Raw genomic sequence first — 87,775 nt, 5'->3', positions numbered from 1 at the left:
ATCTAGGCAGCAGTGGCCTGAACAAGACGCAGGCCCCATCCAGTTTGCAACGTACCGTCTTCGCCTTGCAGGGGCGCGAACGCCGACAACAGTTCACTTTTGAACTGCGCGCGCGCCGCTTCCGACATCCGGTCGGCATCGTAGGTGTCCAGCATGTCCAACCACAGCTGCTCGGGTGTAGGTGTCCAGTCGATTTCGATGTCTTCAAAAGACACATCAACAAAATCGGGCTTGAGTAGTTCTTGCCACCCCGCTTCACTGCGCGTGCGCGCATCACCGAGTCGCAACTCTGTGAGCCGATCCTTCGCGATTGGCTTGAAGATGTCCAAAAAAACTTCGCCGACCTTGCCAGTCAAAAAGCTCCGTCCGACGATAGCGGAAAAGCTGCCGCCGTCACACAATACCCGGCGAATCTCTCGAACAACTTGTTCGATATCGTCCATCAACATGAGAGCCATGTGCGACAGCACGTAGTCTACTGAGCCGCTATCGAGTGACATTGCTTGTGCACGCTCGTTGAGCAATCGTATTTCGTGCGGCAATATTCCCCGAGCCACGCTTAACTCGCCATCGCTCATGTCTATGCCAATTAGCTTCGTTGCTGCATGCCCCCTGTCGTTCAGAATTTGCAGCAATGGCCCGTCACCGCATGCCAGATCGAGCACAGTCCGCGACATCGCATCGTTCGGTACACGATTCGCCAGTGCGTGATAGGAGGACGGGTATGCTGCCTGCGCAGATCGTGCAGGCCGATTACCGTAGGCTCGACGCGTTACTCCTGCCCGGCGGCGGTGAAAATCTTTCAAATATATTTCTGCGTACGAGGTCATTCTCGCGCCATTCGATTGTTCGCTAGTTGGGAGCACTTGTGACTCTCGAGCCTGAGCCCCGAGCGGATTGTCGACGAACCAGATCACGATGTCGAACATCTCAAAATGACCGGCAGCCACCACCGGCGCCGCTCGACCGACAACTTCGGACCGTGGCTATACGGCTCGGCGTCCAGCTGTGTGACGGGGCAGTCGATGTCGGCGGATGGCGTGCTCACCATGCGCTGAGCACGCTGCCCCCTCCCGACGTCGATCCAGCCCCACACGAACGGAGCCACACAACGCATCAACGCGACGTACCCTCGTCGCCCACGCCCCCCACCATCAGCACATCCGACAACTTCAACACCGGACAATGCGCTCCCGCGCCCGCAACGGCATCACGATACGTCTCCGTAACAGCCGCCGCGATCCCATGAGCCGCGTCGACACCTTCCGCCATCGCCGAGTAGTACGACAGGTCCTTGAGCGCGTTCGCCATATGGAACGGCAGCGCGGACGTGTCGCCGGTCTCCAGAAACGGACGCAGCCGGTTCAGCGCGGCGCCGCCGCCACCGCCGTTGGCGAGCACGTCGGCCAGCACCGCGACGTCCACGCCCGAGCGCTTCGCGCACGCGACGGCTTCCGACAGCAGCGCGATGGTCCCGAGCGAAACATAGTTGTGCAGCAGCTTCATGCTGTGGCCGGCCCCGACATCGCCGACACACGTGATGTTTTCCGCGAAGCACGCGAGCACCGGCCTGATCTCCGCGAACAACCCGGGCGGCGCACCGACCAGCAGGTTCAGCCGGCCCTCGTGCGCCTCCTTGGCGCCGCGCGTCATCGGCGCGTCGACGAAGCGCCCGCCTGCCGCTTCGACGAGCCGCGCCATTCTGACGGTCGATTCGGGAACGGCGGTCGAACAATCGACGACGATCGCGTTGTCCCTCAGGCCGGCCAACACGCCGTCGTCACCTGTGAGCACCGCTTCCACTTCGGGGGACCCCGTCACGCACAGGATGATGACGTCCGCTTGCGCAGCCAGTTCGCGCGCGGTCCGCACGGTCCGTACGCCGTCGCGCAGCAGCTCGTCGAGCGGCTGATTGCCCGGATGCTCGACGACCGTGAGCGGATAACCGTGCTTCAGCACGTTGCGCGCAATACCATGCCCCATCAAACCCACGCCGATCAGGCCAATCTGCTGTTTCATGTCGTTCCCGTCAAAAGATCGCAACGCGGTGCAGCACTGCGGCGAAATGGATAGTCGTTACCGGTCGACGAGCCGCGCCGGCAGCAGCATCGTGAGGACGATGCCCAGCAACAGGCACCCGACCATCACGAACAGCGGCGCGGCAAGACTGCCGGACGCCTGCTTCAGGTAGCCGACCGCATAGGGCCCGAAGAAGCCGCCGAGGTTCCCGAACGAGCTGATCACCGCGATGCCCATCGATACCGACGCGGTGCCGAGCGCCGCGGTCGGCATGCTCCAGAACAGCGGCGGAAACGAGATGAGCCCCGCGTTCGCGATGCAGAGGGCGAACATGCCGAGCCACAGCTGATCGTGCCAGACGACCGACAGCCCGAGCCCGGTCGCGCCCATCAGCAAAAGCGCGGCGACGTGCAGCCGCTGCCGGCCGCACCGGTCCGCGCTGCGTCCGAACAGGACCATCACGACCACGGCCACCGCATTCGGCAGCGCGGCGAGCAAGCCGATGACGAAATCGCTGCCGATGCCCATCTGCTTGATCATCGTCGGCGCCCAGAATGTATAGCCGTAAATCGCGAACACGTCGAGAAAGTAGATCACGCAGAACGCCCACACGAGCCAGTTCGAGAACAGGCCGCGGTGATTGACCGACTCGGTCGTCGCACGATCCTCCGCCAGCACGCGTGCCAGGACGGCGCGCTCCGCTTGCGAGAAACGCTCGCTGCGCGTGACGTCGTCGTCGAGGCCCTTCCATACATACAGCGCAGCCACGAATGCGGGCAGCGACTCGAGAATGAAGATCCATTTCCAGCCCGGGATCTGCATCGCCCCGTCGAAATACTGCAGGATGAAGCCGGTCAACGGCGAGCCGATCAACCCGGCCAGCGCGAGCGCCGCATAAAACATCGACAGGATTCGCGCGCGCCGCCGCCCCGGGAACGAACGGGCCATGTAGAGCACGATGGCCGGGATGAAGCCGGCCTCGGCGACGCCGAGCAGAAAGCGCATCACGTAGAACTGCATCGGCGTGGACACGAACGCCGTCAATCCCGACACGACGCCCCACGACACGACGATCCGCGTGATCCAGCGGCGCGGCCCGACGCGCACCAGCAGCATGTTGCTCGGCACCTCGAAGATCACGTAACCGAGAAAGAATATCCCTGCACCGAAGCCGAACACCGCGTCCGAAAAGCCCAGATGCTCGCTCATCTGCAATTTGGCGAAGCTGACGTTCACGCGATCGATGTACGACGTGACGTACGCGAACATCAGGATCGGGAGAATTTGCACGGCGAGCCGACGAAAGATCCGGTCCTCCTGGGCGAGATCGTGCGCCGATGCCGGGGCCGCGAGGTCGCCCGGGTTGCAGGCCGCGTCGATTTCCACGTTTGTCTCCGAAAGTTCATGGATGCCCCGCGTGCATGCTTGCGTCGTCACGCGTACAGTCGCTGTCGATATAGATGTGTGCGACAGGGGACGGTTCGAATCTACCGGCCGCCCCGCCCACCCGATATGCGAAATCCTTCAAGTGGCACTTCGAATATCTCGAACGCACGCGCGGGCCGCCATCGTACGGTGCAATGCACAAGCCAACGGAAAACGGATTCCGGCCGCCGATCGCGCGCACGGCACGGGCCTTCGCGGCGCGACGGCGGCGTTGCGGTGTGCGGCGCACCATTCGCGGCCGATCAGAGCGAGTCAGGGTTAGCACCACTTCGCCCAATACCGTCGCGCGCAGCGATGAATGACATACTTGCCGCAGTTTCAATCGGAGCCCGCGCTTGTTCGATCTCACGTCCCTCGCCCTGTTCGTCCGTGCAGCCGAGCTGGGCAGCCTGTCGCGCGCCGCGCAGCAGTCCCACATGTCGCTCTCCACCGCGAGCCGCCGGATCGCGCTGCTCGAGCATCATTTTCGCGTGGTGCTGCTGAACCGCACGGTGGCCGGCGTCGAACTCACACCCGCCGGCGAAGCGCTGTTGCGCCACGCGACCGACCTGCTGCTGCGCACCGATGCGATCTACAGCGAACTGTCCGACTATACGAAAGGCGCGGTCGGCCGCGTCCGCGTGTTCGCGAACATCTCGGCGATCAGCCAGGATCTGCCCGATCAGTTGCGCACCTTTTCGCAACGCTATCGCGACATCAAGCTGCAGATCAGCGAGCTGAGAAGTTCCGACATCCTGCAGGCACTGCGCGAAGGCCGCGCGGACGTCGGCATCGTCACGTCGCGCACCGCGCCCGAGGGCATCCACCTCGCGCCTTACTGCATGGATCGGGCCAGCGTGGTCGTCCCCGACGACTACCCACTCACCGGCGATTCGATCGATTTCAGCGCGTTGCTCGACCACGATCTGGTCGCGCTCGACGACCGCTCGGAACTCACGCGTGCGCTCGTCAGGGAAGCGGCGCTGCTCGGCAAGTCGGTCCGCTTCCGCGTGCAGGTGCAGAGCTTCGAAGCCATGTGCCGGCTGATCGCGGCAGGGCAAGGCATCGGTATCCTGCCCGAGCGCGCGGTCGCGCTGTTTCGCGAACCGATGCGCCTGCGCTTCATTCGCCTCAACGTTCCGTGGGCCAATCGCGTCATGTCGGTCGGCATTCGCGCCGGCGCCGTGCCGCTGCCGACGCGCAAGCTGTTCGAGTTTCTCGCCTCGTTCGCACCGCCTTCGCTCGTCTCCGGTGAAGCCGGGCAATCGAACGACTGACTGCGCCGCCACGCGTGTGTGCGCGCCGGCGTGTTGCAGATTTTCGAAGGTCCCGTTCACGAATCCGCACTTCCTGCCGATGCCGGCGACGCAGTAGATTCGACGGACAGATTCAATAGTCCGCCGGTTACCGCAACGGAAGAGACACGGGAGACATGCCGACGCGATCCGAGGGGAATCGGATGCAGCGTTGCGTATCAAAGGCCGCCGCGCAGCAGTTCGACGCGGCCCGGCTCGCGCAGCTCCCCGTGTCTGCCCCTCCCGTGCGGGACGCCAGCTTCATCATGGAGGCTTCCCGCAACATGAAGAACCCGCACCGCATCGCGGTCATCGCCGGCGACGGCATCGGCAAGGAAGTGATGCCCGAAGGCCTGCGCGTGCTGCGCGCCGCCGCGGCCCGCTTCGACATTCCGCTGGCGTTCGACGAGTTCGGCGACTGGTGTACCGATCACTACGTTCGCCACGGCACGATGATGCCGGCCGACTGGGCACGGCAGATCGGCGCGCACGACGCCATTTTCTTCGGGGCCGTCGGCGCGCCCGATATCGTACCGGACCACGTCGCCGTGTGGGAATCGCTGATCAAGATCCGGCGCGAGTTCGATCAATACGTGAACCTGCGCCCGGTGCGCCTGATGCCGGGCGTGCCCGCGCCGCTCGCCGGGCGCCAACCGGGCGACATCGACTTCATCGTCGTGCGCGAGAACACGGAAGGCGAGTATTCGTCGGTGGGCGGCCGGATGTTCACCGGAACCGACCGCGAGATCGCCGTGCAGCAGTCGGTTTTCTCGCGCGTCGGCGTCGACCGCGTGCTCAGGTTCGCATTCGAACTCGCCCGCTCGCGCCCGCGCAAGCAGCTGACGGCGGCGACGAAATCCAACGGCATCTCGATCACCATGCCGTTCTGGGACGAACGCCTCGCGGAAATGGCCCGGTCGTTCCCGGACATCGAAACGCGCAAATATCACATCGACATACTGTGCGCGCACTTCGTCCAGAATCCGGATCGCTTCGACGTCGTCGTCGCCTCGAACCTGTTCGGCGACATCCTGTCCGACCTCGGCCCCGCGTGTACCGGCACGATCGGCATCGCGCCGTCGGCGAACCTGAACCCGGAGCGGCGCTTCCCTTCGCTGTTCGAGCCGGTGCACGGCTCGGCGCCCGACATCGCGGGCCGCGGCATCGCGAACCCGATCGGCCAGATCTGGTCGGCCGCGTTGCTGCTTCAACACCTCGGTCGCGGCGAATCGCGCTACGAAGCCGCGGCCGCCGAAATCGTCGCGGCGATCGAATCCGTGCTCATCGCCGGCCCGCGCACCCGCGACATGGGCGGCACGGCCAGCACCGAAGAACTGGGCGCCGCGATTGCACACACCATCGCGAATCCCGCATCGATCGAGGAATGACCCATGCAATTTGATCACTACATCGGCAACGCCCGCGTCGTACCGAATACCGGCGAGCGGATCGACGTCGTCGACCCGAGCACCGGCGAACCGTTCGCGACGATCGCGCGCGGCGATGCGACCGACGTGCAGCGCGCCGTTTCCGCCGCACAGCGCGCGATGGGCGACACGCTCGACGGCCCGTGGGCGAAGCTGTCGCCGGTCGAACGCAGCAACCTGCTGTTCGCGTACGCCGCGGCCGTCTCGCAGCATGCGGACGAACTCGCGCAGCTCGAAGCGCGCGACACGGGCAAGGCGCTGAACACCGCCCGTACCGATGCCGCGGTGCTCGCGCGCTACCTCCAGTACTACGCCGGATGCGTCGACAAGCTGCACGGCGACACACTGCCCTACACCGCCGGGTTCACGGTATTGACGGTGCGCGAACCGATCGGCGTGACCGGCCACATCATTCCGTGGAATTACCCGATGCAGATCTACGGTCGCTCGGTCGGCGCGTCGCTCGCCGCCGGCAATGCGTGCGTGGTCAAGCCGGCGGAGGACGCGAGCCTGTCCATTCTGCGGCTGGCGGAAATCGCGGCCGAGGTCGGCTTTCCGGCCGGCACCGTCAACGTCGTCACGGGGCTGGGCGGCGAAGCCGGCGCGGCCCTATCGGCCCATCCCGGCATTCGTCACATCTCGTTTACCGGATCGACGGGAACGGGCGCGCTGGTCGGCCGCGCGGCCGCCGAGCGTCACTGCCCGGCAGTGCTCGAGCTGGGCGGCAAGTCGCCGCAATTGCTGTTCGACGATGCCGATCTCGATCAGGCGCTGCCCGTCATCGTCAACGCGATCGTGCAGAACGCGGGGCAGACCTGCTCGGCCGGCAGCCGCCTGCTCGTCCAGCGCACCGTCTACGAACGCGTGCTCGATCGTCTCGCGCAGCAATTCGAGCGGCTGCGTTCGGGGCCGCCGTCGATGAATCTGGAGATGGGGCCGCTCGTCAATGCAAAGCAGCATGCACGGGTGCGGGCCATCGTCGAGCGCGCGCAGGCCGACGGCATTCGCGTGGCGGCGCGCGGCACCATCGCGGCCGGCGCATCGGGCGCAGGCTACTACCAGGAAGCGGTGCTGTTCCGCGACGTGCCGCCCGACAGCGAGCTCGCGCAGGAAGAGGTATTCGGCCCGGTGCTCGCGGCCATGCCGTTCGACGACGAAGACGCGGCGGTCGCCCTCGCGAACGGCACGCAGTATGGCCTCGTCGCGGGTGTCTGGACCCGCGACGGCGCCCGCGCGCTGCGGCTCGCGCGCAAGCTGCAGGCCGGACAGGTCTTCATCAACAACTACGGCGCGGGCGGCGGCGTGGAACTGCCGTTCGGCGGCGTGAAGGCAAGCGGGTATGGCCGCGAGAAAGGCTTCGAGGCATTGCTCGGCTTTACCGCGCTGAAGACCATCGCGATCCGGCACGATTGATCGCGGCCACGCTGCGACGGCCGTTCGGGCCGTCGCCGGAGAATCGCCATGTCCCGACTGACCATCGTGGGCGCCGGCCGCGTCGGCCAGACGCTCGGCAACCTGATCGTCGCGAACCGTGTCGTCGACGTGGGGCAAATCTACGCTCGTGACATCGCGCGCGCCGCCGTGGCATTCGTCGGCGCCGGCCGACCGGTCGATGATCTTGATCGGGCCGAGCCCGCCGACATCTGGCTGCTGTCCGTACCGGACACCCGGATACGATCCCCCCAAAAGCCATCAGCCCATCGTCTGCGCGAACGACTTCAGATACTTCATGCCCGTGTCGCACATGATCGTCACGATCGTGGCGTCCGGGCCGAGCCGTTCGGCGAGTCGCAATGCGCCGGTTACGTTGGCGCCGGTCGACGTACCGCAGAACAGCCCCTCCTCCGCGGCCAGTCGGAACGCCATGGCTCTTGCGTCCTCCGTCGAGACGCGCTCGAGTTCGTCGGCGATGCCGTCGCGCCAAAGCGGCACGACATAGCCCGCGCCGATCCCGTCGATCTTGTGCGCGCCGGTCGATCCACCCGACAGCACCGCCGATTCGGCCGGCTCGACACCGGCGATCCGGATGCGTGCGTCATGCTCGCGCAAGCGCCGCGAAATCCCGCGCAGCGACGCAGCCGTGCCGACGCTCTGGACGAAACCGTCGAGACGGCCGCCGGTCTGCTCCCAGATTTCGTCGGCCATCTTCGTATAGGCGTCGAGCTGATCGGTGTTTTCCATCTGCGCGGTGATGTATGCGCCCGTCTCGCCGGCAATCCGATGCGCCTCGCGAATCATGTCCTTCGTCAGCTTCCCGGTTTGCTTGCCGTTGTCGCTCGGGACGAGCGTCAGCTCCGCGCCAAGCAGGCGCATGTGATCGAGCTTCTCCTTCGAGAACGCATCCGACGAGACCAGATGCAGCGGATGCCGCTTGACGGCGCACACCAGCGCGAGCGACACGCCCGTGCTGCCACCGGTGTACTCGACCACCGCGCCGCCGGGCTTCAGACGCCCATCGCGCTCGGGCGCTTCGATCATCGCGAGCGCGATCCGGTCTTTCATGCTGCCGGTCGGATTCTGACTTTCGAGCTTGACGAACAGACGCGCGCCGTTCTTCGGGACAACGTGTCGTAACGGGACGAGCGACGTGTTGCCGATCGTGTCGAGGATGCTGCCGGGAGTCGATTTCATGTGGACCTCTGAAGTGAGCGAACGGGCAAGACCCGGCGGGTAGCCGTCAGGTCGCATGACCGAGCAGCGCGACAGCGAACGTGAGCGTTGCCGCGAAGCCGGTCAGGAAAGCGATCGTGCGAACAACCGGAATGCCAGCGGCGTAGACGACGTAGTGAACCAGCCGCGCCCCGAGATAGAGCCTGGCCGAGAACACCGTCGCCGGGCTGCTCGCACCCGTCATTGCGCACATCAATACGAGCGGGGCGAACACGGCAAGATTCTCGATCGCGTTCGCATGCGCACGCCGTGCGCGCTCCGCCCACGGTGGATCGGGCGGATGGGACGGATCGGGATTGCTCAAGGCCGCCATCAGGCCGCGTGTCATGATTCTGGCCAGCATGTAAGGAATCCACATCAGCAGCGTCGCGATCGCGGTCAGCGTCAGCAGGTGAAGTTCTGGCGAAAATGTCATCGGATTGGCCTCTGTCGGACTGAGCCGCAGGCGGGATCTGCGGATGCCGGAAATGCTTCGCAGTCTAGACTCGGGACGAGGCCGCTCGCCATAGTCATAAATGACATTAATAGCGACATTCACGACAGCCATTCGACATGAAAGCCACTATCCGTCCGACCGGAAAATCCGATGCATGGGCGGGGTAGCGCAAGCGCGCCACGCGCCGCCCGCTGCATTCAATCAGACCGTACGCGACACGAGCTCGCCCAGAACCGTGTCCAGTGCGACATGGCCGTGCAGGATTTCTTCAGGATCACTTTCGAAATCGATCCAGCCTTCGTTGAAGCCGTCCAGCATGCGCATGCGGGGGAGCGGATGCTTCATGCCCTGCGCGCGAAACAGCGCTTCCCACGTTCGTCTGTCGACGGCTTCCGCGCGCACGTCCCGGCCCAACACGCGAGCGAAGGCCAGCGCGAGATCGTTGGGGCTCACCCGGCACGGGCCTTCGAGCTCGACGACACGCACACCGTGCCACGTCTGCTGGAGCAGTTGCGCCGCCACGCGGCCGACGTCCGCGGTGGCGACCATCGGCACAGGCTTGTCGAGCGGCTGCAGGTAACTGGCGACGACGCCCTCGTCGCGCGCGGACGCGACATCCCACGCGGCGTTCTCCATGAACCAGCCGGGCCGCAGGAACGTCACCGGCATCGGCATCTCGCGCAGCGCCTGCTCCATCAGCGCGAGTTGCGTGAGCAGATTGGGCTCGTCGGCCTGCGCGCCGATCGTCGACAGGCACACGACCCTGTCGGGGCGCGCCTTCAGCAGCGCGGCGGACACGGCCTCGATCACTTTCCGCGCTTCGGGAAACCCCGGCGCCGGATCGAACACCGGCGGCAGCAGGATGAAAACGCCCGTCGCGCCGGCGAATGCGTCGGCGAGCAACGCCGGGGCTTCCATGAAAGCCGTTGCGATCTCGCACCCGCGCGCCGCCCATGCCGCTGCCCGCGTCGCGTCGCGCACGACCGCGCGCACGGGCCGACCCGAGGCCAGCAGTTCACGGGCCAGTGCGCCGCCGACCTTGCCGGTAATTCCTGTGATTGCATACATTGCTCGTTCTCCATGTGTGAATACGTGGGTCGCATTCTGGACAAACGCCGACCAAAACAAAACGACATGGATGGCATCAGATAAGTGACAACGCGTCATCAATTCGGCATGATCGACACGGACGCCCGGCGTGGCTACGCTGTGCGGCGTCGGCGTGTCGGCCTTCAGTGGGTCGTGCGCGATCCGCCACCCGTATTCAGTCGAACCACCATGAGATCCAGTAGCGAGAAGCTGTCAGGCAGCATCAGCGTGTTCGCCGCCGTCGTCGATGCCGGGACGTTTTCGGCTGCCGCCGACGTCATCGGCATGACGCCGCCGGGCGTCAGTCGAGCGATCGCGCGGCTGGAAAAAAGGCTGAACATCCGGCTGTTCAACCGAACGACGCGGTCGGTGTCGCTGACCGAAGAGGGCCGCCGCTTTTACGAGCAGGTCATGCCCCATCTCGCCGGGCTGGAGGAAGCCGCCGCGGCGGCCGCGGGCGGCGCCTCCGCGGTGCGCGGCAAGCTGCGAATCAATCTGGATCCGGTCGTCTACCGCGCCATTCTCGGGCCACGGCTCGATGCGTTCATGGACGCGCATCCCGAACTCGAAATCGAGCTCATCGCGCGAGACAGCCTGGGCGACCTCGTGATGGACGGCTTCGACCTCGCCGTGCGCTTCGGCGAACCGCGGGCATCCAGCCTGATCGCGAGAAAGCTGCTCGATACCGGCGTCGTGACGGTCGCGGCGCCCTCGTACATCGCGCGCCGGGGACGGCCGGCCAAACCCGAGGACCTCGAAGACCGGCACCACCGCTGCCTGGAATTTCGCAATCCGGAGACCGGCAAGCCGTTCGCGTGGGAATTCCATCGCAAGCGCAAACGCATCGTGGTCGACACTCGCGGACGCCTCACGGTCAACGATCCGGGCGCGCTGCTCAACGCGTGCCTCGCCGGCTCCGGCATTGCGCAGATGCTGCTGCTCGGTGCCGAGCCGCTGATCGCCGACGGCCGGTTGATCAACCTCTTTCCCGAATGGGCCGACGAGCGGTATCCGCTATACGCGTATTACCCGTCCCGGCATCACGTGCCGGCCAAGACCCGCGCATTCCTGGATTTCATCAGAATTTGCTCCGAGAAACCCCGCCATTGATGCCGGGAAGGAAAGGAGTGCTGTTGACAGACAGCTTCTTCCACGGGTTAGGATCACCTGCATGATCCTCGTCTACCGCTACCGCGTGAAGTCGCTCAACGGACTGCTTAACAAGCAGAGCCGCGCGGTGAACTACGTCTGGAACTTCTGCAACGACACGCAGAAGCACGCGCTCAAGTGGAGCAAGAAATGGCCGACCGGATTCAACCTGAACGTGCTGGCGACCGGCAGCAGCAAGGAACTCGGTATTCACTCCGGCACGGTCAACGCGACGTGCGAGCAATATGCGAAGTCGCGCAGTCAGCGCCGTCGGCCCTACCTGCGCTATCGCGGCAGGAAATCGTTGGGCTGGGTGCCGCTGAAGGGGCGTGACCTGAAGCGCGAGGGTGACGCGTTCCGTTTCGCCGGCAACACGTTTCGGGTGTTCAACAGTCGACCGCTTCCCGAAGGCAAGATCAAGGACGGCACCAACTTTGCGCAGGATGCACGCGGCAACTGGTTTCTCAACATCGTGATCGAGATGCCCGATGTGCAGGCCCGCCCGATCCGTTCCGGCGTCGGTATTGATCTCGGCCTGAAAGACTTCGCCACACTTTCGACCGGCGAGAAGCTGCCCAATGACCAGTTCGGTCGACGAGCGGCGGAAAAGCTGGCGAAAGCGCAACGGGCGCGAAAGCACAAGCGGCATATCGCGAAGCTGCACGCCAAGGTCGCGAATGCGCGTGCCGATTTCCAACACAAGCTCGCGCTCGATCTGGTGCGGCGCTTCGATTACATCGCGGTCGGCAACGTGTCGGCTGTCAAACTCGCCAGAACCAGGATGGCGAAGAGCGTCTACGACGCGTCCTGGTCGTCCTTCCGAAACAAACTCCGCTACAAAGCGGTCGCGCACGGGGCCACGTTCGAGGAAGTGGACGAAAGCGGTTCCACCCAGTCCTGTTCGTCGTGCGGGTCGAAAGACAGCGCGACGCGGCCGAAAGGTATCGCGGGACTGCGAGTAAGAGAATGGGCCTGCAGTGACTGTGGTGCCGAGCATGATCGTGATATCAACGCTGCGCTGAACATTCTCCGATGCGGACGTGCATCGCCAGGTGTGGGAATCCGCCGCCTTTAGGCGGTGGAGGACGTCAAGGTCGAACTGACGGGTATTCACGGGGGCGTCGGCGCACGCTAGTGGTGTTCGCTACCGATTGTCGGCACGCAACTCCCGCACCCCACGGCCGAGCCTGCGGCGCAACAAGGCCCGCAACGTCGCCGAATCCGCGTAACCCACTTCGCTTGCGATCGTCTCCAGGTCGTAACCCATCGACACGAGGTTCTGCGCCCGTTCGATTCGGAGATCCTGGAAGAACGCCAAGGGCGACTTCCCGAGTACCGCCTCGGTACGGCGCTGCAACGTGCGTGGTCCCACGGCCAATGCAGCCGCCGCTGTCTGAAGCGAGAAACCGAGGGAAAGATGCTCGCGGGCCCAGCGCTCGAATCGCGCGATCAATGGATCGGCGTGTGCAAGGTAATCCGGAATGATGTATTCGGCCTGCGACGAACGCTTGTCGATCAGCATGAAGCGGGCCACGAGCGTGGCCAGTTCGGGACTGGCCTGACGTAGCAACCACAGCGCCAGGTCGAGATGGCCCATGGCCGATCCTGCCGTGACCACGCGATCCGCGGCGACGACCATGCGCGAATCGTTCAGATCGACTGCCGGATAACGTTGACGGAAGAAAGGCGACAGCGACCAGGTGGTCGTCGCCTCGCGATGATCCAGCAGCCCGGCTTCGGCCAGCAAGAACGTACCGATACAAGCGGCGGCGACGCCGACGCCGTCGGCATGCCACGCACGAAGGTGCGCCATCGCATCGCACACGTCCCGACGCTGCAGCGTCTCGATCAGGCGCTCCGGCTCCCTGATACCGGGCGCGGGCACGGCCACCCAGTCCGGGCGACGCACGCTGCTGGCCGGTTCCACCAGCATCGACAGTCCATGCGCAGTGCGAACGCGTTTGCGCACGCCCGCCACCGTCACGTCGAAGGGCGGCGCGGCGAAGCCTTGGGCAGCAGCTAGTTCGTTGGCCATCGCGAAGGTATCCAGCAGTACCGTCAGCCCGGTGTCGAACAGACCCTCGAGGGCCAGGATCGTCAATCTCATGTCGTAAACATCTCTATTAATGTCATTTACGACTATAGCCCGGTTTCGGGGCAAAGCCTAGACTGCGTGGCAACGTGGTGAAGACATCAGCTGCCTCGGTTTTCAATGACATCACACGTTTCATCTCGACCGCATCGGAGCCGCACGTACGGATGCGGTTGCGGTCCTCTAACCTCATTGGCTGGGAAACACTCAACATGTCCAGAACCATTCTGATCACCGGCGCCAGCAGCGGCTTCGGCCGCGACACCGCGGAAACACTCTCACGTGCCGGGCACCGGGTATTCGCGTCGATGCGTGACGTCGCCGGCCGCAACCGGCCGCATGCCGATGCGCTGCGGGCGAGCGGCGTGCAGGTCGTCGAACTCGATGTGACGGACGATGCGTCCGTCGAGCGCGGCGTCGCCTCCGTGCTGGAACATGCCGGGCGTCTCGATGTCCTGATCAATAACGCTGGTATCGGGTCGGCCGGCGTTTCCGAGGCGTTCACGACGAAGCAGGTACAGGCACTCTTCGACGTGAATGTATTCGGCATCCAGCGCATGTCGAGAGCGGTATTGCCGACCTTCAGAAAGCAGGGCGAAGGCCTGATCGTGAACGTCGGCTCGATACTCGGCCGCGTGACGTTTCCGTTCTTCGGTCTCTATGGCGCATCGAAGTTCGCGATCGAAGCGTTGACCGACAGCTACCGCTACGAATTGTCGACGTTGGGCATCGACGTCGTTCTCGTTCAACCGAGCAACTATCCGACGAATATCTTCGGCAGCGCGCAGCGGCCCGCCGACGCCGCGCGCGTGCCCGGCTACGGTGAAGCCGGTGCGATTCCGGACAAGATGGTCGAGACGTTGATGACGTTGTTCGCGAGCGACCACGCGCCGGACCCGCACGACGTCGCCGAAGCCATCGCTCAACTCGTCGAGCAAGCACCGGGCACGCGCCCCGCGCGTTGGGTCGTGGGTCAGTCATTCGGCGCCGACGCCCTCAACGCTCAAGCAGCAGCGATTCAGGCGCAGACACTGGAGAGTCTCGGGCTCGCGCACCTCGCCGGGCCGCAAGGACAATCCGCGGCGGCGTGAAGATACGTTCGCGGCAGAAAACGTCCGTCGACGCGATGGTCCACCGACTACGCGTCGGACAACGATGACGGTGAACCGCACATCCGCGAACGCTCGCTGAGCAGCGTATCGCGGTCTCTCCCATACGACGCCCTATGCGCCGACCATGCCGACCGTCACACCCGTGGTCAATCGCGTTTCAGTGTCGACCTCAGAAACTGTCCCGCCACGAAGATGTCGCGCTCCACTGCGCGTCGCGCCGCGGCGGCATCCCGCCTGTCCAGCGCATCCATCAGGTCTTCGTGGGCGTCGTTCAACACGGCGGAGGCTTCGGACGTGTCGAAGAGGCGGTTCGAGATCGGGCCGGCCTTCAGCCACAGCGTATCGATCAGCTCGAACAGCAACGGCGAGCCGGCCGCCTTGTAGAGCAGGACATGGAAGTCTTCGTTGGCGGCGAGGTAATCGGTGGCTTGGTCGGCCTTCAACGAAACCGCGGGCTGCTTCAGCGTTGGTTTGTCTCCCGCGGACTTCCTGGCGCGAGCCGGCTGATCCGCAGGGTGTTTCAACGCCTTCGCCATGCGCTGGCAAAGCTTGCGCAGCGTGGCGAGTTCGGCCGGCTCCAGCCTCAGGCAGCCGCGCTCGGCGGCCTCGCCTTCGAGCAGCATGCGCATTTGCAGCAGGTCGTCGAACTCGGGCACCGTCAGCCTGGGGACGATCGTTCCGGCGTTGGGCACGTTCACCAGCGCACCTTCGGCAGCCAGACGCTGCAGCGCGGCGCGCACCGGCATCTGCCCCACCCCCATCTCGGCTGCCACGTTGCGGATCTTCAAGCGCTCGCCGGGAAGGAAGCGGCCTACGGTGACCCATTGCCGCAACGTGGCGTAGATCGTGTCTTGCTGAGTGGTGGTGGGTTCGATGTCGTGACTCATGAATCGGCAGCGGCGGTGAGCGAAGCCAGCACGGTGTCGAATGCGGCGAGCAGGCGCTGCACGTGCATCCGGGTCGTGTCAGGGCAGACGAGCATCATATTGTGAAAAGGCGTGATGAGTACGCCGCGGTTCAGCAACGCCAGATGCAGCGCGTGCTCCAGCTCGGCATCCATCACCGCCTCGGCCTGGCTGCCGTTGCGCGGCGGCTGCGGGCAGAACTGGAACTCCACCCGGGCGCCCACCTGGGTGACGCACCAGGGCAGGCCGTGGCGGGCGATGATCGTGCGCAGCCCGGCGGCCAGTTGCTCGGCCAGCGCGTGCATCGGGGCGAAGACCTCGGGCGTCATCAGATGCGTGAGCGTGGCGCGCATCGCCGCCATGGCCAGCAGGTTGGCGGTCAGCGTGGTGCCGATGCCCGAGTGGCCCGGCGGTGCCGTGCGCTTGGCGGCCTCGGCGCGCTCGGCCAGTGCGGCGCTGAAACCATAGGCTGCGCACGGCATGCCGCCGCCCAGTGCCTTGCCCACCACCACGGCATCGGGCTGCAGGCCGTGAGCGCACGCATAGCCGCCGGGGCCGCTGCTGAGCGTGTGGGTCTCGTCCAGTACCAGCAGGCTGCCGTGGCGGCGGATGAGGTCTTGCGCCTGCGCCCAGTAGCCCGGTTCGGGCAGCACCATGCCGATGTTGGTCATCACTGGCTCGGCCAGGACGCAGGCCACGTCGCCCGGGGCCAACGCGGCTTCCAGCGCGGCCAGGTCGTTGAATTCCACCACGCGCGTGGTGATGGTGAGATCGTGCACCTGGCCCAGCAGGCTGGCGCGTTGCGTGGGTTGGCCGTCCACCAGGTCGACGAAGACGTCATCGACCGTGCCGTGGTAGCAGCCGTTGAACACCAGCAAGGTACGCCGCCCGGTGGCGGCACGTACCCAGCGCAGCAAGAAACGGTTGGCGTCGCTGGCCGTCATCGCGAACTGCCATTTCGGCAGACCGAAATGCCGAGCCAGCAATTCACCCACGACGGATGCGTCCTCGTTGGGCAGCATGGTGGTGAGGCCCTGCCGTGCCTGGGTCGCCAGTGCCTCGGTCACGACGGCGGGCGAATGGCCGAACATGGCGCCCGTGTCACCCAGGCAGAAGTCGGCCAGCGTGTGACCGTCCACATCGGTGAGTTGTGCCCCCTGGGCCTGGGCCACGTGCAGCGCGAAAGGCGTCGACCAGTCGTTCATCCAGTGCAGCGGCACGCCGAACATCAGCTGCGGCGCGGCGCGTGCGGACATCACCTGCGACTTCGGGTTGCGTTGCGCGTACTCGGCGCGCTCATGGGCGAGCAAGGCCTGTACGCGTTCGTGCTCGATGCCGGTATGTGGAAGCGTGTGGTTCATGACGGACTCCTCAAACCAGCAGTAACAGGTGCTCTCGTTCCCACGAACTGATCACCCGGTTGTAGGTGGAAAATTCCAGTTCCTTCACCGCGCAGAACGCGTCGACGAAGGTTTCGCCCAGTACCTCCTTCATCGCATCGCAGGCACGCATGGCCTCGATGGCGTTTTCGAGATGGCGCGGCAGTTCGTGGGCGACGTTCCACGCGCTGCCTTCGGTGGGCTCGCTGGGGTGCAGCCGGTCGCGCATGCCGATGTAGCCGCAGGCCAGCGTGGCGGCCATGGCCAGATAGGGATTGGCGTCGACGCCGGGCACGCGGTTTTCAACCCGGCGGGCGCCGGGGCCGGACTTGGGGACGCGGATACCGCAAGTGCGGTTGTCCTGGCCCCAGCGCACGTTGATGGGTGCCGACATGTAGGGCGCCAGCCGCCGGTATGAATTGACGTAGGGCGCCAGCATCGGCATCACCTGCGGGATGTAGGTTTGCAGTCCGCCGATGAAGTGGTGGAAGTGTTCGCTGGCGGTGCCGTCGGTATTGCTGAAGATGTTGCGGCCTTCGCCGTCGTTGATGCTCTGATGAATGTGCATCGCGCTGCCGGGTTCGCCCTCCATGGGTTTGGCCATGAAAGTGGCAAATACGCCGTGACGCAGCGCCGTCTCGCGCACCGTGCGCTTGAACAGGAAAACGCGGTCGGCCAGGTCGAGCGGTTCGCCGTGGCTGAAGTTGATCTCCATCTGCCCCGGGCCGGCCTCGTGGATAAGCGTTTCCACGCCTAGCTGGTGCTGGTCGCAGAAGGCGGACAGTTCCATGAAGAAGGGATCGAAATCGTTCACCGCGTCGATGGAGTAGCTCTGCCGCCCCACCTCGGGCTTTCCGGTGCGCCCCAGCGGCGGCTGCAGCGGCTCGTGCGGGTTCTGATTGCGCGCCACCAGGTAGAACTCCATCTCGGGTGCCACGACGGGCTGCCAGCCGCGTGCTTCGTACAGCGCCAGCACGCGGCGTAGTACGGCGCGGGGCGACAGTTGCACCGGCTGGCCGTCCCATTCCAGGCAGTCGTGGATGACCACGGCCACCGGTTCGGCTGCCCAGGGCACGATGCGCACGGTGGCGGCGTCGGGCTTGCAGACCATGTCGGGGTCGGTGTCGCCGACGAAGGGGCTGTTGTCGGGCTGTTGCCCGTTCACGGTGTTGAGCAGCACGCTCTTGGGGATGCGCATCTCGCCCGACGCCGTGAACAGATCGCGCGGCAGGATCTTGCCGCGCGCGATGCCCGTCATGTCGGGGATGACACACTCCACCTCGCGGATGCGGTGCCGGGTCAGGAAGTCGCTCAAAGCGTCGTTCATCGCATGTCACTCATGATGTGATCACAACATTGTGTGTTTATCGATGATATCTCGAAAATAATCATGTTTGTGATCACAAATTCATCCCAATGAACTACAGGACAACTCGCGACAGCGCGAACACCTCCGGTCGCAGGTCCATGAGCATCCCTTGGGTACGGTTGTGCTGACCGACCCTCTCCAGCCGTTTTCAGCGTCGAATAGCAAATGGCCGGTCTGAATGCAGAGCCGGCCATTGCTTTTTATCGGCCATTGATTGCCAAGGCCGAGGTCCGGAAAGGGACCTACCGTCGGATTTCCGAGTGGAGCAGTCGTTTGGCCGTCAGTTTCGGAGATGGAACTGCCGGCTGCTTCCGGCCGGCAACCGCCAGTCGATCCCCCGCCGCTTCGCCGCCGAGCACGGTCGGCGGCACCGCGACGACACACACCGACGCGCTCGTGCCGGCACTGAAGGCGATCGACGCGACCGCATGTCCCCCGTCGCGCCGATCACCCCCGCTCAGATCTGCTGCTGGCCGCCATCGACGAACAATTCGATGCCGTTCACGAAGCTCGCGTCGTCCGACGCCAGGAACAGCGCCGCGCCCGCAATCTCGCCCGGCTCGCCGAGGCGCCCCATCGGAATCTGCGCCGCCAGATAATCGGCAAGCCCCTGCCGCTGACCCGCATCGTCGCCGGCGAGATCGAGCAGGCCGGGCGTGCGGGTCGCGCCCGGGCTGATCGTGTTCACGCGGATGCGTCGGTCCTTGAGGTCGAGAATCCAGCTACGCGCAAACGCACGCACCGCCGCCTTCGAAGCCGAATACACGCTGAACGCAGCGGTGCCCGCGCTACCCGCCGTCGAGCCGGTCAGGATCACCGATGCGCCATCGGCCAGCAGCGGCAGCGCCTTCTGCACGGTGAACAGCACGCCCTTCACGTTGCGGTCGAAGGTGTCGTCGTAGTGCGCTTCGGTGATGCTGCCCAGCGGCAGCATCGAACCGCCGCCGGCGTTCACGAACAGCACGTCCAGGCGCCCCTGTTCTTCCTTGATTTGCGCATACAGCGCGTCGAGCTCATCGAGCTTCGTGGAATCGGAACGCACGCCGGTGGCCGTGCCGCCGGCTTCACGGATACCCGCCACGGCGGCATCGAGTTCGGCCTGACGGCGGCCCGTGAGATAGACGTGCGCCCCTTCAGCGGCGAAGCGTTGGGCGGTGGCCAGGCCGATGCCGCTGGTGGCGCCGGTGACGAGTGCGATCTTGTTGTCGAGCTTGCGTGCCATGGTATTGCTCCTTTCGTTTGATCAGTGGGTGTTTCGGTTGGGTGTTACGTGCTGCGATGTGAGGAGAATATCGACGGCTCGATCTTTTCGAAATAGAATCAATCGAAATCCAACGTTGCATAAATGAAAAGATGAGGGGAAATGGCGCACCTGCCTGATTTCGAAGGGTTGGCGATGTTCGCGAAGGTGGCCGAGCACGGGTCGTTTGCCGCTGCGGCGCGCTCGACCGGCGTGTCGGTCGCCACCGTCTCCCGCGGGGTGGCACGTCTGGAGGACCGGCTCGGCGCGCGGCTGTTCAATCGCACGTCGCGGCAGCTCTCGCTGACCGAGTTCGGCCGGACGATCAGCGAGAAGGCCGGCGAGATCTACCGTCAGGCCGAGGAAGCGGAAAGCTCGGCGCGCGAGATGTCGGTGCAGCCGCGCGGGCTGGTGCGTCTGGCCGTGCCGATGTCGTTCGGGCTGCGCTGGGTCGCGCCGCTACTGCCGGGCTTTTTTCGCGCGTATCCGGAGGTGTCGATCGACCTGCATTTATCGGATGCGTCGGTCGATCTGATTGCCGATGGGTTCGACGCGGCGCTGCGTATCGCCGCGCTGCCGGATTCGTCGCTGGTCGCGCGTCGGCTGTGTGCGGTCACGCAATTCGTGGTGGCGGCGCCGGAATATCTGAGGCGCGAAGGGCGCCCCACGCATCCGCTCGAATTGGCGGATCGCCCTTGCCTCCCGTACGCGTATCGCGCGCGGAGTGCCGTATGGCGCTTCACGAACGACGCAGGCGATGAGGAGTCGGTGATGCCGACGGGCCCGCTACGCGTCACCAACGCCGATGCGCTGTTGCCGACGCTGCTCGATGGGCTTGCGATCGCCGAACTGCCGGAGTTCATCGCGGGCGAATATCTGGCTGATGGCCGTCTCGAAGCCATTCTCCCCGACTGGTCGCTGACGACGGGCGGGCTTTATTTCGTTACGCCGTCGGCGCGGGCGCGACCCGCGAAGGTGACGGCGTTGTCCGACTACTTCGCCGAACATCTGGGCAATCCCGTCTGGCGATGGCCAAAATGATGTTTCGGTGAGCGGTCGAATCAAGCACTCTCGTGCCCTATGACGACGCTGCCCCCCCGGATGCCCTTGCCTCTCTCCATCAGACCGCGACCGCCCGATAAACGATCGCCGCCACTCCCGAACGCGGCCGCACGTTACGTCGACTTCCCTCTTCGCACCCTGTGCGAAGGACACTGGCCAAGGAGTTCGACCAGCCGCGTCTCGCATCCGGAAAACGCGTATCCGCGCCGCTGCGAGACCATGAACGTGAGGGGCCGCATGTGCCACGCGCGCCGCTGGAGCTCGACGAGCGTGCCCTTCGCGAGGTCCGCGTCGACCATATGGCGCGGCATGCGCCCCCAGCACAGGCTCCCCCTGAGCAGGTCGTGCTTCGCGCCGAGATCGTCCACCCACCACTGGCGCTCACTGGCGACCCCTTGCTGGGTCTTTTCCGCATCGGGCTGATTGTCGGTGACGACGAGCTGGATGTGCCGGCCCACATACGGTCACCATTTGCGAGTCGAATGGACGGTTGCCGTTCCCAGCCGGGCGGCGACCTATCCTGTCGGCGAGACGGCTGGATCGATCTCGCGATCGGTCAGCCCGAATCTCGCCATGCGCGCGCGATGGTCCGGCGAACCGACATACGCGCGCAGTTGCCGATTGAACGCCGTCAGGAGATCCCGGTTTTCCCGGTTGAATGAAAACGCGCCCAGCGGAGGCGTCCGCTGGCTGCCGTCGCCATCCGGCTCGTGCGCGACGGCCTCGATCATCGCGCTGCCTATGCGGCCCGCCACGATGCGATTCCCCAAAGCGGTGCTCGCATAGGCGTCGATCACGCCGGAGAGCACGGCCGCGATCGCGTCGGCTTGCTGTTCGAAGACGACGATTTGCCGCCGGCTCACGCCTGCCGCCATCGCGGAATCATGCTGTACCTGTCCGGCGATGATGCCGAGGCGCGCATCGGGACGTTCGGCGATCGACGCATAACGCCTGAGCGCCTTCGGGTTGCCGGGCCGCACCAGGAAACCGTCCTCGATTCCCCACACCGGCACGCTGAACGCAACGGTATGGGCCCGCTGCGGTGTCACGAAGAGCGGCACGTTCATGTCCCAGTGCCCCGATGCGACGCCGGGCAGCAATTCGCTGAACGTCGTCGGGCAATACTCGACGCGGGTGACGCCTATCTGCCGGAGGATCGTCGCCGCGAGCTCGAGATCGGCACCTCTCGCGGTGCCATCCGCTTCGGTCCATCCAAACGGAGGTTCCTCGATGTACGCAATGGTTACCTTCATCGCTTTCTCTCGCAAGCCGAAGAATCGATCAGGAATGCATCAGCTTACCGTGGGAAGTCGAGGTCCACTACGAATGGACAAAATTAATCCGGGTGTAATCAAGTTGACGACATTATTTTGGTGCGGCTGTCAGTGAAGTCGTCAACTCGAGCAGCAGGGTCCGGTACGACATGGATCGCGGCGTGACGGAATGAATCGGCTCCACGCTATTCGACGCTATTCGACGTTATCAGCCACGTCCGTCATCCGGATCATGTGCGGCTTGATGCCGTCGTCCTCGGCAGTCGCGGCCTCCTTCGGGTGAATCAGCGCTTCGAGACGCGCCTTCGTCGCGACGAACTCCGGCGTATTGACCTGCGAATAATCGCGCGGCCGCGGCACCGGCACCTCGATCAGCTCCTGCACCCCGCCCGGGTTCGCCTTCAGCACCAGAATCCGGTCGGCCAGAAAGATCGCCTCGTCGAGGTCGTGCGTGATGAACAGGATCGTCACGTCGATGTTGCGCCAGATGTCGAGCAGATGCGTCTGCATCCTGGCCCGCGTCTGGGCGTCCAGCGCGCCGAACGGTTCGTCCATCAGCAGGATGCGCGGACGGTTCGCGAGCGCGCGGGCAATCGCCACGCGCTGCTTCATGCCGCCCGACAGCTGGTGCGGATACACGTCGGCGAAACGCGTCAGCCCGACGAGATCGAGCCACTGCAGCGCCTCACGCTCGGCCACGCCGCTGCTGCTGCCGTTCATGCGCAGGCCGAACATCACGTTCTTCTTCACCGTGAGCCACGGAAACAGCGTATAGCCCTGGAACACCATTCCGCGATCGGCGCCCGGCCCGTCGACCGGCTTGCCGTCCAGCAGCACGTCGCCGCTCGTCTGCGCGTCGAGCCCGGCGAGAATCCGGATCAACGTCGACTTGCCGCAGCCGGACGGGCCGATCACGCACACGAACTCGCGCCGGTGCGTGCGGAAACTGATGTCGTCGAGCGCGACGCACTCGCCCTGCGGCGTCGTGAAACGCTTGCCGACGTGTCGCACGTCGAGTATCACGTCGCGGGCCTTCAGCCGCGCGAAGCGCTCGCGCACCGCGTCGGATTGAATCAGGTAATCGGGAACGGCTTGCGGGTTCTGCATGATGCCCTCTGCGGAAATCGGTCGATGGGGACGTGCGGGCGGCGCTCACGCTTTCAGCGTGCGGTCCCACGGAAAGAGCCGGCGGCCGAGCAGCCCGAGCACGATGTCGGTGCCGAGGCCGATGATCCCGATCATCAGGATCGCCGCATATACGTTGTCGAAATGCTGATAGCGCGCCTGCTGGCTGATGTACCACGTGATGCCCGAGCTCGTGCCGACCAGCTCGGCGACGATCAGGTAAGTCCACGCCCAGCCGAGCAGGATGCGCTGATCGCGATACAGGTCCGGCAGCACGCCCGGAATCACGACGTGCGTGAGCAGCTTCAGCTTCTTCGTGCCGAGCGTCATCGCGGCCTCGAACAGCCCGTATTCGAGCTTGCGCGTGGTGTTCGCGATGATCAGCACCTGCTGGAACAGCGTACCGATCACGATGATCGCGATCTTCGGCGCGTCATAGATGCCGAGAATCGCGACCATCAGCGCGCCGAACGCCGGCGCCGGCAGGTAGCGGAAGAACTCCAGGAACGGCTCCTGCAGCCGCGCGAGCGCACTGAAGGTGCCGCAGACGATGCCGAGCGGCACGCCGATCGCGGACGAAATCACGAAGCCCCAGAAGATGATGCGGATGCTGTGCCACAGGCTTTCGTGCAGCCACACGCCATCGCGCGACGCGGGCGGTGTCGTGAACGCCGTGTAGAACGCGCGCAAGACCTGGTGCGGCGCCGGCAGGTAGACCGGATTCGCGCGCTCGCCCTCGGGCACCGCCGCGTGCGTCGCACGCGCATGCGCGAGCTCGTCGTCGAACACGTCGCGGTCGATCTGCATCCCGGTCTGGAAATAGTCGACGCTGCCCGGGTTCGTGATGCGCATCTGCGGATGCCAGACGAACGGCACATAACTGATCAGGCACCAGACGGCGAACGGCAGCAGGAAGGACGCCAGCGCGAGCGTCCATTTGCCGCGCGTCGTCAGCTCGCGGCGCACGGCGAGCCAGCCGGTCGTGTTGCGGGTCGTTGTCATCGGAATCTCCGTATCGTTTCAGGTGCCGGTCGCGCGATGCCGCGGCATCGCGCGACCGTGCGTTCATTGCAATGCGCCGCTGGCGGCCTGCGCGCGGTAAGCGCGCCAGCCGCCGAAGCGCGTGATGTCCTGCGCATCGTCGAGCGCCACGCTTTCGCACAGGAAGCCCTGCACGCGCGCACCGTCGGCGAGGGTCAGCGTGCCGATGCCGAGCGGCGCCGCGATACCGGCGACGAAGCTGCCGTACGCGTCGACCGGCATCTCCCAGACCTCGACCGCGATCGGCGCGCCATCGTTCGGCACACGCACGAGCCCCGGTTTGGCGACACCGCCGCTTGCTTCCGCGGACAGCGCGTAGAGGCGATAGGCCGGCGCGGTGGTGGTCGCGGTGACGAATCGCGCGCCGCGCTGCGTGAGCTGCCCGTTCAACGGTTCGCCGCGCAGATGCGCGCCGACGACGGCCACGCGCACGACCCCCGCGGCGGCGGCACGCGCCGACATCGCGGCCGCGGGCGGCCGAACGTCGTCGACGGCGGCGGCGCCATCGCCCCACGCCTGTGCGAGATCCAGCAGCCGCGCATCGTCGTGCGCACGCCCGACGAACGTGATCCCGAACGGCAAGCCCGCATGCGGCCCGGTCGAGCACGTGCCCGCCGGCACCGCGATCGCTGACAGGTCGAGCAGGTTCACGAAGTTCGTGTAGTAGCCGAAGCGCGAATTGATCGCGATCGGATCGGCTTCGAGCGCATCGACGGTCGCGGTCGTCGCCGAGGTCGGCATCACGATCGCGTCGAGGCCGTCCCACGCGCGGGCCGCGTCGACGCGCAGCGCCGCCAGCCGGTCGAAGGCGGCGAACGCGTCGGCGGCGCTGAAGCGCGACGCCCCCCCGACGATTTCGCGGATCACCGGATGCAGCGCATCGGGCTCGCGCGCGGCGAATGCGCCGATCGCGGCCAGCCGCTCGGCGACCCACGGGCCGTCGTACAGCAGCCGCGCGGCGGCCAGGAACGGTTCGAAGTCGATCTCGACGACCTGCGCGCCGGTCGCGCGCAGCCGTTCGAGCGCCGCGCCCCAGGCCGCGCGATACGATGCGTCGCCGAAGAATTCGAGCTGATCGGCACGCGGCGTGCCGAAGCGCAATTGCGCGAGCGGGCGTGCCGGCTGCACACGCAATCCGTCCGCACCCAACAGCGGCTGCCAGGCCCGCCCGTACGGATCGCCGTCCATCACGCCGTGCGCGGCGGCGAACACGGTGCGCGCGTCGTCCGCCGAACGCGCGAACACCGACACGCAATCGAGCGACCGGCAGGCCGGCACCACGCCGAGCGTGCTGAGCACGCCGCGTGTCGGCTTGAGCCCGACGAGCCCGTGGAATGCGGCCGGCACGCGCCCGGAGCCGGCCGTATCGGTGCCGAGCGAGAACGTCGCGACGCCGAGCGCGACGGCCACCGCCGACCCGGAACTCGAGCCACCCGACGCATAGCGCGAGTCGAGCGCATTGCGGCACGCACCGTAAGGCGAGCGCTGCCCCGAGAGCCCGGTCGCGAACTGGTCGAGATTGGTCTTGCCGACGGGAATCGCGCCGGCCGCGATCAACCGCTCGATCACCGGCGCGCTGCGTGCCGGCGTGTATGCGTAGGCGGGGCAGCCTGCCGTCGTCGGGATGCCGGCGAGGTCGATGTTGTCCTTGATCGCGAACGGCACGCCGTACAGCGGCAACGACGCGATGTCGCGTCCGGCCAGCGCGTCGGCATACGACATCATCTCGTCGCGCGTCAGCGGCCTGATCCACGCATGGTGCGGGTCGCCCGCGTCGAAATGCGCGGCGATCGCGTCGACGAGCGCATGCGGCGTCAGGTCGCCCGCCGCATAGCGGGCACGCAGCGCGGCAATCGAGCGCAGCCCGGGCAGAACCGGGCGGTCCGTCGTGCTCATGCGACCTCCTCGGCGGCGCCCGCCTTCATCACCATCAGCCGCTGGCCGGCCACCACCGCCGCGCCTGGCGCGCAATCGATCGTCTCGATCGTGCCGTCTTCCGTTGCCGTCACCGCCACCTCCATCTTCATCGATTCGACGATCGCGACGACCTGCCCTTCGGTCACGCGCTCGCCGGCGTCCACCAGCACCTTCCATACGCTGCCCGACACGTCGGCGGCAATCGCCCGCTGCGTGTCGTCGAGCGCGCCCGCTACCCGGTCCGCTTGCGCGTCGCCCGGCTCCGCGTCGCCGACGTATTCCGCGTGGCCCGCCGCGCGCCAGCGCTCGCGCTCCGCGTCGAACGCGGCCTGCTGCGTCGCCTTGAACGCGGCGATCGACTCCGCCTCGTCGTGCAGGAAGCGGTTGTAGGCGCGCAGATCGAACACCGATTCCTCGATCTTCAGCGTCGCGCGACCCGCGATGAAATCCGCACGCAACGCAGTCAGTTCGGCCTCGCTGACTTCATAGAAGCGGATCTCGTCGAAGAAGCGCAGCAGCCACGGCTTGCCGGCCTCGAATTCACGCGTGGTGCGGTGGCGGTTCCACATCTGCACGGTACGGCCGACGAACTGATAGCCGCCCGGCCCTTCCATCCCGTACACGCACAGGTACGCGCCGCCGATGCCGACCGCGTTCTCCGGCGTCCAGGTGCGCGCGGGGTTGTATTTCGTCGTCACGAGCCGGTGCCGCGGATCGAGCGGCGTCGCGACGGGCGCGCCGAGGTAGACGTCGCCGAGGCCCATCACCAGATAGCGCGCGTCGAACACGATGCGCTTCACGTCGTCGATGCTCGCCAGGCCGTTGATGCGCCGGATGAACTCGATATTGCTCGGGCACCACGGCGCATCGGGCCGCACCGACTGCATGTAGCGCTCGATCGCGACGCGCGTCGACGGGTCGTCCCACGACAGCGGCAGATGCACGATGCGGTTCGGCACACGCAGGTCCGCCACGTCGGCCAGTTCGCGCTCGGCGGCCTGCAGATGCGCGAGCAGCGCGTCGAGCGGCAGCGTCCGCGCGTCGAACTGCACCTGGAGCGAGCGGATGCCAGGCGTCAGGTCGAGCATGCCGGGCAACCGGTGCGCGTCGAGCCAGCCCATCAGGGCGTGCACGCGAAAGCGCAGGTTCAGGTCAAGCACGAGCGGCCCGTATTCGACCAGCACGTTGCGGTCGCCCGAGCGCCGGTAGACGACGCCGATGCCGCCGCCGGCCGACGGGTCGCGATGCAGCACGCAATCGTCGAAGGAGGCGGATGCGCCGGATGCGGCAGCGGCAACGTCACGCGTCGCATCCACGACCGCAGCAGTCGATACCCCGGCCGACACGCCCGCGCGCACGAACTGCACGGTATCGCCCGGCCGCAACTGCCCGAGCTTCCACAACTCGTCGCGCACGACCGTCACCGGGCACACGAAGCCGCCGAGGCTCGGCCCGTCCGGGCCGAGAATCACCGGCATGTCGCCGGTGAAATCGACGGCGCCGATCGCATACGCGTTGTCGTGGATGTTCGATGGATGCAGGCCCGCCTCGCCACCGTCCGCACGCGCCCATTGCGGCTTCGGGCCGATCAGCCGCACGCCGGTGCGGCTGGAGTTGTAATGGACGGTCCACTGTGTGCCGTAGAGCATCGCGATGTCGTCCGGCGTGAAGAAATCCGGTGCGCCATGCGGACCGTCGAGCACGCCGAGCGTCCATGCATGCGTCAGCGCGGGAATCTCGGCCGCGGCCAGCATCGCACCGGCGTCGCCGCGCCCGGCGTCCGCGTGCAGATGCAGCACGTCGCCCTTGCGCAGCGCGCGGCCGGCATGGCCGCCGAACTGGCCGAGCGTGAAGGTCGCCTTGCTGCCGAGATAGTCGGGCACCTGCAGCCCACCCTTGACGGCGAGACACGCGCGCACGCCCGCGCCGGTCACGCCGCCCAGTTTCAATACTGCGCCCGGTCGGGCTCGCACGACCTGCCAGAACGGCACCGCTTCACCGTCGAGCGTGGCCGCGAGCGGCGCGCCGCCGAGCACGAACAGCGTCGCGGTATTGAAGCGCAGCGTCGCGCCGACCATCGTGAATTCCAGCCCGGCCGCGTCGCGCGCGTTGCCGAGCAGCGCGTTCGCGAGATCGAATGCGCGATCGTCCATCGGCCCCGACGGCGGCACGCCGACGCTCCAGTAGCCGACGCGCCCGGGCGCCTGCTGCACGGTGGTCTGCACGCCGCCGTCGAGCACGTCGATCGTGTGCGGCGCGAACGCGAAGCGCGACAGGAAGGCAGTGGTCGGCGCGCCGCGCGCGAACGTGTCGGAGCCGACGACGGCACGCAGGTAGTCGAGGTTGGTCTCGATCCCGTACAGCTCGGTCTGGTCGAGCGCGGCCCGCAGCGCGGCCAGCGCGTCGCGCCGCGTGTCGCCGCGCACGATCAGCTTCGCGAGCAGCGGATCGTAATGCGCGCTGATCTCCGTGCCTGCCTCGATCCAGCCGTCGACCCGCACGTCGTCGGGAAACGCAACGTGCGTGAGCAGCCCGGCGCTCGGCTGGAACTGCTTGTTCGGGTCCTCCGCATAGAGCCGCACCTGGATGCTCGCGCCGCGCGGTACGACGGCGAGCGTGTCGAGCGGCGGCAGGTCGCCTTCGGCCTGCAGGATCATCCATTCCACGAGATCGACGCCCGTCACGGCCTCGGTCACGCAATGCTCGACCTGCAGCCGCGTGTTCACCTCGAGGAAATAGAATTGCCGCGTGCTCGCGTCGAACACGAATTCGACCGTGCCGGCCGACGCGTAGCCCACCGCGCGCGCGAGCCGCACCGCGCTCGCGTGCAGCGCGTCGCGCTCGGCGGCGCTCAGGTCGGGCGCGGGCGTTTCCTCGATCACCTTCTGGTTACGCCGCTGCACCGAGCAATCGCGTTCGCCGAGCGCGATCGCGCCGCCGCGGCCGTCGCCGAAGATCTGCACTTCGATGTGCCGCGCGTGTTCGACGAACTTCTCGAGATAGACACCCGCATGCGCGAAGTTCGCGGCGCCGAGCCGCACGACGGATTCGAACGCTGCGCCGAGCTGCGCCGCATCGCGGCACAGCGACATGCCGATGCCGCCGCCGCCCGCGGTGCTTTTCAGCATCACCGGATAGCCGATCGCGTCGGCTTCGGCGAGCGCCGTCGCGACGTCGTCGAGCAGCCCGGTGCCGGGCAGCAGCGCGACGCCGTGCGCGGCCGCGAGTTCGCGCGCGGTGTGCTTGAGGCCGAACGCGCGCATGTGATCGCCGCGCGGCCCGATGAAGCGCAGGCCCGCCGCTTCGCACGCGTCGGCGAAGCCAGCGTGCTCGGACAGGAAACCGTAGCCGGGATGCACGGCCTGCGCGCCGGTTTCGCGCGCGGCGGCGAGGATCGCCGCGACGTTCAGATAGCTGTCGGCCGCCGGGGCGGGCCCGACCCGCACGGCTTCATCGGCGAGCGCTACGTGGCGCGCGTCGCGGTCGGCATCCGAATAGATCGCGACCGACGCGATGCCGAGGCGCTTCAGCGTGCGGATCACGCGGCACGCAATTTCGCCGCGGTTCGCGACGAGGACTTTGGCGAATCTCATGTTGCCTCCCGCAGCGAACGTGTCGGCCCGGAGTAGCGCTTCAGCGCGTACTCCGGCCCCATGCAAAGCAAGCGAGCGTGGAGGCCGTTCATTCCGCCTCCCAGATCATGAGGCGCACGGGCGTCGGGTTGTAGCCGTTGCACGGATTGTTGAGTTGCGGGCAGTTCGAGATCAGCACCGTGACGTCCATCTCCGCACGCATCTCGACGTACTTGCCGGGCGCCGAGATGCCGTCCTCGAACGTGAGCCCGCCGAGCGGCGTGACGGGCACGTTCATGAAGAAGTTGACGTTGCCGACCAGGTCGCGCTTGGTAAGCCGCGCGCCGGCGCCGCACGTGCAGTGCGAGATCGCGTTGAGGAAGCTGTCGCGGCAGTTGTGCATGTAGCGCTTGTCGAGCGCATAGCGCACCGTGTTGCTCTCGGCCGCGCACGCGCCGCCGAGCGTGTCGTGACGGCCGCACGTATCGGCGACGATCGTCGCCATCGGGTTGCCGCGGCTCGACATGAGCACGCTGCCGGCGCTCAGGTACAGGTTGCGCTGCGAGCGGATCGTGTCCTGCGCGCTGTAGCGCTCTTCGGGATCGTCGGTGCGGTAGAACAGCGTGTCGACGGCCTGGTTGCCTTCGAGGTCGAGAATGCGGAAGGTCTGCCCGCGCTTCAGGTCGTGCAGCCACGGGTCGCCCGCGCTCAGCGTGACGTCGTGGATCGCGTCGCGCGGGTCGAGACGGCTTTCGATGATCGGCATGGTCTCGCTCCTCATGCGAACAGACGGTCGGTGTTGGCGAAGCCGCGCATGTTCTCCGCGCATGCGCGCCGGCACGGGTCGTCGTCGGGCGCCGCGCCGTCGGCCGGATACGCGCGGTACGCGATCAGCTTCACGGCTTTCGGCGCATAGTCCGGGCGCGGATCGAGCGGATGCGGCGCGGTCGAGAACGCCGCGAGCGTGTTCATCTCGAAGCGCAGGTCGAACGCGCTGCCGGCCGGCGAATGTCCGGCGACGAACTCGAGCGCGCCGTCGTCGCGTGCATCCAGCTTGCTGAAGAAGTTGACGTTCGCGGCGAGGTCGCGCGCCGACAGTCCGTATTTGGCGAGTTCGAGCACGAGGCTGTCGCGGCCGTTGCGGATCATTGCGTTGCGATCGGCCTGGTACGACGACGTGCCGTACTTGTGCGCGAACAGCCGCGCATCGCCGACGCCGCCGAGCGGGTCGTGCCAGCCGAGCGTGTCGGCCGTGATCGACGCGATCACGCGGCCCATGTCCGTATACAGCGCATGGCCGCGCGTCAGATGCGCGGTGTGCTGCGCCTTCAGCGTGTCGGCCATGTTGTAGCGTTCGAGCAGGTCTTCCTGGCGATGAAAGACAGCGGACAGGTTCGCGCCGCCGTCGACGTCGACGATGCGCAGCGCGAGGCCGCGGCGCAGGATGCCGGACCAGTGGGTTCCGGCGGGAATCAGCGTTTCCCACGCGACGTGCGGCGGCGGGGCAAGAATGGCTTGGGGGCTCGGCGACATGGCGGCTCCGGGATCGGTTGGACAAAAGGCGTGAGAGGGCGACCGAACGACATCGCGACCTCCCGGGCTTTTATCCCTCCGTGGAGCCTCGCCGTTTCCTCTCGTCGAGGCGAAGGCAAGACCGGATTGCTCTCGGACCAGGCATCGCGCGGCACACGCCGCACGACCGGAACCCTAGCGATCCTGAAGATGATGCAAATTGCTTCGCACCTCTCGGGCATCGAATAAGCGAGTTGCGTGCCAGCCGCCGCTCGATGACCGCACGACGCGGCCCGGCGGCGCGATGCCGCGCGACATCCGAATGACCGACGCATTCGCTTGCCCTCGCGGCGGGCGCGCGGCGCACCATGCGCACGCAAGCGCGCACCGGTGCAGTGCGCGTCGCGTGCTCGCCCACCGGCCGATGCGTGATGGCATGGGCATTGCTGAACCCATGCACCGTCACCTCATATCCGATCCTTCATGAACAAGCTCGACCTGCTCCGGCGCGTACTGCACGCGCTGTTCGCCGCCCGCTTCATCGAACTTCAGCGCGCCACCCGCCGCCGTTGAATCGCCTTGCCGCGCGCCGTTGGCACGCTTCTCGCTCGGCATGACGCCGAGAGGTGCGGCGGCGTCGCATCTTAGGGGTGCTAGGGTTCCGGTTCATCATCGAACGTCTGGTCCAAGAGCAGCCCGGCGCGAGTTCGTCCGGTCGCAAGACCGGATGCACGCGTGCTACACGGCGGGACAAAAGCCCGGGAGATTGGCGATGGCAACGGCCGTCGCGCCTCTCCGTGGCCGCTCGTCCGTTCCGCATCCGCAGGAACCGGTCACGCAGCCGGACCATGTGCTCGCGCACGGTCCGTATCGACGATCCCGATCCCGGTCTCCTGGAGAACAACGATGACCCGTCCCGCCCCGGCGCTTCGCCACCTGCCGTCCTTCCGTTTCATCCGTCATGCATTGGGCGCCGCCGTCGCGGCCGCCACGCTATGGGCGGCGCCTGCCGTGCACGCTGCCGCACCGCTGAAGATCGGCTACAGCGACTGGCCCGGCTGGGTCGCGTTTCAGGTCGCGCTCGACAAGGGCTGGTTCAAGGAGGCCGGCGTCGACGTCGATTTCGAATGGTTCGATTATTCGGCGTCGCTCGACGCGTTTTCCGCGGGCAAGCTCGATGCGGTCGCGGCGACCAACGGCGATGCGCTGGTAACGGGCGCGTCCGGCGCGAAGAACGTGATGATCCTGCTGACCGACTACTCGGCCGGCAACGACATGATCGTCGCGAAGCCGCCGCTGCGCACCGTCGAGGCGCTGAAGGGCAAGAAAATCGGCGTCGAGCTCGGCCTGGTCGACCATCTGCTGCTCGAAACCGCGCTGCAGAAGCACGGACTCAAGGACGGCGACGTCACGCTCGTGAATGCGAAAACCAACGAGCTGCCGCAGGTACTCGGTTCGTCGGCCGACATCGCCGCGGTGGCCGCATGGCAGCCGAACGCCGGCGAGGCGTTGAAGCGCGCGCCGGGCGCACGGGCGATCTTCACGTCGGCGGATGCGCCGGGGCTGATCTACGATGCGATCACTGTCGCGCCGGCGAGTCTCGCCGCGCGTCGCGCCGACTGGGCGAAGGTGATCAAGGTCTGGTATCGCTGCGTCGCGTACATCAACGATCCGAAGACGCAGGCCGATGCGGTCAAGATCATGTCGGCGCGTGTCGGGCTCGCGCCGGCGCAATATCTTCCGCTGCTGAAGGGCACGCATCTGCTCGACGAGGCGGCCGCGAAGCGTGCGTTCCGCAAGGGCGACGGGCTCGATTCGATCTACGGCTCGACGCGCAACGCGAATGCGTTCAACGTGCGTAACGCCGTGTACAAGCAGTCGCAGGACGTCGACGCGTATATCGATCCGCGGCTCGTCGATGCGCATTGAGGGCGGAAAGCCTGCCGGCGCGGCAATGCGCTGCGCCGGTGGGCGACTCTGATGAGCTCACGTGCTCCGAGGTCGCAAGCGGTCATTGCCCGTCCATGCCGTGCCGATGCCTCGTACGTCATCGACCGCCATGTGTTGACGGGGCGCTTACGCGAAAGGGAACGGGCCCTCGAAGTGCCCCACGTAACACAAGTGGGAAACCGCTGGCTGACCTCGACCTGCCCAGCGATGCAGCATGTATGCAGGGGGTTCGAGAAAGGAAGCGGGCTGCGCGTCCGCTTCAACGCGCAGCGCAATCTGAGTGGTCGTGCTCGGGCAGGTGAGTACCGGAACGCGTCCAAGACGTGTCTGCATCGACCGGTGGACGTGCCCGGCAAGAATGCGATCTACGTTGTCGTGGCGCGCCAGAACCGCGGCAAAGGCCTCGGCATTTCGCAATCCGTAGATGTCCAGATAAGGAATGCCGGTCATGAACGGTGGATGGTGCATGACGATAACCACGGTCCGATTGCGATGCTCGGCAAGTTCAGTGTCGAGCCACGCCAGGGTTTCGGCGTCCAGGTCACCGTGATGTAGCCCTGGAACGGAGGTGTCCAACGCCACGAGGCGTAGTTCGCCCACGTCCAGCGCGAACGAGAGTGCGCCCTCGTCCGGAAGCCACGCGTGATCCGGGAACGCGGCTCGCAGATTGCCACGGTCGTCGTGATTGCCCGGCAGAACCACGAACGGTCGCCTCAACTCCACGAGCAGTTCACGAAGTTTTCGATACTCGTCTTCGGTGCCCTCGTCCGTCAGGTCGCCGGAGATGACGACCAGGTCTGGCTCAGGTCGAATGCGGTTCAGCGAATCGACGGCCGCCGAAAACATGACGTTGGAATCCACGGCGTCTTGATACAGGACGCCGTGAGGCCGGACATGAATATCGGAAAGTTGTGCGATGACCGTCACTCGGCGCTCCATCGGTTTTGACCCGCCCGTACATCGATCGAGAGGATTTTAGGCCGGACAAAATTCGCCCATCGACAGAAGCTTTCGGTGACAACGGTCGGGCGCCATGCGCGCTCAATCGTGCGTCAGCGTGGCTGATTCGGGATGACAAGTAGACGCACACGCCGGGTGGCGAAGCACGAAAGGCGGCTTCTGGCCGAACGCGGCCGGCCGCCGCCCCGTGACGCGCGACCGGCGCAGATCGACCCGGTACGGTCAGCTCATGCGGCGAAGCTGAGGGCTTTGACCAGCTCGTTAGCCACGACGTAGGCAATCAGAACGTAACAACGAAAACTGCAGGAGATCATGATAGGCACCACGCCAGTACCCGGCTTGACGCTGATACCCTTCACGGACAAAGCCCAGCGTCTCCAGCACTTGTATAGAGGATGCGTTCTGAGGGTGGACCTGGGCTTCGATACGGTTTATCTGCATCGTGTCGAAACCGTAATCGATCGCGGCAGAAAGCGCTTCGTTCATGTATCCCTTGCCACGCGCAAACGTAGCTAGCTCATAGCCAACGGCGCAGCTTCGCCAATTTCGATTCCATCGGAAGAGGCCGCACGTACCAAGTAAATGGCCGTCCGAAAGTCTCTCGACAGCCCAACGGACGCCAGAGCCACTGCGCCGCCAGTCGGCAAATACCTGAATCAACTTGTCAGCCTCGCCTATATCGGTCATCGGATCGGTACCGAACCAGCGCATACCCTCAGCGTCACCGTGCATCGCGAACAGCGATGGTGCGTCGCTGGGCAAAAGCTCCCGCAATGACAGCCGGGAAGTTGTCAGCGTTGGGAAGGTGCTTTCCGTTTCGCCCCGATTGATGGACACCAGCGCCCCCTGTGTCGATGTTTCACTTGGTTTCAATAGATTGTCGCCGATTCAGTCCCGCCGATCCAATGTCCGGTGTTGGGTGCGGATTCAACTCGACGCGATGGGCTACCGCCGACCCACACGAGACAGTCACATGGTCCGAAAGCGGCCCCTCATGAAGGTGGCAACGTCCGCATCCTGATGCCCGAAGCTTCGCGGAAGTTGTTCGGGTACTCGGGGCACTCGCTTGTGGTTGCGCCTGTGAATACGCGTGGCCCTGAGCGCTAGTCCGAACGGGATGTCGCCCTGGCGGTAGCACGCCGCACCGCCGGTTTCGTGGCGAGTTCATCCAGTGTGGTGGAGAATTCGAAGCCCTTTTCGTTTTCACGAGTCACCACAAACCCAAGCTTGCGATGGAACGCGATAGACAACCGGTTGGTCTTGTAGACATGGCTTCGTAGCTCACCGATCCGTCGTTCGCTCGCCAGCGTCGCAATCTTCGCGAACAGTTCATTTACTACGGTATACGTCCGATGCAAGGGATGAGTACCAAACGCACCAACGAACCAGCACGCTCCTGCTTCCGGCCGAAGCATTGCATAAGCCACGAGTTTGCCGTCCCGTCGCACGTAGCACAGCTCATTGATCTCCAAGGATTTGCACAATTTCGCCCGATGCTCGTCTACGTCGAAGGCGTCGCCGGCTCGCTCAGTGTGCTCACGTAACGTCAGTACATCAAGTGCGAGAAGTTCGTCAACAGAAGGTGACATAGGTGGAGGTAAGGACGATGGAGAAGCGCACTGCAACAATACTTCGGATCAAAACTTTCGCGAATTCATACTGCCTCGCTGACTGACCGCTTCTGGCCGAATCTGGCAGCACGTGAAACCGCAACGGCATCCGCTGTGATCTTAGAAAGGGAGAAACAAGTCGTCCTTCGGATACGGGAGCGCCAGTTCCGGCATGTCATGCCTTCCAAAATATCGAGTTGACGTGGTTTCAGGATCGCTTGGTATCCCTGAGCCATCAATGATTTTGCATTGGAACAAAGTCACTACGTATTCGACGCGGTCGCCACTTGGATACGTGTATCGAAACAGTCGTCCGCCAAACACGCCGAGAATGCCGTGAATGCGGATTACATATCCGGTTTCCTCCATGACCTCGCGGAAGATGGCCTCTTGCGGGCTTTCGCCCAGTTCAACTCCACCAGCGGGAAGACTCCACGCCTCTCCAGACGACTTCTCCTGAAGCAGCAATTTGCCTTCATGGTCGTGAATCACAGCTGCAACGGACGGACTCAAAATCAGATCGCTTCCAACCTTCTTTCTCAGCCGACTCATGTAGCTTTCGTTATCGATCTGCAGTGACACCTTCCCCCCACAATGAGATTGGGCCGGTCCGATTGTCTGGGATCCCAGCAACTTTGTCGAATGTCTCAAAATGGCCGCCTCGCGCCCGACGCATGAGCGCGACGAACATCGCTGGGCGGCCGCGCGATGCAACAGGCGTAACACGACCCGGAGCGGACGGTCGGTTTTCTAGAAAGCGGCCATTCGTTTCAGGTGGGCCAGACGCCTAGTGCCATGGAACTGTCCATACCGGACTGCGGTCGATCGTCACTATACGCAGACATTTGGAAGATCAATCAGGTGCATCTTCCTCCAGCGACCCGACGAGTTTTCCAGCAGAGCGACCGAGCTACAGCACGTCCGAATCGCGTCCCGCGCAGACAGACGATGCTCGAGCTCGACGGCAGCCAAATGCGCTGTCGCAGCATCGCCATGCGCGACAGTCAGATGCGGAACGATGCCATCGTGTGCGCCACCATAGGGACGAAACATGGGGAAGCGCTCGACCAACGCAGCCGTCAAGGCGACGAACGGTTCTGGCGGATCGGGAGCAAGATAAGTGGTGACCGCAAACCGCTCGACCTTCCTCAACATAAATTCGAACGGTTGCACAACACTCAACGCGCTTTGCGCCTGACGAAGGACATCGGGCGTAATTTCGTCAGGCGGCATGAAGGGAAACAGAACCGTGATATGCGCCGGCACGCCGAGATCAGAGGTAGCATCAAACCGGCTCCGAAGGTCGGCTACTGTTGATTCGGCTGCGGGAACATCAACGACGAACGCTGTTGTGGGCATTCGGGAATCCTCTCGCGTCGATTGACCATCTATGGTCGATTTCCGTCGGTAACACGCCCCTTGACTGCCTGCGGCATTTCTAAACGATGATGGTCACACGGGGCCAGCGGTCCTTGTATCTTTTCTGCTGGATTCGCCGAAGATAGGTATCAATGCTGACACGCGCAGGATTGCGTCGTACCACCATGGAAAAAAGGTCGTCGAGTCCGTATGGTGCGCAGACATCAATTGTCCCGTCACCGAGCAAAGTCAATCCTACCGTCGTCGCGTACTCCGGCCACGACGCAACGGCTTGGGTCAGTGAACTGAAGGGGGGCACCGGATGCCCAAAGGCGCTCTCGAACCAGAGATGAACAGCGGCCTGATTCGTGACCTCCCACGGAATTTCGGGACATTGCGCCGTGAGGCTGTGCTGGATTTCGGCATCGCGAATCGACGACAAATCGGACGGGTCGAAATAGGCCAAATCGACGTCGGCTGGGCGTGTCGGAGTCACATATCCGTGAAGCGAGCCCCAGACCAAATTACGAATGGCCCCTGCGCCAATGCACCAGGATTTCAGGCCCATTGCACGTGCGGCCGACAGCGCAGACATACACCAAGACGACTGGCGGGCTATTTCGACTAATCTTTCGTTGAGATTCATCGCGGGTCTACGTGCCTAAACGAGCAGAACGGCTGATTGTCACCAAATCCGGCCGCACCGTCGAGTGACCGAAACTGGCCGAACATGGCCGGCCAATGCTCTGCAATGTGCGACCATCGCAGTTCGATCCGCTGCAGCCATTGGATGCCTCGGCAACTCAACGGCAAGGTTCAGTGCCAAGCTGATCTTCGGCTGTCCAACTGCATGCACCGGCGAAGATCCTCGGACATTAGCACTGATGGGCTGTTACGCCGCGCTTTAGTAACGGACTGCGCAAGTGGCCGTCCCGGGCTGCCCTTTACTCTCTTGACGCGGCGTCAAGAGCCGTTCAAGCAGATCGGTGCTGTCTAGTTGCGCAATCCACCAGTTTAAAGCGTTCCCTACCTTGTCCTCGCGCCAAGCGAGGTAGCCATTCGTGAACTCGCGCACACCCACAATGCGACGCGCGACCAGCCTGCCTTCGTGTATCGGTTCTTTCGCTACGAAATCAGGCAGCATCCCGACAGCGATACCTTCACACAGTGCTTGCAGTTTAGCTGCGAGCGTCGGCACGATGACCAGTGGCTGTCCGTCACGGGTGGCCACAGATTGCCGTTGCAGTTCGCGAGAAGTGTCACTGATGACAACACCTCGATATCCTGCGATCGTTTCGCTCTCCAACGGCTCGGGGATGCGGGCGAGTGGATGGTCCGGAGCCACGACAAAAACGTGCCGGAGGGTTCCGATTGGCCGGGCCGCAATATTGGCGGCATGCGGCGGCTCGCCGAACGCCCCTATCGCGAGATCGGCACGCCGCGTAACCAGGGCATCCCACACGCCCCCAAGCACCTCGGTGGAAAGACTTAGCTGGGTATTCATCTCCAGGTCGTAGAAGGCATGGACATACGGCCACAAGGACTGGATTGGCAAGATTGCATCGACGCATAGTCGAAGCTCCGATTCCCAACTGTCTCGAATGCCTTTTGCTTTGGCCTCCAGGTGTCGAGCCGCGTCTAAAAGTCGACGCCCATCTTCCACAACAGCACGACCCGCTTCCGTGAGTCTCGTCCGTCTGCCGCTGCGATCGAACAGTTCGACATCCATGTCGCTTTCCAGCTTTTGCACAAGGTAAGTGAGCGTGGACGGAACTCTATGCAACAACTCGGCCGCCTCGGCGAATGTACCGGTCCGGTCAATTGCATCCAAAACTTCGAGAACTTCAAATGACAGCTTGGTCGCCATACAGCATCCTTGGATACTTCTATCGTTCACAGGCTTCACCGCGACGGCCGAGCGGCTTTGCCGCAGCAACGCTTCCATGCGGTTGCCCAACCTTTCGGGACTCGCTCGGATGCTGATCAAATGGACAAAGGCGATGTCGTCCCTGACTCGGATGCTCTCGTTGACCGCCTCCGGCCACTCGATGGTCATTGCGGCAAGAGTCTAGGGTACACGCTGCCGTTTGTCTGCTCGTGGCGTGACGCACAGTCAGCCAGGCGCATGATTCTGCTCGCGTCAATTTAGTTGTCGCCCGCCAGCGCAGCCACGGGCCGTTTATCGGTAGCGGCGAGCGGCGACCGAGTCGCATTCCGGGTCAAGCGCCACGGCATCGACCGGTGTCCGGTGTGCGTGTCCCAAGACGATCGGACACGCCCATATTCGCGCCTTCGCGTTCAGGGCGTGGCGTGCCGCGACGGATACGATTGGCACGCGTGTGTCCTTTGGCAAGGTACAGTCGACGTTCGAATGGCTGCTTGAGAGCGATTGCCTACGACTGTCGAGGCCGACTGCTGCCCGACATGGGCGGCAACAGCCGACCCAGGACGGCCCTTCAGACTTATCCAAAGCGGCCAATCGTTGTGACCTGCGGCGGGATTTTATAGCCTCGCTCGATGAGTATCTTGGCCTCGGCGCGACTGCGGAATCATTCCCGATTAAATCGCTTCTCCCGCAGCGTGCCGTTGGAACCTTCAACGGAGTCGTTCTGCCAAGGGCGGCAAGAACGGACACAGCGTGTACGATCTGGTCTTCAAGAAAACCATCCAAGGAGAGAGGAATGAATCCGGAACAGGCCCGAGCCGAAGAAACCCAGGCGATGGAGCGCATGGTGGCCGCCACGCTGCGCGTGCAGAGTACGTTCGCCTCGATGCAGAAGCAATTTCCGCCGCAAGGCAGCGGCGAGCCTTCGCCGTTCGCGCTGCAAACCTTTGATGCCGCCCTGCAGGAACTTGAAGACGCACAGGCCGCGTTCGATGCGCTGCTGAACGATCTGATCGACGGTAACCGCTAAAGGCTACGCCCTTATCCGCACCGATTGCCGACGATCTAAAAAGCTGTGTCGGACGGCCGTTCGTGGCCGGTAGCGGCCTCTCGCCACCGCCGACCGCAAGCCCGACGGCGAATCATCCCCCGGCCCGCGCTCCCCGCTTCATACACCTCTCGGCAGCCGCACCGCGAACACGGTTTCCGTCTGATCGGACCGCGCGTCGATCCGGCCGCGATGCGCCTTGGCGATTTCCCGCGCGATGAACAAGCCGAGCCCCAAGCCGGCATCGTCACCCTTCCTTCCCTGACGCGCTTCCCCGCGCTCGAGCGGATCGAAAATGCGGTCGAGCGTGCGCGGATCGATCGCTGGCCCGCTGTTGCCGACCTCGACGAACACTTCATCGCCGGTCGTCGTGGCCACCACCCGCACCGGTGTATCGCGCGCGCCATACTTGATGGCATTGCTCACCAGGTTGCTCAGCAACTGCTGCATTCGCTGGTCGTCCCACTCACCCCGGAGATCGCCGCGCATATCGACGGTAATTTCGCGATCCGGATGACCGGCCCGCAACTCGTCCACCACATTGTCGAGCACATGTGCGAGATCGATATTGCGGGGAACGACGTTGATGCCCAGCCCGAGCTGGGTGCGATTGAAATCGCAGAGGTCATCGAGAAGGCCCTGCATGCGGCCGCCGCTTCTGATCAGCCGAGCGGCGGCCTCCGATACTTCCTCACCCGCATTGAGGGCGGCAAGATACGACGCCGTGAGCTGGATGGTCTGCAGCGGCGTGCGCATGTCGTGACTCAGCATGCCGAGAAGCAGGTTGCGCGCCTGTTCGACCTGTTCGGTAAAAAAAGAGACTGATTCGGCCAGCGCTTGATCGATCGCTTCGTTGAACCGGATCATGTCGTCCATGTCAGGCGCCCCCGGCTGACACGCGTCGATCCACAGCCGCAGCACACTGGCACGCAGCGCCCGATACTCGGCTGCCAGCTGGTTGATGTTGAAGCCCCGCCGGGCGCGCAGAACGGCATGCGTCTGGGCGGCCGTCTCGCTGGCGTTCGCCGGCTCGGGGGCGCGCCCCAGCGATTTTTCGTGTTGCGCTTCCCGCGTTTGCGGGGTCGCGATGTCCTTGGCGACGGCGGTCAGGATCTCGCGCGCGTGGTCGCGTAGCCCCTGCGAGTTCATGTGCCTCGCGGCCGGTAACAACGGCTTCCCACTGCACCAGGATCGTTTCCATGTTCCGTACGATGAAATCAGCAAGACGCATATCGCCCCTCACAACGGAATGAACGTTGGACGCTTCTGTCGAACCGCACGATATCACTGAATAACGGCGTTATCCGACGATTCGATCGCCGCCGTCGTCATTTCCGACTGCGCGGGCGGTGAACGCCCGGCGGCCAGGGCCCGGCGGACCGGACGATTCCGGATGCACCATGGTCCTTTTCAGGGCCGAAGTAGGCTTCGATTCGCACGCCCGTCACGTCGGGCGGCTAGCATCGCCGATAATCGATGCGCGTCACCCCCGTTCCGCCGGGCGCCGCCTTTCGGTTGCCGCGGCACCGGCAGCACGAACCTTGCTTCGCGCCCGTTCGACTTCCATCCGACGGTGGAGTCGGCCGCCTCTTCCCGTCACGGCCGGCCGCCGGCACGAAACTGCACATGCCCAGGAAGAAATCCAGCCTCTGGCTGCGGCATCTCGAACTGTTTTCCATCGCGACCGGTGCGCGGCCGAAGAAGCGCGCCGGCAAGCCGCGACCGGCCGCCCCAAAAGCCGCCAAGAAGGTCGTTCAACGCACCATCAAGCCGGCCGTCGCCGCCCCTGCCGCCAAACGAACGGGCGCCGCGCCCGCCGCACGCGCGCCATCGGTCGAGCCGCCCGGCACCTGGCTGCGCTCGTTTCATTCCGCCGGCCCGAGCGCCGGCCGGCTCGTGAACCATCTTGCGTACGCGCTGTATCTTCCCGCCGCACCTGCCAAAACAGCGGGCATGCCGGCGGTCGTCATGCTGCACGGCTGCAAGCAGACCGCCGAATCGTTCGCCGCGGGCACGCGCATCTGCCGTCTGGCCGAGCGCGCGGGGTTCGCCGTGCTGTTTCCCGAACAGGCCAAGACGACCCATGCGCACCGCTGCTGGCACTGGCATGGCGACGCGACCGAGTCCGAAGCCGCGGCCGTCGCGTCGCTGGTCGACGCCATCGTGCGGCGCCACGGCTTCGATCGCGACCGGATCTACGTGGCCGGCCTGTCCGCCGGCGCCGGGCTCGCCGCGGCGCTGGCGCTCCGGTATCCCGACCGTTTCGCGGCCGTCGGCCTGCACTCCGGCCCGGCCATCGCGCCGCCGTCGTCGACGATGGCCGCGATGAGCCTGATGCGTCGCGGGCTCCGCGACGATCCGGTCGCCGCGCTCGACGCGTGCGCCGACGTCGCGTCCTATCCCGGCATGCCGGCCCTCGTCATCCATGGCGCGCTCGATACGGTCGTGACCGACCGGAACGCGACGCAGCTCGGCATCGCGTTCGCGCGGCTCAACCGGCTCGTCGACGAACACGGGGCGATCCGCATCGGCGAGCAACGCAGCTACGCGCAGGACGATGCGGACTACATCGATTATCTGAAGGGCGGCCGGCTGGTCGTCAGGGTGTGCATCGTCCGCCGGCTGCCGCATGCGTGGAGCGGCGGAGACCCGAGCGAGCCGTTCCATTCCGCCAAGGGGCCGGACGCGACCGCGATGTTCTGGCATTTCTTTCGTCGTCAGCGCCGCAAGCGATTGGCGTGACGCACGACGCTCGCAGCGGCCGCTCGCGAGCGTCCGCCGTCATGACGTCATGCCCGCTGCTCCAGCGCTGCCGCGCTCGCGCGGTCGCCGGCACGCCGAACCGGCAACCGTATCCGGAAGGTCGTGCCGCGCCCCGGCTCGCTGGTCACGTCGATGGTGCCGCGATGACGCTCGACGATGCCGTGCGATACCGACAGCCCGAGCCCCGTGCCCTGCCCGACCGGTTTCGTCGTGAAGAACGGATCGAAGATCCGCCGGACGACGTCGGGCGTCATGCCGGCGCCGGTATCGCTGATCGCGATCGACACCTGATCGCCGTCGCTCGACGTACGGATCGTGATCACGCCGCGCTCCGGAATCGCCTGCGCCGCGTTGACCAGCAGGTTCATGAAGACCTGGTTCAATTGCGACGGCAGGCATTCGACGTGCGGGACGTCGCCGTAATCGCGCACGATGTCGGCCTTGTACTTGAGCTCGTTGTGGACGACGTTGAGCGTGCTCTCGAGGCCCGCATGCAGATCGACCACGCTCCATTCGTCGCTGGCCGGGCGGGAAAAATCGCGCAGGTCCTGCACGATGCGCCGCACGCGCAGCGCGCCGTCGATCGACTCGTCGATCAGCATCGCGATCTCGTCGCGGACGTAGTCGAGATCCACCGCGCGGTGCACGGCCGTCAACGCGTCGCGGGTGGCCGGATCGAGCTGCGGCAGCGCGGCTTCATGCGCGGCGACCACGTCGAGCAGGCTGCGCACCCACGTCTTCAACGTATTGAGGTTCGCGCTGACGAAGCCGATCGGATTGTTGATCTCGTGCGCGACGCCGGCGGCGAGCTGGCCGATCGACGCGAGTTTTTCCGACTGCAGCAACTGCTCGTGGGTTTCCTCGAGCGCATGCAGCAGGCGCCGCTGTTCGTCCTTCTCCTGTTCGAGCAGCGCGTGCGCGGCCTTGCGCTCGTCGATCTCGGCCGCCATGTTCTCGCGCGTGCGTTGCAGCATCCGTGTCGTTTGCTCGTAGCTGTACAGCGCGCGTTCGAGTTCGCCGGTTCGCACCCGCACGAGCCGTTCGAGCGTGTCGGTCATCCCGCGCAGGAAAGTTGTGCGCGCATCGAAACGGCACACCAGCAGCGTGACGACCAGCGTCGCCATCGTAAACAACGCGACGGTGGTCGCGAGCCACGGCGCGTCGACGCCGTTCGCGGCGCCGCACCGCGCATCCGGCGCGAAATGCGCGGCCGCCATCGCCGTGTAGTGCATGCCGGTAATCGCGAGGCCCATGATGACGGCCGCGCCGATACGTTGCGCGGTCGCGTGGCGCGCCTGCTGCATGCGCAACGCCTGTGCAATCCACAACGCGGCCGTCGATGCGATCACCGCGATGCCGATCGACGCGGCGAACAGCGCGGCATCGTAGCGAATGCCGGGCTGCATGTGCATCGCGGCCATCCCCGTGTAGTGCATGCCGGCGATCCCGCCGCCCATCAGCACACCGCCCATGCACAGCCGCCGCCAGCCCAGCCGTGCGCGCGTGACGACGTTCAGCGCGAAATACGATACGAGCACCGCGATCGCCAGCGACGCGCCCGTTTCCTGCCACGCATAGCCGAGCGGCACCGGCAACGAAAACGCGAGCATGCCGACGAAATGCATCGACCAGATTCCGGTGCCCATCGCCGCCGCGCCGCCGCCGAGCCACGCGCGCTTGAGCTTCGGATCGTCGAGCAGCGAGATGAACGCGGCGAGGTCGAGCGTCGTATACGACGCCAGCGTCGCGATCGCGAGCGACAGCACGACGAGCGGAAGGTTGTAGATGCCATGCATGATCGGGCGCCCGCAACGGGTTGAGTGCATCGCCGCGGCGGGGGCAAGCGCCCGTCCCGCGGCCATCAGGCCGACGTTCGATGTCAGGCCGGCGGCACGCCTGCGTTGGGTGCATGCGCCTGTGCAGCCGGCCCGGCCAGCACGAGAATGTCGAACGGCGTGCCCTCCCGCGTTTCGAAGCGACGCACGAGCTCGATCTGATGCGCGGACATCACGCTGCCTTTCGTCATCAGCAACACGCCGCGATGCGTGCGCAGATCGTCGGCAAGCTCCATCCCTTCGCGCAGTTGCGCCGACCGGATTTCCGCGACGGACGCCGCGATGCCGAGGCTCGCCGGGTCCCGCATCAACTCGATGAAGCCTGCAACCAGTTGCGGGTCGTAACGCACGCTCGCCTGCGAGCGCAACACGTCGATCGCCTGCTCGATCGAATGCGGCGCACCGATTTCGCCGTGGCGCAACCCTTCGAAGTCGCGCGCGATCGCGACGATCCGCGACCCGATCGGGATCGCATCGCCGACCAGCCCGTCCGGCGTGCCGCGGCCGTTGAAGCGCTCGTACTGGTGCAGCACGATCGATGCAACCTTGTGCAACTGGGCGACCGGCGTCAGCACCATCTGCGCACGCAACGGATGCTCCTGAAACACGCGATGCTCGTCCGTCGTCATCCGCGCGAGCGGCTTGTGCAGCAATTCGTCCGGCAGCGACAGCTTGCCGATGCCGTGCAACAGCCCCGCGAAGTAGACGTCCTGCGCATGCAGTTCGCTCATCCCCGACGCCAGCGCGAGCCGGCGCGCGATCTCGCCCACCCGCATCGCGTGCCCGCTCGCGGCCCCGCAGCGCAGCTCGATCATGCTTGCGCACACCTGAACCATCGCCGTGAAACTACTTTTCAGGTCGCTTTGCGCCGCTTCGAGAAACATCACCGTCTGGCCGAGTTCCTCGGTGCGTGCGCGAACCTGCGTTTCGAGGTCCGTATTGAAACGGCGCAGTGCTTCGTTCTGCGCCTCCGTCAGCGCCGCCAGCCGGGCCGCTTCGCGACGCAGACGGCGCTGTTCCAGCGCCTGCTCGATGGTCAGCAGCAGGTCGTGATCGTCCCACGGCTTGTTCAGGTAGCGATACACGCCGCCTTCGTTGACGGCCTGCACGACCGACGCGAGCTCCGCATAGCCGGTCAGCAAGATGCGCATCGTGTCCGGGTACAGCGCCCGTGCACGCGCCAGGAATTCCGCGCCGCTCATGTGCGGCATCCGCATGTCGGACACGATCAGGTCGATGTCGGTCGACGCCAGGATCTCGAGCGCCGTCTCGCCACTGTCGGCAGTCACGATGTCGTAGCCGGCGGGCCGGAATACGCGCCGGAGCGCCGACACCACGTTCGGTTCGTCGTCGACCAGCAGGATCGACGGGACGCGGGGCACTTCAACGGATGCGGATGCGGCTGCGGTGTCGGACGTTTCGGGCGCCACGGCATTCACGCCGTTTGTTGCAGATGTCGTCATAATCGGCCTCGGATCAATTATTTACGCCCTCTCTGCAACATCGGCCGACGCCGCGTTTTCCACATGGGTGAAAACGCTAATACGTGCGTGCCGATTTCAACCGGAATGCATCACGCGAACGCTACGTCGCTGCCGTGCCCGGTTCGCGCCGATAGTAGATGTCCCATTCCGCTTCATCGGTTCGCACGAAGCCGTGCCGTTCGTAGAAGCGGTTCGAGTCGCTGCCGCGCAATGCGCCGACGCGAACGGGCATCCGTCGTTCGTCGGCGGCAGCAAATATCTCGCGCAGCACGGCGGCGCCAATACCCTTGCCCTGATGCGCGGGCACGATATACAGGTGGTCGAGCAACCAGTGATCCGCCATCGGGCGGAGCGTATAGAAACCCGCACGCGAATGGCCGGCTTCGATGAAGCGGCAGAGCGCCGGGTCGAACGACGCGAGAAACCGGTCGCGCGCACGCTGCGGATCGAAACGGCCGATGCGCTCGAGGCTGTCGCGCATCGCGGCGATGCGGATCGCGACGAGGGCGTCGGCGTCGGCTTGCGTGACGGGGAGGAAGGTCAGGGTCGTTGTCATCGAGCGGCGGGATTCGTGCGGGAGCGCGTACCCGGCGTGGCGCGGCGGCGCCAGCCGGGTTTCGACGGGGACTTCGGTGCAGCACGTCACGCCCCCGATCCGTGAGCATGACGCAAGCGAGCCGATGCAATCGGCTCAAGGAATAAAAAGCGCTGGCCGATGCCCTGGCCAGCAAAACGGTTCTGGCGATCCGAGGTTGGTGTGTGCCAGAACCACATGCATTGAACGGCGTACGCCCGACAATCTGTGATCGCAGTTTAGGCCAGGCTAAGCGATGCGATCAGGTCTGCGCCCGCGCCCGTCGACCTGAACGCATCGTCGGGCTTCGGTACTTCCCATGTTGCGATCATCTCGTCAGTCGGAAGATAGTCGGGATCGGCCGACGCGACGCCAACCCACACGCCTTGGGATACCTGCCTGCCATGGAGATAAAAGTGCAGCTCCCGGCCAGCGCGTTCGCACGTACACCTGATTCGCTCCACCGACTGACCCAGTCTTCTGATCCGCGCGACCTGGTTGCGATCCAGTTCGAACATGGCACTCATCACGCCGTCGCAATCGCCGATGCCGAGCATGTTGCTGTCGTCAGTGAATGCCCACGAAGGATGCGGCGTGCCTAGGCGCAGCATGAAAAAAGCTGCGGACTCTGAACCAATCATCATGTTTCTCCGGCAAAAAATACGTCGCTCCACCCACTGAAACTTGATAAGAACGTACGTTCATCCCATCCTGCTTTTCCCGCCTGCCTCAAGGTTCGAATAGACGTACGCCAGCGCCTGATAATGGGCAGGCGCGACATTGAAACGCGCACCGCCCGTCGCTTCCGAAGCCCCTACACGCTTGCCTGCCGGGGTACGGTTTCCGCGGCGATACTGTCTGAACCGGACAGCCTCACCGCAACTGCGGCGGCGGCCGTGCTCCCGTAGACGTTCAGGGCGGTCCGCCCCATGTCGAAAAAGGCATCGACGCCCAGCAGCAGCAGCACCGCATCGGCCGGCAACCCGATCGACGTGAGAACGATGGTGATGGCGACGATCGCCCCGGAGGGCACATTGGCCGCGCCGTCGATGGTGATGATCGTCAAGATCAGGATCGTGATCACCAGCGGCCAGGACCAGACGAGATGATAGGCATCGGCCAGGTAGCCGACCGCAAGGGCCGTGTAAAGTACCGCGCCGTCGCGATTGAAAATGTAGGCCAGCGGCAAGATCGTGGACGCCACGCCGTAGGGCACGCCCAATTCAACCAGCTTCTTCAGGTGCAACGGGTAGGTAATTTCGGACGAACGCGTCGTGAAACCCAGGATCAGCGGCTCCTTCACCTTCCTGAGAACGGCGAGCGGCGACTGACCGGCGACGCGAATGACGATGGTGAGGACGACCGCCAGAATCGCCATGCCGAGATAGGCGACGCCCAGAAGCTCGACAAGCGAGTGCGCGCCGGTGAACCCCTTGGCCGACAACAGCTGCGCGATCGCGGCAAAGATCGCGAGCGGCGACCATGCGATCACCCACTGGACCATCTTGAACAATCCCGACAGCAGCGCCTCGAAAACGGCAATCGCGGGCTCGGCACGCTCCGGCGCGGCCGCCAGGGCCGCCCCGAAAATCACCCCGAAAACCAGCACGGGGAGCGAATTCCCCGCGGCGAGCGCAGCGACGATGTTGGCGGGGATCAGATCGACGAGGAATTTCGTCCAGTCGATACTGGACGCAAGCGCGGCGGGCATCGATCCGGACTGAACCATGCTCGCCCCGAGACCCGGTCGAAATGCAAAGTTGAGCAGCAGGCCAAGCGAGGCGGCCAGACCCGTCATCAACACGAAGAAGCCGATACTCGACAGTGCGACCTTGCCGAGCCGCTCGCGAAGCCGGCCCGCACGAAAGACCCCGACCGTGACCGACAGGAAAATCAGCGGCATGACGACCATCTTGATCGCGTGGCCGAACATCGCGCTCAGAAAGCCCAGCTTCGCGGCAAAGCCTGGAGCAAATACGCCGCAAGCGGCGCCCAGGACAAGCCCGCCAAGCATTTGCATCGGGAGGGAAAGCCCTTTATTTTTCGTGTTCATGCCGTGCCTTTAGCAGTTTGATCCGTGCCGGCGTACCGTCAACGATGTGATTCCACATATGCTGACGCGCCAGCTCGCCGTCGTTCGCTTCGATTGCGTGAAAGATGTGCAGGTGTTCGATCGTGCCGCGCCGAACGGTTTCAGCGTCGCCACGCGGGAGTTCGTTCAGGGCCAGGGTCTGGGCTCGCAATAGACCATACGCCGATGAGATACGCACGTTCCGTGCGGCGGCGAACAACTCCTGATGAAACACCCAGCCGATACGTTGCTCGAGCATGATGTCCGCGACGTCCCGGTCAAGCAGTTCCTGCATTTTTGCTGCCGCGTCGCGAAGGCCTGCCGTCACGCCCGACCTCGCTGCAAGAAACGCCGCGGTACTCTCCAGGGCCAGCCGCATTTCGAAAATTTCGCGGAGATCGCTGGTAGTCGGCGACGCAACATAGGTGCCACTCTTTTCGATGACGACGACCAACCCTTCGGATTCGAGCAAATGCAATGCGCTGCGCACGGGCATTTGGCCGAAGCCGAGTTCGTCGGACAGGCCCCGGTGGGATACTTTCTGCCCGGGCGCAAAGCGGCCGTCAAAGATCCTCGCTCGGATCTCCTCGTAGGCAAGCTCTGCATCTGTCGAGACTTTCGACGTCATCTGTGATCGCAGTTAGCGTATGATTGTAAAAGAAGTGACGGATAGGAAATTACCCTTACTGGTAACGCACGGCAACTGCTAATTTTGCGAGTGGGTATACCGAAAGAAAACTGGAAGAAAATCTGCGTCACGAAGAGAGCCGATAATTATATGACTTCACAAGGTGTGCGCTTTACCATCTGTGCCGTCCGTGCGGAAGAAACCTATCCCCTCAGGGCCGCGATCCTGATGGCGGGAGATGAAGAGGGAAGCGCTTTACACGGAGATCACGCGCCAACCACCCTGCATTTTGCCGTTCGTGACAACGACACTATTGTCGCCGTGGCATCCGTATGTAAAGAAGGACAATCCGGCGTGCCGAACGCGGAAGCCTGGCGCCTGCGCGGCATGGCCGTCCATCCGTCGGTCCGCGGTCTGGGGTTCGGCCGTCTGCTGGTCAATCTGTCCATTCGCCACGTGCGCGAACAGCGCGGCACGCTGCTGTGGTGCACGGCACGCGAGTCGGCCTACCAGTTCTATGAAATGCTCGGCTTTAATCGCGATCCGATTCCGATTTCGCTGCATGGCCGCGACGACATGAAATTCTATCTAATGCAGCGCCCGATCGAATGCTGAGTTTCGTCCACGACTGACGTTCGTTCGAACGCAATTCGGGGGCCGATGTCACGCAGTTGGCTACCGGCCCGAAAAACCCGTTCAACCGGCGCCCGCCTGAGCCGGTTCGCCCGCGCGAAGATCGAGATCGCTTGCGGCGCCTTTTCCCCACAGAAGAATCACCCGAAGCTATCCGCCGCTGTATCACATGCGGAAAGCGCTTACGACTTATACGGTCACGCATTAATCAATCGCGCCTTTCATTTCGATTATCGCAATCCGAAAGCAAATGGAACGGTAACCACCGGTACTGCCGGATTGTTGCTCGCGATGGCTGTTCCGTGCAGTCGATTGTCGTCCCCGCACGACCCCACCTGAATTCGCTTGGCGACGTCGGGCGCATCAGCGTGATGACGCGGACTTCGATAACACATCGCCTACGTGCGGGTTCTTATAGGGGAAACCCCGTAAAGCGCGCGGCTATCAAACGAGATTAACTTATACCAAACAAATTTTGACGGGAATTTATGTTCCTGATATGGTTTTTGCACCTGCAAAGTGCGGCCACGCAGGGGGTGCAGAACAGATCGAGCAGTACGAGCAGTACGACGTTCCCCATACAAAATTGTAAGGATCACGAAATGAGCGAAGCCGGCATGCCGATGTGGCAAATATGACGCCGGCCGCTGCGACCGTGACGATGCGCAGGCCGCGCGCCGTCACCTGCATTCGAATACGACACAAGCCGTTTCAACCCATCCCGAAACCACTCCTGACAGTGAAATGCAGATGAAAAACAAGAAGATCAACATCAGCGTTATCGCTGTTGCCGCCTTCGCAGCATCCTCGGCAGCAATGGCACAGTCGTCGGTCACCCTGTATGGCATGCTCGATGCGGGCATCGGCTATACGTCGAACATCAATGGCCACAGCCGGTTCGGCCTCGATGGCGGCGCCGCGGGCTCGAACAAGTGGGGCCTTCGAGGGCAAGAGGACCTCGGTGGCGGCCTCCAGGCGGTATTCAAGATCGAGAATGGTTTCAACATCGCGACAGGCGGCATCGGCGGCCAAGGGCCGATCGGTACCACGCGTTCGCTGTTCAACCGTCAGGCCTACGTGGGTCTCGCATCCAGTCAGTACGGCGCGTTGCGCATGGGGCGCCAGCTCGACGCCGTGACGGAAATGGTTCAGGTCCTGACGGGTGACGCCATTTCCGCGTCGACCTTCTCGACGCCGGGTGACGTCGACAACAACGACAACACGACGAACCAGAACAACGCGGTGAAGTACATCTCGCCGATCATCCACGGCTTCCAGGCTGAAGCCGCGTACTCGTTCGGCGGCGTGGCCGGTTCAACGGGGTCGGGTCAATCGTGGTCGGCGGCCGCGACCTACGCTCAAGGCGGCCTGACGGTCGCCGGCGGCTACTTCCGTGCGGCCAACCAGGGCGAGAACGGATGGACGAACGCAACGGCGCAACCGAGCTTCGGCGGCGCACTGGGCTATCCGAGTTCGGGCTACAACGGCGGCAATGCGTTCAAGAGCGCGGGCATCGCGCAAGTCGCCGCGCAATACGAGGTGGGGCCGTACACGGCCGGCTTGCGCTACTCGAACGCCCAGTACAAGGGTAACGACGGCCAGCCGTCGATCCACTTCAACGTGCTGGGTGCGCTCCTGCAGTACCGGGTCACGCCGGCACTGTCGCTGGCGACGGGTTACACGTACGTCTACGGCTCCGCGGCCACGCCCACGCAAGCAGCCGAAGGACGCACGATGGCCTCGATCAACCAGGTGTCGCTGGGTGCGACGTACTCGCTGTCGAAGAGTACCGCGCTGTACGCGATGGGTGCCTACGTGCATGCCAAGGGCGCGCAGGCTTCGGCTGCCGACTTCGGCAACACCTCGTCGGGCGGCAACCAGGTTCAGGTCAACATCGGCATGTTCCACGGCTTCTGATCGCCGACTCGCAAGCCGGGGTAGTGTCCGCACTACTCCGGCGTCGTGCCGCCCTGCCGGCTCGCCATGCCTTCCATCCATTCCTCGAACGCGGACACCGCGGCATCGTCGGCACGATCGGCGTTCGTCACCAGCATGTAGTCGTCAGCGCGCCATACGGGCGATGCGATGGGACACACGAGGCGCCCCTCGGCGAGATCGCGCCCGATCAGCGGCAGCGACGCCAGCGCGACGCCAAGCCCCTCGATGGCCGCGCCAAGCTGAAGATTCACGTGATCGAATTCGACATGGCGCGCGGCCCGCAGATCGGACGCGCCCGCCTCCTTCAACCAGTGCGACCAGGCAGAGCGCGTCGTGGCCGAATGCAGCAGCGTGTGATGGCGCAGGTCGGCCACGCTCTGGATCGGATGCTGGCGCAGCAACGCGGGATTGCAGGCCGGCACGCGCAGGTCGGGCATCAACGGGCGCGAGACGACGCCCGCGCCTTGCTCGGGACCGGAGCGGACACCGATATCGAAAGCGTCGGCGACATAGCGCAGCTTGCGCGATGTCGTCGACACCCTGACGTCGATGTCGGGGTACCGCGAATGGAAATCGGCGAGCCGCGGCAGCAGCCAGCAAAACGCAAAGCTCATCGGCACGTTCACCCGCACGACGCCTGAGATCCGGTGCGTGAACGTGTTGTGGCGCAGCCGCACCACCGCAGTACCGAGGCGCTCGAACGCGTGGCTGACGTCGTTCAGCAACGCCGCCCCTTCGTCGGTCAACGCGACACCGCGCGGACGACGGTCGAACAACGGCAGGCCGAACCAGTCCTCCAGCAACCTGATCTGCTTTCCGACGGCCCAGTGGGTCACATGCAGCTCGGCCGCGGCACCCGCGAAGCTGCCGTGTCGCGCGACCGCATCGAACGCGCGCAGCGCATTGAGCGGGGGTAACTCGCCCCGGTGCTTCGCAACATCCCGGCTTTCGCTCATGACGTGACTTTTTCTCTCCATTGATGCGATTTTAGCTCAATTGAAATGACGATCCTCTCAGCCATAAAATCGACACATCGAGGCTGAAAGCGATACCACGAGCGGCTTCCCTTCACCGCTCGCACGGAGCGAATAACGATGCGCCTGCCGGTTTTTTCCCCTCCCGTCACGCGGGAAACCGCGCCACCCCGACGGCGCGCGCTGTGGCTATCGTGCGTTGCACACGCCATGCACGATGGCTACACGGACATGATCTACGCGTTGCTACCCGTGTGGCAGTCGGAATTCGGGCTCGACTTCGCAGCCCTGGCCATCCTGCGCGGCGTCTATGCCGGCACGATGGCGACGCTGCAGTTGTCCGCCGGGCGTCTCGCGCAACGCCTGGGCAGCCGCGCGACGCTCGCACTCGGTACGCTGCTCGCCGCGCTCGGCTATGCGCTCGCGGGCATGTCGGGTGGCCTGCTCGGGTTGGGCGTCGCGCTGGCGATTTCGGGCGGCGGCTCCAGCACGCAGCATCCGATCGCATCGGGCGCCGTCTCCCGCTTCTATGGGCGCGACGCAAGAGGCCCGCTGAGCATCTACAACTTTTCCGGCGACCTCGGGAAATCGGCGCTGCCGGCCGCCATTTCGCTGCTCGTGACCCTGATGCCATGGCGTCATGCGCTATGGATCGTCGCCGGGCTGGGCTGCGTCGTGGCCGCCGTCATCGCGCTCTGGTTTCCCGCCGTGCCGCGCGGCGGCGCGAACACGACGGCGAAAGAGCATGCGTCCGCGCAACGCGGCGGCACGGGAAAAAGCGGATTCTCCGCGCTGTTCTCCATCGGCGTGCTCGATACGGCCGTACGCATGGGACTGCTTACCTTTCTGCCTTTCCTGCTGAAGGCAAAGGGCGTCTCGCCTCAACTGCTGGGAACGGCCCTCGCACTCGTTTTCATTGGCGGTGCGGCCGGCAAGTTCATGTGCGGCTGGCTCGGCGCGCGCCTGGGTATGGTGAGGACGGTGCTGCTCACGGAGGGCGGGACAGCAGCGTGCATCATCGCGGTGATGTATCTCCCGTTGGCGCCGAGCATGGTGCTGCTGCCGATTCTGGGTATGATGCTCAACGGCACTTCGTCGGTGCTGTACGGAACCGTCCCCGAGCTGTCCGCACCCGAGCGCACCGAGCGCGCATTCGCGATTTTCTATACGGGGACGATCGCATCGGGCGCGCTATCGCCCGTTCTCTACGGTTTCCTGGGCGACCGGATCGGTGTGCACGGCGCCACCTATGCGACCGCGTTGACCGCCCTCGCGATTTTTCCGCTCGCCCTCGCACTGCGCCCGCATCTGGCGGATGACCCGACAGGAGGAACACCATGACGAAATCCGGCTACCCGTCCGTCGCGCTCGTCGGTCCGGGCGCAATCGGCACGACCGTCGCCGCGGCCCTTCACGAAGCCGGCCGCACGCCGGTGATCTGCGGCCGCTCGGCGCACGCGGAATTGAAATTGCGCTTCGATGGCGGCGAGATCGTCGTGCCCGGGCCGGTCCTGACCGACCCGCAAGCGGTCAAGGAAACGGTCGATCTCGTGTTCGTTGCGGTCAAGTCGACGCAGACGGCGAGCGCGGCACCGTGGGTCGCCGCGCTATGCGATGCGAATACCGTCATCTGCGTGCTGCAAAACGGCGTCGAGCAAAAAGCCGCCTTCGCACCGTATGCGGCCGGCGCCGCGATCGTACCGTCGGTCGTCTGGTTTCCGGCGCAACGCGAATCGGGCGCGTCGGTGTGGCTGCGGGCCAAGCCTCGCCTCACCCTGCCCGATACGCCGGCGAGCAACGTGGTGGTCTCGGCCTTGCGCGGCACGCGCTGCGCGCCCGAGGTGGCGGAGGATTTCATCTCGCTCGCATGGCGCAAGCTGTTGCAGAACGCCGTGGCCGGGCTCATGGTGCTGACCGGTCGTCGCGCCGGCATGTTCTCGCGAAGCGACATCACCGAGCTGTCGCTCGCCTACCTGAAGGAATGTCTCGAGGTCGCGCGTGCGGAAGGCGCGAAGCTCGGCGATGAAGTGCCGCAGGAGATCGTCGATGGATTCCACGGCTTTCCGCCGGATTTGGGTACGTCGATTCTTGCCGACCGGCAGGGCAACCATCCGCTCGAATGGGACTGCCGGAATGGCGTCGTGCAGCGATACGGACGAAAGCATGGCATTCCGACGCCGATCAGCGATCTGGTCGTGCCGCTGCTCGCGGCAGCGAGCGACGGGCCGGGCTAATGCGGGACATGGTCTATCCAGCCCGACCAGCATGAATCCGCGCGGGAGACGACCCGGGTGAAAAACGCCACGGCGGCTTAGCGACTCGCGCCCCCCGGCTCATTGCGATGGAGGCTCGCCGCATCCTGTCGCGCTACTGCAAGTAGGGCTTGATGTTCGTCAGCGCGCGGGAAACATACTCGTCCTTCTCCCCGACCGGCGCGACATAGTGCAGCGCGCCGCGCGCGGCGTCCTCCCCTTCGAGACACGCGATGAGCCACGCGGCCAGATACGGCGAAGCAAGGCAGCCACCCGCCGTGGCGACGTTACCTCGGGCGAAGAAGGGCTGATTCAGGACCTCGACGCCAGCCTCGATCACCCAGGGTTTGGTCGTGAGATCGGTGCAGGCCGGGATCGTGCCGAGCAACCCGAGCTTCGCCAGAATCAACGTGCCCGAACATTGCGCGCCGATCAGCTGCCGGGCAGGGTCGAACCTGAGCTGCGCCATCAGTGCCGCGTCGTTGACGACGTCCCGCGTTTGAATACCGCTGCCGATGATGACGGCATCGTCCGTGCAAGCGTCCGCCAACGTCGATTGCGCGTGCACGGTTACCCCGTTCATCGACGTGACGGAAGGCTCCGGGCACGCAAGGGTGACGCGCCAGCCGGGCTTCCTGATTCGATTGAGCACGCCGAGCGCAATGAGGGAGTCGAGCTCGTTGAAGCCCTGGAAGGTTACGATCGCGATGTGCATGGGGCACCCTGTCTCCAGTCAGTCGACGCATCTTGCCAGATTGCCGCCACCCGCGGCCCTGCTTTGCCGACAACTCAGTGTTACAGCCGGCAAGCCTCCCGCCCTCACCGTCAATTTCGTATTCGTCCATTCGAGCCGCAGGCGAACTCGCGCCGCCAAAGCAATTTCTTGGCGTCACATGAGCGCCCCGTGTCAAAAGCGACGCTAACGTATGACAAAAGAGCTTCCTCCCACTCGGTACGAAGCAATCCCCCTCACCACCCGCAGCGCGCTCCAAACCAACACGAATCCGGTAAAGATTTACCGATCGAACAAATTGTTACGGCCCGTTTCAAAGATGTTCAAATAGTAGGCTGCAGCCCCGCTATTCTTCCGTCACCCACAATAACGATCCCAATGGGGGGTGACATATGAACAACATCATCAAGAGCGCCCTGTGCGCCGCCTTCGTACCATTCGTCCTCGCTGGTTGCGGCGGCGGCGACGACGGTGGCGGCACGCAAACCGGTACGCTGCACGTCGCGATGACCGATGCGCCATCGTGCGGTTTCGACCATGTGTACGTCACCGTCTCGCAAGTCCGCGTCAACGCCAACGCGAACGCCGCCGACAACGACGCCGGCTGGTCGACCGTTTCCCTCGCGACGCCGCAGAAGATCGACCTGCTGTCGCTGACCAACGGTGTGCTCGCCGATCTCGGCCAGACCGCGCTGCCTGCCGGCCAGTATCAGCAAGTTCGGCTGGTCCTCGCGCAGAATCAAGGTAACAACCTCGCAAACTCGGTCGTCCCGACCGGCGGCGTGGAACAGGCGCTCGCCACCCCGAGTGCGACGCAAAGCGGCTACAAGATCATCCAGCCGTTCACGGTCCAGCCCAACACGCTCGTCGATCTCGTGCTCGACTTCAACGCGTGCAAGTCGATCGTGCAGCGCGGCAACGGCTCGTATGCGCTGAAACCCGTCGTCACCGCGATCCCGACCGTCGTGAGCGGCGCGATCTCCGGCTACGTCGCCTCGGCCGAAGCCGGCGCGACCGTTTATGCCGAACAAGGCGGCAAGGTCGTCCGCGGCACGGTGGCCGACAGTTCCGGGAAGTTCGTGCTGTCGCCGCTGATCCAGAGCTCGACGCAGGGCAACTACGATGTCGTGATCGTGCAGAACAACTTCGCGTCGGGCATCGTCCGCTCGGTGCCCGTGGTCGTGAACACGACCACGGCGGTGTCGGCCTCGACCGCACCGATCACGCTGCCTGCGTCGACGATGAGCACCGTCAGCGGTACGGTGACGGCCAGCGCGAACGCATTCGTGCGGGCGCTGCAGACGGTCGACGCGAACGCGTACGAGATCACGTCGATCAACGCGAACATGGACACCGGCGCCTATTCGCTGTCGGTGCCCGCGGCAGCGCCGATCGTCGGCACTTACTCGGGTTCGCTGCCGGTCGCACTGGCCGCGGCGCCGGCCGCCGCCGGTCAATATACGATCGAGGCCGACGCGGCATCGGGCGCGACCCAATCGGCAAACGTCAACGCAACGACCAGTCAGTCCAACGTCAACTTCGGTTTCTGACGCGCCGACGGCATCATCGAAAGGGCCGAACGGCCCTTTCCTCTCAACGGGAGAACGAAGTGAAAAAAGGGGTTATCGCATTGCTCGCAGCGGCGAGCATGGTGGGTGCGCTCAGCGGGTGCGTCGCCTACGTTCCGGGCCCGCCGGTCGTGGTCGCGCCGCAAGGCGGGCCGGGGAATGGATTCTGTCCGCCGGGACAGGCCAAGAAAGGCAACTGTTGACGACATGCCCGCGCACCGCGGGCATTTTTTCATCCGTCGAGGGCGCCGGACGGTTCGACGAATTCCCCGTTCTCCGCGTCGTCACTCCGCCATCTTCGGCGGCCACGCATGGCCTTCGGCCTGGCAATGCCGGCACCACGCATACAGCGCGTCGTACATCACCAGACCATGCTCGAGCATGTCGTGATCGTCGGAAAACATGTCCGACAGCCCGAGCGAAATCGCATAAAGCCCGCTGGATTGCGGCGTCAGATCGAGCCGCGACGTATCCGCGCCGCGAATGATACGGGCCATGTGCTGCAGCGCCCGATCGTCGGCCAGACCATACTTGTCGAGAAACGCATCGAAACTGCATTGCTCGCCGACATGCGTCAATTCCACGCCCGGAATGTCGTACGGAATCGCACCGGTCTCGTTGGCGATCCGCAGCACGTCGCCCGGCGGGACGTACAGAAATTCGGGCGTCTCGTCGATAAAACGGGCAATGAGCCAGGGGCAGGCAACCCGGTCGATTTTCGGGCGTTGTCGCGTAATCCATTGCATGGCGGCCTCCACGGTCAGTGATGCAGCAGCGGGTACACGATCAGGCCGATCACGGCGGCCCCGCCCACGACCACCGGCTCCGACAGCTTCTTGAACCTGACCAGCAGCACGATCGCCGCGAGCGCCATCAAGGCGGTGGGCACATCGACGATCGAACGTCGGGCCAGCACGATCACCGACCCCGTGATCGCGCCGACGGCCGCGGCCGTCACGCCGTCGACGAATGCCAGGATCGCCGGCAGCCTGCCGTACTTCTTGAAGTACGGGGCCGGCAACACGGTGAACAGGTAGCACGGCAGGAACGTGCCGGCCGCCGCCACGCATGCGCCCGGCAGCCCCGCCACCAGATAGCCGATGAAGCCCACCGTGATGACGACCGGGCCCGGCGTGATCATCGCGACGGCCACCGCATCGACGAACTGCTTCTCGTTGAGCCAATGGTGCTCGGTAACCACGCCCCCATAGAGGAACGGCACGATCGCGAGCCCCGAGCCGAACACGAAGGCGCCGGCCTTCGCAAAGAACGCGGCGAGTTGCGCGAGCTGCGGCCAGTCGACGATACCGAGCCATGCCCCGGTGGCGGAGACGGGCAACGCCACGGCCGCATCGACGCGCCGCTGGCGCAACCACCTGGGCGGCGCGCGCGTGAACCAGACGACCAGGCCCGCCGCGAGAAACAGCCACGCCACTTCCGATTCGGTGATCACCGTCACCGCGACCAGCGCGAGATAGATCGCCCATAGCAGCTTGTCGTGACCGATGCTTTTCGCGGTCAGCTTGCGCGCGCTGATCGCGATGATGCCGATCACCGCCGCGCCGACGCCGTAGAACACCGACTGCATCCACGTCAGGCCGCCGAATCGCGTGTATGCATAGCCGAGCAGCACCACCATCACAAACGAAGGCAGCACGAACGCGATCCCGACCAGCGTGGCGCCGACGATGCGGTAGTGCACGTAGCCGAGATAGATCGCCAGTTGCGCGGCAAGCGGGCCCGGGGCGAGCTGCGCGAGCGCCAGGCCCTCCTTGTAGTCCGCGTCCGCGATCCATCCGCGCGTGTCCACGAGATCCCGATGCATGTAGCCGGCGAGCGCGACCGGCCCGCCGAAACCGGTCGCGCCGAGCCACGCGAAGTACCGGGTCAGTTGCCACAGCGTATAGGCCGGGCGGTCGCGATGTGTATTCATGTCGAGGCGCGCAGAAAGGTCAGGGGTTTCGATTGCCACGGAAATGCACGTACAACGAATCGAGTACGGCGCCGATCTCCATCAGGAGCGCATCGTCGTCGGCAAGACGCTTGCGGGCACCCGCGAGAATGGCCTCGAATCCGCCGGCTTCCGGCACGGTGGCACCGCCCACGTCCAGCGCATGCACCATGGCGCCCAACCGGACGAGACCCGCGTTGTCGTCGAGTCCAAAGCTCGCGATCAGGACCTCGAACGACACGCGATCGCCCACATGCGTGAACGGGGCGCCGTCGAAATCGAAGCCCAGCGCGTCAGCCGGACAATCGGCGAGGTTGTCCAGCCACACGAAGCGCGCATGCGGATCGATGAAACGCCGAATCAGCCACGCGCTGGCGACGCGATCCACCCACAGGTGACGGCGCGTCGCCCACAGCCTGCCCTGATATTGCGCAGGGTCGCGACGCGGGATGCCGCGTTGAGCGGCATGCGGCTCGCCCGGAGAGCGCAACGCTTCGATCGCGGCGGTGAAATCCCGCCATTGCGCCTGCGCGCGCAGCGAGGTTTCGCCGGGAAAGAAATCGATGCTTCGAATGGCCTCGTACGTGCGAGCGTGGCGGCGTTGCAGGCGATTGAGATCGGCTGCCGCCAGATCCGGCAGCGTCTGGCGGGCCTCCGAAAGCTCGGCAAGCCACGCTGCGTAGTCGCCCGCGCGATCGAACAGCCGTTTGTACGCGTCTTCGTCGGCAGGGTCGTCCGCACGGACATCCAGCAACCACGCCTGCCCATCGCCGTTACGGGCCTCGTCGGCGAGCTCACGCAACTGCGCCGCCTGCTCGGCATGCGCCGGCAACAGGTAGGCACCGTCCCGCAGCGCACCACAGCCCAGCGCCTTGACGGTACGCCAGATGCGCATGCGGGCAGTCGCACCGGAGGTCGGCAGACTGACGATCAACAGCAGCCAGGAAGTCGGGACGGGATTCATGACGGCAGCATAGTGGGTCGTCACGAACACTGCAATTCGGTAGAGATCGCTACAATCTTTTGGTGGTAGACGGCTCCACTCGATGCGTGGAGCAGGAACACAGCAATGACGACAGTCAAGACTCCATCGCCATCCGGATCGATATATCGGGAAAATGGACAGAACGTCCGGTATCACATGAGCGCCGAAGTCGCGCGCGACGACATCGGGGCCAGCGCATCATGCCGTCATCGAGCGCGTGACCGACGTCGCAGCAGATGGTTACGATATTCTGCGAATCGAGCGGTTCAACGCATACACTGAAAGCACGCCACGGTGAACTCCCGTCGATCCGTCGCACGCTTTCCCGACACCGTTCCGAATGCAACTGGACGGCAAACGCAGGCCCGCCCACGAAACCGCTCCAATGACAATCGATCCCGGCTCCATTCCTTACTATCTCGTCCTTCGTGCGGGGTGGCCACCGTACGTGCTGAATTCGGATCGTCAGGTGCTCCGCCGTCAGGCGAGCCCGCTCTTGCTGGCATTCGCGCGCACGCGCGGAGCGATCGCACATGTCGACGACAGCGCGTGGAACGGCTTCTCCGACAGCGAAGGGCTCACGGTAGTCGAGCGTCGCGAAACCGGGTTCTTCTCGCTGGTCGCGGGGAACGAGACTGAACGTCAGTTGCAATTGCTGACGACCCTCTGACGTCGCCGCCCGCACCGCGCCTGCGATCTGACCACTCGTCCATCGCATCGTGTACCGTGTGCCGGTGCGTGCTTGCACCAACCCGGAATAAATCGACCGCTCGGCAAACGATGCGCGTATGATGGGTTCATCCGAGCGATCAGCCGTTCTTTGAGCGTTCGCCCCTCCACCCGCCCGCTTGCTGCATCGCCCCTCCCTCGCGCTGCAACGTTGTCCCCTTCACCCATCGGCCCGCCCCTCGACGGGAATACTGGCCGGATGTGTTCGCCCATGCGACTCGTCGTGGCCGAACGCCAGGAGTTCGTCATGAGCATGCACGTCTATCGTGGATTCGAGATTTATCCATTGATCTACCCTCACGTGGCGGCGCCGCAGGGCTGCCCGCACAACTACGACGCCGGGTTCGACGCGGCGGTCAAGATTTGCCTGCGCGGCACCACCGATACGCTGACGCAGAGCCAGACTTTCCGGTTGCGCGACACCGCCCCGTTCGACAACGCCGGTGACGCCCGTCGTGCGTCAGTGCGCTATGCCGAGAACATCATCGACGACAATCGCGGCAAACAGGGGTTCTTTTCGAGCGCGGGCTGACGCGTGCTCGCCGGTGCAACGCAATTTTTCGGCATTTTGGAGGACGAAATGATCATCGACGAACTGCTCGGCTTGATCAGACGAAATGAAGTCACCCGGATCGACACCGTCGTACCCGCCAGAATCGCCGATTCAGCGATGTGTCATCAACCCGAGCTGCACATGTTCATGGCGGTACGCGCGCTATCGATGGGAGCGGGATACTCGGAATTCGAATCCGACGAGATAGCAAGCGCCGTCATGACGCGGCTCGGCTAGCTTTCCGTTGCAACCTTTCCTGACAGGATCTACATGACGACAATTACGCTGAAGCTCAACGAACCGATCGATGTCGCCCTTCGGCGATTCCGGCGTGACATCGAGAAAACCGGGTTGATTCGCGAGTTGCGCGCTCGCACCGGCTACGAGAAGCCCACGACGGAGCGCAAGCGGAAAAAAGCCAGCGCCGTGGCCAGACAGCGCCTGCAAGCGAAGCGCCTGCTGCCGCCCCGAAAAATGTATTAGGTTCTGTTTTTGCGAAGCAACGATGTCAATTCGCAGGCCGTCGTTTAGCCGGCCGCAGGTGGCCGATGAGAGCGTCGACGAAGTGAGCTTGGCGGCAGCGGCATCGGTCTCGGAATACTTTCGGGCACGTTACGTTGGCAAGCGTGGCTATTTGTGTCGCGTTGCCGACCTTCGCGGCGCAAACGGGTCTCGACACCGCGTACGGGCTTCATTGCGCGGCGCTGAGCTTCGGAAACCTCATCACTATGACAAGCCCGCCGTCTGCCGCATTGGACATGTGCAGTGTGCCGCCGTGACGGCGAACGAGGCGGTGAACGATGGCCAGGCCCAAGCCGCTGTGCGAGGTGCCGCCGCGAGCGGGATCGAGCCGGACAAACGGACGCAGCACGCGATCCAGATCAGGCTCGGATACGCCGGGCCCGTGGTCTCGCACCACGAGTTCGTAATGCTCGCCATGCGCTCGCGTGGCGATCTCCACGGGCGGCTCGCCGTAGGTGAGCGCATTTTCGACGAGGTTCGAGAGCATGCGGTCGATATCGACCGCAGGTAGCATGAAGTCGGGCCCCGCGTGAAGATCGAGCGTGACGAGCGCATCTCGGTGCGCGTCGCCGCTCGGACTCAGCGCGTCGGTGTAATCGCGACGGCAATGCGTGTCCACGCTGATCAGCGGCGAACCTTCGGGGATCTCGCGCGCAAAGTCGAGAAACTGCGTGATGACACGCGACATGGACTCGGTATCGCGCAGAAAACCCTCGCGATCGCCACGATCGGTCAGCAGGTCGGCCCGCACCTGCATGCGTGTGATCGGTGTGCGCAGGTCGTGCGCGATACTCGCCAGCATCACGGCGCGCTCGCGCTCGGCCACGGCCAGCTCGCCGGTCATGTCGTTAAAGTCGCCGATCAACTCGCGCAATTCGCGCGGCCCGCGCTTGCGCACGATGTTCAGGTGGTGGCCGGTGCGATGTTCGCGCGCGGCTGCGGCAAGATCGCGAATGGGGCGATTCAATTGCCAGGCAAGCACGACGGCAACCCCGATAGCGAACACCAGCGTCAACGCCAGCACCCCGGTGAAGCGGCTCACCGGCACCTCGGCTCGCGGCAGCACGATGCCACGTGTGCTGCCCGCGCGGAGCACGCGCAGCGTGCCGTCGTCGTCCATTGCCACGTGGGTGCCCGGCGGCAGCACGTGCCGCAATTGCCGTTCGATGGGCCCGTTCGTGTCGCCGCGAAAGCGCTGCGCGTCGGCGGCCGGCAGTTGCTTCAGGTCCACGAACGAAATACCGAGAATGTCCGCCACGGACCGCTCGCCGCCGCTGTCCTGCCCGCCCATGCTGGCGGCAGTTTCCACAACGCGCGAAATATGGAAGGCGGCGAGGCTCGCGCGCGTTCGCTCGATCAGCAGCAGCGACGTAAGATGAACCACCACCAGCAGGCCCACCGTGGTGATGACGAGCCGGCCGAACATCGTGTCAAGTGGATTCTTCATCGGCCGGGTTGTCGGGAATGAACATGTAGCCGATCCCGCGCACGGTTTGCAGCCGTCGGGGATTGGACGGGTCGTCCTCGATCAGGCGGCGCAGACGCCATACCGGCACGTCGATGCCGCGCTCGGTCACTTCGGCGTCCGGGCCGTGGAGCAATTCGATGAGCCGCGTACGCGAAAGCGTTTCCATGGGGTGCGAGGCCAGCACCTCGAGCAGCGCGTACTCGCCGCCAGTGAGCTTCACGGGCGTGCCTTCGCGCAGCAGCGTGCGCGTCGAGAAATCCAGTTCGAAGCGGCCGAACCGGCACGGGGTGGGCTTCTCCCGCACCGCCGTGGTTCTCGGTGGCCCTTGGCGGCGCAGCACTGCCTGGATGCGCGCGAGCAGTTCCTGTGGCATGAACGGCTTGCCCAGATAGTCGTCCGCCCCGAGTTCGAGCCCGAGCACGCGGTCAATGCCTTCGGCGCGCGCGGTCAGCATGATGACGGGAATCGTGTCGCCGCTCGCGCGCAGTTGCTTGAGCGCGGTGAGGCCATCCACGCCCGGCATCATCAAGTCCAGCACGATGATGGCCGGCCGTTCGCGCTCCAGCCGCCGCGCGAGATTCGTTGCGTCGTGCAGAACGGAGAACTCGATGCCGCGCTGCTGGAAGAACCTGCGCAGCAGGTCGCGCAGTTCCGCATCGTCGTCGACGAGCAGGACTTGCGGCGCGGCGTCGGGGATGGAAGGTGGGTGCATTTCAGGTATTCAGGGCGGCGTGAGGACGCAATGATGGTAGCCCGGATACGACCTGACTGGCTTTCGGAATATTACTGTGATTTGCGATCGCTGACGGAACCGGCACAAAAGTCGGGCCGCGCGGGTATTACGTACACCGAAAGCCCGATTCTCCTTTCCCTGTCGGGGCGCTTCACTGGACAGTAAGTTTCAGTAAGCACAAAAAAATGCGCCATCGGTAGCGTTACGCCTTGTCCAGCACCGGTACCGCCGAGGTACCTCTGAAGTGTCCGGTGCCGTCCCGTTCTCGCATCGCGCGACATCGCGATGCCCAAACAGGTCAAAGATGAAGACGCCCATTCTCCCGAACCACGCGCACCACCCCATGACGTGCAGGCCGCGCCAGCTGTTTGCCGCACTCTCGATACTTGCGATAGTCGGAACCGCCGGCTGCAACAGGCAGACCGGCGCCCCGGCCGGCGGCTCCGCCGCGCAGACCGCACAGGTAGGCGTGCTCTCCCTCGCACCGCAGCGCATCGTCGAAACCACCGAACTCGCCGGCCGCCTTTCCTCGCAGAAGGTCTCCGACGTGCGACCGCAGGTGAGCGGCATCATCCTCAAGCGCCTGTTCATGGAAGGCGGCGACGTGAAGGCGGGCCAGGTGCTCTACCAGATCGATCCGGCCACCTACCAGGCTGCCTACGATCAGGCGCGCGGCACGCTGGAAAACGCCCGCGCCACGCTGGCTTCGGCGAGGACGAAAGCGGACCGCTTCACCGAACTCGTGAAGATCAACGCCGTGAGCAAGCAGGACTACGACGATGCCGTCGCTGCGGTTCGCGAAGACGCCGCGAACGTCACGGCCGACGAGGCAGCGCTCGAATCCGCGCGCGTGAACCTCGAATACACGCGCGTGCGTGCGCCCATTTCCGGACGCATCGGCGCATCGACCGTGACGGAAGGCGCGCTCGTCACCTCGAACCAGACCACCGCGCTCGCCACCATCCAGGCGTTCGACCAGATGTACCTCGACGTCACGCGCCCCAGCACGGAATGGCTGAGGCTTCGCAAGGCCTTCGCTTCCGGGCGCCTGAAGAAGACAGGCAGCGACAGCGCCGCCGTCACGCTCGTGATGGAAGACGGTACCGAATATGCCCACCCCGGCGCGCTGCAGTTCTCCGGCGTCACGGTGGACGCCACCACGGGTTCGGTCACGCTGCGCAGTACGTTCCCGAACCCCGAACGCGAATTGCTGCCCGGCATGTTCGTGCGCGCCCGCCTGGAAGAAGGCGAGAACGACAACGCGATACTCGTACCGCAGATGGCCGTGACGCGCGCGTCAGACGGCAAGGCGAGCGTCTACGTCGTGGATGCGGCCGGCAACGCGCGGCAGGTGCAAGTCACGGCCGACAACGCATTCCGGGACCAATGGATCGTGACCTCAGGCCTGCACACCGGCGACCGCGTGATCGTGAACGGCCTGCAGAGCGTGCATGCGGGCGCGCCGGTCAAGGTGGCGGCCGATACGCCGCAGACGCAGGCGAACGCGGCATCCGCGGCACCCGCGACGGACACGGCCCCGACCGTGTCGGCACAACGCTAGGCGGAGAACGGCATGGCAGAGTTCTTCATCAAGCGTCCCATTCTCGCGTGGGTCATGGCCATCGTCATCATGCTGGTGGGCGCGGCGGCGGTCACGAGTCTTCCCGTCGCGCAGTACCCCACCATCGCGCCGCCCTCGGTGCAGGTGACGGCCACTTACCCCGGCGCCTCCGCCGACACCGTCGCGGCAACCGTGACCCAGGTGATCGAGCAGAAGCTGAGCGGCATCGACAACGTGCTGTACATGTCGTCCACGAGCAGTTCCGCCGGGCAGGCCACCATCACGCTGACGTTCAATCCCGGCACGAATCCCGACATCGCGCAGGTACAGGTGCAGAACAAGGTGACGCAGGCCACGCCTACCCTGCCCCAAACGGTGCAGGAGCAAGGTGTGCAGGTCGCGAAGGCGTCGACGAGCTTCCTCATGATCGTCGCGCTCTCGTCGCCGGGCGGCACCTGGAATTCGGTGGATCTCGGCAACATCATCGCGACCCGGATCGAAGATCCGCTCGCGCAGTTGAACGGCGTGGGCGACGTGACGCTGTTCGGCTCGCAGCACGCGATGCGCATCTGGCTCAACCCGGTGAAGCTGCACAGCTTCGGACTCACGCCCGCCGACGTGACCACGGCCATCACGAACCAGAACGTCGAGCTTTCCACGGGGCAGGTCGGCGGCTCGCCGGCAACGGATTCGCAGGCCATCAACGCGACCATCCGTTCGTCGAGTCTGCTGACGACCGCCGACCAGTTCGCCGGCATCCTGCTGCGCGTGAACAGCGACGGCTCGCGCGTGCTGCTGAGGGACGTGGCGCGCGTGGAGGTAGGCGGCGACAGCTACGACACCTCGTCGCGCCTGAACGGCAAGCCGGCATCCGCGCTCGCCATCAAGCTCGCCACCGGCGCCAACGCGCTGGACGCAGCCAACGCCGTGCGCGCGAAGCTCGCCGAGATCCAGCTGCAATTACCGAAGGACGTCGCGATCAGTTATCCGTACGACACCACGCCGTTCGTTCGCATCTCGATCGAAGAGGTCGTGAAGACGCTGTTCGAAGCGGTCGTACTGGTCTTCCTCGTGATGTACCTGTTCCTGCAGAACGTGCGCGCCACGCTGATTCCGACCATCGTGGTGCCCGTTGCGCTGCTCGGCACGTTCGGTGTGACGTCGATGATCGGTTTTTCGATCAACGTCCTCTCGATGTTCGCGATGGTGCTCGCCATCGGCCTGCTCGTGGACGACGCCATCGTGGTGGTGGAAAACGTCGAGCGCATCATGAGCGAGGAGAAGCTCGGCCCGAAGGAAGCCACGCACAAGGCGATGGGGCAGATTACCGGCGCCCTGGTCGGCGTGACCACCGTGCTCACCGCCGTCTTCATTCCGATGGCGTTCTTCGCGGGCTCCACGGGCGCGATCTACCGGCAGTTCTCCATCACCATCGTCTCGGCGATGCTGCTGTCGGTCATGCTCGCGCTTACGCTCACGCCGGCGCTGTGCGCCACGCTGCTCAAGCGCGCCGACGTGGAGCACCACGAAAAGCGCGGCTTCTTCGGCTGGTTCAACCGGTGGTTCGCCAAGAGCAATGCGGGTTACAGTTCCTCGCTCGCACGCGTGGTCGCGCGGCCCGCGCGTTACATGCTTCTCTACGGCGCGATCGCCGGCGTCGTGGCGCTGCTCTACGTCACGTTGCCCTCCTCGTTCCTGCCTGACGAAGACCAGGGCTACTTCATCGTGTCGATCAGCGCGCCCGCGGGCACGCCGGCCTCGCGCACGCTGAAGACGGTGGAGGCCGTGGAGCAGTACGTGCTGAAAGACGAGCCGGGCGTCAAGCAGGTCATCGCCATCAACGGCTTCAGCTTCAACGGCCAGGGGCAGAACAACGCCATCGCGTTCGTGACGCTCAAGGACTGGAGCCTGCGCGGTTCGCGCGACAGCGCGTCGGCCATCATCGCGCGCGCCAGCCAGCATTTCGCCGGCAATCGCGACGCGCGCATCTTCGTGCTGAATCCGCCCGCCATTCAGGAACTGGGTACGCAAAGCGGCCTCGACTTCGAGATAGAAGACCGCGGCGGCGCAGGCCACGACAAGCTGCTCGCGGTGCGCAACCAGTTTCTCGGCATGGCGTCGAAGGAACCGACGCTCGCGATGGTGCGCCCGTCCGGCCTTGAAGACACGCCGCAGCTGCAGGTGGACATCGACCGCGAAAAAGCCAACGCGCTGGGGCTTTCCATCTCCGACGTCAACGACACGCTGCAGACCGCGTTCGGTTCGTCCTACGTGAACAACTACATCGACACGGGGCGCGTGCAGAAAGTCTATGTGCAGTCGGACGCGCCGTATCGCATGATGCCTGCCGACCTCGGCGACTGGTATGTGAAGGCAGGCAGCAGTTCGTCGGGTTCGTCGTCCTCGTCGTCCTCGAGCACCACCACGAGCACGACAGGCTACGACGCCACGATGGTGCCCTTCTCGTCGTTCGCAAAGAGCCACTGGACGTTCGGGCCGCCACAGATCGAGCGCTACAACCGGCAGCTCGCCGCGGGCATGTCGGCCGCCACGCGGCCCGGCGTGAGCACCGGCGAGGCGATGACGGCAGTCGAACAGCTTGCGCACAAACTACCGCCCGGCTTCGCCGTGGAATGGACGGGCCAGTCGTATCAGGAGAAGCAGGCCGGCTCGCAAGCCACGGTGCTCTATGCGATCTCGCTCGTCGTCGTGTTCCTGTGCCTTGCGGGCCTCTACGAAAGCTGGTCGATTCCGCTTGCGGTGCTGCTCGTCGTGCCGCTCGGTGTGCTGGGCGCGTTACTGGCCGCTCACGGGCGCGGGCTTTCGAACGACATCTACTTCAAGGTGGGGCTGCTGGCCACTATCGGTCTGTCCACGAAGAACGCCATCCTGATCGTCGAGTTCGCGAAGGATCTGCAGGCGCAGGGGCACAGCCTCGTGGACGCCGTACTCGAAGCCGCCCACATGCGGCTGCGCCCCATTCTCATGACTTCGCTCGCGTTCGTGTTCGGCGTGCTGCCGCTCGTCATCAGTACGGGGGCCGGCGCCGGCGCACGCCACGCCATCGGCACCGGCGTGACGGGCGGCATGATCGCGGCCACGGTGCTCGCCATCTTCTTCGTACCGGTCTTCTTCGTCGTGGTGCGCAGACTGTTCAACGAACACGGTCACACCACGGACACCGCCGACATCAACGAGGGCAACGCATGAAACGCACACTGATCGCCCTTGTTTGCACGGGCGTGCTGGCAGGCTGCACGCTGGACCCGACGTACCAAAGGCCGGCCGCACCGGTCGACGACACCTGGTCCACCGTGCCCGCGCTGGCGCAGCCGAAGGCCGCGCAGAGCACGGCTGCGGCACCGCCGGGAGCCGACCTCGGCTGGCGCGATTTCTTCAAGGACCCGCGACTGCAAAAGCTGATCGAACTCGCGCTCGCGAACAACCGCGACATGCGCGTGGCCGCGCTCAACGTGGCGCAGTACGAAGCGCAGTACCGCATTGCGCGCGCCAACGTCGGACCGGCCATCAACGCATCCGGCTCGGTCACGCGCGAACGCGTGGCCGGCTCCACGAGCGCATACAGTTCGAGCAGCGCGAGCGTGGGCCTCACATCGTGGGAAATCGACTTCTTCGGCCGCCTGCGCAGCCTCAAGCGTCAGGCGCTGGAGCAGTACCTCGCCACGGACGCCGCGCGCACCAGCACGCAGATCAGCCTGATCGCGACCGTCGCCACCGACTATCTGCAACTGCTCTCCGACGAGACGTCGTTGCAGATCGCGCAGAACACCGTGGATGCGGACCAGCACACCTACGACCTCACGGTGAGCATGATGAAAATGGGCAGCGCGTCGCTGCAGGACGTGCGCCAGGCTGAAAATTCGCTGGCGAGCGCGCGGTCGAGTCTCGCCTCGTACACGCGTGCGGTCGCGCAGGACCGCAACGACCTGGTGGCCGAAATCGGTGCGCCGCTGCCCGACGATCTGCCGCAAGGCCCTTCGTTGATGGAAAGCGAGAACACGTTCGCGGACATCGGCGAAGGCGTGCCGTCGGACCTGCTCGCGCGCCGGCCCGACATCGTCGAAGCCGAGCACACGCTCAAGGCCGCCAACGCCAACATCGGCGCGGCGCGCGCCGCGTTCTTTCCGAAGATCGAGCTGACGGCTTCCGCGGGCACCACGAGCGGCAGCCTCTCGAACCTGTTCAAGGCGGGCACGGGGGCGTGGACGTTTGCGCCGTCCATTTCGGTGCCCATCTTCGACTTCGGCTACAACCGCGCCACGCTGGACGTGGCGAAGGTCGAGAAGGACATCGACATCGCCAACTACGAAAAGGCCATCCAGACGGCGTTCAAGGAAGTGTCGAATGCACTCGCGGGACGCACCACGTACGTCACCCAGGTAGCCGCGGACCGCGACTACGTCAACTCCGCGCAGCAGTACTACGACCTCGCGCAGGCACGCTACCGCAGCGGCACCGACAGCTTCCTGACCCTGCTCGACGCGCAGCGCACGCTCTACGCCGCGCAACAGCAACTGGTCACGGACATGCTCGCCAAGCAGTCCAATCTCATCACGCTGTACAAGGTGCTGGGCGGCGGCTGGCGGGAAACGAGCGCGGTGGCGCAGCGGTAGCCTCCGTACGCCCGTGAACGACGCGCTTTCCCACATCACGGGCGTCTTGCTATTGATGCTCCGTTCCCCCACGACGGGCTGCTGGAAACAGCCGTGCGCACGACGGATCGCACGCGGTTCTCACGAAAGAGCAGCGTACGGAGGCGTCGCCGGCCCTGTCGCTGATCACCGATGCACTGCGCCATCGACGCTGGCGCAGCGTCTCCCCCGCTCTATCGCGCGCCGCCCCGTCGCCACGGTGCGCCCGGCCCGATCGCACCGGCACGCCGGGCGACACGCTCCACCCGACGTCCCGGTGATAAGCTCGGCATCGACGCGCCGTCGCGCATCCCGTCACCCGACCAACCCTACGCCTCCCGCGAGTCCGCCCATGCCCATCGCTCCTGCTGTCGTCTCCGCCTTCACGCCCACCGGCAAGCTTCGCGCATCGATCAACCTCGGCAACCCGATCCTCGCGAACCGCGACCCGGTAACGGGCGAACCGTTCGGCGTATCGATCGACCTCGCCCGTGCCTTCGCCGAGCGCCTGTCGGCCGACCTGGAACTCGTCGTGTTCGACGCCGCCGGCAAATCGGTGCAGGCGCTGACCGACGAGCGCGCCGATTTCGGCTTCTTCGCGGTCGATCCGCTGCGCGGCGAAACGGTCGCGTTCACCGCGCCGTACGTGCTGATCGAAGGCTTCTATCTCGTGCCGGATGCATCGCCGATCCGCACCAACGCGGACGTCGACCAGCCGCACAACCGCGTGGCCGTCGGCAAGGGCAGCGCGTACGACCTGTTCCTCACCCGCGAACTGAAAGCCGCGCAGATCGTGCGTGCGCCGACGTCGCAAGCCGTCGTGCCGACGTTCGTCGAGCAGCAGCTGGAAGTGGCGGCCGGCGTGAAGCAGCAGCTCGAAACCGACGCCGCGAAAACGCCCGGCCTGCGCCTGCTCGACGAGCGCTTCATGGTGATCCGGCAGGCGATGGGCGTGCCGAAGAGCCGCGGCGACGCGGCCGCCGCGGCACTGGCCGCGTTCGTCGAAGACATGAAGGCGTCGGGCTTCGTCGCCGATTCGCTGCGCCGGCACGGCATCACGGGCGCATCGGTCGCGCCGGCGGGCTGATCGACAACCGCGCCGAAACCGGTACGGCCCGGACAATCGGGCCGTGTCGCCGATCAGCGCTGTGCCGCGAGCGCTTCGGTGATCGCGAGGAATCGCGCGATATCGTCCGGCGCATGACAATGGAGCGGCGAGATCCGCACCGCGCCGGCGAGCCCGAACGATTTCAGCATCCGGCCCGAGTACAGGCTCGACGCAACGCGCTCGTAGACGATCACACCGTGCTTCTCGTATTCCCGCACCGCCTGCGTCGGTTCGAGATGCGCGAAGCCGATCCCGACGATCAGGTCGCGCTGCGTCAGGTCGTCATGATCCCAGTAGACGTCGACGCCGTCGATCGCGCGCAAGCCGTCGAGCAACGCGGCGAGCAGCGCGCGTTCATGCAGCTCGATCCGGTGCATGCCCTCGACAAACAGCGTGCGCCGGTCGTCGGAATCGGTGAAATACCGGCCGATCCACGCCACGTAATCGACAATCGACGATACGACCGCAAATTGCGCGGGCGCCGGGCTCCCGAGTTCCCATACGCCGTTCTCCTTCGCGGCGAGCCGGTGATGCGGCAGCGCGGCCGCACGCGGCGACAGCCACGACATGCCCGAGCCGCGGCATCCGAAATACTTGTACGGCGCGAAGTTGATCCCGTCGACCGGCGTGCGCTGCAGGTCGATGACCCCGTGCGGCGCATGCTGGACCGCGTCGACGACGATGAACAGATCGGGCTTCTTCTCTCTCGCCCGCGCGACGATCGTCTCGATGTCGAATTTCGCACCGGAGATGTTCGACGCCGCCATCACGCTGAGCAGCGCGGTATCGGCGTCGACCAGCGCCACGATCGCGTCGACGTCCACGCCACCGGTCTCAGGATTGCTCGGCGCGATGCGCAGCGTCTTGCCGGTCCGTTCCGCGTAAACCGTCATTGCATCGTAGGACGACGGGTGCTCGAGCACGGTCGTCACCGCGTTGGTGCCCGGCACGTTCTCCATGATCGCGCGCACCATGTCGAACATCGCGCCCGATGCGGTCAGCGACGCATACACGGTGCCGCCCTGCGCGTTCAGGATCGTGCGAACGTCGTCCTCGCCGCGCGACTGGATCGCCTGCAGATCGAGCGCCCGCGCATGGATACGCTCCGGGCAATCGGGCAGCGCATCGACCCGCGCGTACGCGTCGACTGCCGCCTTCAACCGGAACGACCCGCCCGCGTTGTCGAAGAACAACCGCTCGCGGCCGTCGACGTCGCGATCGACGTGATGAAAGTGCGACTTGATCTGCTGCATCAACGCGTCGGGAAAAAGTGCGCCATGGGGACTGCTCATCTTCGATGCTCCTGTTTGCTTCGGAATGTTGTGCGGTGCATGCATGGCGGCGTTCAGCCGCGCAGCGATTCGACGTACGCGCGGCCCTTTTCCGCGTCGTACCGGCCTTCCCATTTCGCGATGACGAGCGGCGCCAGCGCATTGCCGACGACGTTCAGCGCGGTGCGGCCCATGTCCATGATCCGGTCGACGCCGGCAATGAACGCGAGCCCTTCGAGCGGCAATCCCGCGCTCGCGAGCGTCGCGAGCATGATCACGAACATGAAGCCCGGCACACCGGCGGCGCCCTTCGACGTGACGACCATGGTCAGCGTCAGCAGCACCTGCTGCTGCCAGCCGAGGTGCACGCCATACAGCTGCGCGACGAACAGCGTGCCGATGCCGAGATAGATCGACGCGCCGTCGAGGTTGAACGTGTAGCCGGTCGGCACCACGAACGTCGTGATGCTCTTCGGCACGCCGTAGTCCTCCATCTTCTTCATCAGTTGCGGCAGCACGGTCGCCGAACTGCAGGTCGAGAACGCGATGATCAGTTCGTCCTTGATCACGCGCAGCAGTGTCAGGATGCGGAACCCGAACAGCCGCGCGGTCACGCCGAGCACGGCGATCGCGAACAGCAGGATCGCGAAGTAAGTGACGGCGACGAGTTTCAGCAGCGGCAGCAGCGATCCGAAGCCGAAACTTGAAACGGTCACCGCGATCAGCGCGCACACGCCGACCGGCGCATAGCGCATCACCATGTTCGTCACTTTGAACATCGCGTCGGCGACGCCCTTGAGCATCGCGAGCACCGGCTTGCGATGCTCTTCCGGCACGGACTGCAGCCCGAGCCCGAACAGCAGCGAGAAAAAGATCACCGGCAGCAGGTCGCCCTTGGCCATCGACGCGACGATGTTGTCCGGGATGATGCCGAGCACCAGCGCCATCAGCCCGTGGTGCGCCTGCTGCACCTGTTGCGTGGTCTGCTGGTAACGGGAAATGTCGGTGTGCCCGAGTTGCGACATGTCGGTGCCGACGCCCGGCTGCAACACGTTGCCGATCACGAGCCCGAGCACGATCGCGATCGTCGTGATCACCTCGAAATAGAGCAGCGTCTTGATGCCGAGGCGTCCGAGCGACTTGCCGTCGCCCACGCCGGCGATGCCGATCACCATGCTCGTGAATACGATCGGCACGACGATCATCCGCACCAGCTTGATGAAGATGTCGCCGGCCGGCTGCAGCACCCCGGACACGGCCGTGTCGCGCAGTTGCGGAAACCGGTTCAGCACGAGCCCGGTCGCGATGCCGATGACGAGGCCGATGAGGATCTGCCACGCGAGCCCGACGCGCGGCTTGCGGGCCGCGCCGACGACGGGCGGGGAGTCGATGACGGTGTCCATGCAATCTCCAGAGAATGGGGGGTCGATTGAACGCTGGGTGCGATGCGGCGCGTTTTCTGATGAACGCACTCGCCAGGCGACGCAACGGGAGCACCTTAAACAGCCTAAATATGTAAAAAAAGCGATTTTTTGACATGAGAACATATCGCTTTTCTTCATCTATCGAGTGAGACGCGATGCTGACGTTCAAGCAGATGGAAGCGCTGTACTGGATCGTGCAGCTCGGCTCGTTCGACGCGGCCGCGACGCGCCTGAACACGACGCAGTCGGCCGTATCGAAGCGCATCCAGGAGCTCGAACGCGCGTTCGACCTCACCGTGTTCGATCGCGCGCATCGCAGCGCGCGGCTCACCGACAAGGGCGCGGAGCTGTTCGACCATGCGAAGGCATTGCTCGAACAGCGCGACCGCGTGGTCGAGCGGATGAGTTCGAAGGAAGCGCTGGTGCGGCATGTCCGGATCGGCGTGACCGAACTGACCGCGCTGACGTGGCTGCCGCGCCTGATCGCGGCGATCCAGGCCGCCTATCCGCGCGTGCACGTGGAGGCCGAGGTGGACCTGACCGCGACGCTGCGCGACCGGCTCGCGGCCGACACGATCGATCTGATCGTGGTCCCGCAGATTCATGCGACGGACGCGTTCACGGCGACGGTGGTCGGCGAGGTCGACAACGCGTGGATGTGCGCGGCCGGATTTATGCCGACGTCCCGCGCCGCCCTTGCGTTGACGGAGATCGCGCGGTTTCCGCTGATCCTGCAGGGGAACCTGTCGGGCACCGGGCATCTGTACACGCGCTTTCTGCAGGAACACGGCGTCGCGACTCAGCGCGTGCTGTCGAGCAACAGCCTGCTCGCGCAGATCGGCCTGACGCTGTCGGGCCTGGGCATCAGCTATCTGCCGAAGGCGTGCGTAGCGCACCTCGTCGCTTGCGACGCGCTGGAGATCGTGCGCACGCAGCCGGCGCTGCCGCCGGTTCGCTACGTCGCGCTGCACCGGGCCGAACGCGCTCATTCGCTGACCGCCGAGATCGTCCGGCTCGCGGAGCAAGCGTGCGATTTCAGCACGAGCCTGCTGGACCCGCGGGCGCACGACTAGCGCCTGTTCACGGTGGCGCGGCATCCCGGCACCACAACATCGTCGGTGGTGCAGAACAGTGGCGAAATGGCGCGGCGCAGGTTACCGCCATCCGGCGCCCGTCGAACAGGCAATGTGCTGCGTCGCACCAATCCTCACCCGGTTGCGCCGGCGCACGGGCAGGCAGCGCCACCCCCGCCATCACCGTCGCCCCATCGGCCATGATCCGGCGCTAGCGCAAACCCGAACCCGGTTGCACTGTTCAGCGCGATTCTGGTCCTGTATCGTCCTTCCATCCCCGATTGCGAAACCGCTGCATGGGAGGCTTACGATGCGAAAAAAGAATGCTGCAGCCGTCTGGATCCTGGTCGCGATGGCGGCAGGCATCGCGATCGGCTACATGGTCTTCACGAGCTTTCCGGACAAGAAGGCCGCCGCCGAAGTCGCCGGATACATCTCGCTCGTCTCGGACGTATTTCTGCGCCTGATCAAGATGGTGATCGGGCCGCTCGTCTTCTCCACGCTGGTCGTCGGCATCGCGCACATGGGCGACGCGGCCTCGGTCGGGCGCGTATTCGCGAAATCGATCACCTGGTTCATCACCGCGTCGCTGGTCTCGCTGCTGCTCGGGCTGCTGATGGCGAACCTGCTGCGGCCCGGTGACAATCTCGGCCTGCCGCTGCCGGACATCGGCGCATCGGCGAACCTCGCGACATCCAAGTTCACGCTGAAGGATTTCGTCGGCCACATGGTGCCGAGGTCGTTCGCCGAGGCGATGGCGAACAACGAGATCCTGCAGATCGTCGTGTTCTCGATGTTCTTCGGCGTCGCGCTCGCCGCGCTCGGCGAGCGTGGCAAGATCCTCATCGCCGCGATCGACCAGCTGTCGCACGTGATGCTGAAGATCACCGGCTACGTGATGAAGCTCGCGCCGCTCGCGGTGATGGCCGCGATGGCCGCGACCGTCGCGGTCAACGGGCTATCGGTACTGCTGAAGTTCGCGGTGTTCATGGGCGACTTCTACGTCAGCCTGTTCCTGCTCTGGGCGTTACTCGTGTGTGCGGGGCTGGTGTTCCTCGGGCCGCGGGTGTTCAAGCTGCTGGTGCTGATCAAGGAAGCGTTCATGCTGTCGTTCGCGACGGCCAGCTCCGAAGCCGCGTACCCGAAGATCCTCGACGCGCTCGACCGCTTCGGCGTGAAGCGCAAGATCTCGAGCTTCGTGATGCCGATGGGCTATTCGTTCAACCTCGACGGCTCGATGATGTACTGCACGTTCGCGTCGCTGTTCATCGCGCAGGCGTACAACATGCACCTGTCGCTCGGCACGCAGATCACGATGCTGCTGGTACTGATGCTCACGTCGAAGGGAATGGCCGGCGTGCCGCGTGCGTCGCTCGTCGTGATCGCGGCCACCCTGCACCAGTTCGGGCTGCCGGAGGCAGGGCTGCTGCTGATTCTCGGCGTCGACACGTTCCTCGACATGGGCCGCTCGGCCACCAATGCGGTGGGCAATTCGATCGCGAGCGCGGTGGTCGCGAAATGGGAAGGCCAGCTCCTGCCGGAAGCGGAAGCCGAAGCCAACGCTGCGCGCATCGAAGCGGAACAGGAAGCGACGATCGCACATCCGACGGAAGTCTGACGGAGGCCCGGCGATGAAGATGCAGCGATTCTGGCGTGCGCTCGCGCTCGCGGGCCTGCTTGCGACGGGCGCGGCCGCGCGTGCGGACGATGCGCCGTCGACGCCGCCGCGCGTCGAGCCGTTCGCGCCGGCCCAACTGACCGGCACGCTCGCGAAGGTGCGCAGCAGCGGCACGATCGCGCTCGGCTATCGCGACGCGTCGATCCCGTTTTCGTACCTGAATGCGCGCAACCAGCCGATCGGCTATTCGATCGAGCTGTGCAAGGCGCTCGTGGCGTCGATCGAGGATGCGATCAACCAGAGCCTGACGATCCGCTGGGTGCCGGTCACGTCCGACAACCGCATCGACGCGGTGGTCAGCGGCAAGGTCGACCTGGAATGCGGCTCAACGACCAGCAACCTTGAGCGCCAGAAACGCGTGGCGTTCTCGCCGATCTTCTTCGTGGCCGGCACGAAGGTGATGGTGAAACGCGGCGCGCCGATCCGCTCGTTCCGCGATCTCGCGGGCAAGAAAGTCGCGGTGACGGCCGGCACGACCAACGAGAAGGCGCTGCGCGACCTGAATGACAAGTTCCGGCTCGGGGTCCAGCTACAGGTGGTGCCGGACCATGCGCAAGGCTTCGCGCTCGTCGCGAACGGCAGTGCCGACGCGTTCGCGACGGACGACGTGTTGCTGTACGGCCTGATCGCCGAGAATGCGAGCAAGGGCGGCCAGTACGACGTGGTGGGCGATTTTCTATCGTACGACCCGTACGGCATCATGTTCCGCAAGGACGATCCGCAACTCGCGCAGATCGTGAAAAGCACGTTCCAGGAATTGGCCGCCGACGGCGAGATCGCACGTCAGTACAAGCGCTGGTTCCTGCGCCCGCTTCCGTCCGGCTTGAGTCTGAACCTGCCGATGAGCCCTCAGCTGGAAACCATCATCGAGGCGATCGGCGTCAACGCGAATTGAGCGCGGCGCCATCGTCGACATGAAGGACGAGACGAGAACGGCCCCGATGCCTCACCAGGCATCGGGGCCGCTCGCCGGATGCGACGCGTTCAGCCGACCCGCGCCGCGCCCTGCTGCTCCGCTTCGGCGTCTTCGCTGGCCGCTCGGGCCAGCACCGGCTTCAGCGCTTGCCCGGTATGGCTGGCCTTCACCTGCACGAGCCCTTCCGGCGCCGCCGCCGCGACGATCGTGCCGCCGCCCACGCCGCCTTCGGGCCCGAGATCGATGATCCAGTCGGCTTCGGCGATCACGTCGAGATCGTGCTCGATCACGACGACGCTATGCCCGGCATCCACCAGCCGGTGCAGCACGCGGATCAGCTTCGCGACGTCGGCCATATGCAGGCCGACCGTCGGCTCGTCGAGCACGTACAGCGTGTGCGGCACCTTCTGGCCGCGCCGCGTGATGTCGTCGCGCACCTTCGTCAGCTCGGTGACGAGCTTGATGCGCTGCGCCTCGCCGCCGGACAGCGTCGGCGACGGCTGGCCGAGCGTCAGATAGCCGAGCCCGACGTCCTTCATCAGCTGCAGCGGATGCGCGATGTTCGAGATCGGCGCGAAGAACTCGACCGCCTCGTCGATCTCCATCGTCAGCACGTCGCCGATGTTCCGGCCGCGCCACGTGACGGCGAGCGTTTCCGGATTGAAGCGCTGCCCGTGGCACACGTCGCACGGCACCTTCACGTCCGGCAGGAAGCTCATGCCGATCGTGCGCACGCCCTGCCCTTCGCACGCGGGGCAGCGCCCGTCGCCGGTATTGAACGAGAAACGCGACGCCGTATAGCCGCGTGCGCGCGCTTCGAGCGTATCGGCGAACAGCTTGCGGATCGTGTCCCACACGCCGATATAGGTGGCCGGGCACGAACGCGGCGTCTTGCCGATCGGCGTCTGGTCGACTTCGAGCACGCGATCGATCTGCTCCCAGCCGCTCAGCGACTCGCAACCTTGCCACGCATGCGTGACGTTCAGCGACGGCCGCGGTGCGCTGCGCGCGAGCACGCTCGAACGACGGTTGGTGGCCGGCGCGTCCTGCTGCGCGGCCTTGCGCGCACGCCGCGTGGCGGGCGACGACAGCACCGAGCGGCCGACCGCGTCCAGCAGGTTCGTCATCAGCACGTCGCGCGCGAGCGTCGACTTGCCCGAACCGCTGACGCCCGTGACCGCGACGAGCCGCGCGAGCGGAATGCCGACCGTGACGTCGCGCAGGTTGTGCAGCTGCGCGCCATGCACGGTCAGCCAGGCTTCCGGCACGGCTTCACCGCCCTTCTTGCCCGGCAGGCTCACGCTGCGGCGCGGTTGCAGCGGGTGCGTCATCGGCTGCGCGAGCAGGCGCCCCGTCACCGAATCGGCCCGCGCGGCGAGATCGGCCACCGCGCCTTGCGCGACCAGCGTGCCGCCGCGCTTGCCGGCGCCCGGGCCGACGTCGATGATGTGATCCGCGCGGCGGATCGTGTCCTCGTCATGCTCGACGACGACGAGTGTATTGCCCTTGTCGCCGAGCTTGCGCAATGCATCCAGCAGGATCTGGTTGTCGCGCGGATGCAGGCCGATGGTCGGCTCGTCGAGCACGTAGCACACGCCCTGCAGGTTGCTGCCGAGCTGCGCGGCCAGCCGGATGCGCTGCGCTTCGCCGCCCGACAGGCTCGGCGCCGCACGGTCGAGGCTCAGGTAGCCAAGCCCGACCTCCTCGAGAAACGCGAGGCGGCTGCCGATCTCGCTGACGATGTCGCGCGCGATCTGCGCGTCGCGCCCGGTGAGTTCCAGCGCGTCGATCCAGCGGCGCGTGTCCGACACCGTCCACTGCGCGACCTCGACGATCGGATGCGCGTCGAACGTGACCGCGCGTGCGGACGGGTTCAGCCGCGTGCCGTGGCAATCCGGGCACGGCTCGTTGCCGACGCCTTCCGGCTCCTGCTCGTCCGACGGCAAGGTCTGTTCGCGGCCGCGATCGTCGCCGGCGAGCACCGTGTCGTCGTACGCGGCGCGCTGCTCGCGGGTGAGCGTGACGCCAGTGCCGACGCAGGTCGTGCACCAGCCGTGCTTGCTGTTGTACGAGAACATCCGCGGGTCGAGCTCCGGATAGCTCGTGCCGCATACCGGGCACGCGCGCTTCACCGACAGCACCTTGACCGCGCCGACCTGCGCGGTCGAATGATCGTTCTGCATCGCGTGGTGCAGCCCGTCGAGCGGCGCGAGCAGGTGCATCACGCCCTTGCCGAGCTCGAGCGTCTCGTCGAGCCTGCGCCGCAACTCGGCTTCGTTGTCCGGCGACACGACGATATCGGCCACCGGCAATTCGATCGTGTGCTCGCGGAAGCGGTCGAGCTTCGGCCACGGATCGACCGTGACGAATTCGCCGTCGACGCGCAAATGCGTGCTGCCGCGCGCCTTCGCCCACTTCGCGAGATCGGTATACACACCCTTGCGATTGACGACGAGCGGCGCGAGCAGCCCGACGTGTTCGCCGCGATGATCGCGCAGCAGTTGCGCGGCGATCGATTCGACGGATTGCGACGTGACCGGTGTGCCGTCGTGGATGCAATGCTGCAGACCGAGCTTCACGTACAGCAGCCGCAGGAAATGCCACACTTCGGACGTGGTCGCGACCGTGCTCTTGCGCCCGCCGCGCGACAGCCGCTGCTCGATCGCGACGGTCGGCGGAATGCCGTACACCGCGTCGACCTCGGGGCGGCCGGCCGGCTGCACGATCGAGCGCGCATACGCGTTCAGCGATTCGAGGTAGCGGCGCTGGCCTTCGTGGAACAGGATGTCGAACGCGAGCGTCGACTTGCCGGAACCCGACACGCCGGTGATCACGTTGAACTTGCCGTGCGGGATGTCGACGTCGAGCGACTTCAGGTTGTGCTCGCGCGCGTTGACGATCCGCACGACGTCCTCGCCTTCGATCGCACGGCGCGCGCGTGCCGCGTTCAGCGCGGCCTGCAGCGGCACGCCTTCGTCGGCAGCCGCGGCTGCGCCCTCCATCTCGCGGTCGTACTGCAGCAGCGCCACGCCGGTATGCGATTCGGCGCAGGCCTTCACGTCGTCGGGCGTGCCCGCGCACAGCACCAGGCCGCCGCCGTCGCCGCCTTCCGGGCCGAGATCGATCAGCCAGTCGGCCGCGCGGATCACGTCGAGATTGTGCTCGATCACGATCAGCGAATGGCCGGCCGCGAGCAGCTTGCCGAACGCCTGCATCAGCTTCGCGATGTCGTCGAAGTGCAGCCCGGTGGTCGGCTCGTCGAACATGAACAACTTCGCGCGGGCGATGCGCGCCTCTTCCGTCGCGACCCGGCGCCCGTTGGTCGCCGCCGCGGATTCGGCGAGGAAGCCGGCGAGCTTCAGGCGCTGCGCTTCGCCGCCCGACAGCGTCGGCACCGGCTGGCCCAGCTTCACGTATTCGAGGCCGACGTCGACGATCGGCTGCAGCACGCGCAGCACCTCGGCATCGGTTGCGAAGAACGCAGCCGCCTCGCTGACGGTGAGATCGAGCACATCGGCGATGTTCAGCGCGCGGCCGTCGCGCTCGATACGCACTTCGAGAATCTCAGCGCGGTAGCGGCTGCCGTCGCAATCCGGGCAACGCAGGTAGACGTCGCTCAGGAACTGCATTTCGATGTGTTCGAAGCCCGAGCCGCCGCAGGTCGGGCAACGGCCGTCGCCCGAGTTGAAGCTGAACGTGCCGGCGCCGTAGCCGCGTTGCAGCGCGAGCGGCGCCTTCGCGAACAGCTTGCGGATTTCGTCGAACGCGCCGACGTAGCTCGCCGGGTTCGAGCGCGTGGTCTTGCCGATCGGCGACTGGTCGACGAACACGACGTCGCCGACCTGGTCGGCGCCCGTGAGGCTGCGGAACGCGCCCGGCGATTCGGTCGCCTTGCCGTGATGGCGCGCCATCGCCGGATACAGCACGTCCTGCAGCAGCGTGGATTTGCCGGAGCCGGATACGCCCGTCACGCACACCAGCCGCTGCAGCGGGATCTCGACCGTGACGTCGCGCAGGTTGTGCTCGGTCGCGCCTTCGAGCACGATGCGCGGCGTGTTCGCGTCGACCACGCGGCGTGCCCAGTTCGACGCATGCGCGACCTGCTTGCGGCCGCCGAGATACTCGCCCGTCAGCGTGTGCGCCGAGCGGATGTCGCCGGGCGTGCCGTCGTACACGATCGTGCCGCCGCGCTCGCCCGGGCCGGGGCCCATGTCGATCAATCGATCGGCCGCGAGCATCACCGACGGATCGTGCTCGACGACGACCAGCGTGTTGCCCGCGTCGCGCAGCCGCTGCATCGCCTCGACGATCCGCGTGAGATCGCGCGGATGCAGCCCGATGCTCGGTTCGTCGAGCACGAACAGGGTTTTCGTGAGCGACGTGCCGAGCGCCGTCGTCAGGTTGATCCGCTGCACCTCGCCGCCCGACAGCGTGCGGCTTTGCCGGTCGAGCGTCAGGTAGCCGAGCCCGACGTCGCACAGGTATTTCAGGCGCGTGCGCACCTCGGCGAGCAGCAGCTTCAATGCGTCGTCGAGCAGCGCGCTCGGCAGCACGATGTCGTCGAAGAAGCGCCGGATGCGCTCGATCGGCAGCAGCATCAGGTCGTGCACGGTCAGGCCCGGCAGCGCTTCGAGCTGCGCGCGGCTCCAGTCGACGCCGCGCGGCATGAAGCGGTCGGCCGGCGCGAGCACGGCGTCGGCATTCTCTTTCGAGCCGAGCCGCCATTGCAGTGACTCCGTTTTCAGGCGCGCGCCGCCGCACACGTCGCACGGCGTGTAGCTGCGGTATTTCGACAGCAGCACGCGGATGTGCATCTTGTACGCTTTCGATTCGAGGTAGCCGAAGAAGCGCTTCACGCCGTACCACTGGCTCTGCCACTTGCCGTTCCAGTCCGGCGAACCGTTGACGACCCAGTCGCGCTCGGCGTCCGTCAGCTCGGACCACGCCACGTCGCGCCGGATGCCGGCCTTCGCCGCGTAGCGCATCAGGTCGTCCTGGCACTCTTTCCACGCGGGCGTCTGCATCGGCTTGATCGCGCCGCCGCGCAGCGTCTTGCGCGCGTCGGGAATCACGAGGCCGAGATCGACGCCGATCACGCGGCCGAAGCCGCGGCAGGTCTCGCACGCGCCGTACGCCGAGTTGAACGAGAACAGCGCCGCCTGCGGCTCCGCGTAGCGCAGGTCGCTGTCGGGATCGTGGAGCCCGGTGGAAAAGCGCCAGATCAACGGCTCGGCCGTTGCGTTTTCCGCTTCCGCGGCCAGCACGTACACGTTCACGCGGCCGCCGCCGCGCTTCAGCGACGCCTCGATCGCCTCCACCACCCGCGCCTTGTCGGCCTGCTGCACGCGAAAGCGGTCGGCCACCACGTCGAGCATCTTGCGCGGCCCGGTGGGCGACGCGACCTCGCGCTGCGCCTGCACGCGCGTGTAGCCGCTCGCCGACAGCCACTGCGCGATTTCCTCGTCGGACACCGCCTCCGGCAATTCGACCGGGAACGTGACGACGACGCGCGGATCGTCCGCCTGCGTGCGCGCGACGAGTTCCGCGTAGATCGTCTCCGGCGTGTCGTGCCGCACCTGCCGCGCGGTCTTGCGGTCGAACAGCTCGGCCGCGCGCGCGTACAGCAGCTTCAGGTGGTCGTTCAGCTCGGTCATCGTGCCGACGGTCGACCGCGAACTCCGAACCGGGTTGGTCTGGTCGATCGCGATCGCGGGCGGCACGCCGTCGACACGCTCGACCTGCGGGCGATCCATCCGGTCGAGGAACTGCCGCGCGTACGCGCTGAAGGTTTCGACGTAGCGCCGCTGGCCTTCCGCGTACAGCGTGTCGAACACGAGACTCGACTTGCCGGAGCCCGACGGGCCGGTCACGACCGTCATTTCACCGGTACGCAGGTCGAGATCGAGATTCTTGAGGTTGTGCTGACGTGCTCCGCGAATGCGGATCAGATTGCTGGATGACAATTTGCCTGCCCGTCTGAATGAGTTAGCCGGAATTCACGGTGCCGGAACGCTGCGGCGGATGCCCGCAGGCGCGGCGCACGTGCCGCAAGGGTTGGACCTGTGCGGCTCGAGTTCGACGGGTACTATACTGTATATTCATACAGTTTTCCATGACGACCCTGCGGGCTTCATGGGCAGGCGGCCGGGGATTCCCCGTCGGCATCGGCTATCCGGAAATCGCGCGCCTGCGATGCGCGGACGAAACAGCGCGCGGCTTCAGTGACGCGCCGCCCTGCACTAACCGCGCTTGCGCAGCGGGTCCAGCAAGCCTCTCAGGCCGTTGTGGTCGATTTCGTGCATCAGCGCGAGCTGCCGGCCGAGTTCGCCGCGCGGAAACCCTTCGCGGGCCAGCCAGTTGAGATAGTTGCCGGGTAGGTCGGCAAGAAGCCGGTCCTTGTATTTACCGAAGGGCATGGTGACGGTAACGAGGCATTCGAGGTCGGGGGATCGCATGCGGGTATTGTGCACGGCTTTCCGCTTCCGCCGCATGCAGGCCGATCAGGGTCGACCGACGGTTGTAAGACCGCCTCGTCGCGCGTGCCGAAAGCGGACCGCCGCCCCGCTTCCCGCCTGCTAGACTGAAATTTCCCCCTGCAAACCCTGGAGGGAATCATGATGTCCATCTATGTCGTGAAGACCGGCGAGCAGTTCCTCTGCACCGCCGAGGACGGCGATATCGGCATGGCGCCGGCCATCGAGGATGCCGCCTCCTTTGGTTCGTATGACGAAGCGGAGCAAGCCGCGAGCGCGAATGCCGACCCCGGGTACGAGATCGTGGCCGTCTGCATGATCCGACACTGAGCGCCATCCACGGCCCGGTACGGATGGCGATCCGCGTGCCGGACGCCAGTCGTCGCTCGGCGGCGGCGCCGCTGCGACGGACACCGCGTGCGCACGCCGCAACGAGCCCTACCCGCGGCCGTTGTCCGCGGCGAGCACGCATTGCCGCAAGCGAGCCGCCTGGCTTCGACGGTCACGCTTGCGGCAACCTGGCCGCGGCGTCCTACTTCTGCAGCGAGATTTCCACGCGACGATTGCGCGCGCGCCCTTCGGCGGTATCGTTCGACGCCGCCGGATTGGCTTCCCCGTGACCGACTGCAGCGAACGAATCCGCCTTCAGCCCGTGCTCGCGCAAATACCCGGCGACCGCATCCGCCCGGCGCTTCGACAGCGCCTGATTGTGCGCATCCGAGCCGGTCGCGTCGGTATAGCCGTCCACTTCCACGCGCGCGAAATGCCGGTCGGCCTGCCGGTTCAGCAGCGTGTCGAGCGCGGCGGTGGCCGCAGGCGTCAGCGCGGCCGAGTCCGTCGCGAAATACGCATCGCCGGTCAGGCTCACCTTCTCGACCGGCGCGGGCGCCGGCGCAACGGCCGCGGCCGTCGGCGCGGGGGCCGCCCCGCACTGGAACACGATCGAATGCGGATCGGCGCCGTCGCGGTACGGCGTCGTGGTGTCGACCAGGCGCACGGGCTCGTTGCCGCACATGCGCGTCGCGACCTTCATGCAGGTCTTCGCGGTAGACAGGATGCCGTGGCAATCGACCTGGAACGTCCGGATGCCGTTTCGCGACTGCAGCTCGTACGCGTTGTACGTCGGCCCCGACGCACTCGAACAGGCCGCGAGGGAAACGACGGACGTCAGCAGAACAAGATGGATGTTTTTCACTTGATGACTCCGAGAATGCGATGAGCACGGCGCGTGCGGCGCGATGTCGCGACGCCTCCGCGCACGTTGGCGTTCGGCGCGGTCCGCTCCGGCCACGCGGGCCGGAACGAACCGCTGCGCACGATCACTTCCACTGATACAGCATGCCCGCGCCGACGACGCGCTGGCTGCCGGCGAAACCGCCGTTCAGCGTCGCCTTCAGGTTCTCCGTGACGCGCGCCTGCACGCCGACCGCCATGGCCTTCTGGCCCTGGAACGTCGCCGTGCCGACCCCCATCGCGAAATTCGAATCGCGGTCCATGTGCGGAATCGACGCCATCGCGGCGGTCGCGGCGATCCCCTCGCGGGCCATCGAATCGGTCTGCTGGATCTGCTGCTGCATCTGCGTGAGCTGGTTGTTGACCGTGTTCAGCGACTGCGTGAACTGGTTCGAGACCGCGTTCAGCTGGTTCACGTTCACCGCGTCGGTGCCCTGCGTGCCGGCCGCGACGTTCACGACCTGACGCGCCGAATCCGCCGAGCCGACCGCGACCACGTTCGAGCGGCCGCCGTCGTTGCTGCCCGTGCCGATCGCGGTCGAGTTGTTGCCCGCTGCCGTGGCGCCCACGCCGATCGCGGAAGAGCCGTTGCCCGATGCGAGCGCATTGTTGCCGACCGCCGTGCTGTTCGAGCCCGATGCGACCGCCCCCGAGCCGCCCGCCGACGAATTCGACCCGCTCGCGCCCGGCGGCACGTTCGTGCCGTTCGGGTTCGTCGTGTACTGCCCGCCGAGGTTGGCCGTGCGCTGGTCGATCAACGTCGTCAGCTGGTTCGCGACCGAATCGAGCTGTGACACGTTCACCGCGTCGGTGCCGTTCTTGCCGGCCGCAAGGCCGGTGATCTGGCGGTTGCCGATGTTGATTTCGCCAGCCGACGACTGCGGGCTGCTCAGGCCGTACGCGACATAGTTCGTCAGCGCGCCGACCGTGGTCAGCGAACCGGCGCCGAGCGCGACGCTATTCGCGAACGTGGCCGACGCACCGGCGCCGAGCGCGAGCGCATCGGTCGCCGTGCTGCGCGCGCCCGAACCGAGCGCGACGCTGCCGACACTGACCGCCACCGCATTCGCGCCTTGCGCGACCGACTGCGCGCCGGTCGCCGTCGCGCCGCTACCCAGCGCGATCGCGTCGGACTGCGCGGAACTCGCCGCCTGGCCGATCGCGATCCCGCCCGGTGCGGTCTGGTCGACGATCGCGCCGTTGCCGATACCCACGCCGTTGTCGCCGTTGACGACCGTCGTCGGCCCGACCGCGACCGATTCCGCGCCGACCGCGAGCGAATCGGCCGCCGTCGAATTCGCGTGGAAGTACTTCTGGCCGGTGACCGCGAACGACTGCAGCGCGCCGGTCAACTGGCGCACCGTCACCGCATCCTGCTGGCCGGTGCCGTCCGCGACGTTGGTGATCTGGCGGTACGTCTTGTTCGTCGCATCGCCCACAGACACCGCGCCGAGCAGCGTCTGGTCCGTCGTGTCGAACGGGATCGACGCACTGCCGTTGCGGAGGATGCCCGACGACGGCACCACGGCGCGATCGGCCACCGAACCCGAGCCGAGCGCGATGCTGCCGTCCACGCGCGCGATCGCGTTCGGTCCGATCGCGACGCTGTCCAGGCCGAGCGCCTGGCTGTCCGGTGCGGTCGAGTTCGCGTGGAAGTACTTGATGCCGTTCGCGTTGATGTTGTCGATCGCCGAGCCGACGTTGTTGTTGATCGTCGTCGAGCCGTCGCTGTTGTACGTCACGTACGACGGTGACGAGATCGTACCGGTGGTCGGATCGTAGGTGGCCCCGCCGCCGATCGCACCGGCCGTGCTGTTGCCGAGATTCGTGTTGTTGTTCGCGATCGAGCTGAGGCCCGTCGACAGCGAGCTGATCCCGGTCGACGTGGCGGTCGACAGCGAGGTCAGGCTGCTGTTCGTCGAACTCAGGCCGGTGGACAACGAACCGACGACCGTCGACGTCGACGTGGACAGCGACGTGATCGAGCTGTTGGTCGAACTCAAGCCGGTGGACAGCGAGCCGACGACGGTCGAGGTCGACGTGGACAGCGAGGTCAGGTTGCTGTTGGTC

At 65.3% G+C, this 87,775-nt stretch carries 71 protein-coding genes, 2 pseudogenes and 2 riboswitches; of the genes and pseudogenes, 27 read left to right on the top strand and 46 right to left on the bottom strand.

Annotated features, from left to right (window positions below; all coding sequences use genetic code 11):
• Window positions 1-2: 2 nt before the first annotated feature.
• From JMF86_RS31160 to JMF86_RS31150, 3 genes are all read right to left on the bottom strand, one after another.
• Entirely contained in the window at window positions 3-929 is a 927-nt protein-coding gene (locus JMF86_RS31160) for a class I SAM-dependent methyltransferase (RefSeq protein ID WP_227746121.1), read from the bottom strand.
• 187 nt (window positions 930-1,116) lie between these two features.
• Window positions 1,117-2,019, bottom strand: a complete 903-nt coding sequence (locus tag JMF86_RS31155) for an NAD(P)-dependent oxidoreductase (protein WP_011549090.1) — start codon at window positions 2,017-2,019, stop codon at window positions 1,117-1,119.
• Between the two features lie 57 nt (window positions 2,020-2,076).
• The gene (locus JMF86_RS31150; protein ID WP_011549091.1) at window positions 2,077-3,405 is read right to left on the bottom strand and encodes an MFS transporter; all 1,329 of its coding nucleotides are present in this window, start codon (window positions 3,403-3,405) and stop codon (window positions 2,077-2,079) included.
• A gap of 395 nt (window positions 3,406-3,800) precedes the next feature.
• Here JMF86_RS31150 and JMF86_RS31145 point away from each other — a divergent pair, with 395 nt between their 5' ends.
• The 3 genes from JMF86_RS31145 (at window position 3,801) to JMF86_RS31135 (ending at window position 7,579) form a co-directional block, all read left to right on the top strand.
• Window positions 3,801-4,721, top strand: coding sequence for a LysR family transcriptional regulator (locus JMF86_RS31145; RefSeq protein WP_054928643.1), 921 nt, complete (start codon window positions 3,801-3,803; stop codon window positions 4,719-4,721).
• Window positions 4,722-5,023: 302 nt separating this feature from the next.
• Window positions 5,024-6,127: a tartrate dehydrogenase gene (locus JMF86_RS31140; RefSeq protein ID WP_011549093.1), complete on the top strand. Its 1,104-nt coding sequence runs from the start codon at window positions 5,024-5,026 to the stop codon at window positions 6,125-6,127.
• Between the two features lie 3 nt (window positions 6,128-6,130).
• Window positions 6,131-7,579, top strand: a complete 1,449-nt coding sequence (locus tag JMF86_RS31135) for an aldehyde dehydrogenase family protein (RefSeq protein WP_011549094.1) — start codon at window positions 6,131-6,133, stop codon at window positions 7,577-7,579.
• 279 nt (window positions 7,580-7,858) lie between these two features.
• Here JMF86_RS31135 and JMF86_RS31130 read toward each other — a convergent pair whose 3' ends face one another.
• The 3 genes from JMF86_RS31130 to JMF86_RS31120 all read right to left on the bottom strand — a co-directional run bounded on the left by JMF86_RS31130 (window position 7,859) and on the right by JMF86_RS31120 (window position 10,340).
• The gene (locus JMF86_RS31130; protein ID WP_011549095.1) at window positions 7,859-8,797 is read right to left on the bottom strand and encodes a PLP-dependent cysteine synthase family protein; all 939 of its coding nucleotides are present in this window, start codon (window positions 8,795-8,797) and stop codon (window positions 7,859-7,861) included.
• Between the two features lie 46 nt (window positions 8,798-8,843).
• The gene (locus JMF86_RS31125; RefSeq protein ID WP_226135358.1) at window positions 8,844-9,374 is read right to left on the bottom strand and encodes an MAPEG family protein; all 531 of its coding nucleotides are present in this window, start codon (window positions 9,372-9,374) and stop codon (window positions 8,844-8,846) included.
• A gap of 99 nt (window positions 9,375-9,473) precedes the next feature.
• Complete coding sequence (locus JMF86_RS31120; RefSeq protein ID WP_011549097.1) at window positions 9,474-10,340, bottom strand: NmrA family NAD(P)-binding protein; 867 nt, start codon at window positions 10,338-10,340, stop codon at window positions 9,474-9,476.
• A gap of 210 nt (window positions 10,341-10,550) precedes the next feature.
• Here JMF86_RS31120 and JMF86_RS31115 point away from each other — a divergent pair, with 210 nt between their 5' ends.
• Both JMF86_RS31115 and JMF86_RS31110 read left to right on the top strand, forming a co-directional pair.
• Window positions 10,551-11,471 (top strand): LysR family transcriptional regulator, encoded by a 921-nt coding sequence (locus JMF86_RS31115; RefSeq protein WP_011694939.1) that lies wholly within the window; start codon window positions 10,551-10,553, stop codon window positions 11,469-11,471.
• 61 nt (window positions 11,472-11,532) lie between these two features.
• Window positions 11,533-12,585 carry an RNA-guided endonuclease TnpB family protein gene (locus tag JMF86_RS31110; RefSeq protein ID WP_054928642.1) on the top strand — a complete coding sequence of 351 codons (1,053 nt, stop codon included), beginning with the start codon at window positions 11,533-11,535 and terminating at the stop codon, window positions 12,583-12,585.
• A gap of 69 nt (window positions 12,586-12,654) precedes the next feature.
• Here the strand turns inward: JMF86_RS31110 and JMF86_RS31105 are convergent, their stop codons facing one another.
• Window positions 12,655-13,617, bottom strand: coding sequence for a GlxA family transcriptional regulator (locus tag JMF86_RS31105; RefSeq protein WP_011549100.1), 963 nt, complete (start codon window positions 13,615-13,617; stop codon window positions 12,655-12,657).
• Between the two features lie 77 nt (window positions 13,618-13,694).
• Between JMF86_RS31105 and JMF86_RS31100 the strand changes: the two genes are divergently transcribed.
• Window positions 13,695-14,693, top strand: coding sequence for an SDR family oxidoreductase (locus tag JMF86_RS31100; RefSeq protein WP_227745889.1), 999 nt, complete (start codon window positions 13,695-13,697; stop codon window positions 14,691-14,693).
• Window positions 14,694-14,860: 167 nt separating this feature from the next.
• Here the strand turns inward: JMF86_RS31100 and JMF86_RS31095 are convergent, their stop codons facing one another.
• From JMF86_RS31095 to JMF86_RS31080, 4 genes are all read right to left on the bottom strand, one after another.
• Entirely contained in the window at window positions 14,861-15,601 is a 741-nt protein-coding gene (locus tag JMF86_RS31095; protein WP_011549102.1) for a GntR family transcriptional regulator, read from the bottom strand.
• Window positions 15,598-16,980: an aspartate aminotransferase family protein gene (locus JMF86_RS31090; protein ID WP_011549103.1), complete on the bottom strand. Its 1,383-nt coding sequence runs from the start codon at window positions 16,978-16,980 to the stop codon at window positions 15,598-15,600. Before JMF86_RS31090 ends, JMF86_RS31095 begins: the two co-directional genes overlap by 4 nt.
• A 10-nt stretch (window positions 16,981-16,990) precedes the next feature.
• A complete protein-coding gene (locus tag JMF86_RS31085; protein ID WP_011694940.1) occupies window positions 16,991-18,325 on the bottom strand; it encodes a glutamine synthetase family protein in 1,335 nt (444 codons plus the stop codon).
• Window positions 18,326-18,824: 499 nt separating this feature from the next.
• Window positions 18,825-19,589: an SDR family NAD(P)-dependent oxidoreductase gene (locus JMF86_RS31080; protein ID WP_011549106.1), complete on the bottom strand. Its 765-nt coding sequence runs from the start codon at window positions 19,587-19,589 to the stop codon at window positions 18,825-18,827.
• Between the two features lie 141 nt (window positions 19,590-19,730).
• On the opposite strand from JMF86_RS31080, the gene JMF86_RS31075 reads away from it, so the two are divergent.
• On the top strand, window positions 19,731-20,648 hold the full coding sequence (locus JMF86_RS31075) for a LysR family transcriptional regulator (protein WP_011549107.1): 918 nt from the start codon (window positions 19,731-19,733) through the stop codon (window positions 20,646-20,648).
• A 134-nt stretch (window positions 20,649-20,782) separates the two neighbouring features.
• Here JMF86_RS31075 and JMF86_RS31070 read toward each other — a convergent pair.
• From JMF86_RS31070 to JMF86_RS31035, 8 genes and pseudogenes are all read right to left on the bottom strand, one after another.
• Window positions 20,783-21,124, bottom strand: a pseudogene (locus JMF86_RS31070) (LysR family transcriptional regulator); the annotation flags it as partial.
• 60 nt (window positions 21,125-21,184) lie between these two features.
• Window positions 21,185-21,922: a transporter substrate-binding domain-containing protein gene (locus JMF86_RS31065; RefSeq protein ID WP_011549109.1), complete on the bottom strand. Its 738-nt coding sequence runs from the start codon at window positions 21,920-21,922 to the stop codon at window positions 21,185-21,187.
• A gap of 216 nt (window positions 21,923-22,138) precedes the next feature.
• Window positions 22,139-23,050: an ABC transporter ATP-binding protein gene (locus JMF86_RS31060; RefSeq protein WP_011694942.1), complete on the bottom strand. Its 912-nt coding sequence runs from the start codon at window positions 23,048-23,050 to the stop codon at window positions 22,139-22,141.
• Between the two features lie 45 nt (window positions 23,051-23,095).
• Window positions 23,096-24,070 (bottom strand): ABC transporter permease, encoded by a 975-nt coding sequence (locus JMF86_RS31055; RefSeq protein ID WP_011549111.1) that lies wholly within the window; start codon window positions 24,068-24,070, stop codon window positions 23,096-23,098.
• A gap of 63 nt (window positions 24,071-24,133) precedes the next feature.
• Complete coding sequence (gene atzF / locus JMF86_RS31050) at window positions 24,134-26,005, bottom strand: allophanate hydrolase (RefSeq protein WP_011694943.1); 1,872 nt, start codon at window positions 26,003-26,005, stop codon at window positions 24,134-24,136.
• Window positions 26,002-29,619 carry an urea carboxylase gene (gene uca, locus JMF86_RS31045; protein WP_011549112.1) on the bottom strand — a complete coding sequence of 1,206 codons (3,618 nt, stop codon included), beginning with the start codon at window positions 29,617-29,619 and terminating at the stop codon, window positions 26,002-26,004. The genes atzF and uca overlap by 4 nt, the downstream gene beginning before the upstream one ends.
• Window positions 29,620-29,707: 88 nt before the next feature.
• A complete protein-coding gene (locus JMF86_RS31040) occupies window positions 29,708-30,364 on the bottom strand; it encodes an urea amidolyase associated protein UAAP2 (protein WP_011549113.1) in 657 nt (218 codons plus the stop codon).
• 11 nt (window positions 30,365-30,375) lie between these two features.
• Complete coding sequence (locus JMF86_RS31035) at window positions 30,376-31,131, bottom strand: urea amidolyase associated protein UAAP1 (RefSeq protein WP_011549114.1); 756 nt, start codon at window positions 31,129-31,131, stop codon at window positions 30,376-30,378.
• A 57-nt stretch (window positions 31,132-31,188) separates the two neighbouring features.
• A riboswitch (guanidine-I (ykkC/yxkD leader) is annotated at window positions 31,189-31,320 on the bottom strand.
• A gap of 432 nt (window positions 31,321-31,752) precedes the next feature.
• Window positions 31,753-31,877, top strand: a riboswitch (guanidine-I (ykkC/yxkD leader).
• Between the two features lie 139 nt (window positions 31,878-32,016).
• On the opposite strand from JMF86_RS31035, the gene JMF86_RS31030 reads away from it, so the two are divergent.
• Entirely contained in the window at window positions 32,017-33,039 is a 1,023-nt protein-coding gene (locus JMF86_RS31030) for an ABC transporter substrate-binding protein (protein WP_011549116.1), read from the top strand.
• Between the two features lie 147 nt (window positions 33,040-33,186).
• On the opposite strand, the gene JMF86_RS31025 is transcribed toward JMF86_RS31030, so the two are convergent.
• From JMF86_RS31025 to JMF86_RS30995, 7 genes are all read right to left on the bottom strand, one after another.
• On the bottom strand, window positions 33,187-33,987 hold the full coding sequence (locus JMF86_RS31025) for a phosphodiesterase (protein WP_078041971.1): 801 nt from the start codon (window positions 33,985-33,987) through the stop codon (window positions 33,187-33,189).
• Window positions 33,988-34,281: 294 nt separating this feature from the next.
• Complete coding sequence (locus JMF86_RS31020; RefSeq protein WP_011549118.1) at window positions 34,282-34,857, bottom strand: GNAT family N-acetyltransferase; 576 nt, start codon at window positions 34,855-34,857, stop codon at window positions 34,282-34,284.
• Window positions 34,858-35,123: 266 nt separating this feature from the next.
• Entirely contained in the window at window positions 35,124-35,609 is a 486-nt protein-coding gene (locus tag JMF86_RS31015) for a GNAT family N-acetyltransferase (protein ID WP_227745890.1), read from the bottom strand.
• Window positions 35,610-35,750: 141 nt separating this feature from the next.
• Window positions 35,751-36,182 carry an NUDIX domain-containing protein gene (locus JMF86_RS31010; RefSeq protein WP_011694945.1) on the bottom strand — a complete coding sequence of 144 codons (432 nt, stop codon included), beginning with the start codon at window positions 36,180-36,182 and terminating at the stop codon, window positions 35,751-35,753.
• A gap of 279 nt (window positions 36,183-36,461) precedes the next feature.
• Entirely contained in the window at window positions 36,462-36,989 is a 528-nt protein-coding gene (locus JMF86_RS31005; RefSeq protein ID WP_078041965.1) for a 2'-5' RNA ligase family protein, read from the bottom strand.
• A gap of 79 nt (window positions 36,990-37,068) precedes the next feature.
• Window positions 37,069-37,635: a nucleotidyltransferase family protein gene (locus JMF86_RS31000; RefSeq protein ID WP_082409482.1), complete on the bottom strand. Its 567-nt coding sequence runs from the start codon at window positions 37,633-37,635 to the stop codon at window positions 37,069-37,071.
• Window positions 37,636-37,893: 258 nt separating this feature from the next.
• On the bottom strand, window positions 37,894-38,856 hold the full coding sequence (locus JMF86_RS30995) for a LysR family transcriptional regulator (RefSeq protein ID WP_011549123.1): 963 nt from the start codon (window positions 38,854-38,856) through the stop codon (window positions 37,894-37,896).
• Window positions 38,857-39,670: 814 nt separating this feature from the next.
• On the opposite strand from JMF86_RS30995, the gene JMF86_RS30990 reads away from it, so the two are divergent.
• Window positions 39,671-39,904, top strand: a complete 234-nt coding sequence (locus tag JMF86_RS30990; RefSeq protein WP_011549124.1) for a hypothetical protein — start codon at window positions 39,671-39,673, stop codon at window positions 39,902-39,904.
• A 138-nt stretch (window positions 39,905-40,042) separates the two neighbouring features.
• Here JMF86_RS30990 and JMF86_RS30985 read toward each other — a convergent pair.
• Window positions 40,043-41,153, bottom strand: a pseudogene (locus tag JMF86_RS30985) (ATP-binding protein).
• A gap of 395 nt (window positions 41,154-41,548) precedes the next feature.
• On the opposite strand from JMF86_RS30985, the gene JMF86_RS30980 reads away from it, so the two are divergent.
• The gene (locus JMF86_RS30980) at window positions 41,549-42,664 is read left to right on the top strand and encodes an alpha/beta fold hydrolase (protein WP_041489517.1); all 1,116 of its coding nucleotides are present in this window, start codon (window positions 41,549-41,551) and stop codon (window positions 42,662-42,664) included.
• Between the two features lie 47 nt (window positions 42,665-42,711).
• Here the strand turns inward: JMF86_RS30980 and JMF86_RS30975 are convergent, their stop codons facing one another.
• The 6 genes from JMF86_RS30975 to JMF86_RS30950 all read right to left on the bottom strand — a co-directional run bounded on the left by JMF86_RS30975 (window position 42,712) and on the right by JMF86_RS30950 (window position 49,277).
• Complete coding sequence (locus JMF86_RS30975; protein ID WP_041489518.1) at window positions 42,712-44,481, bottom strand: histidine kinase; 1,770 nt, start codon at window positions 44,479-44,481, stop codon at window positions 42,712-42,714.
• A gap of 83 nt (window positions 44,482-44,564) precedes the next feature.
• Window positions 44,565-45,983 carry an HD domain-containing phosphohydrolase gene (locus JMF86_RS30970; RefSeq protein ID WP_011549127.1) on the bottom strand — a complete coding sequence of 473 codons (1,419 nt, stop codon included), beginning with the start codon at window positions 45,981-45,983 and terminating at the stop codon, window positions 44,565-44,567.
• A gap of 121 nt (window positions 45,984-46,104) precedes the next feature.
• Window positions 46,105-46,560 carry a GNAT family N-acetyltransferase gene (locus tag JMF86_RS30965; protein ID WP_011549128.1) on the bottom strand — a complete coding sequence of 152 codons (456 nt, stop codon included), beginning with the start codon at window positions 46,558-46,560 and terminating at the stop codon, window positions 46,105-46,107.
• A 257-nt stretch (window positions 46,561-46,817) separates the two neighbouring features.
• Window positions 46,818-47,222 carry a hypothetical protein gene (locus JMF86_RS30960; RefSeq protein WP_011549129.1) on the bottom strand — a complete coding sequence of 135 codons (405 nt, stop codon included), beginning with the start codon at window positions 47,220-47,222 and terminating at the stop codon, window positions 46,818-46,820.
• Window positions 47,223-47,392: 170 nt separating this feature from the next.
• Window positions 47,393-48,631, bottom strand: a complete 1,239-nt coding sequence (locus tag JMF86_RS30955; protein ID WP_063828185.1) for a dicarboxylate/amino acid:cation symporter — start codon at window positions 48,629-48,631, stop codon at window positions 47,393-47,395.
• Window positions 48,615-49,277, bottom strand: a complete 663-nt coding sequence (locus JMF86_RS30950) for a GntR family transcriptional regulator (RefSeq protein WP_011549131.1) — start codon at window positions 49,275-49,277, stop codon at window positions 48,615-48,617. Before JMF86_RS30950 ends, JMF86_RS30955 begins: the two co-directional genes overlap by 17 nt.
• 150 nt (window positions 49,278-49,427) lie before the next feature.
• Here JMF86_RS30950 and JMF86_RS30945 point away from each other — a divergent pair, with 150 nt between their 5' ends.
• Window positions 49,428-49,892, top strand: a complete 465-nt coding sequence (locus JMF86_RS30945; RefSeq protein WP_011549132.1) for a GNAT family N-acetyltransferase — start codon at window positions 49,428-49,430, stop codon at window positions 49,890-49,892.
• Between the two features lie 768 nt (window positions 49,893-50,660).
• Complete coding sequence (locus tag JMF86_RS30940) at window positions 50,661-51,827, top strand: porin (RefSeq protein WP_011549134.1); 1,167 nt, start codon at window positions 50,661-50,663, stop codon at window positions 51,825-51,827.
• Window positions 51,828-51,859: 32 nt separating this feature from the next.
• On the opposite strand, the gene gcvA is transcribed toward JMF86_RS30940, so the two are convergent.
• Window positions 51,860-52,804: a transcriptional regulator GcvA gene (gene gcvA / locus JMF86_RS30935; protein ID WP_172593409.1), complete on the bottom strand. Its 945-nt coding sequence runs from the start codon at window positions 52,802-52,804 to the stop codon at window positions 51,860-51,862.
• Between the two features lie 138 nt (window positions 52,805-52,942).
• Here gcvA and JMF86_RS30930 point away from each other — a divergent pair, with 138 nt between their 5' ends.
• Together JMF86_RS30930 and JMF86_RS30925 are read left to right on the top strand one after the other, a co-directional pair.
• Window positions 52,943-54,163: an MFS transporter gene (locus JMF86_RS30930; RefSeq protein WP_011549136.1), complete on the top strand. Its 1,221-nt coding sequence runs from the start codon at window positions 52,943-52,945 to the stop codon at window positions 54,161-54,163.
• The gene (locus JMF86_RS30925; RefSeq protein ID WP_054928640.1) at window positions 54,160-55,056 is read left to right on the top strand and encodes an oxidoreductase; all 897 of its coding nucleotides are present in this window, start codon (window positions 54,160-54,162) and stop codon (window positions 55,054-55,056) included. Before JMF86_RS30930 ends, JMF86_RS30925 begins: the two co-directional genes overlap by 4 nt.
• A gap of 133 nt (window positions 55,057-55,189) precedes the next feature.
• On the opposite strand, the gene JMF86_RS30920 is transcribed toward JMF86_RS30925, so the two are convergent.
• On the bottom strand, window positions 55,190-55,789 hold the full coding sequence (locus tag JMF86_RS30920) for a DJ-1/PfpI family protein (RefSeq protein WP_054928636.1): 600 nt from the start codon (window positions 55,787-55,789) through the stop codon (window positions 55,190-55,192).
• 410 nt (window positions 55,790-56,199) lie between these two features.
• Between JMF86_RS30920 and JMF86_RS30915 the strand changes: the two genes are divergently transcribed.
• Complete coding sequence (locus JMF86_RS30915; RefSeq protein ID WP_054928635.1) at window positions 56,200-57,357, top strand: DUF4382 domain-containing protein; 1,158 nt, start codon at window positions 56,200-56,202, stop codon at window positions 57,355-57,357.
• A 302-nt stretch (window positions 57,358-57,659) separates the two neighbouring features.
• Here the strand turns inward: JMF86_RS30915 and JMF86_RS30910 are convergent, their stop codons facing one another.
• Genes JMF86_RS30910 through JMF86_RS30900 form a run of 3 tightly spaced genes read right to left on the bottom strand, consistent with a single transcriptional unit; the run spans window position 57,660 to window position 60,290 of the window.
• Entirely contained in the window at window positions 57,660-58,121 is a 462-nt protein-coding gene (locus tag JMF86_RS30910) for a chromate resistance protein ChrB domain-containing protein (protein WP_027808404.1), read from the bottom strand.
• Between the two features lie 14 nt (window positions 58,122-58,135).
• Entirely contained in the window at window positions 58,136-59,308 is a 1,173-nt protein-coding gene (locus JMF86_RS30905; protein ID WP_054928634.1) for a chromate transporter, read from the bottom strand.
• A gap of 19 nt (window positions 59,309-59,327) precedes the next feature.
• Complete coding sequence (locus JMF86_RS30900) at window positions 59,328-60,290, bottom strand: chromate resistance protein ChrB domain-containing protein (RefSeq protein WP_054928639.1); 963 nt, start codon at window positions 60,288-60,290, stop codon at window positions 59,328-59,330.
• Between the two features lie 361 nt (window positions 60,291-60,651).
• Between JMF86_RS30900 and JMF86_RS30895 the strand changes: the two genes are divergently transcribed.
• The 4 genes from JMF86_RS30895 (at window position 60,652) to rpsU (ending at window position 62,076) form a co-directional block, all read left to right on the top strand.
• The gene (locus JMF86_RS30895) at window positions 60,652-60,981 is read left to right on the top strand and encodes a hypothetical protein (protein WP_011549144.1); all 330 of its coding nucleotides are present in this window, start codon (window positions 60,652-60,654) and stop codon (window positions 60,979-60,981) included.
• A 306-nt stretch (window positions 60,982-61,287) separates the two neighbouring features.
• Entirely contained in the window at window positions 61,288-61,572 is a 285-nt protein-coding gene (locus JMF86_RS30890; RefSeq protein ID WP_027808401.1) for a hypothetical protein, read from the top strand.
• A gap of 48 nt (window positions 61,573-61,620) precedes the next feature.
• Window positions 61,621-61,830: a hypothetical protein gene (locus JMF86_RS30885; RefSeq protein WP_054928638.1), complete on the top strand. Its 210-nt coding sequence runs from the start codon at window positions 61,621-61,623 to the stop codon at window positions 61,828-61,830.
• A gap of 33 nt (window positions 61,831-61,863) precedes the next feature.
• Window positions 61,864-62,076 (top strand): 30S ribosomal protein S21, encoded by a 213-nt coding sequence (gene rpsU / locus JMF86_RS30880; protein ID WP_011549147.1) that lies wholly within the window; start codon window positions 61,864-61,866, stop codon window positions 62,074-62,076.
• 208 nt (window positions 62,077-62,284) lie between these two features.
• Here the strand turns inward: rpsU and JMF86_RS30875 are convergent, their stop codons facing one another.
• Window positions 62,285-63,562 carry an ATP-binding protein gene (locus JMF86_RS30875; protein WP_054928633.1) on the bottom strand — a complete coding sequence of 426 codons (1,278 nt, stop codon included), beginning with the start codon at window positions 63,560-63,562 and terminating at the stop codon, window positions 62,285-62,287.
• Entirely contained in the window at window positions 63,546-64,295 is a 750-nt protein-coding gene (locus JMF86_RS30870; RefSeq protein WP_027809817.1) for a response regulator, read from the bottom strand. The genes JMF86_RS30875 and JMF86_RS30870 overlap by 17 nt, the downstream gene beginning before the upstream one ends.
• Before the next feature lie 325 nt (window positions 64,296-64,620).
• On the opposite strand from JMF86_RS30870, the gene JMF86_RS30865 reads away from it, so the two are divergent.
• The 4 genes from JMF86_RS30865 to JMF86_RS30850 all read left to right on the top strand — a co-directional run bounded on the left by JMF86_RS30865 (window position 64,621) and on the right by JMF86_RS30850 (window position 71,616).
• Window positions 64,621-65,877: an efflux RND transporter periplasmic adaptor subunit gene (locus tag JMF86_RS30865; protein ID WP_054928632.1), complete on the top strand. Its 1,257-nt coding sequence runs from the start codon at window positions 64,621-64,623 to the stop codon at window positions 65,875-65,877.
• A 12-nt stretch (window positions 65,878-65,889) separates the two neighbouring features.
• A complete protein-coding gene (locus JMF86_RS30860) occupies window positions 65,890-69,087 on the top strand; it encodes an efflux RND transporter permease subunit (RefSeq protein WP_054928631.1) in 3,198 nt (1,065 codons plus the stop codon).
• The gene (locus tag JMF86_RS30855) at window positions 69,084-70,511 is read left to right on the top strand and encodes an efflux transporter outer membrane subunit (protein WP_054928630.1); all 1,428 of its coding nucleotides are present in this window, start codon (window positions 69,084-69,086) and stop codon (window positions 70,509-70,511) included. Before JMF86_RS30860 ends, JMF86_RS30855 begins: the two co-directional genes overlap by 4 nt.
• A 370-nt stretch (window positions 70,512-70,881) precedes the next feature.
• On the top strand, window positions 70,882-71,616 hold the full coding sequence (locus JMF86_RS30850) for an ABC transporter substrate-binding protein (RefSeq protein WP_054928629.1): 735 nt from the start codon (window positions 70,882-70,884) through the stop codon (window positions 71,614-71,616).
• 53 nt (window positions 71,617-71,669) lie between these two features.
• Here the strand turns inward: JMF86_RS30850 and JMF86_RS30845 are convergent, their stop codons facing one another.
• Entirely contained in the window at window positions 71,670-72,929 is a 1,260-nt protein-coding gene (locus JMF86_RS30845; RefSeq protein WP_054928637.1) for an aminotransferase class V-fold PLP-dependent enzyme, read from the bottom strand.
• Between the two features lie 53 nt (window positions 72,930-72,982).
• A complete protein-coding gene (gene gltP, locus JMF86_RS30840) occupies window positions 72,983-74,311 on the bottom strand; it encodes a glutamate/aspartate:proton symporter GltP (RefSeq protein WP_054928628.1) in 1,329 nt (442 codons plus the stop codon).
• A 176-nt stretch (window positions 74,312-74,487) separates the two neighbouring features.
• On the opposite strand from gltP, the gene JMF86_RS30835 reads away from it, so the two are divergent.
• The 3 genes from JMF86_RS30835 to JMF86_RS30825 all read left to right on the top strand — a co-directional run bounded on the left by JMF86_RS30835 (window position 74,488) and on the right by JMF86_RS30825 (window position 77,978).
• Window positions 74,488-75,405, top strand: coding sequence for a LysR family transcriptional regulator (locus JMF86_RS30835; RefSeq protein ID WP_054928627.1), 918 nt, complete (start codon window positions 74,488-74,490; stop codon window positions 75,403-75,405).
• A 310-nt stretch (window positions 75,406-75,715) separates the two neighbouring features.
• The gene (locus JMF86_RS30830; RefSeq protein ID WP_023475159.1) at window positions 75,716-77,023 is read left to right on the top strand and encodes a dicarboxylate/amino acid:cation symporter; all 1,308 of its coding nucleotides are present in this window, start codon (window positions 75,716-75,718) and stop codon (window positions 77,021-77,023) included.
• A 13-nt stretch (window positions 77,024-77,036) separates the two neighbouring features.
• Window positions 77,037-77,978 (top strand): amino acid ABC transporter substrate-binding protein, encoded by a 942-nt coding sequence (locus tag JMF86_RS30825; RefSeq protein ID WP_054928626.1) that lies wholly within the window; start codon window positions 77,037-77,039, stop codon window positions 77,976-77,978.
• Between the two features lie 89 nt (window positions 77,979-78,067).
• Here the strand turns inward: JMF86_RS30825 and uvrA are convergent, their stop codons facing one another.
• Together uvrA and JMF86_RS30815 are read right to left on the bottom strand one after the other, a co-directional pair.
• Entirely contained in the window at window positions 78,068-83,962 is a 5,895-nt protein-coding gene (gene uvrA / locus JMF86_RS30820) for an excinuclease ABC subunit UvrA (protein ID WP_054928625.1), read from the bottom strand.
• A gap of 276 nt (window positions 83,963-84,238) precedes the next feature.
• The gene (locus JMF86_RS30815; protein WP_027805708.1) at window positions 84,239-84,454 is read right to left on the bottom strand and encodes a DUF3820 family protein; all 216 of its coding nucleotides are present in this window, start codon (window positions 84,452-84,454) and stop codon (window positions 84,239-84,241) included.
• A 159-nt stretch (window positions 84,455-84,613) separates the two neighbouring features.
• On the opposite strand from JMF86_RS30815, the gene JMF86_RS30810 reads away from it, so the two are divergent.
• A complete protein-coding gene (locus JMF86_RS30810) occupies window positions 84,614-84,802 on the top strand; it encodes a hypothetical protein (protein WP_023475168.1) in 189 nt (62 codons plus the stop codon).
• A 202-nt stretch (window positions 84,803-85,004) separates the two neighbouring features.
• Here the strand turns inward: JMF86_RS30810 and JMF86_RS30805 are convergent, their stop codons facing one another.
• Together JMF86_RS30805 and JMF86_RS30800 are read right to left on the bottom strand one after the other, a co-directional pair.
• Window positions 85,005-85,667, bottom strand: coding sequence for an OmpA family protein (locus tag JMF86_RS30805; RefSeq protein ID WP_054928624.1), 663 nt, complete (start codon window positions 85,665-85,667; stop codon window positions 85,005-85,007).
• 124 nt (window positions 85,668-85,791) lie between these two features.
• Window positions 85,792-87,775 (bottom strand): YadA-like family protein (locus tag JMF86_RS30800; protein WP_201317261.1); only part of this gene is annotated, 1,984 nt, incomplete at its 5' end.

This window comes from Burkholderia sp. E168m15, from assembly GCF_016586105.1.
Taxonomy (GTDB): domain Bacteria; phylum Pseudomonadota; class Gammaproteobacteria; order Burkholderiales; family Burkholderiaceae; genus Burkholderia; species Burkholderia orbicola.
Note: the sequence above shows the minus strand (reverse complement) of the source record. Positions and strands in the feature narration are given on the sequence as shown.

Bases quoted from the DNA above. Each gene is read 5' to 3' on its own strand.
- JMF86_RS31160 (WP_227746121.1), bottom strand. From the start codon at position 929: ATGTTCGACATCGTGATCTGGTTCGTCGACAATCCGCTCGGGGCTCAG.
- JMF86_RS31155 (WP_011549090.1), bottom strand. From the start codon at position 2,019: ATGAAACAGCAGATTGGCCTGATCGGCGTGGGTTTGATGGGGCATGGT.
- JMF86_RS31140 (WP_011549093.1), top strand. From the start codon at position 5,024: ATGAAGAACCCGCACCGCATCGCGGTCATCGCCGGCGACGGCATCGGC.
- JMF86_RS31135 (WP_011549094.1), top strand. From the start codon at position 6,131: ATGCAATTTGATCACTACATCGGCAACGCCCGCGTCGTACCGAATACC.
- JMF86_RS31130 (WP_011549095.1), bottom strand. From the start codon at position 8,797: ATGAAATCGACTCCCGGCAGCATCCTCGACACGATCGGCAACACGTCG.
- JMF86_RS31120 (WP_011549097.1), bottom strand. From the start codon at position 10,340: ATGTATGCAATCACAGGAATTACCGGCAAGGTCGGCGGCGCACTGGCC.
- JMF86_RS31115 (WP_011694939.1), top strand. From the start codon at position 10,551: ATGAGATCCAGTAGCGAGAAGCTGTCAGGCAGCATCAGCGTGTTCGCC.
- JMF86_RS31110 (WP_054928642.1), top strand. From the start codon at position 11,533: ATGATCCTCGTCTACCGCTACCGCGTGAAGTCGCTCAACGGACTGCTT.
- JMF86_RS31105 (WP_011549100.1), bottom strand. From the start codon at position 13,617: ATGAGATTGACGATCCTGGCCCTCGAGGGTCTGTTCGACACCGGGCTG.
- JMF86_RS31095 (WP_011549102.1), bottom strand. From the start codon at position 15,601: ATGAGTCACGACATCGAACCCACCACCACTCAGCAAGACACGATCTAC.
- JMF86_RS31090 (WP_011549103.1), bottom strand. From the start codon at position 16,980: ATGAACCACACGCTTCCACATACCGGCATCGAGCACGAACGCGTACAG.
- JMF86_RS31085 (WP_011694940.1), bottom strand. From the start codon at position 18,325: ATGAACGACGCTTTGAGCGACTTCCTGACCCGGCACCGCATCCGCGAG.
- JMF86_RS31080 (WP_011549106.1), bottom strand. From the start codon at position 19,589: ATGGCACGCAAGCTCGACAACAAGATCGCACTCGTCACCGGCGCCACC.
- JMF86_RS31075 (WP_011549107.1), top strand. From the start codon at position 19,731: ATGGCGCACCTGCCTGATTTCGAAGGGTTGGCGATGTTCGCGAAGGTG.
- JMF86_RS31065 (WP_011549109.1), bottom strand. From the start codon at position 21,922: ATGAAGGTAACCATTGCGTACATCGAGGAACCTCCGTTTGGATGGACC.
- JMF86_RS31060 (WP_011694942.1), bottom strand. From the start codon at position 23,050: ATGCAGAACCCGCAAGCCGTTCCCGATTACCTGATTCAATCCGACGCG.
- JMF86_RS31055 (WP_011549111.1), bottom strand. From the start codon at position 24,070: ATGACAACGACCCGCAACACGACCGGCTGGCTCGCCGTGCGCCGCGAG.
- atzF (WP_011694943.1), bottom strand. From the start codon at position 26,005: ATGAGCACGACGGACCGCCCGGTTCTGCCCGGGCTGCGCTCGATTGCC.
- uca (WP_011549112.1), bottom strand. From the start codon at position 29,619: ATGAGATTCGCCAAAGTCCTCGTCGCGAACCGCGGCGAAATTGCGTGC.
- JMF86_RS31040 (WP_011549113.1), bottom strand. From the start codon at position 30,364: ATGCCGATCATCGAAAGCCGTCTCGACCCGCGCGACGCGATCCACGAC.
- JMF86_RS31035 (WP_011549114.1), bottom strand. From the start codon at position 31,131: ATGTCGCCGAGCCCCCAAGCCATTCTTGCCCCGCCGCCGCACGTCGCG.
- JMF86_RS31030 (WP_011549116.1), top strand. From the start codon at position 32,017: ATGACCCGTCCCGCCCCGGCGCTTCGCCACCTGCCGTCCTTCCGTTTC.
- JMF86_RS31015 (WP_227745890.1), bottom strand. From the start codon at position 35,609: ATGTCACCTTCTGTTGACGAACTTCTCGCACTTGATGTACTGACGTTA.
- JMF86_RS31010 (WP_011694945.1), bottom strand. From the start codon at position 36,182: ATGAGTCGGCTGAGAAAGAAGGTTGGAAGCGATCTGATTTTGAGTCCG.
- JMF86_RS31005 (WP_078041965.1), bottom strand. From the start codon at position 36,989: ATGCCCACAACAGCGTTCGTCGTTGATGTTCCCGCAGCCGAATCAACA.
- JMF86_RS31000 (WP_082409482.1), bottom strand. From the start codon at position 37,635: ATGAATCTCAACGAAAGATTAGTCGAAATAGCCCGCCAGTCGTCTTGG.
- JMF86_RS30995 (WP_011549123.1), bottom strand. From the start codon at position 38,856: ATGGCGACCAAGCTGTCATTTGAAGTTCTCGAAGTTTTGGATGCAATT.
- JMF86_RS30990 (WP_011549124.1), top strand. From the start codon at position 39,671: ATGAATCCGGAACAGGCCCGAGCCGAAGAAACCCAGGCGATGGAGCGC.
- JMF86_RS30980 (WP_041489517.1), top strand. From the start codon at position 41,549: ATGCCCAGGAAGAAATCCAGCCTCTGGCTGCGGCATCTCGAACTGTTT.
- JMF86_RS30975 (WP_041489518.1), bottom strand. From the start codon at position 44,481: ATGCATGGCATCTACAACCTTCCGCTCGTCGTGCTGTCGCTCGCGATC.
- JMF86_RS30970 (WP_011549127.1), bottom strand. From the start codon at position 45,983: ATGACGACATCTGCAACAAACGGCGTGAATGCCGTGGCGCCCGAAACG.
- JMF86_RS30965 (WP_011549128.1), bottom strand. From the start codon at position 46,560: ATGACAACGACCCTGACCTTCCTCCCCGTCACGCAAGCCGACGCCGAC.
- JMF86_RS30960 (WP_011549129.1), bottom strand. From the start codon at position 47,222: ATGATGATTGGTTCAGAGTCCGCAGCTTTTTTCATGCTGCGCCTAGGC.
- JMF86_RS30955 (WP_063828185.1), bottom strand. From the start codon at position 48,631: ATGAACACGAAAAATAAAGGGCTTTCCCTCCCGATGCAAATGCTTGGC.
- JMF86_RS30950 (WP_011549131.1), bottom strand. From the start codon at position 49,277: ATGACGTCGAAAGTCTCGACAGATGCAGAGCTTGCCTACGAGGAGATC.
- JMF86_RS30945 (WP_011549132.1), top strand. From the start codon at position 49,428: ATGACTTCACAAGGTGTGCGCTTTACCATCTGTGCCGTCCGTGCGGAA.
- JMF86_RS30940 (WP_011549134.1), top strand. From the start codon at position 50,661: ATGAAAAACAAGAAGATCAACATCAGCGTTATCGCTGTTGCCGCCTTC.
- gcvA (WP_172593409.1), bottom strand. From the start codon at position 52,804: ATGAGCGAAAGCCGGGATGTTGCGAAGCACCGGGGCGAGTTACCCCCG.
- JMF86_RS30930 (WP_011549136.1), top strand. From the start codon at position 52,943: ATGCGCCTGCCGGTTTTTTCCCCTCCCGTCACGCGGGAAACCGCGCCA.
- JMF86_RS30925 (WP_054928640.1), top strand. From the start codon at position 54,160: ATGACGAAATCCGGCTACCCGTCCGTCGCGCTCGTCGGTCCGGGCGCA.
- JMF86_RS30920 (WP_054928636.1), bottom strand. From the start codon at position 55,789: ATGCACATCGCGATCGTAACCTTCCAGGGCTTCAACGAGCTCGACTCC.
- JMF86_RS30915 (WP_054928635.1), top strand. From the start codon at position 56,200: ATGAACAACATCATCAAGAGCGCCCTGTGCGCCGCCTTCGTACCATTC.
- JMF86_RS30910 (WP_027808404.1), bottom strand. From the start codon at position 58,121: ATGCAATGGATTACGCGACAACGCCCGAAAATCGACCGGGTTGCCTGC.
- JMF86_RS30905 (WP_054928634.1), bottom strand. From the start codon at position 59,308: ATGAATACACATCGCGACCGCCCGGCCTATACGCTGTGGCAACTGACC.
- JMF86_RS30900 (WP_054928639.1), bottom strand. From the start codon at position 60,290: ATGAATCCCGTCCCGACTTCCTGGCTGCTGTTGATCGTCAGTCTGCCG.
- JMF86_RS30895 (WP_011549144.1), top strand. From the start codon at position 60,652: ATGCAACTGGACGGCAAACGCAGGCCCGCCCACGAAACCGCTCCAATG.
- JMF86_RS30890 (WP_027808401.1), top strand. From the start codon at position 61,288: ATGAGCATGCACGTCTATCGTGGATTCGAGATTTATCCATTGATCTAC.
- JMF86_RS30885 (WP_054928638.1), top strand. From the start codon at position 61,621: ATGATCATCGACGAACTGCTCGGCTTGATCAGACGAAATGAAGTCACC.
- rpsU (WP_011549147.1), top strand. From the start codon at position 61,864: ATGACGACAATTACGCTGAAGCTCAACGAACCGATCGATGTCGCCCTT.
- JMF86_RS30875 (WP_054928633.1), bottom strand. From the start codon at position 63,562: ATGAAGAATCCACTTGACACGATGTTCGGCCGGCTCGTCATCACCACG.
- JMF86_RS30870 (WP_027809817.1), bottom strand. From the start codon at position 64,295: ATGCACCCACCTTCCATCCCCGACGCCGCGCCGCAAGTCCTGCTCGTC.
- JMF86_RS30865 (WP_054928632.1), top strand. From the start codon at position 64,621: ATGAAGACGCCCATTCTCCCGAACCACGCGCACCACCCCATGACGTGC.
- JMF86_RS30860 (WP_054928631.1), top strand. From the start codon at position 65,890: ATGGCAGAGTTCTTCATCAAGCGTCCCATTCTCGCGTGGGTCATGGCC.
- JMF86_RS30855 (WP_054928630.1), top strand. From the start codon at position 69,084: ATGAAACGCACACTGATCGCCCTTGTTTGCACGGGCGTGCTGGCAGGC.
- JMF86_RS30850 (WP_054928629.1), top strand. From the start codon at position 70,882: ATGCCCATCGCTCCTGCTGTCGTCTCCGCCTTCACGCCCACCGGCAAG.
- JMF86_RS30845 (WP_054928637.1), bottom strand. From the start codon at position 72,929: ATGAGCAGTCCCCATGGCGCACTTTTTCCCGACGCGTTGATGCAGCAG.
- gltP (WP_054928628.1), bottom strand. From the start codon at position 74,311: ATGGACACCGTCATCGACTCCCCGCCCGTCGTCGGCGCGGCCCGCAAG.
- JMF86_RS30835 (WP_054928627.1), top strand. From the start codon at position 74,488: ATGCTGACGTTCAAGCAGATGGAAGCGCTGTACTGGATCGTGCAGCTC.
- JMF86_RS30830 (WP_023475159.1), top strand. From the start codon at position 75,716: ATGCGAAAAAAGAATGCTGCAGCCGTCTGGATCCTGGTCGCGATGGCG.
- JMF86_RS30825 (WP_054928626.1), top strand. From the start codon at position 77,037: ATGAAGATGCAGCGATTCTGGCGTGCGCTCGCGCTCGCGGGCCTGCTT.
- JMF86_RS30815 (WP_027805708.1), bottom strand. From the start codon at position 84,454: ATGCGATCCCCCGACCTCGAATGCCTCGTTACCGTCACCATGCCCTTC.
- JMF86_RS30810 (WP_023475168.1), top strand. From the start codon at position 84,614: ATGATGTCCATCTATGTCGTGAAGACCGGCGAGCAGTTCCTCTGCACC.